The organism is Pseudomonas morbosilactucae, from assembly GCF_023241715.1.
In the GTDB taxonomy this organism is placed as follows: Bacteria; Pseudomonadota; Gammaproteobacteria; order Pseudomonadales; family Pseudomonadaceae; genus Aquipseudomonas; species Aquipseudomonas morbosilactucae.
Map to the genome: position 1 here is coordinate 56,965 of NZ_JALQCW010000004.1, position 114,349 is coordinate 171,313.

At 62.8% G+C, this 114,349-nt stretch carries 93 protein-coding genes and 8 pseudogenes (2 of these 101 running past the window's edge); 55 read left to right on the forward strand and 46 right to left on the reverse strand.

Translation table 11 applies throughout. The annotated features are described in order from the left end of the window. The 7 genes and pseudogenes from M1B34_RS01575 to M1B34_RS01605 all read right to left on the reverse strand — a co-directional run. On the reverse strand, positions 1–235 hold the start of the coding sequence (locus tag M1B34_RS01575; RefSeq protein WP_268264268.1) for an NmrA family NAD(P)-binding protein. Its footprint begins 677 nt before the window's first position; only the first 235 of its 912 coding nucleotides appear in the window; the start codon lies at positions 233–235; the stop codon falls past the left edge of the window. Positions 236–296: 61 nt separating this feature from the next. Continuing rightward, entirely contained in the window at positions 297–1,367 is a 1,071-nt protein-coding gene (locus M1B34_RS01580; protein ID WP_268264269.1) for a zinc-dependent alcohol dehydrogenase family protein, read from the reverse strand. Between the two features lie 129 nt (positions 1,368–1,496). Then, on the reverse strand, positions 1,497–2,369 hold the full coding sequence (locus M1B34_RS01585; protein WP_268264270.1) for a hypothetical protein: 873 nt from the start codon (positions 2,367–2,369) through the stop codon (positions 1,497–1,499). 47 nt (positions 2,370–2,416) lie between these two features. Further along, entirely contained in the window at positions 2,417–4,546 is a 2,130-nt protein-coding gene (locus M1B34_RS01590; protein ID WP_268264271.1) for a TonB-dependent siderophore receptor, read from the reverse strand. A 298-nt stretch (positions 4,547–4,844) separates the two neighbouring features. Beyond that, entirely contained in the window at positions 4,845–5,696 is an 852-nt protein-coding gene (locus M1B34_RS01595; protein ID WP_268264272.1) for an AraC family transcriptional regulator, read from the reverse strand. Between the two features lie 683 nt (positions 5,697–6,379). Further along, entirely contained in the window at positions 6,380–7,657 is a 1,278-nt protein-coding gene (locus tag M1B34_RS01600) for a tyrosine-type recombinase/integrase (RefSeq protein ID WP_268264273.1), read from the reverse strand. A 154-nt stretch (positions 7,658–7,811) separates the two neighbouring features. Next, a pseudogene (locus M1B34_RS01605) lies at positions 7,812–8,723 on the reverse strand (LysR family transcriptional regulator). Positions 8,724–8,991: 268 nt separating this feature from the next. Here M1B34_RS01605 and M1B34_RS01610 point away from each other — a divergent pair. Both M1B34_RS01610 and pgm read left to right on the forward strand, forming a co-directional pair. Beyond that, positions 8,992–10,014: a zinc-dependent alcohol dehydrogenase family protein gene (locus tag M1B34_RS01610; RefSeq protein ID WP_123333232.1), complete on the forward strand. Its 1,023-nt coding sequence runs from the start codon at positions 8,992–8,994 to the stop codon at positions 10,012–10,014. A gap of 252 nt (positions 10,015–10,266) precedes the next feature. Then, positions 10,267–11,906: pseudogene (gene pgm / locus M1B34_RS01615) on the forward strand (phosphoglucomutase (alpha-D-glucose-1,6-bisphosphate-dependent)). Between the two features lie 65 nt (positions 11,907–11,971). Here pgm and M1B34_RS01620 read toward each other — a convergent pair. Then, a complete protein-coding gene (locus M1B34_RS01620; protein WP_268264274.1) occupies positions 11,972–12,667 on the reverse strand; it encodes a pirin family protein in 696 nt (231 codons plus the stop codon). 277 nt (positions 12,668–12,944) lie between these two features. On the opposite strand from M1B34_RS01620, the gene M1B34_RS01625 reads away from it, so the two are divergent. After that, positions 12,945–15,404 carry a UvrD-helicase domain-containing protein gene (locus M1B34_RS01625; protein ID WP_268264275.1) on the forward strand — a complete coding sequence of 820 codons (2,460 nt, stop codon included), beginning with the start codon at positions 12,945–12,947 and terminating at the stop codon, positions 15,402–15,404. A gap of 57 nt (positions 15,405–15,461) precedes the next feature. Here M1B34_RS01625 and M1B34_RS01630 read toward each other — a convergent pair whose 3' ends face one another. Then, on the reverse strand, positions 15,462–15,731 hold the full coding sequence (locus M1B34_RS01630; RefSeq protein ID WP_123334453.1) for a DUF1652 domain-containing protein: 270 nt from the start codon (positions 15,729–15,731) through the stop codon (positions 15,462–15,464). Between the two features lie 278 nt (positions 15,732–16,009). On the opposite strand from M1B34_RS01630, the gene M1B34_RS01635 reads away from it, so the two are divergent. The 6 genes from M1B34_RS01635 to zapE all read left to right on the forward strand — a co-directional run bounded on the left by M1B34_RS01635 (position 16,010) and on the right by zapE (position 21,817). Continuing rightward, entirely contained in the window at positions 16,010–16,825 is an 816-nt protein-coding gene (locus M1B34_RS01635; RefSeq protein ID WP_123333224.1) for a helix-turn-helix domain-containing protein, read from the forward strand. 51 nt (positions 16,826–16,876) lie between these two features. Then, a complete protein-coding gene (locus M1B34_RS01640) occupies positions 16,877–18,283 on the forward strand; it encodes an NAD(P)/FAD-dependent oxidoreductase (RefSeq protein ID WP_268264276.1) in 1,407 nt (468 codons plus the stop codon). 24 nt (positions 18,284–18,307) lie between these two features. After that, complete coding sequence (locus M1B34_RS01645) at positions 18,308–18,649, forward strand: cupin domain-containing protein (RefSeq protein ID WP_268264277.1); 342 nt, start codon at positions 18,308–18,310, stop codon at positions 18,647–18,649. A gap of 98 nt (positions 18,650–18,747) precedes the next feature. Further along, complete coding sequence (locus tag M1B34_RS01650; protein ID WP_425273483.1) at positions 18,748–19,800, forward strand: polyamine ABC transporter substrate-binding protein; 1,053 nt, start codon at positions 18,748–18,750, stop codon at positions 19,798–19,800. Positions 19,801–19,888: 88 nt separating this feature from the next. Then, positions 19,889–20,611: a helix-turn-helix transcriptional regulator gene (locus M1B34_RS01655; protein WP_268264278.1), complete on the forward strand. Its 723-nt coding sequence runs from the start codon at positions 19,889–19,891 to the stop codon at positions 20,609–20,611. A 93-nt stretch (positions 20,612–20,704) separates the two neighbouring features. After that, positions 20,705–21,817, forward strand: a complete 1,113-nt coding sequence (gene zapE, locus M1B34_RS01660) for a cell division protein ZapE (RefSeq protein WP_268264279.1) — start codon at positions 20,705–20,707, stop codon at positions 21,815–21,817. Between the two features lie 197 nt (positions 21,818–22,014). On the opposite strand, the gene M1B34_RS01665 is transcribed toward zapE, so the two are convergent. The 3 genes from M1B34_RS01665 to M1B34_RS01675 form a co-directional block, all read right to left on the reverse strand. Further along, positions 22,015–22,248: a hypothetical protein gene (locus tag M1B34_RS01665; protein ID WP_268264280.1), complete on the reverse strand. Its 234-nt coding sequence runs from the start codon at positions 22,246–22,248 to the stop codon at positions 22,015–22,017. 233 nt (positions 22,249–22,481) lie between these two features. Next, positions 22,482–24,230, reverse strand: coding sequence for a phosphoethanolamine transferase CptA (locus tag M1B34_RS01670; protein ID WP_268264281.1), 1,749 nt, complete (start codon positions 24,228–24,230; stop codon positions 22,482–22,484). Between the two features lie 215 nt (positions 24,231–24,445). Next, positions 24,446–24,622: a DUF6026 family protein gene (locus M1B34_RS01675; RefSeq protein WP_185039244.1), complete on the reverse strand. Its 177-nt coding sequence runs from the start codon at positions 24,620–24,622 to the stop codon at positions 24,446–24,448. Positions 24,623–24,887: 265 nt separating this feature from the next. On the opposite strand from M1B34_RS01675, the gene gnd reads away from it, so the two are divergent. The 3 genes and pseudogenes from gnd (at position 24,888) to M1B34_RS01690 (ending at position 28,217) form a co-directional block, all read left to right on the forward strand. Further along, positions 24,888–25,868 carry a phosphogluconate dehydrogenase (NAD(+)-dependent, decarboxylating) gene (gnd, locus tag M1B34_RS01680; RefSeq protein ID WP_123333208.1) on the forward strand — a complete coding sequence of 327 codons (981 nt, stop codon included), beginning with the start codon at positions 24,888–24,890 and terminating at the stop codon, positions 25,866–25,868. Further along, positions 25,865–27,381 (forward strand): annotated as a pseudogene (zwf, locus tag M1B34_RS01685) (glucose-6-phosphate dehydrogenase). Before gnd ends, zwf begins: the two are co-directional and overlap by 4 nt. Continuing rightward, positions 27,378–28,217, forward strand: coding sequence for an HAD family hydrolase (locus M1B34_RS01690; RefSeq protein ID WP_268264282.1), 840 nt, complete (start codon positions 27,378–27,380; stop codon positions 28,215–28,217). The pseudogene zwf and the gene M1B34_RS01690 overlap by 4 nt, the downstream one beginning before the upstream one ends. Positions 28,218–28,248: 31 nt before the next feature. Here the strand turns inward: M1B34_RS01690 and nhaB are convergent, their stop codons facing one another. The 4 genes from nhaB to M1B34_RS01710 all read right to left on the reverse strand — a co-directional run bounded on the left by nhaB (position 28,249) and on the right by M1B34_RS01710 (position 33,958). Continuing rightward, entirely contained in the window at positions 28,249–29,751 is a 1,503-nt protein-coding gene (gene nhaB / locus M1B34_RS01695; protein ID WP_123333204.1) for a sodium/proton antiporter NhaB, read from the reverse strand. A gap of 134 nt (positions 29,752–29,885) precedes the next feature. Then, on the reverse strand, positions 29,886–31,280 hold the full coding sequence (locus M1B34_RS01700) for an FAD-binding oxidoreductase (protein WP_268264283.1): 1,395 nt from the start codon (positions 31,278–31,280) through the stop codon (positions 29,886–29,888). Positions 31,281–31,341: 61 nt separating this feature from the next. After that, positions 31,342–32,064, reverse strand: coding sequence for a FadR/GntR family transcriptional regulator (locus M1B34_RS01705; protein WP_123333200.1), 723 nt, complete (start codon positions 32,062–32,064; stop codon positions 31,342–31,344). A gap of 154 nt (positions 32,065–32,218) precedes the next feature. Then, positions 32,219–33,958 carry an IlvD/Edd family dehydratase gene (locus tag M1B34_RS01710; protein ID WP_268264284.1) on the reverse strand — a complete coding sequence of 580 codons (1,740 nt, stop codon included), beginning with the start codon at positions 33,956–33,958 and terminating at the stop codon, positions 32,219–32,221. A 194-nt stretch (positions 33,959–34,152) separates the two neighbouring features. Here M1B34_RS01710 and M1B34_RS01715 point away from each other — a divergent pair, with 194 nt between their 5' ends. Genes M1B34_RS01715 through dmpG form a run of 3 tightly spaced genes read left to right on the forward strand, consistent with a single transcriptional unit; the run spans position 34,153 to position 37,476 of the window. Then, on the forward strand, positions 34,153–35,460 hold the full coding sequence (locus M1B34_RS01715) for an MFS transporter (RefSeq protein WP_268264285.1): 1,308 nt from the start codon (positions 34,153–34,155) through the stop codon (positions 35,458–35,460). Between the two features lie 43 nt (positions 35,461–35,503). Next, on the forward strand, positions 35,504–36,442 hold the full coding sequence (locus tag M1B34_RS01720) for an acetaldehyde dehydrogenase (acetylating) (RefSeq protein ID WP_268264286.1): 939 nt from the start codon (positions 35,504–35,506) through the stop codon (positions 36,440–36,442). Positions 36,443–36,453: 11 nt separating this feature from the next. Continuing rightward, positions 36,454–37,476 carry a 4-hydroxy-2-oxovalerate aldolase gene (gene dmpG, locus M1B34_RS01725; RefSeq protein ID WP_268262246.1) on the forward strand — a complete coding sequence of 341 codons (1,023 nt, stop codon included), beginning with the start codon at positions 36,454–36,456 and terminating at the stop codon, positions 37,474–37,476. 78 nt (positions 37,477–37,554) lie between these two features. On the opposite strand, the gene M1B34_RS01730 is transcribed toward dmpG, so the two are convergent. Together M1B34_RS01730 and baeS are read right to left on the reverse strand one after the other, a co-directional pair. Then, positions 37,555–38,226, reverse strand: coding sequence for a response regulator (locus tag M1B34_RS01730; RefSeq protein WP_268264287.1), 672 nt, complete (start codon positions 38,224–38,226; stop codon positions 37,555–37,557). Between the two features lie 3 nt (positions 38,227–38,229). Next, positions 38,230–39,647, reverse strand: a pseudogene (gene baeS, locus M1B34_RS01735) (sensor histidine kinase efflux regulator BaeS). Positions 39,648–39,761: 114 nt separating this feature from the next. Between baeS and M1B34_RS01740 the strand changes: the two are divergent. Genes M1B34_RS01740 through M1B34_RS01750 form a run of 3 tightly spaced genes read left to right on the forward strand, consistent with a single transcriptional unit; the run spans position 39,762 to position 45,492 of the window. Next, positions 39,762–40,958 carry an efflux RND transporter periplasmic adaptor subunit gene (locus M1B34_RS01740; protein ID WP_268262244.1) on the forward strand — a complete coding sequence of 399 codons (1,197 nt, stop codon included), beginning with the start codon at positions 39,762–39,764 and terminating at the stop codon, positions 40,956–40,958. Between the two features lie 2 nt (positions 40,959–40,960). Next, positions 40,961–44,098 carry an efflux RND transporter permease subunit gene (locus M1B34_RS01745; protein ID WP_268264288.1) on the forward strand — a complete coding sequence of 1,046 codons (3,138 nt, stop codon included), beginning with the start codon at positions 40,961–40,963 and terminating at the stop codon, positions 44,096–44,098. After that, complete coding sequence (locus M1B34_RS01750) at positions 44,095–45,492, forward strand: efflux transporter outer membrane subunit (RefSeq protein ID WP_268264289.1); 1,398 nt, start codon at positions 44,095–44,097, stop codon at positions 45,490–45,492. The genes M1B34_RS01745 and M1B34_RS01750 overlap by 4 nt, the downstream gene beginning before the upstream one ends. 27 nt (positions 45,493–45,519) lie before the next feature. Here the strand turns inward: M1B34_RS01750 and M1B34_RS01755 are convergent, their stop codons facing one another. Then, positions 45,520–46,164, reverse strand: coding sequence for a DUF3313 domain-containing protein (locus M1B34_RS01755; RefSeq protein ID WP_123333183.1), 645 nt, complete (start codon positions 46,162–46,164; stop codon positions 45,520–45,522). A 69-nt stretch (positions 46,165–46,233) separates the two neighbouring features. Continuing rightward, complete coding sequence (locus M1B34_RS01760) at positions 46,234–46,701, reverse strand: DUF3237 domain-containing protein (protein ID WP_268264290.1); 468 nt, start codon at positions 46,699–46,701, stop codon at positions 46,234–46,236. A 195-nt stretch (positions 46,702–46,896) separates the two neighbouring features. On the opposite strand from M1B34_RS01760, the gene M1B34_RS01765 reads away from it, so the two are divergent. The 5 genes from M1B34_RS01765 to M1B34_RS01785 all read left to right on the forward strand — a co-directional run bounded on the left by M1B34_RS01765 (position 46,897) and on the right by M1B34_RS01785 (position 52,088). Next, positions 46,897–47,508 carry a TetR/AcrR family transcriptional regulator gene (locus M1B34_RS01765; protein WP_268264291.1) on the forward strand — a complete coding sequence of 204 codons (612 nt, stop codon included), beginning with the start codon at positions 46,897–46,899 and terminating at the stop codon, positions 47,506–47,508. A 188-nt stretch (positions 47,509–47,696) separates the two neighbouring features. After that, positions 47,697–48,959, forward strand: coding sequence for a serine hydrolase domain-containing protein (locus M1B34_RS01770; protein WP_268264292.1), 1,263 nt, complete (start codon positions 47,697–47,699; stop codon positions 48,957–48,959). Between the two features lie 117 nt (positions 48,960–49,076). Then, positions 49,077–50,411, forward strand: coding sequence for an alginate export family protein (locus M1B34_RS01775; RefSeq protein WP_268264293.1), 1,335 nt, complete (start codon positions 49,077–49,079; stop codon positions 50,409–50,411). Positions 50,412–50,449: 38 nt separating this feature from the next. Next, the gene (locus M1B34_RS01780) at positions 50,450–51,553 is read left to right on the forward strand and encodes a polyamine ABC transporter substrate-binding protein (RefSeq protein ID WP_268264294.1); all 1,104 of its coding nucleotides are present in this window, start codon (positions 50,450–50,452) and stop codon (positions 51,551–51,553) included. A 46-nt stretch (positions 51,554–51,599) separates the two neighbouring features. Beyond that, entirely contained in the window at positions 51,600–52,088 is a 489-nt protein-coding gene (locus M1B34_RS01785; RefSeq protein ID WP_268264295.1) for a DUF3237 domain-containing protein, read from the forward strand. 7 nt (positions 52,089–52,095) lie between these two features. On the opposite strand, the gene M1B34_RS01790 is transcribed toward M1B34_RS01785, so the two are convergent. Beyond that, positions 52,096–52,707, reverse strand: coding sequence for a TetR/AcrR family transcriptional regulator (locus M1B34_RS01790; RefSeq protein ID WP_123333168.1), 612 nt, complete (start codon positions 52,705–52,707; stop codon positions 52,096–52,098). Between the two features lie 386 nt (positions 52,708–53,093). Here M1B34_RS01790 and M1B34_RS01795 point away from each other — a divergent pair, with 386 nt between their 5' ends. Beyond that, complete coding sequence (locus M1B34_RS01795; protein ID WP_268264296.1) at positions 53,094–54,077, forward strand: GlxA family transcriptional regulator; 984 nt, start codon at positions 53,094–53,096, stop codon at positions 54,075–54,077. Positions 54,078–54,300: 223 nt separating this feature from the next. After that, positions 54,301–54,621, forward strand: coding sequence for a hypothetical protein (locus M1B34_RS01800; protein ID WP_268264297.1), 321 nt, complete (start codon positions 54,301–54,303; stop codon positions 54,619–54,621). Between the two features lie 388 nt (positions 54,622–55,009). Here M1B34_RS01800 and M1B34_RS01805 read toward each other — a convergent pair whose 3' ends face one another. The 5 genes and pseudogenes from M1B34_RS01805 to M1B34_RS01820 form a co-directional block, all read right to left on the reverse strand. Beyond that, the gene (locus M1B34_RS01805; RefSeq protein ID WP_268264298.1) at positions 55,010–56,155 is read right to left on the reverse strand and encodes an AAA family ATPase; all 1,146 of its coding nucleotides are present in this window, start codon (positions 56,153–56,155) and stop codon (positions 55,010–55,012) included. Positions 56,156–56,169: 14 nt separating this feature from the next. Continuing rightward, complete coding sequence (locus tag M1B34_RS01810) at positions 56,170–57,030, reverse strand: RNA ligase family protein (protein WP_268264299.1); 861 nt, start codon at positions 57,028–57,030, stop codon at positions 56,170–56,172. A gap of 370 nt (positions 57,031–57,400) precedes the next feature. Next, positions 57,401–58,264, reverse strand: coding sequence for a methyl-accepting chemotaxis protein (locus tag M1B34_RS33930; protein ID WP_425273484.1), 864 nt, complete (start codon positions 58,262–58,264; stop codon positions 57,401–57,403). Beyond that, positions 58,259–59,014: pseudogene (locus M1B34_RS33935) on the reverse strand (HAMP domain-containing protein); the annotation flags it as partial. The pseudogene M1B34_RS33935 and the gene M1B34_RS33930, both read right to left, overlap by 6 nt. A 258-nt stretch (positions 59,015–59,272) precedes the next feature. Beyond that, entirely contained in the window at positions 59,273–59,881 is a 609-nt protein-coding gene (locus tag M1B34_RS01820) for a dTMP kinase (protein ID WP_268264301.1), read from the reverse strand. A 225-nt stretch (positions 59,882–60,106) separates the two neighbouring features. Here M1B34_RS01820 and M1B34_RS01825 point away from each other — a divergent pair, with 225 nt between their 5' ends. Continuing rightward, positions 60,107–60,433: a hypothetical protein gene (locus tag M1B34_RS01825; RefSeq protein WP_268264302.1), complete on the forward strand. Its 327-nt coding sequence runs from the start codon at positions 60,107–60,109 to the stop codon at positions 60,431–60,433. 23 nt (positions 60,434–60,456) lie between these two features. On the opposite strand, the gene M1B34_RS01830 is transcribed toward M1B34_RS01825, so the two are convergent. Then, on the reverse strand, positions 60,457–60,927 hold the full coding sequence (locus tag M1B34_RS01830) for a MarR family winged helix-turn-helix transcriptional regulator (RefSeq protein ID WP_268264303.1): 471 nt from the start codon (positions 60,925–60,927) through the stop codon (positions 60,457–60,459). Positions 60,928–61,218: 291 nt separating this feature from the next. Here M1B34_RS01830 and M1B34_RS01835 point away from each other — a divergent pair, with 291 nt between their 5' ends. Both M1B34_RS01835 and M1B34_RS01840 read left to right on the forward strand, forming a co-directional pair. Further along, complete coding sequence (locus M1B34_RS01835) at positions 61,219–62,172, forward strand: PDR/VanB family oxidoreductase (RefSeq protein ID WP_268264304.1); 954 nt, start codon at positions 61,219–61,221, stop codon at positions 62,170–62,172. 37 nt (positions 62,173–62,209) lie between these two features. After that, complete coding sequence (locus M1B34_RS01840; RefSeq protein WP_268264305.1) at positions 62,210–63,277, forward strand: aromatic ring-hydroxylating oxygenase subunit alpha; 1,068 nt, start codon at positions 62,210–62,212, stop codon at positions 63,275–63,277. Here M1B34_RS01840 and M1B34_RS01845 read toward each other — a convergent pair. Next, the gene (locus tag M1B34_RS01845; RefSeq protein ID WP_123333149.1) at positions 63,274–64,188 is read right to left on the reverse strand and encodes a LysR substrate-binding domain-containing protein; all 915 of its coding nucleotides are present in this window, start codon (positions 64,186–64,188) and stop codon (positions 63,274–63,276) included. The genes M1B34_RS01840 and M1B34_RS01845 overlap by 4 nt on opposite strands. 199 nt (positions 64,189–64,387) lie before the next feature. Between M1B34_RS01845 and M1B34_RS01850 the strand changes: the two genes are divergently transcribed. The 5 genes from M1B34_RS01850 (at position 64,388) to M1B34_RS01870 (ending at position 72,165) form a co-directional block, all read left to right on the forward strand. After that, a complete protein-coding gene (locus M1B34_RS01850) occupies positions 64,388–65,137 on the forward strand; it encodes an SDR family NAD(P)-dependent oxidoreductase (protein ID WP_268264306.1) in 750 nt (249 codons plus the stop codon). A 98-nt stretch (positions 65,138–65,235) separates the two neighbouring features. Further along, entirely contained in the window at positions 65,236–66,534 is a 1,299-nt protein-coding gene (locus M1B34_RS01855) for an MFS transporter (RefSeq protein WP_123333147.1), read from the forward strand. Positions 66,535–66,552: 18 nt separating this feature from the next. Beyond that, a complete protein-coding gene (locus M1B34_RS01860) occupies positions 66,553–67,401 on the forward strand; it encodes a transketolase (RefSeq protein ID WP_123333146.1) in 849 nt (282 codons plus the stop codon). Next, a complete protein-coding gene (locus M1B34_RS01865) occupies positions 67,398–68,420 on the forward strand; it encodes a transketolase family protein (protein WP_123333145.1) in 1,023 nt (340 codons plus the stop codon). Before M1B34_RS01860 ends, M1B34_RS01865 begins: the two co-directional genes overlap by 4 nt. Before the next feature lie 589 nt (positions 68,421–69,009). Continuing rightward, entirely contained in the window at positions 69,010–72,165 is a 3,156-nt protein-coding gene (locus M1B34_RS01870; protein ID WP_268264307.1) for an Ig-like domain-containing protein, read from the forward strand. 61 nt (positions 72,166–72,226) lie between these two features. On the opposite strand, the gene M1B34_RS01875 is transcribed toward M1B34_RS01870, so the two are convergent. Next, positions 72,227–74,185, reverse strand: a complete 1,959-nt coding sequence (locus tag M1B34_RS01875) for a GMC family oxidoreductase (protein ID WP_123333142.1) — start codon at positions 74,183–74,185, stop codon at positions 72,227–72,229. Positions 74,186–74,197: 12 nt separating this feature from the next. Continuing rightward, complete coding sequence (locus tag M1B34_RS01880) at positions 74,198–76,705, reverse strand: hypothetical protein (protein ID WP_123333140.1); 2,508 nt, start codon at positions 76,703–76,705, stop codon at positions 74,198–74,200. Positions 76,706–77,047: 342 nt separating this feature from the next. Here M1B34_RS01880 and M1B34_RS01885 point away from each other — a divergent pair, with 342 nt between their 5' ends. Then, positions 77,048–79,666 carry a patatin-like phospholipase domain-containing protein gene (locus M1B34_RS01885; RefSeq protein ID WP_268264308.1) on the forward strand — a complete coding sequence of 873 codons (2,619 nt, stop codon included), beginning with the start codon at positions 77,048–77,050 and terminating at the stop codon, positions 79,664–79,666. A 57-nt stretch (positions 79,667–79,723) separates the two neighbouring features. Here M1B34_RS01885 and M1B34_RS01890 read toward each other — a convergent pair whose 3' ends face one another. Together M1B34_RS01890 and M1B34_RS01895 are read right to left on the reverse strand one after the other, a co-directional pair. After that, positions 79,724–80,311, reverse strand: coding sequence for a glutathione S-transferase family protein (locus tag M1B34_RS01890; protein WP_268264309.1), 588 nt, complete (start codon positions 80,309–80,311; stop codon positions 79,724–79,726). Continuing rightward, positions 80,308–80,736, reverse strand: coding sequence for a VOC family protein (locus tag M1B34_RS01895; RefSeq protein ID WP_268264310.1), 429 nt, complete (start codon positions 80,734–80,736; stop codon positions 80,308–80,310). Before M1B34_RS01895 ends, M1B34_RS01890 begins: the two co-directional genes overlap by 4 nt. Positions 80,737–80,850: 114 nt before the next feature. Between M1B34_RS01895 and M1B34_RS01900 the strand changes: the two genes are divergently transcribed. Next, positions 80,851–81,753, forward strand: coding sequence for a LysR family transcriptional regulator (locus M1B34_RS01900; RefSeq protein WP_268262217.1), 903 nt, complete (start codon positions 80,851–80,853; stop codon positions 81,751–81,753). A 51-nt stretch (positions 81,754–81,804) separates the two neighbouring features. Here M1B34_RS01900 and M1B34_RS01905 read toward each other — a convergent pair whose 3' ends face one another. Together M1B34_RS01905 and M1B34_RS01910 are read right to left on the reverse strand one after the other, a co-directional pair. Beyond that, positions 81,805–82,446, reverse strand: coding sequence for a DUF1109 domain-containing protein (locus M1B34_RS01905; protein WP_268264311.1), 642 nt, complete (start codon positions 82,444–82,446; stop codon positions 81,805–81,807). Next, positions 82,443–83,015 (reverse strand): sigma-70 family RNA polymerase sigma factor, encoded by a 573-nt coding sequence (locus tag M1B34_RS01910; protein WP_123333128.1) that lies wholly within the window; start codon positions 83,013–83,015, stop codon positions 82,443–82,445. Before M1B34_RS01910 ends, M1B34_RS01905 begins: the two co-directional genes overlap by 4 nt. Before the next feature lie 244 nt (positions 83,016–83,259). On the opposite strand from M1B34_RS01910, the pseudogene M1B34_RS01915 reads away from it, so the two are divergent. From M1B34_RS01915 to M1B34_RS01935, 5 genes and pseudogenes are all read left to right on the forward strand, one after another. Next, positions 83,260–83,530: pseudogene (locus M1B34_RS01915) on the forward strand (BufA1 family periplasmic bufferin-type metallophore). A 29-nt stretch (positions 83,531–83,559) separates the two neighbouring features. Beyond that, a complete protein-coding gene (gene bufB, locus M1B34_RS01920) occupies positions 83,560–84,414 on the forward strand; it encodes an MNIO family bufferin maturase (RefSeq protein ID WP_123333124.1) in 855 nt (284 codons plus the stop codon). Beyond that, complete coding sequence (locus tag M1B34_RS01925; protein ID WP_123333122.1) at positions 84,411–85,163, forward strand: HvfC/BufC N-terminal domain-containing protein; 753 nt, start codon at positions 84,411–84,413, stop codon at positions 85,161–85,163. Before bufB ends, M1B34_RS01925 begins: the two co-directional genes overlap by 4 nt. Positions 85,164–85,205: 42 nt before the next feature. Continuing rightward, the gene (locus tag M1B34_RS01930; protein ID WP_268264312.1) at positions 85,206–85,679 is read left to right on the forward strand and encodes a DoxX family protein; all 474 of its coding nucleotides are present in this window, start codon (positions 85,206–85,208) and stop codon (positions 85,677–85,679) included. A 290-nt stretch (positions 85,680–85,969) separates the two neighbouring features. Beyond that, positions 85,970–86,467 carry a heme-degrading domain-containing protein gene (locus M1B34_RS01935; protein ID WP_123333104.1) on the forward strand — a complete coding sequence of 166 codons (498 nt, stop codon included), beginning with the start codon at positions 85,970–85,972 and terminating at the stop codon, positions 86,465–86,467. Positions 86,468–86,506: 39 nt separating this feature from the next. Here M1B34_RS01935 and M1B34_RS01940 read toward each other — a convergent pair whose 3' ends face one another. Beyond that, on the reverse strand, positions 86,507–86,722 hold the full coding sequence (locus tag M1B34_RS01940; protein WP_268262207.1) for a PLD nuclease N-terminal domain-containing protein: 216 nt from the start codon (positions 86,720–86,722) through the stop codon (positions 86,507–86,509). 186 nt (positions 86,723–86,908) lie between these two features. Here M1B34_RS01940 and M1B34_RS01945 point away from each other — a divergent pair, with 186 nt between their 5' ends. Continuing rightward, positions 86,909–88,255, forward strand: a complete 1,347-nt coding sequence (locus M1B34_RS01945; protein ID WP_268264313.1) for a cation:proton antiporter — start codon at positions 86,909–86,911, stop codon at positions 88,253–88,255. Between the two features lie 18 nt (positions 88,256–88,273). Here the strand turns inward: M1B34_RS01945 and M1B34_RS01950 are convergent, their stop codons facing one another. Continuing rightward, complete coding sequence (locus M1B34_RS01950; RefSeq protein ID WP_268264314.1) at positions 88,274–88,639, reverse strand: DUF2750 domain-containing protein; 366 nt, start codon at positions 88,637–88,639, stop codon at positions 88,274–88,276. Between the two features lie 160 nt (positions 88,640–88,799). Here M1B34_RS01950 and M1B34_RS01955 point away from each other — a divergent pair, with 160 nt between their 5' ends. The 4 genes and pseudogenes from M1B34_RS01955 to M1B34_RS01970 all read left to right on the forward strand — a co-directional run bounded on the left by M1B34_RS01955 (position 88,800) and on the right by M1B34_RS01970 (position 92,739). Beyond that, positions 88,800–89,330 carry a sigma-70 family RNA polymerase sigma factor gene (locus tag M1B34_RS01955; protein WP_268264315.1) on the forward strand — a complete coding sequence of 177 codons (531 nt, stop codon included), beginning with the start codon at positions 88,800–88,802 and terminating at the stop codon, positions 89,328–89,330. Next, on the forward strand, positions 89,327–90,259 hold the full coding sequence (locus tag M1B34_RS01960; RefSeq protein ID WP_268264316.1) for a FecR family protein: 933 nt from the start codon (positions 89,327–89,329) through the stop codon (positions 90,257–90,259). Before M1B34_RS01955 ends, M1B34_RS01960 begins: the two co-directional genes overlap by 4 nt. A gap of 81 nt (positions 90,260–90,340) precedes the next feature. Beyond that, a pseudogene (locus tag M1B34_RS01965) lies at positions 90,341–90,610 on the forward strand (STN domain-containing protein); the annotation flags it as partial. Between the two features lie 215 nt (positions 90,611–90,825). Then, a complete protein-coding gene (locus tag M1B34_RS01970) occupies positions 90,826–92,739 on the forward strand; it encodes a TonB-dependent siderophore receptor (protein ID WP_268264317.1) in 1,914 nt (637 codons plus the stop codon). 42 nt (positions 92,740–92,781) lie between these two features. Here M1B34_RS01970 and M1B34_RS01975 read toward each other — a convergent pair whose 3' ends face one another. Continuing rightward, positions 92,782–93,831, reverse strand: coding sequence for an AraC-like ligand-binding domain-containing protein (locus tag M1B34_RS01975; RefSeq protein WP_268264318.1), 1,050 nt, complete (start codon positions 93,829–93,831; stop codon positions 92,782–92,784). 363 nt (positions 93,832–94,194) lie between these two features. On the opposite strand from M1B34_RS01975, the gene nthA reads away from it, so the two are divergent. After that, the gene (gene nthA, locus M1B34_RS01980; RefSeq protein WP_268264319.1) at positions 94,195–94,803 is read left to right on the forward strand and encodes a nitrile hydratase subunit alpha; all 609 of its coding nucleotides are present in this window, start codon (positions 94,195–94,197) and stop codon (positions 94,801–94,803) included. Positions 94,804–94,845: 42 nt separating this feature from the next. Then, a pseudogene (locus M1B34_RS01985) lies at positions 94,846–95,477 on the forward strand (SH3-like domain-containing protein). On the opposite strand, the gene M1B34_RS33940 reads toward M1B34_RS01985, so the two are convergent. Next, entirely contained in the window at positions 95,392–95,859 is a 468-nt protein-coding gene (locus M1B34_RS33940) for an AraC-like ligand-binding domain-containing protein (RefSeq protein WP_425273485.1), read from the reverse strand. The pseudogene M1B34_RS01985 and the gene M1B34_RS33940 overlap by 86 nt on opposite strands. A 176-nt stretch (positions 95,860–96,035) precedes the next feature. Between M1B34_RS33940 and M1B34_RS01995 the strand changes: the two genes are divergently transcribed. From M1B34_RS01995 to M1B34_RS02015, 5 genes are all read left to right on the forward strand, one after another. Next, the gene (locus M1B34_RS01995) at positions 96,036–97,514 is read left to right on the forward strand and encodes a benzaldehyde dehydrogenase (protein WP_268264321.1); all 1,479 of its coding nucleotides are present in this window, start codon (positions 96,036–96,038) and stop codon (positions 97,512–97,514) included. Between the two features lie 19 nt (positions 97,515–97,533). Continuing rightward, positions 97,534–98,658: an NAD(P)-dependent alcohol dehydrogenase gene (locus M1B34_RS02000; protein WP_123333062.1), complete on the forward strand. Its 1,125-nt coding sequence runs from the start codon at positions 97,534–97,536 to the stop codon at positions 98,656–98,658. A 101-nt stretch (positions 98,659–98,759) separates the two neighbouring features. Next, on the forward strand, positions 98,760–99,188 hold the full coding sequence (locus M1B34_RS02005) for a hypothetical protein (protein ID WP_268264322.1): 429 nt from the start codon (positions 98,760–98,762) through the stop codon (positions 99,186–99,188). Further along, positions 99,131–99,649 (forward strand): transporter, encoded by a 519-nt coding sequence (locus tag M1B34_RS02010; RefSeq protein ID WP_268264374.1) that lies wholly within the window; start codon positions 99,131–99,133, stop codon positions 99,647–99,649. The genes M1B34_RS02005 and M1B34_RS02010 overlap by 58 nt, the downstream gene beginning before the upstream one ends. Before the next feature lie 93 nt (positions 99,650–99,742). Beyond that, positions 99,743–101,551, forward strand: a complete 1,809-nt coding sequence (locus M1B34_RS02015) for a sigma-54-dependent Fis family transcriptional regulator (RefSeq protein ID WP_268264323.1) — start codon at positions 99,743–99,745, stop codon at positions 101,549–101,551. 31 nt (positions 101,552–101,582) lie between these two features. Here M1B34_RS02015 and M1B34_RS02020 read toward each other — a convergent pair whose 3' ends face one another. The 7 genes from M1B34_RS02020 to M1B34_RS02050 all read right to left on the reverse strand — a co-directional run bounded on the left by M1B34_RS02020 (position 101,583) and on the right by M1B34_RS02050 (position 108,167). Then, complete coding sequence (locus tag M1B34_RS02020; RefSeq protein WP_268264324.1) at positions 101,583–102,815, reverse strand: Zn-dependent hydrolase; 1,233 nt, start codon at positions 102,813–102,815, stop codon at positions 101,583–101,585. Further along, a complete protein-coding gene (locus tag M1B34_RS02025; RefSeq protein WP_268261532.1) occupies positions 102,812–103,303 on the reverse strand; it encodes an L-2-amino-thiazoline-4-carboxylic acid hydrolase in 492 nt (163 codons plus the stop codon). Before M1B34_RS02025 ends, M1B34_RS02020 begins: the two co-directional genes overlap by 4 nt. A 77-nt stretch (positions 103,304–103,380) precedes the next feature. Further along, positions 103,381–104,550: a branched-chain amino acid ABC transporter substrate-binding protein gene (locus M1B34_RS02030; RefSeq protein WP_268264325.1), complete on the reverse strand. Its 1,170-nt coding sequence runs from the start codon at positions 104,548–104,550 to the stop codon at positions 103,381–103,383. A 90-nt stretch (positions 104,551–104,640) separates the two neighbouring features. Continuing rightward, a complete protein-coding gene (locus M1B34_RS02035; RefSeq protein WP_268264326.1) occupies positions 104,641–105,357 on the reverse strand; it encodes an ABC transporter ATP-binding protein in 717 nt (238 codons plus the stop codon). Continuing rightward, the gene (locus M1B34_RS02040; RefSeq protein ID WP_268264327.1) at positions 105,350–106,123 is read right to left on the reverse strand and encodes an ABC transporter ATP-binding protein; all 774 of its coding nucleotides are present in this window, start codon (positions 106,121–106,123) and stop codon (positions 105,350–105,352) included. Before M1B34_RS02040 ends, M1B34_RS02035 begins: the two co-directional genes overlap by 8 nt. Then, positions 106,120–107,223 (reverse strand): branched-chain amino acid ABC transporter permease, encoded by a 1,104-nt coding sequence (locus tag M1B34_RS02045; RefSeq protein WP_268264328.1) that lies wholly within the window; start codon positions 107,221–107,223, stop codon positions 106,120–106,122. The genes M1B34_RS02040 and M1B34_RS02045 overlap by 4 nt, the downstream gene beginning before the upstream one ends. Next, positions 107,220–108,167: a branched-chain amino acid ABC transporter permease gene (locus M1B34_RS02050; RefSeq protein WP_123333045.1), complete on the reverse strand. Its 948-nt coding sequence runs from the start codon at positions 108,165–108,167 to the stop codon at positions 107,220–107,222. Before M1B34_RS02050 ends, M1B34_RS02045 begins: the two co-directional genes overlap by 4 nt. 208 nt (positions 108,168–108,375) lie before the next feature. Between M1B34_RS02050 and M1B34_RS02055 the strand changes: the two genes are divergently transcribed. The 3 genes from M1B34_RS02055 (at position 108,376) to M1B34_RS02065 (ending at position 111,208) form a co-directional block, all read left to right on the forward strand. Further along, positions 108,376–109,290, forward strand: a complete 915-nt coding sequence (locus M1B34_RS02055; protein WP_123333043.1) for a LysR substrate-binding domain-containing protein — start codon at positions 108,376–108,378, stop codon at positions 109,288–109,290. Between the two features lie 182 nt (positions 109,291–109,472). Then, positions 109,473–110,798 carry an OprD family porin gene (locus M1B34_RS02060; RefSeq protein ID WP_123333041.1) on the forward strand — a complete coding sequence of 442 codons (1,326 nt, stop codon included), beginning with the start codon at positions 109,473–109,475 and terminating at the stop codon, positions 110,796–110,798. 191 nt (positions 110,799–110,989) lie between these two features. After that, positions 110,990–111,208, forward strand: coding sequence for a hypothetical protein (locus M1B34_RS02065; protein ID WP_123333039.1), 219 nt, complete (start codon positions 110,990–110,992; stop codon positions 111,206–111,208). Positions 111,209–111,497: 289 nt separating this feature from the next. On the opposite strand, the gene M1B34_RS02070 is transcribed toward M1B34_RS02065, so the two are convergent. Next, on the reverse strand, positions 111,498–114,349 hold the 3' portion of the coding sequence (locus M1B34_RS02070; RefSeq protein ID WP_268264329.1) for a CusA/CzcA family heavy metal efflux RND transporter. 307 nt of this gene lie beyond the right edge of the window; 2,852 of the gene's 3,159 nt are visible here — the last part of the coding sequence; its start codon lies beyond the right edge, outside the window; the stop codon is at positions 111,498–111,500.

The window sequence follows — 114,349 nt, forward strand, 5'->3', positions numbered from 1 at the left end:
GTGCCGCCAGCAATGACGACGGGTCGGCAAAATCGACGCCCACCAAAGTGACACCATTCGGAAATCGTCCTGTGTCAGGGTTCCGGGTCAGTGCCACGATCTCCACCGGGTCATTGCGCAAACTTGACACCAGCACGGCGCCGACGCGGCCGCTCGCTCCGGCAATCGCGATCCGCGGAATTTCTCCGGCCAGTTGCTCATGAATAGATTTGCCGTTATTTCCCATCGTCTTCATTCCATAGTCTTCCATCCCGAAGTGACGACATTGTGCTGAACACAGCGCGCACCTGACGGGATCAATAGTCGATAATTATCTTCAGTGCTTTCTCGGCGGCCGCATGCTTGAAAACGTCGTAGGCCTTTTCAATCTCGCCGAAGTCGAATCGATGTGTCGCCATCTTCTCGACTGCTAGCTTGCCGGAGCAACACGACTTCAACAGCATGCCGGTGGTGTTGGCGTTCACAAGCCCTGTTGTGATGGTCAGGTTGCGAATCCAGAGTTTTTCGATGGCGAAGCTCACCGGGTTGCCATGCACACCGACGTTGGCCAGGTGGCCGCCTTCCTTGACCACGTGCTGGCAGATGTTCCAGGTCGGCTCTATACCCACCGCTTCGATCGCGCAGTCCACGCCTCGGCCATCGGTCAGCGCCAAGATCTGCGCGATGGCATCTTCTCTGGAGGAATTGACGACGTGGGTGGCCCCCAGTTCCCTGGCCAGTGCCAGGCGGTTGTCGTCCATGTCGATCATGATGATCTGGCTGGGGGAGTAAAGCTGTGCCGTCAACAGGCAGCCCATGCCGACCGGCCCGGCGCCTACGATCGCCACGGTGTCCCCGGGCTTGACGTCGCCGTTCTGCACCCCTATCTCGTGCGCGGTGGGTAGCGCATCTGACAGCAGCACGGCCGCGTCTTCGTTGAGCCCCTCGGGCAACAGGTACAGCGAGTTGTCGGCGAACGGCGTGCGCACGTAGTCGGCCTGGGTGCCGTCGATCATGTAGCCCATGATCCAGCCGCCGCCATTGCGGCAATGGGAGTAGAGCTGTTTCTGGCAGTTCTCGCAGGTGCCGCATCGGCTGATGCAGGAAATGATGACCTTGTCGCCCGGCTTGAAGTTCTTGACCGAATCGCCGACGGACTCGACGATGCCGATGCCCTCGTGGCCGAGGATGCGGCCGTTGAATATACCGTCGCGGTCCTGGGCGATCTGCTCGATCTCGGGGTTCTTGCCTTTCCAGATGCCCAGGTCAGTGCCGCAGATCGTCGTCTTGCTCATGCGGATGACAGCATCCGTGGCCTCGATGATGTCCGGCTTAGGGCGTTCTTCGACGCGAATGTCATCGGCACCGTAATAAACCATTGCTCTCATGGGGTGCTTCCTCTTTTTTAGGTTGGAGATCGCGCTTGGATCACGCGCAGTTCATGCAGAACGCGCTCGCCTGAAAAGGCGTGAGCACAGGCTGCTCCGCGCGATCGAAAGGATTTGATACGCGCCTGCTCAGTGCTTGAAGGTGTTGCCGTCAGCTGCAGATGAGGTTTGCCTGGCTAGCAGCCCTTCTGCGATGTCCATAGCCTCTTCACGAGAGGCCGCCAACAGCAAGGGGTAGCCCCAGAACTTGCTGAACACAATGGCGAAGGCCTTGAAACCCAGCCGTTTTGCGGCGCTGGGTTCAACAATAATCATCGCTAGAACCAGCTTGCGAAGTTCGGCTTTGTGCTTTTTCATCCAGAGCGCTGTGCGCTTCTTCTCTTCAGGCGCGTGCTCATGGCCTTCGGTCGGTGGGGTATCGCTAAGGAGCACGAACGGTTCCCCGCGTTTGAGATTGGCGTCGAATTCATCGAAGTCCTTCTGCGAATCCTGTCCGGGGTTTTGCCCAAAACTCATCCAAACGAAAGGAAATTGCGAACTATTCATCGACATGATGCGTTCCTTTTTGCTTGAGTTGGCGCCAAGTAGCCACGACGCGCACACGCCGGGAAGGGTTATGAAGAAAAGCGCCGAGAAAGCGATGTGCCCACCATCGCGCAGCCCGTCGAACACGCCAGTAAAACTGTTCACGAAAACCAGAAGGCCACCAAGGATTAGCACAGTCCACTGGGATCGGATGGTTCCGATCAACGCGAGCAAGACAGTGAGGATCCAGCAGCCGTAGAAGATAGAAAACATCCACAGTGCGCCGGCGTCGAAGGTGATCGCGGGCGTCGTGCCGTTCGCCTTCACGTAGTCGTTCACATAGGAAAAGGACTGGAGCGTCACAAACAGCACAGCGCCGACGGCAGTCGTCAACCAGAATAACGCGGGCCTGTTCTTATGGTGGCTCACGATCGCGCCTTGGAAGGCGGCTTTCGTATTTTGGGGAGGAGAAGACATGTTAGATCCTTGCTCATTAACGAAGGCAGTTGACGGGGGTAGCTGGACTAGTACTTGACGCTGACCGTTGCCATCACATTGCGAGGATCTCCATACAACATCTGATTGAAGAAGCCGTTCATGACGGTGTATTTCTTGTCGAACAGGTTGTTGACGTTGACGGCCAGTTCAATGTTGTCCGTGGCGGCATAGCGCGCCATTAGCGACGCCAGCGCGTAGGGCTTCTGCTCGGCAGTGACCGCGCCGCTGGGGCTGGTGGCGGACTGGTAAAAGCGGCTTTGCCAAGAAACTCCGCCGCCCACTGTCAGTTTGTTCCATGCCCCGGGAAGCCGGTAGGTAGTGAACAGCCGCGCTGTCGTGCGTGGTAATTGGCTGCTTAGCCTCGTATCCGACGAATCGGATCCGGTGAAGTGAGACACTCCGGCGTAGAGATTCCAGTACGGCATCAACTCGCCCTGCACGTCCACGTCGATTCCACGAGACTTGGTCCCGCTAGCGCCGTAATAGGCCTGGGTGCCATCGGAAAGGATCTGCCCCGCATCGATCTGGCCCAGGTTATCCAATCGTGTCTCGAACAACGAAACCGACGCATTCAGACGCCCGTCAAGATATTCGCCCTTCAGGCCAATCTCTTTGTTCCTGCCCGTCGTGGGTTTGAGCACGTTGCCATCTCGATCGCGATAGGTCTGCGGATTGAAGATCTCTGTGTAGCTCGCGTAGACCGAGTAGGTGCCGTTGATGTCGTAGATCAGCCCAGCATAAGGTGTGAACTCACCGTTTTTTTTGTAATGGAATTGTGCGCCGTCGGTGTCCTGATCAATCTCGTAGTTGCTGAACCGTCCGCCGATGATGAGCTTCAATGGATCGGCCAGTGAGAAGCGCGCCGCGCTATAGATGCCGCTTTGCTTGGTCGTGATGTTGGTTGGCGTGTAGCCCGCTGCGGCGAAATCCAGTTCAGGATAATTACCACGCCAGTCATAGATGCTGCCCAGTGGGGTGCGCCCAAAGACAAAACCGGTGCTGTCCTGGTTGGATGTTCGCTTCGATCCCATGACACCCACCACCAGTTCGTGTCGGCGATCGAAAAGCTGGAATGGACCGGATGCCATTGCGTCAAAGCTGTTTTGACGTGTATCGGTCTTGCTCGCCAGCCCCACCGGAAACAGGCCCTGGCCGGTTACGCGATCCGGGTAGCCGGAGCCGCTGAACAGCTTCGCGTCTGAGTCGGTCTCCTGATGCGTGAACACAGCGCGTACTGTCCAGTCATTGTCGAAATGGTGCTCAATACTGGAAAAGGTCGTCTTCAACGAGTTGTCCCAGCCGCTCCAGTCGGCGGCCAAGGACTTCGAGCGCGACCAGTTGGCTCGGGAGCCGTCACTGAACCAAATCGGCATGCCACCCCAGGTCGTGCCATCGGCCCGGATGTCCTGGTAGTCGTAGCCTAAGCTGAAGGTCGTGTCCGGCGTGAGGTCCGCCTCGATGACGCCGTAGAAGGCATCTTTTTTCTGCTGATAGCGATCCAGGTAGGAATGTCGGTCGTGCTGGACGCCCACCAGTCGTGCACGAATACGGCCGTCTTCGGTCAGCGGCGTGGATAGATCGGCGACGCCCCGGTAGTTGTCCCAGGAGCCGGCGCTGACAGATGCGGAGGCTGAAAACTCGCGGGTCGGGCGCTTGCGCACCAGGTTCACCGACGCAGATGGATTGCCCGCGCCGGTCAGCAGGCCGGTGGCGCCGCGTACGATCTCGATGCGGTCGTAGAACGCAGTATCCAGGAAGCTCGTTCCCTCAAAATATGATGTCGGGATGCCGTCGAACTGGAAGCTGTCAATCTGAAAGCCCCGTGAATAGAAGCTCACCCGTTCGGTGTCGTTGGTTCTTGAGGAGATCCCGGTACTGTTTTCCAGCACGTCCTTGACAGAGTTCAGTTGCTGGTCGTCCATCCGCTGGCGGGTTATGACCGTCACCGATTGTGGCGTTTCACGCAACGACAGAGGCAGACGGGTCGCAGCCGCGCTTTGACCTGTGGTGTAGGACCTCGTGCCTTCAGTCGTAGATTCATCGCTTCGGCCCGTCACCGTGAGTTCCGGCAACGTCATTGTCTCTTGAGCCGCTGCTGTGCCGTCCGAGCCTTGGACCTCTTTTGATTCTTGGGCAAATGCGCCCTGAGCGCTCATTAAAATTACCGTCGCAATTGCCGAGCTCAGTATGGAACTTGGCGCGCTCTTCCACGGTTCTTTGCACGCCCTGGCCGAAAAAGCGTGTACAGCCTGAGGTGCAAGCCTGGAGGCTTGGCAACGGAACTCATAAGTCGTAAAAAAAATCGGCATCAAACAATACTCATTTGTATTTAGATGCAATATTTAACGATGAATGCCGTAATCACGATGGCGAAGTTAAGCCAATTTATTATTCATTCAGGCCATTTTTTTGATGGGCGACTTTCGACTCTCCCAGGCTGCTAATCCATTCCGGTCAAGGCGATTTTTGATCGGAAAGGACAATGCCGCGCAAGGCCGCACTGTCCGTGTCGGTAGTTCTCTCGGATAGGTACCTTGCTGGCGGCTTTCCTACCGCCTTTCGGAACATGGTGATGAATCCGCTGGGGTTTTCGTAGCCCAAATCCAAGGCTACCGCTTGCACGCTTTCACCGTCGGTTAGGCGTTGGAGTGCAAGGATCACGTGCAGCTGCCGACGCCAGCGTCCAAAGCTCATGCCGACCTCGGACATGAGAAGCCTGCTCATACTCCGCTCGCTCATGCCGATGCGAACAGCCCAGTTGCTCTTTGATGTTTTATCCGTGGGATCGATTAACAGCAATTCCGCGAGGTGGCGCAACCTTAGATCACGTGGCATCGGCAGGTGTAGGTCTTCCGCGGGAGCAGTCACCAACTCATCCAGCAATGTGGCAACGAGCCGATCCTCGCGACCCCCGAGTGCGTACAACTCGGGAAGGCCAGCCACCCTCAATAGCAGTTCACGTAGCAATGGCGACACCGAAATCGTGCAGCATTTTTCCAGCAGATCCGATGTGGCATCGGGCTCTACGAACAAGCAATAACATTCAGTTTCACCCGAGCCCCATACAGAGTGAGGCAAATCTCCTGGTATCCATACAGCGCATTGCGGCGGCACAATCCAAACGCCGTCTTCTACCTCGCAATTGAGCACGCCTCGGACGGAGTAGAGCAGTTGTGCTTTACGATGCCGATGCGTCGCATGTTCCCAGTTCTCTGCTACGGCGGCGGCTCTAAGAGCTACAATAGGACGGGGCACGTTGTCGAAATCCCTGGTTTCGGTCTGATCAGCGATGCAGATGCTTGCCATAACGTTAATGGAGCTCCAATGAGGCTTAACTTTGGCCTAAATGAATAATATTATGATTAAGTTGCGCAATGGTATCTAGTCCTCGTATGGGGATTGTGCGATGGCTTGCTCCTGCTTGAGGCAAAACTCGGCACGCTTGCTCGTTTTCCTTTACGGCTGGCGTTAGGCTGCCCAGCTACGCTGGTCGTTGGCGCTGCGACGCATGTCGGCCATTGGCGTTTGTTGTTCTAGCTGTGGTGTTGCCATGGAAATGGGCGATGTTGTAGCTGCTATTCGGTTGGGGCTGGCTCGCCTTCGGCCTGTCGCCGGGCTTTGAAGTCGGTATGCTAAAGAACGCTCAACGCGGAATGCCGCGCGCGGTGGACCCCGCCTATAGGAAAAAAATTGCGGCTTATAACCTTGGCATCACGGTGTGCGAGATGCGGGGTGGCAGTCTTGTCATCAAGGAGAGTAGGGCGATAACGCAACGGGCAGGCGTAGCGGTTGAATTGCTGGCGCAAGCGCCGTTGCGGCGATTGATATGCAGGAAAGCTCAATCTGCCCATGAAGCGCACCTCACAGGAGAATGACATGCTGGCTATCAATCTCATCCGCGCTACAAGCGTCGGAAGGAGGCATTGGGGGACTATGTGACTACTGTTCATATCGCGCGAGGCCAGCCTATAGGTGACGGGTTGTCTGGATTATTGTGTCGCGCAAAGAGTTATTAGCGCAGCGTTTTGCCGTAATTGATCTAAATAGTCAGCCCATTGTTGAGCCGCTTCCCTGCGCTGCGCCAGCAATTGGGCGCGCGCGTAGACAGCCCCAAGAGCCCCCGGCATCCGATGAGATAAAGACAGTTCGAGCACGATTGGATCAATACCCAAGTGCTCATGGGCAATGGTCCGATAGGTAGCGCGAAAGCCATGCGCGGTGATGTTGTACTCAGGCCAAATACGCTGAAAGGACTTGAGCATTGAGGTCGGGTTTATGGGACGTCCCGGATAGACCTGCGAGACGAACACCCAGCCCTTGCCCTCTGCATCCACTACGCGTGTTTTAAGTAACTCGCGCAATAAGATAAGGGCTTGCTCGGGCAGCGGCACGATGTGTTTGCTCTTGTCGAGATGCTTGGTCTTGCTCACCACATAACGCCAATCGGCGCCGACCAGGTCGACGTCTTCCCAGCGCATCTGTACGAGTTCGCCAGGGCGGACCGGCAACATCACCAGCAGACGCATCGCGGTGGCAACGCTGCCGTCGTTGCAGTCATCCAGGCGTAGAAGAAACCTACCCAGGTCCGCAGGCCTTTCGATCGCTGGGTTGCTGGTCACGACATGGCGAATTTTCAACTCCTCAATGTTACTAAGCGCCACATTGCGTTCCACCCATCCGCGACCCTCGGCAAAGCCCAGGACGGCACGGATGATGGTACGCACGCGCCGGGCCATGGCCATGGTGCGCTGGCGGCGCAACTCCGTAATGATCGTGGTGATGTGCTCCAGCTTGATCTCGCTAACCGGTTTTTTACCAATCGCGGGCAAGATGTGGTTGTTCAGCGCTCCGTTAAACCCCGAGATGGATTTGGTCACCAGTTCGGCCGACTTGAATGACAACCATTGCTCGGCCACGTACGCGAAGGTGCGCTCTTCATTGAGCAACTGTGCCTCGATTTTTGCGGTCTTGGCCTTGAGCGGGGCGGTGTGATTAGCCACGTCGCGCCGCGCGCCGCGAGCAATGTCGCGAGCCTCCTTCAGGCCGATATCGGGGTAAGCGCCGATCGAGAAGCGGTTTTCCTTGCCATGCAGCCGATACTTCAAGCGCCAGAACTTGGAAGGGGATTTGCCGGCCTTGCTCGACGCCCTCACCTCCAAGTAGAGACCAGGGACTTCGCCGTCAGCGTGTTTGCCGGGTTCGGTCAGCGAGCGGATCAAGGCATCGCTGAGTTTTCTTTTGAAAACAACCGCATTATCTGGGGGCATCGGTGGGGGCATCCTTTTTTAAGGAACCGAAATTTGCCCCCAATTATGCCCCCATGAGTTCTGGAATCCATTGGATTTAGACAGGCGGCAGTAGACTGATATTAAAAATAAGTTGTTGTTATATAACAGCTTTATGGAATTTAGTGGAATTCCATTACAGACTATCGGGTCCCGAAGAACATCTGAATCCGCGACCGCAACCAACGTTCCCCTGGGTCATTATCCTGAGAGCCGCGCCAGGCCATGTGCAGTTCGAAACTGCGCACTGGCAATGGCGGGTCTTCGGCGCGGACGCGCCGGCGGCGGTGAGGGCGTCGGCGGTGTAGTCCGGGACGGTGGCGAGGATGTCGGTGCCTGCGAGCAGGGTGCTCAAGCCGTTGAACTGGGGCACTGCCAGGACCACGTGGCGCTTGCGTCCGAGTTTTTCCAGTTCCTCGTCGATAAACCCGCTCAAGTCCCCGGCGAACGACACCAGGGCATGGGGGCGGGCGCAGAAGTCGTCCAGGCTCAGGGCGCCGGGTACGGTGTCGGCGCGCAGCAGTTTGGGCTGGCTCATGCGCAGCAGTTTGCGCTTGGCGTTGGCCGGCAGGTCGGCGGTGTAACTGACGCCAATGGAGATCTCACCCGAGGCCAGCAGGGCCGGCATCAACAGGTAGTTGGCCCGGCGTATCACCAGGACGATGCCCGGTGCTTCGGCTCGCAGGCGCTTGAGCAGCATGGGCAGCAGGGCGAACTCGACATCATCGGACAGGCCGATGCGGAACACGGCGGTGCTGGTGGCCGGGTCGAATTCAGCGGCGCGGCTCACGGCGGTGGAAATCGAATCCAGGGCCGGGGAGAGCAGCGCGAAGATTTCCACCGCCCGGGCCGAGGGCTCCATGCTGCGCCCGGTACGCACGAACAACGGGTCGTCGAACAGGTTGCGCAGGCGTGACAGCGCCGCACTGATGGCCGGCTGGCCGAGGAACAATTTCTCGGCGGCGCGGGTCACACTGCGCTCATGCATCAGCGTTTCGAACACGATCAGCAGATTCAGGTCGACACGACGCAGGTCATTACGATTCATCTGGAGTCCTGGCAGAGTCAGCGAACTTGACGGGAACGACCATATGGGAACAATGGCCGGCGTGAATCTTACGGGCAAAGGCTGGTACTCTGCACCGGCTAATTATTTTTCCTGAGCCCGCTGCTTTGCTCTAGCCCTTATATATGCGGGCGTTCAAGGCCAGCGGAATCAATGACAGGCATGTCGACTATTAATAGCCACTGATGGTCTTGCTCAGAAACCCCAGATAGAGTTCAGCGCATTAGAGGTTACTTTGACGAGGTTTGCGATGTCCCGCACGATCCGTTTTCACAAGTTTGGTCCGGCCGAGGTGCTCAAATGCGAAGAGCATGCGGCCGCTTTGCCTGCGCCAGGCGAAGTGCAGGTACGAGTCGAAGCGATTGGCATCAGTTGGTACGACGTGCTCTGGCGTCAGAATCTGGCGTCGTCCCATGCACGTTTGCCGTCAGGCCTTGGGCATGAAATGGCCGGTGTGGTCACCGCGGTAGGTGACGGTATCGAAGATTTGGCCGTGGGTGACAAGGTCGCCAGTTTTCCGGCTGAGAGCCCCAATGATTACCCCGTCTATGGCGAGCAGATTCTCCTGCCCCGTTCGGCATTGACCCGTTACCCAGACGTCCTCAGCCCCATCGAAGCCAGCGTGCATTACACGCCGCTGCTGATTGCTTACTTCGCCTACGTCGATCTGGCGCGGGTCAAGCCCGGGCAGTTTGCCCTGGTCACCGACGCCAGCCATTGCGCCGGCCCATCGTTTGTCCAGTTGGGCAAGGCTTTGGGTGTGCGGGTGATTGCGGCCACCAAGACTGCTGAAGAGCGTGAGTATCTGCTGTCCCTGGGGGCCGAGAAGGTCATCGTCACCGAGGAGCAGGACTTGCTGATGCAAATCAACAAGCTCACTGACAACCGTGGCGTGGACGTGGTGTTCGACGGCCTGGGCGGCCCGCAGATGTCCATGCTCGGCGATGTGCTGGCGCCCCGTGGCAGCCTGGTGTTGTACGGCTTGCAGGGCGGCAACCAGACGCCGTTTCCGGCCTGTGCAGCGTTCCAGAAGAACATCCAGTTCTTCGTGCACTGCATCGGCAACTTCACCGGCAAGCCGGAGCTGGGCATCATCCAGGACCAGGTGGCGCTGCAACGGGCCCTGCGTGACATCAACCAGTTGACCGCTGACCGTGTGTTGGTGCCGCTGAAGACCCGGGTCTTCCCCTTCGGCGAATTTGTCGAAGCCCACCGTTACATGGACGAGTGTCCTTGCCGTGAGCGGGTGGCGTTGCTGGTCGATCCGGCCTGACCCCAGAGCCAGGGTTCGTTCCCCACGAATCCTGGCTTTTTGTTTATACCTGCCGTTGTTCTGTTCCTGTCTTTTCCATCAGCATCGACCTGCCGCGCAGCACCCGCCTGGCGGTTGAGACGTGTCTGCAGATCAGCCTTTTCGCATGCAGTAATTCTCTTGGAGGAGGGCGGATAGATCCCATCGCGCTACGGTCAAAGTGCCAGTAAACTGCGCAGCATTCCCGAACCATCCTTTCTCCAGAGGTTTTGCATGACTCTCAGTCCTTTTGCGGGCAAACCGGCACCGGCTGAATTGTTGGTCGATATCCCGCGACTGGTGACGGCCTATTACACCGGCCAACCCGACGCCTCGGTGTCGACCCAGCGCGTCGCCTTTGGCACCTCCGGGCACCGTGGCAGCTCGTTCGATCTGAGTTTCAACGAATGGCACGTCCTGGCTATCAGCCAGGCCATCTGCCTGTATCGCGAATCCCAGGGTATAAACGGCCCGTTGTTTGTCGGCATCGACACCCATGCACTGTCTACCCCGGCGGGCGCCAGCGCCCTGGAAGTGCTGGCGGCCAATGGCGTGACGGTGATGATCGCCACCGGTGATGAATACACCCCGACGCCAGCTATCTCCCACGCCATTATTGGCTACAACCGCGGCCGCACGTCGGGCCTGGCGGACGGGATTGTCATTACCCCGTCCCACAACCCGCCACAAAGCGGCGGCTACAAGTACAACCCCACCAACGGTGGCCCGGCCGACACCCACATCACCAAGTGGATCGAAGCTAAGGCCAACGAACTGCTGGCGGCCAAGCTGGCCGGGGTCAAGCGCATCAGCTACGAGCAAGCGCTGAAAGCCGACACCACTCACCGTCATGACTACCTCAACACCTACGTGGCCGACCTGATCAACGTGATCGATCTGGACGCCATTCGTAACGCCAAGCTGCGCCTGGGCGTGGACCCGCTGGGTGGCGCGGGCGTGCGCTACTGGTCGGCAATTGCCGAGCATTACCGCCTGGACCTGGAAGTGGTCAACAAGGAGGTCGATGCGACCTTCCGCTTCATGTCCGTGGATTGGGATGGGCAGATCCGCATGGACCCATCCTCCAGCTACGCCATGCAGGGCCTCATCGGCCTGAAGCAGCGTTTCGACGTTGCCTTTGCCTGCGACCCGGACCATGACCGCCACGGCATCGTCACGCCGTCCGGTGGCCTGTTGGCACCGAACAATTACCTGGCCGTGTCCATCGATTACCTGTTCCAGAACCGTCCGCAGTGGCGCGCGGACGCGGCCGTCGGCAAGACCGTGGTCAGCAGCGGCCTGATCGATCGGGTGGCAGCGCGCCTGGGCCGTCGCCTGTACGAAGTGCCGGTGGGCTTCAAGTGGTTTGCCGACGGTCTGTTCGACGGCTCCCTGGGCTTTGGCGGTGAAGAAAGCGCCGGCGCGTCCTTCCTGCGCAAGGACGGCGGCGTCTGGAGCACCGACAAGGACGGCTTGATCCCGGCCTTGCTGGCGGCAGAAATGACCGCGCGCACCGGTCGCGACCCAAGCCAGGCCTATCGCGGCCTGTGTGACGAACTGGGCGAGCCGTTCTCGGTACGGGTGGACGCCAAGGCAACCCGCAGCAGAAAGCCCTGCTCAGCAAACTGTCGCCGGATCAGGTGACCTCGACTCAGTTGGCCGGCGAGAAGATCGAGGCCATCCTCAGCCACGCACCGGGCAACGACCAGGCAATTGGCGGCCTTAAAGTCATGACTCAGAACGGTTGGTTCGCGGCGCGTCCTTCGGGCACCGAGGACATCTACAAGATTTACGCCGAGAGCTTTATCGGTGACGACCACCTCAAGCAGCTGGTGCAGGAAGCCCAGACCTTGGTAGATGGCGCCATCAGTTGATCCGCAAGGCATGAAAAAGGGGCGACCAAGTGGTCGCCCCTTTTTTTTGCGCTGGTGCCCAGGCGTTAGGCCAGGTCTACCAGGACGATTTCACTGTCTTCCAGGGCCGTGACCCGCAACACGTGCTCATCCGCTACGGCAATGCCGTCTCGAGCTTGTGCACGCAAGCCATTGACTTCAATCGCCCCGGTGGCTGGCACCAGGTACGCGCGACGCCCGCTGTCCAGTGAGTACTCTGCCGACTCGCCAGCCTTCAGGTTAGCCGCCACCAACCGTGCATCGGCGCGAATACGCAGGCTCTGGTCGTCGCCGTCCTTGCCGCTGGCCAGGGTCACAAAACCCTCGCGCTGGCCTTTGGGGAAGGGTTTGGCGCCCCAGGACGGGGCTGCACCAGCCTGATTGGGGATGATCCAGATCTGGAAGATCTTGGTCGCTGCGTTTTCCAGGTTGTATTCGCTGTGGGCGATCCCGGTGCCGGCGCTCATCACCTGCACATCGCCGGCTTCGGTGCGGCCCTCGTTGCCCAGGTTGTCGCGGTGGGTAATGGCCCCCTCACGGACATACGTAATGATTTCCATGTCCCGGTGGGGGTGTTGGGGGAAGCCACTGCCGGGGGCGATCACGTCATCGTTCCAGACCCGCAGGTTGCCCCAGTTCATGCGTTTGGGGTCGTGGTACTCGGCGAACGAAAAGTGGTGATGGGCATCCAACCAGCCGTGGTGAGCGCCGCCCAGCGAGGCGAAAGGTCTGAGTTCAAGCATGGTCGTATCCTCTTGAGGGGGTGTCAGAGGGGGCGCGATGTTCGGGCCGCCCACTGCATAACCCCGGTTGATGACGTGCATCTTCCTCGGATCACCTATCGATAAAAAGCGCAAAAAATGCTGGATTTCAATCAAATAATTGGATGTTTTTGCCTGGGATTTCCTACTGTGCAACCTTCACTTCATCCCTTAAGTTAATGACCTGTAAGCAATTGGCTGGATATCGACGGAAAATGCCGCGACCATAGCCCACACCGCCTCACACCCTGGAGTCAGCGTGCCGCAACACACCCCCGATCTTCCGCCCGAACTTCTGCCCCTGGCCGAGATGCCGCTGCTCAAGCGCCTGGCCGCTCGTTTTTTTGGCCATGGCCTCAACCGCCTGCGGGCCCAGCACCGGGCGTCCTGGCTGCATGGGCAGGCCGATGGCTTTCGCAGCGGGCACACCGCTGGGGTGGACTACGGCTATAAGGAAGGCAAGCTCGAGGGGCTGGAGGAAGGCCGCCAGGTGCTGTTGATCCGTGACAGCCGCAACACCGAGCATCGCCCACCGGGGGTGGACGACAAACTGTTCGACGACTGGCGCCTGCCTCTGACGCCTGAGCTGAAAAAACGCATCAAGGCCGATGTCGCGCGGCTGCTGCCGGCCCATGCTCAACCCAGCACCGCGCAATGGAAGATGATCTTCAGCGATACGCCGTCAACCTCGGTGATCGCCGGGGCAGGTGCAGGGAAGTCTACCTCTCTGGTGCTGCGCATCCTGTTGCTGACCCATTACCTGGGTTTTGAGCTCGACTGCCTGACGGTGGTGACCTTCACCCGCGAGTCGCGCAAGGACTTCATCAATAAGCTGCTGGAGGTGTTTGGCCTCTGGGGTCGGGCATTGAGCCTCAAGGACGCCCGCGACGTGGTGCGCACCTTCCATTCGAGGATCTTGCCCATGGTCCGCAGCCTGCCGGGCTTCGAGCGTTTGCAGGCGTTCGAGAACCTCAGTGAGCGTGCAGCGTCCGGTGAAGAGGAGGTGGACAGCAACCCGTTCGACCTGCGCATCAATGACGCCCAGCGCAAGCACCTGAACGCCTGCTATCACGCGCTGCAGGGCCGCGACCCGCGTTTTCGCGAGGCGATCAAGCCGCTGTTGCGCCAGGCCTTGCTGCTTAAAGAACTGGAGCGCGATCACCCGGATGTGCAGAAGCGCATGGCCGTCACCGAACTGGCCGCCAAGCGCGACGAAGAACTGTGTGATGCGGTCGAGGACCTGTGGTTTCGCGCCGGTGCCTGGCCGATCAAGGGCATTGAGCCCAATCGCCAACCTTTGGAAATCAACGGCGCACGCTTTCATTGCCACGGCTACGCCCCGGAGTTGGACGCCTGGGTGGTGCTTGGGTTCGACCCGCGAGAAAACCCCCAGGTCAGCCGACCCAATGCCAAGCTGACGGTGCGGGCGGAATGGGCTGTAAAGCGCACCCTGTTTCAAGCTTTCTGTCATAAGCCATTGATTTGGCTTGATAGTTACGATTCATCCACGCGCGTTCTGGCCTCCATGGCGGGCGACGCCAGTGCCGGGCCGGGCTTCGACTACAAGGTCAAGGGTGAGTTGGCGTCGGTGCCGTTGCTGGACGCTTTTGTGGCGGCGGCCGGGTTTATCGAGAACCTGGGGCTGGATGTCTGTGATGCGGTCGGGCGCATGAGTTTCTCCAAGGATGACCCGGACCGGTTTTTCTTCGAGGCCCTGAGCCTGTTCTGGCGGGCCCTGGAAGACCATCTGCTGGACCAGTCGCCGCCGATCATGACTTACAACCGCATGTTTGCCCTGTTCAGCGAGCACTCGCCGGAGAACCTCAGGCTGCTCAGTGATGAGCGCCTGCGGCCGCTGTCGCACCTGATGATCGACGAGTTCCAGGACGTTTCGCCGCAGATCGTCTCCTGGATCCGCGCCTGCCTGGGGGAAATCCGCCGGCGCGGCCCAGCCCTGCACGCGGGGCATCGGGCCCAGCATTCGTCCTTGCTCTGCGTGGGCGATGACTGGCAATCGATCTATGGCTGGCGGGGCAGTTCGCCGAAGTACTTCATGGAGTTCAATCAGGAGTTCCCGTCGCCGGCCACCACCCGGGTCATGCTCAGCGACAACTACCGCAGCCATCAGCACATCATCGACGCGGCGGAACATATCGTCCGCGCGGCCCCGGCGATTGCCGGGAAGAAGGCCAAGGCGGCCGGTGAGCCGCGTGAGCCAGTGCCGGTGCAGGTTTTGAATCGTGATGAGCAAGACCTGGCCCAGCGCCTGGAAGAGCATTATCGTCGCGGCGATTCAATCTTGATTCTCTATCGAAAAAGTGTCGATAAGTTATTGATTGAAAACAATATTTCACAAATAGTTAATGTTGATTCTAGCTTGCCGTTTGGCCAGCGACGGCTCAAGCAGCTGACTTTTCACAGCGCCAAGGGCCTGCAGGCGGACGCGGTGTTCCTGCTGGGGGATTGCCAGCACCTGACCCGTTCGCCCTATAAAAACCAGGTCTACCGCATGGCGGGCCTGGGCAAGGACGGCGACGCCGAGCCCTATGACGCGGCGCAGAAGGACGAGATCCTGCGGTTGGCCTATGTGGGCATCACCCGGGCAGTCACCCATTGCTACTGGTATGTGGAGCCTCAGGAGCCCCAGGCCGCAAATGGCCCACGGGCCTCGGAGCGAGTGCCCAAGGGCAAGGCATTTTTTGTCGATCGGCGGGCATGAGCCCAAGGGTGAGCCAGTCACCAGCAGGCGCCGGCGAACCGGCGAGGGGAAGGGTTACTAGGCTTTGAGTGCCGAGGACGGCATCAAGGATTCCAGCTCGTCTTCTACCGCTTCGATGATGCGCTCCACGTCACTGGCGTTCATCACCGTGGCGCAGGGAATGCCGGCAATGGCAATCATGGTTTCACCACTGGCGCGGTCGAAGAGCCGGGCAATCATGCTGCCGGGCGCGTCCATGCTGGCTTCGAAGCCCATCGGGTGAAAATGCCAGCGCATTAGCTGGCAGGCGTTGGGAAAGGTGACTTTGCTGGCGGAGAATCGGTTCATCGGCTGGCCCACCTGGTTCATTGAGCGCTTCCTTTTGCTCGCGGTAGGTACGGAAGGGCCCTCGCTGACCCAACCTGTTGAGTTTTTAAAAGTAGCATCGGCGTGTGACAGGCAGTGGTTTTTTTTGCACCGTCCGGCGGTTCTTTTGCCGATTTATGACGCAGGTCATGGCTTGGTTTCCTGCAAGCCTCAATCCGCTGCCCCCCACTCCCGGTGTTGACCATTGAAGCGGCCCCGTCACTTGCGGCAAGCTTTGTTTTTCTTCGTTTGAGAACCCTATGCCTGCTCCAGATGATGGCCCGCTGCAAACCCAGGCCACCGGCGAGACGGTGCTGCGTTATCACCTGTGCTGGAAGCACCGTGACCTGGATGGGGTGATGGCGCTGTACCACCCCGAGATCCAGTACCACGACTTCTTCCAGAACCGCGTCCTGGGCCTGGATGAGCTGCGTGACTACGTGGCCAACAGCATGCCCCGGGACCCGGAAGAGGCCCTGGAGCACAGCGACCGTATCCGGGTGGACGGCGACACGGCCTTTATCCAGTACCAGGTCACCCTGCGCGGCGGACAGGGGCTGGTGTCATTTCGCGCCAGTGAAGCCATAACCGTGCGTGATGGGCTGATCTGGCGGGTCAACGAATATGCCTCCCTAGTGCGTGAAACCCCGGCCAGCCAGGGTGGCCAGAGCCTGCGCCCGGCGGCCAGTCGCCTGGGGCTGTCGCCTCGGCAGTTGAGCTTTATGGCCGAGGACCTGCAGCAGTACTTCCAGCGCCAGCAACCCTACCTCGACCCGCAACTGGACTTGCAGCGGGTGGCCAGGGAGTGCGGCTACAGCCGCAATCAGATTTCCTACCTGCTCAACCAAGTGCTGGGGCAGAGCTTCTACCGCTACGTCAATCAGGCGCGCCTGCAGCATTTGCTGGCGGCCCTGGACCAGGCCGTGCCCCCGGTAAAGGTCGACGAGCTGGCCTTTGCCGCCGGTTTCAACTCCCTGTCGGCGTTCTACAGCTGTTTTCGCCAGCACACCGGCCTGTCGCCCCGGGCCTACGCCAAACAAATTTCTTTGCGGGCACGCGCGCAAGACAGCGCCTGAGCCCAGCCACTAGGATCGCCCTCATCGAAGTTCGGATGGCGGAGTCTTGGCATGCCAGCGTGGCGCACTATCAGTTTGTGGATGGATCAGCTCGACGAGCCGCTGCTGGCGCGGCCGTCCCTGGAGCAGGATCTCGAAGTCGACGTGGCGATCATCGGTGCCGGTTACACCGGGCTGTGGACCGCTTACTACCTCAAGCGCCAGGCGCCCCAGCTCAAGGTGGCGATCATCGAGGCCCAGACGGCCGGTTTTGGTGCGTCGGGGCGTAATGGCGGTTGGCTGATGGGCAACCTGCTGGGGGAAGATCGGCTGCTGGCCGGCCTGCCGCCCGAGCAGCGCCGAGCGTCTTTCGACCTGTTGCATGGCATTCCCGATGAAGTGGCCACCGTCCTCGAGCGTGAGGGCATCGACTGCGATTACCGGAAAAGCGGGGTGCTGTACTGTGCCGCCCGTTACCCCGAGCAGGAAGCCAGCCTGCGTGCCTACCTGGACCACCTCTATGCCCAGGGGCTCGACGAAAACGATTACCGCTGGCTCAGCCCCGAGCAACTGGTGCAACAGATTCGCGTGGCCAAGCCCTATGGCGGCATCCATTCCCCCCATTGCGCAACCCTGCAGCCGGCCAAGCTGGTGCGTGGCCTGGCCCGGGCGGTGGAGCGCCTGGGGGTGACGATCTATGAAAACAGCCCGGTGACCGACTGGCAGCCCGGCCACCTGCGCACGGCCAAGGCCCAAGTGCGCAGCCACTGGGTAGTGCCGGCGGTGGAGGGCTATTCGGTGACCCTGCCGCCCCTGGGGCGTTATCAATTGCCGGTGCAGAGCCTGTTGGTGGCCACCGAGCCACTGTCGGACGCCACCTGGGACGAGATTGGCCTGAGCCAGGGCCAGGCGTTCAGCGAGAGCAGCCGGCAGGTCACCTACGGCCAGCGCAGCGCCGACAATCGCCTGGTGTTCGGTGCCCGTGGCGGTTACCGATTCGCCGGTCGACTGCGCCATGACTTCGCCCTCACCGAGCAAGAGGTCGAATTGCGCCGCTATCTGTTCAGCGAGCTGTTCCCCCAGCTCAAACACGTGCGCATCAGCCATTCCTGGGGCGGCAACCTGGGCATGTCCCGGGCCTTCAAGCCGCACATGCTGTGTGACCGGCGCCAGGGCATTGCCTTGTCCGGCGGCTACGGCGGTGAAGGGGTGGGCGCCAGCAACCTCGGCGGGCGGACCCTGGCCGACCTGATCCTGCAGCGCGACACCTCGCTGGTGCAGCAGCCCTGGGTCCTGGCCGAGCGCGGCCTCGACGCCTTGCGGGCCTGGGAGCCGGAACCGTGCCGCTGGCTGGGTTACAACGCGATCATTCGCAGCTTTGTCCATGAGGACCAGACCCTGGCCAACCCGGCCACGGCCCCCTGGCGGCGCTCCCTGGCCACTCGGCTGGCGGCGTTCATGGAAGGCTTCATGCACTGAACACCCTCAACCCAAGGTAGCCCCATGAGCATCACTCAATTCAAGAACACCGCCACGGTTGCCCTCGATGATTCGACTCCGGTGGCCGTGCCCCTGGGCACGCCCGTGGCGGTCACCTCGGTGACCTGTGTCGAACGCGACGATGGCGTCGAAACCGGCATCTGGGAATGCACCCCGGGCCGCTGGCGGCGGCAGATCACCGCCCAGGAGTTCTGCCACTTCATCCAGGGCCGTTGCACCTTTACCCCGGACCATGGCGAGCCCCTGCACATACAAGCCGGCGACGCACTGATGTTGTCGGCCAACAGCACCGGGATCTGGGACATCCATGAGACCGTCCGCAAGACCTACGTGCTGATTTTCTGACTTTTCGATCCTTTGATTGCCTGCCAATAACAACAACCCCTACAGGAATCGATCCCATGATCCGCAAGACTCCAGCAAGTGTGTGGTTTGCCCCTTTGATGCTGGTGGCCGCCATCAGCCAGGCCGCCGAGACGGTGAAGATCTACAACTGGTCGGACTACATTGCCCCCGACACCCTGAAGAACTTCGAGAAAGACACCGGCATCCTGGCCAGCTATGACGTGTACGACAGCAACGAGACCCTGGACGGCAAGTTGATGACGGGTAAATCCGGCTACGACGTGGTGTTTCCGTCCAACCACTTCATGGCCCGGCAGATCCAGGGCGGCGCCCTGAAAAAACTCGACAAGAGCCAGTTGCCCAACTGGAAGAACCTCAACCCGGTGTTGCTCAAGGCCCTGCAGGGCAACGACCCGGGCAACGAACACGGCTTTCCTTATCTGTGGGGCAGCACCGGCATCGGCTACAACCTGGCCAAGGTCAAGGCGGTGCTGGGGGACAACGCGCCGGTGGATTCCTGGGACCTGATCTTCAAGCCCGAGAACATGGAGAAGCTGAAGAAGTGTGGGGTGGCGATCCTCGACAACGGTCCTGAACTGCTGCCCGCGGCCCTGAATTATCTGGGCCTGCCGCACCACAGCAAGGACCCGGCCGATTACAAAAAGGCCGAGGCGCTGTTGATGAAGGTCCGGCCTTATGTCAGCTACTTCCATTCCTCCAAGTACACCAGTGACTTGGCCAATGGCGATATTTGCGTGGCGGTGGGGTTCTCGGGGGACATCCTGCAGGCCGAAAGCCGGGCCAGGGAAGCGAACAACGGCGTGGAAATCGGCTATTCGATTCCCAAGGAGGGCGCGGCGATCTGGTTCGACATGGTGGCCATGCCCGCTGACGCGCCGGATGAAAAGGCCGGTTACGCCTTCATGAACTACCTGCTGCGCCCCGAGGTGATGGCCGGCATCAGCAACCATGTGCATTACGCCAATGGCAACCAGCAAGCCGACGGGCTGATCGACCCGGCGATCAAGAACGACACCAAGGTCTACCCCAGCCCGCAGATGATGGACAAGCTGTTCGCCCTGGAAGCCATGCCGCTGAACATCGACCGCATCCGCACGCGCTTGTGGAACAAGATCCGCACCGGCAGCTGAAACCTGTACGCCTGGGCAGCGGCTCCTGACAGTTTCTGACAGGGGCCTCTGGTAATCTTCTGCGCTCCAGCCCGTGGAGTGGCCCAGCGTGTCGCGTACCAGTCGTTTACTCACCTTGCTGCAAGTGTTGCGGGGCAAAAGCCGGCCCGTGACCGCCAGCGCCCTGGCCCGGGAGCTGGAGGTTTCTGAGCGCACGGTGTATCGGGACATTGCCGAGCTCAGCGCCCTGGGTGCACCGGTCTACGGCGAAGCCGGGGTTGGCTATGTGCTGCGCAGCGGGCTGTTCCTGCCGCCGCTGATGTTCAACACCGAGGAAATCGAAGCCATCGTTCTTGGCCTGCGCTACGTCGACCAACGTGGCGACGAGGTGCTGGGCAAGGCGGCAGCCGATGCCCTGGCCAAGATTGCCGCGGTGCTGGCTCCGGCGGCCCAGGACGCCTTGCGCAACCCGACCATCCTCGCTGGGCCACCCACCAGTAAGTACCCGGACAACCCGGTGCCGCTGAATGTCTTTCGCCAGGCCATTCGCCAGCAAGCCAAGCTGCACATCGACTACGCCGACGCCAACAACAGTCCCAGCCAGCGGCTGATCTGGCCGTTGGCCCTGGGGTTTATGGACGAGGTCAGGGTGATCGTCGCCTGGTGCGAGTTGCGTGGGGCCTATCGGACCTTTCGCACCGATCGGGTGGCCGCTGCCACGGAGCCGGGCGAGCCTTATCCAGGACGGCGCAGCGATTGGCTGCGGGCCTGGCGCAAGCAGATGCAGGAAGAGGAAGCGGGGCGCTTCACCCCGCACAAGCGCCGAAGCTAGGCCTGGCTGCCCATCAGTCGCGGCGCCCCGCGCAGGCTCAGTGCCAGGCGGCCGTGGCATACTGCGGGCCCTTTGCCAGGAAGTCCCTGCCCGATGCCTTTCGATTCTCCCCTCAGCGCTTATCAGGATGCTGTGCAGACCCGAGGTTTTGTCGCCGATCCGGCACAACTGCGGGCGGTGCAGGCCTTGCAGCAGTGTCACGAGGCTCTGCACCAGGGGCACGATGCACCGCGCGGGGTGTACCTCTGGGGCCCGGTGGGGCGCGGCAAGACCTGGCTGATGGACGCGTTTTACCAAAGCCTCAAGGTCCCGGCCCGGCGTCAGCACTTTCACCACTTCATGGGCTGGGTGCACCAGCGTTCCTTCCAACTCACCGGCACCGCCGATCCCTTGCATGCCCTGGCCCATGAGTTGAGCCAGGACGTGCGGGTGCTGTGTTTTGACGAGCTGTTCGTCAACGACATCGGCGACGCGATCATCCTCGGGCGCCTGTTCCAGGTGATGTTCGAGCAGGGCGTGGTGGTGGTCAGCACCTCCAACCAGCCGCCGCAGCAACTTTATGCTGATGGCTTTAACCGTGAGCGTTTCCTGCCGGCCATTGCGGCGATCGAGGCCCATATGCAGGTGGTGGCGGTGGACGGCAGCGAAGACCACCGTCTGCACCCTGGCGTCGCGACTCAGCGTTACTGGGTCCGCCAGGCCGATGGCCAGAGCGCCTTGAGCGCCGTGTTTGAGCAGATGGCGGCAGGTCAGGCGCGGGTCAGTGGCAGCATTGCCCTGGGCTACCGCCAGATCAGTGTGATCCAGGCCAGCGAGCGAGTGATCTGGTGCCGTTACGCCGAGTTGTGCGAGCAGCCGTTCGCGGCCATGGACTTTATGGCCCTGTGCGACCGCTTCCAGGCCATTCTGTTGAGTGATGTGCCCAACCTCAGCGCCAGCCAGCGCCCAGGGAGGATCGCCCGTGGCACCGAGGACGGCGCAACGCGGGTCGAGGCTGGGGATCGGGAGCTGCCCCAGCTGTCGGTGCACGACGACAGCGTGCGGCGCTTTATTGCGCTGGTGGACGAATGCTACGACCGTAAGGTGCCGCTCTATATCGAGGCCTTGGTGCCGATGGAACAGCTGTACACCGAGGGTTACCTGGCGTTTGCCTTTCGCCGTACCCTGAGCCGCTTGCGCGAGATGCAATTGCAGCGTTTTGCCTGAGATTGCCCCCCCTATTGGTAGCACTTGGCAAACAGTTTTAAACAATAAGAAAGTTGCTCTTATGCCGGGTTTTAGAAACTAACGAGCTCAACCCCATAAAGGCACCCCAATAAAAAAGGCGCCCGTGTCAGGCGCCAAATGTTCAATCCTGATAACGGAGCGGAGTATCAGGATCGAGTGCTGGGGTTAACGTTCAATCAGGCATCGGGCTGTTGCCCGGAGACGCTGGTACTCGAGGTCTGCACCGGCTTCTTGGCCGCGTCGCTGTGGGCGATATTGTCGGCCTGGCCATGGATTTGCTGCTGGGTGGCGAGGAAGTCCTGCCGTGCCTGATGGGAGCGTTCGGCGCCGTCTTCGGCGAAGGCCAGGGTCGAGCCCATGCCCAGCAGAGCGGTCATCACAACAGTCGAAAGTTTGTTTGAACGTTTCATGGATCAGTTCCTGCTTAATAGTGTTCGTTCTCCACTTCATCCCTGAAATAAAGGCATGGAAGGAGTGTGGGGACGATTGATTAAGTGGGAATTAATTCACTTTGGGTACAGGCGTGAAGTTGTTGTAATTGTTTGTTTCACGCGAGGGCGTTCATAGGGGCGCCAGGCAAGGCTTTTATAGGCCGCAATAAAAAATGCCCCGTAAGGGGCATTGTTTCAACGCAGCGCCAGGCTTATTGCTGCACCAGTTCGCTGGCCGTCGCTGCCGGTGCCTTGGGCTTCATCAGGCTGAAGTCGATCAGTGCCTTGTTCTGTTTGGCGTAAGGGTCGCCAATCAGCAGGGGGCGGGGTTTGAAGCTGTCGCTGACCAGGCTCTTGCTGCGGTCCAGCTCATCGAAGCTCAAACCGGCCAGGTCGGCCCAGGTGTGGATCAGGTTCGAGCTGCTGTAAGGCCGGCCCAAGTCACCGGCAAAGCTCCAGTCGTGGGTTTCCCGCCATTTCGGCGAGGCCCAGGCCATAAAGGGAATGGTGTACATCGGTGCCGTGGGCTTCGACTCATTGCGCCCCAGCATGTCGTGACCCGCCGAGTCGAAGACATCTTCGCCATGGTCCGACAGGTACAGCAAGAAGCCATTGGGATCGGTCTTGGCGTAATCCTTGATCAGGCTCGACACCACGAAGTCGTTGTACAGCACCGCATTGTCGTAGCTGTTGTAGGTTGGCACCTGGTCGTCGCGCACGCCGGGCGGCACGCCCTGGCGGTCGGTGAATTTATCGAAGCTCGGCGGGTAGCGGTACTGGTAACTCATGTGGGTGCCCAGCAGGTGGACCACGATGAATTTGCGCGGTGCGCTCTCGGCCAGGGCCTTGCTGAAGGGGGCGAGCACGTCGCCGTCGTACTGGCGGGCGTTCTGGTTGCGATTGTTGTTCAGGTACACCTGCTCGTCGGCCTGCTCGGAGAAGGTGGTGAGCATGGTGTTGCGCTTGGTCATGGTCTGCTGGTTGGTGATCCAGTAGGTCTTGTAGCCGGCCTGCTTCATCACGCTGACCAGGGATGGGGTCTTGAGGTACAGGTCGGGGTTTTCTTCATCGGCGAAGGTCAGCACCTGCTGCAGCGCTTCAATGGTGTAGGGGCGCGGGGTGATGACGTTGTCGAACACCGCCAACTGGTCCTTGAGCTTGTCCAGTTCCGGGGTGGTTTGACGTGGGTAGCCGTACAGGCTCATGCGCTGACGATTGGTGGATTCGCCGATCACCAGCACCAGGGTGGCGGGCAGATTGGCGCCGCTGTCCTTGAGGTTGCCCAGGGGAGGGATCTTGCTGACGTTGTCGAGCATGCCTTGCATGTTGTTCAACTGCTCGCGATAGCGTCGGTAGGCCACCAGCATCTGCCATGGCACGGCCGGTTCGATGCGGGTTTCGAATTTCTCCAGGCCGCCGGCCAGGCTGCCGGTGCGTGCGGTCTGCTTGATCAGGGGGTAGCCGACAATCACCAACAGGATGGCCACGGCTGCCACGGCCGCCTGGGCCCGGGGCAGGTACACGGGGCGCACCCGGGTCCAGAGGAAAAACGCCACCGCGGTGTGGGCGAGAAACGCCAGGACCATCCACCAGGCAAAGTATTGGGTCAGGTATTCACCGGCTTCCGAGGGGTTGGACTCGAACATGATGAAGATGACGCTTTGCGAGAACTCCTGCTGGTAGATGAAGAAGTAGCCCAGGCTGGCCAGGGAGCAGGCCCACAGCACCACGCCAATCAGCCCCGCCAGCAAGCGCGCGCGGGCCGGGAACAGCAGCATCGGCGCGAGCCAGATGGCGCTCATGAAGAAGGCCTGGCGGAAACCGGTAAAGCCCGAGGTGTCGGTCAACTGGATCAGCAGTTGGGTGATCCCCGAGAAATACCAGAAGAACAGGAACATCCAGGCCATTGCAGCCCAGTCGAAACCCTTGGCAGCGGTGCCGCCACGTTTGAACAATGCCATTCAGCGCTCCAGCCAGTTGATCTCGGCCATCGCGCGCGCAGGGTCACGACAATGGCGGCCACCGCAAGTTTGGCGGCTATAAAGGCTGGGAGTATCGACAAGCGGATGTGAAAACTTTGTGAGCCGGGGCGGCAGAGGACGGAGCGTACAAGCGACAGCGCAGGGTCGGGGAGAACAGCAACGCAGGGCAGGGCCCTGCGTTCAACCGTGGGGGATCAATGGGCGGCGGGTAGTTGCAACGGCTGGGACTGGCCTTGACTCAACATAAGCTGGCGCAACTGGGTGAGTTCCCGTTGCAACTGCTCGCGTTCTTCCTTGAGTTGGCGCAATTCGTCACGACGGATGGTGACGTACAGGGTTTGTGCAGGCCGTGCTGGTAGTACTGTGCCCATTGCTCACCTCGCAAATGGCGTGTTTCAACTGTGTGTTGCCCCGCGCTGAGCGGCGACACCACACTATCGGCGGCAAGTTTGATTTCTTTTAGGGGCAAAGGGAACTTTTTTATTTTTAACGGTCGTTGTGTCTTCTAGTCGTTTACCGTCGTTATCCACTGTCTGAACGGGAAACTTAGGCCGGACGCTCTGGACTAACCCTCATTGGCCCCCTTGGGCTATAACCTTTTGACACAAATCTATTGGTAGTAAGGAGCATCAGCACATGCAACTCGGGATTATTGGACTGGGCCGCATGGGCGGCAACATTGCACGGCGCCTGATGCTCAACGGGCATGAAACCGTGGTGTTCGACCGCAATGTGGACTTTGTCAGCACCCTGGCTGCTGAAGGCGCCCAAGGCGTCGCCGACCTGCAAGCCCTGGTGGCGGGCCTACAGGCCCCTCGGGCCGTGTGGGTGATGCTGCCGGCCGGTGCGCCGACCGAAGACACCATCGAGGCCCTGAGCCAACTGCTGGAAGCCGGTGATGTGATCATCGACGGCGGCAACACCTACTACAAGGACGACATCCGTCGCGCCCGCAGCCTGGCGGAAAAAGGCCTGAAATACATCGACGTCGGCACCTCCGGCGGTGTCTGGGGCCTGGAACGCGGCTACTGCATGATGATCGGCGGCGACGCTGATGAAGTGCTGCGCCTGGACCCGTTGTTCGCGGCCCTGGCACCCGGCTACGGCGACATTCCGCGGACCCGCGACCGGGTCGCCGAGGACGACCGTGCCGAGCGCGGTTACATCCACGCCGGCCCGGCTGGCTCCGGGCACTTCGTCAAGATGATCCACAACGGCATCGAGTACGGGATGATGCAGGCCTTCGCCGAAGGCTTCGACATTCTCAAGACCAAGGCCTCGGAAAACCTCCCGGAAGACCAGCGTTTCGACCTCAATGTGGCGGACATCGCCGAAGTCTGGCGGCGCGGCAGCGTGGTGTCGTCCTGGCTCCTGGACCTGACCGCCGACGCCCTGGCCAGCGACCCGAAACTCGACGGTTACTCGGGCTCCGTGGCCGACAGCGGTGAAGGCCGCTGGACCATCGAAGCCGCCATGGAGCAATCGGTGCCGGTGCCGGTGCTGTCCAACTCGCTGTTCGCGCGCTTCCGTTCGCGCCAGCAAAGCACCTACGGCGACAAACTGTTGTCGGCCATGCGTTTCGGCTTCGGCGGCCACGTGGAGACTTCGAAAAAATGACCGAAATGCGCAAGAAGTCCAAGGCTCAACCCGCTCCGCCCACCACCCTGTTCCTGTTCGGCGCCCATGGCGACCTGGTCAAGCGCCTGCTGATGCCGGCGCTGTACAACCTCAGCCGCGATGGCTTGCTGAACGAGGGCGTGCGGATTGTCGGGGTCGACCACAACGCCATCAGCGATGTGGATTTCGCCAAGAAGCTCGAGGACTTCCTGCGCACCGAGGTCGCCAGCAAAGTCGGCAATGGCGCCAGCCTCGATCCGGCGCTGTGGGCTCAGCTGGCCAAAGGCATCAGCTACGTCGAAGGGGATTTCCTCGACGACAGCACCTATCAAGCGCTGGCGGCCAAGATTGCCGCCAGCGGCAGCGGCAATGCGGTGTTCTACCTGGCCACCGCGCCGCGCTTTTTTGCTGAAGTGGTGCAGCGTCTGGGCGCTGCCGGGTTGCTGGAGGAGGGCAGCGATGCCTTCCGCCGCGTGGTGATCGAAAAGCCTTTCGGTTCCGACCTGCAAACCGCCGAGGCGCTGAACGCCTGCCTGCTCAAGGTCATGAGCGAGAAGCAGATCTATCGCATCGACCATTACCTGGGCAAGGAAACGGTACAGAACATTCTGGTCAGCCGTTTCTCCAACAGCCTGTTCGAGGCGTTCTGGAACAACCACTACATCGACCACGTGCAGATCACCGCGGCGGAAACCGTCGGCGTGGAAACCCGTGGCAGCTTTTATGAACACACCGGCGCCTTGCGCGACATGGTGCCCAATCACCTGTTCCAGTTGCTGGCCATGGTCGCCATGGAGCCGCCCGCGCCTTCGGTGCCGACGCAGTGCGGGGCGAGAAGGCCAAGGTGGTGGGGGCGATCCGTCCCTGGTCGGTGGACGACGCGCGGGCCAACTCGGTGCGCGGCCAGTATGTGGCCGGCGAACTGGGTGGCAAGGCCGTGCCGGGCTACCGCGAGGAAGACAAGGTTGCCGCCGACAGCAGCACGGAAACCTACGTCGCCCTCAAGGTGATGATCGATAACTGGCGCTGGGTCGGCGTACCGTTCTACCTGCGCACCGGCAAGCGCCTGAGTGTGCGCGACACCGAGATCGCCATCTGCTTCAAGCCGGCGCCCTATGCGCAGTTCCGCGACACCGAGGTCGACAGCCTGCAGCCGACGTACCTGCGGATCCAGATTCAGCCCAATGAAGGCATGTGGTTCGACCTGTTGGCGAAAAAGCCCGGGCCGACCCTGGACATGGCCAACATCGAGTTGGGCTTTGCCTACAAGGATTTCTTCGAGATGCAGCCTTCCACCGGCTACGAGACCCTGATCTACGACTGCCTCACGGGTGACCAAACCCTGTTCCAGCGTGCCGACAACATCGAAAACGGCTGGCGAGCAGTGCAGCCCTTCCTCGATGCCTGGAAACAGGACGCCACCGTCCAGCCTTATGCCGCTGGCGGTACAGGTCCGGCGGATGCCGATGAGTTGTTGCGCCGTGACGGCCGTGAATGGTGCCAACTGGGATGAGTGATCACGTGCAGCAGCCCATCGAGTTTCTTCTCAGTGACATGGACGGCACCTTGTTACTTCCCGATCACAGCATCAGCCCCCGCACCCTGGCGGCAGTCAGGGCCTTGCGCGAGGCCGGCGTGGCCTTCAGCCTGGCCACGGGGCGCCCACCCCGGGCCATGCGCCAGCAGATCGAAGCCCTGGGCGTGGATGTGCCCACGGCGGCGTTCAATGGCGGAACCATTGTTCATCCGGATGGGCGCTTCCTGGCGCGCCATCACCTGCCATTGCCCGCGGTGCTGGCCACCCTGGCCCTATTCACGCCTCACGCGGACGTCGAAGTCTGGGTGTTTGCCGATGACTTGTGGCTGCTCCATGACCCTGATCGGCCCATGGTGCCCCGTGAGCAGCAGGGCCTGGGTTATCCGCCGCAGGTGGTGGACAGCTTCGAGGCCTACCTGCCACGGGTCGACAAGATCGTCGCCGCCAGCAACAACACCGGGCTACTGGTGGAGTTGGAAGCTCAGTTGCAAGCGCAGATTGGTGAGCAGGCCCAAGTGTCGCGTTCGCAGCCGGTGTACCTGGACGTGACCGCGCTCCAGGCGAACAAGGGCGATGCCTTGCGCACCCTGGCGGAATATCTGGGGGTGGCCATCGAACGCACCGCGGCCATCGGCGATGGCGGCAATGACCCAGCGATGTTTCACCAGGCCGGGTTGTCGATTGCCATGGGCCAGGCGGAACAGGCCATCAAGGATCAGGCCGATGTGGTCACCGCCAGCAACGTCGAGGATGGCGCGGCCCAGGCCATCGAACGTTTCATCCTGTCTCCCCGCGCCCAGTCCCGGGCTTGAACCACGTGGGCGCCCATCAGGGCGCCCGCTGTTACAGCCAGTGGCTCACCGCGTACCAGCCCAACACCCCCATCACCACCGTATACGGCAGCGCCATCCACACCATGCGCCCGTAGGACAGGCGCACCAGCGGGGCAATCGCCGACGTCAGTAGAAACAGGAACGCCGCCTGGCCGTTGGGTGTGGCCACGCTTGGCAGGTTGGTGCCGGTATTGATGGCGATCGCCAGGGTTTCGAAATGCTCGCGGCTCATGTGCCCGGACACGAAGGCCTGCTTGACCTCGGTGATGTAGATGGTGGCCACGAACACGTTGTCGCTGATGGCCGACAGTAGGCCGTTGGCGATAAACAGCATGCCCGGCTGTTGCTCCGCCGGCAGGGCCAGCACCCACTGGATCAGCGGGGTGAACAGCTGCTGGTCGTGGATCACCGCGACCACCGCGAAAAACACCACCAGCAAGGCGGTGAACGGCATGGCGTCCTTGAACGCATTGCCGATGCGGTGTTCCTCAGTGATTCCGGTAAAGGCGGTGATCAGCACGATCACCATCAGGCCGATCAGGCCGACTTCGGCGATGTGCAGGGCCAGGCCGGCAATCAGGATCAGCGCCGCCAGGCCCTGGACCAGTAACGCCGCCCGTTGCCGTGGGGTGCGCTGGGCGTTGTCTTCAGCGGCGTAGGCGGCCAGGACGGCGCGTACATTGTCCGGCAGCAGGGTGCCGTAGCCGAACCAGCGCAGTTTCTCCAAGAGCACGCAAGTCACCAGGCCGGCCACCAGCACTGGCAGGGAAACCGGCGCGACCTTGGTGAAAAAGTCGGCGAAGTGCCAGCCCATTTCATGGCCGATCAGCAGGTTCTGTGGCTCGCCCACCAGGGTGCAGACGCCACCCAGGGCGGTGCCGACCGCACCGTGCATCAGCAGGCTGCGCAAAAAGGCACGGAACTGCTCCAGGTCTTCGTGGTGCAGCGCGGGCAGGTGCTGGTCGTCGCTGAATGCGCTGTCCTGGCGCGGGTCGTTGCCGCTGGCCACCCGGTGGTACACCGAATAGAAGCCCACCGCCGCGCTGATGATCACCGCCGTAACGGTCAAGGCATCGAGAAAGGCCGAGAGGAACGCCGAAAGGAAGCAGAACATCAGCCCCAGCAGGGCCTTGGAGCGCACCCCCAGCAGCAGGCGGGAAAACAGGAACAGCAGCAGCTCCTTCATAAAGTAGATGCCGGCCACCATGAACATCAGCAGCAGGATCACCGGGAAGTTGTGCAGCAGTTCCTCGTACAGCGCCTGAGGCGTGGTCATGCCCATAAGCAGGGCCTCGACCAGCAGCAGGCCGCCGGGGATCAGCGGGTAGCACTTGAGGGCCATGGCCAGGGTGAAGATGAACTCCACCACCAGCAGCCAACCGGCAGCGACCGGGCCGACCGTGAACAGCAGCAGCGGGTTGAGGACCAGAAAGGCGACCACGCAGGCCTTGTACCAGCGGGGCGAGTGGCCGAGAAAATTGTGCGCGAACGCCTGGGCCATTGAACCGGACATTGGCTGCTCCTTGGATTGAGAAGCGCGCAACTTGCCGCAAGCCTTGTACAAGATCAAGAAACGATGAAATCTTTTGCCACAAATTCTCGGAGGGCCCGCTGCTGGCCGGTCTCAGCAGCGGGCCGGCAAGCGCCTCAGGCCGGAACGCGGAAGATTTTCCCCGGGTTCATCAGGTTCAGCGGGTCCAGGGCCTGCTTGATGGCGACCATGGTGTCGATGGCCACCTGGCCGTGTTCCTGGACCATGAAGTCGATCTTGTGCAGGCCCACTCCATGTTCGCCGGTGCAAGTGCCGCCCGCCGCCAGGGCGCGGTGGACTATGGCGTGGTTGAGGCGCTCGGCTTCCTCCAGCTCTTCGGGTTTGCTCGGGTCCAGCAGCAGGCAGACATGAAAGTTGCCGTCGCCCACATGGCCGAAGATTGGTGCGGGAATGCTCGACTGGCTCAGGTCTTGCTCACTGCCCACCACGCATTCCGCGAGCTTCGACAGGGGCACGCACACGTCGGTGGACAGCGCCCGGCAGCCGGGCTTGAGCTGCAAGAAGGCGAACAGCGCGTTGTGCCGGGCACTCCACAGGCGGTTGCGTTCTTCCTGGGCGGTGGCCCATTGAAAGCCGCTGCCCTGATTGCCGTCCGCCAGTTCCTGCACTGCCTGGGCCTGTTCCGCCACGCTGGCGGCGTTGCCGTGAAACTCCAGGAACAGCGTCGGGGCTTCCCGCAGGCCGAGCTTTGCGTACTGGTTCAAGGCCTGGATGGCCAAGCGGTCCACCAGTTCGGCGCGGGCCACGGGAATGCCCATCTGGATGGTTTCGATCACCGTTTGTACCGCACCCTCCACCGAGTCGAAGCTGCACACCGCGGCGCTGATGGCTTCCGGCTGCGGGTGCAGCTTCAGGGTGATCTCACTGATGACCCCCAGGGTGCCTTCGCTGCCGATAAACAACCGGGCCAGGTCATAACCGGCAGACGACTTCTTGGCCTTGGCGCCCGAGCGCAGCACGCGCCCGTCGGCCAGCACCGCGTTCAGGCCCAGCACGTTCTCGCGCATGGTGCCGTAGCGCACGGCATTGGTGCCTGAGGCACGGGTGGCGCACATGCCGCCAATGCTCGCGTCGGCACCCGGGTCGATGGGGAAAAACAGCCCGCTGGCCCGCAGGTAGTCGTTCAGGGCCTTGCGGGTGATGCCAGGCTGCACGGTGATCGACAGGTCCGCCGGTTCAAACGCCAGCACCTGGTCCATCAACGACAGGTCGAGGCTGATGCCGCCCTGGACCGCCAACAAATGACCCTCCAGGGACGAGCCGCTGCCGTAGGCAATCACCGGCACCCGGTGTGCATGGCAGAGGGCAAGCACGGCACTGATGTCTTCCACGCTCTTGGCGTAGGCCACCGCATCGGGTAGCACCGGGTCGTACAGGGATTCATCGCGGCCATGGTGCTCGCGCACCGCCAGCACGGTGCTGAAGCGCTCGCCAAGGCAGGCGTGCATAGCGGCCAGAAAGGCCTGGGGCAGGGCAGAAGAGTGGGTCATGACAAGCTCCTTGCGGGTCGGATCGCTTCGCTGTCTCGCGCCGCGATCCGTCGTCCCCGGCTTAGAGCGGGGTCAGGACATTCATCACGGTGTCGAGGGCGACGCGGGTGTCGTCGAGTTGCACCAGCGATGCATGGCGCGCGCCGAGGGCGTCGCGGTTCTTGATCGCGGTGAGGATCGCCTTGTGCCGCGGCAGGCTGAGCTGCTGGGTATTGGGGCGCAGGTTGGTGACGTTGATGGATTCGCGCAGGGGCAACGACAGCATGTTGCACATGTAGGCCAGCAAGTCGTTGTGGGTCGCCTCGGCGATGGCCCGGTGGAAGTCCAGGTCCGGTTGCAACAGGTCTTTGGGGCTGCTGGCCGCTTCCATGCGCCGGTAAGCGTCCTCGATCCGTGCGATATCGTCCTCGGTGGCGGTGGCCGCCGCCATCGCGGCGATCTCCGGTTCGAGAATCCGCCGGACCCCGGCCAGGGTGTTGAAGAATTCGCTGTGGGGCGTGGATTGCATCAGCCAGAACAGCACGTCCGGGTCCAGCAGGTGCCATTCGACTCGTGGCCGCACCACCGTGCCGACCCGTGGCTTGGAGTACACCAGGCCCTTGGCGCTGAGCACCCGGGTGGCTTCGCGCAGGACCGGGCGGCTGACCTGGTACTGCTCGCAGAGGTTGGCTTCCGGGGGCAGCTTTTCCTCTTGCTTGAAGCGTCCGGAAACGATGTGCATGCCCAGTTCCTGAACGATCTGGGCGTGCATGCTTTTGCGCGGCTTGGGTGTCTGGTAGTCCATAACAGGGGGATTGCTCTGGCCAAATGGCGTGCATCATAGCACCGCCGGGCTGTGGTTTAGGCAGCACCGGTACCTCCTGCCACGTATTGCCTTGGGGGATGACGGCCCGACCACCGTGGTCGCCGGCACGCCGACGAACCACGGTCGCAGCCCATCAGTGGGAGTGACGCGGGACCTCGGAGCCACGGCAGCCGACCAGGAAGTCGAAGTCGCAACCTTCGTCGGCTTGCAGCACATGGTCCACGTACAGGCGGCTGTAGCCACTGGAGAAGATCTTCGCGCTGGTGTCCGGCTTCAGGTCGCTGAGGCGGGCTTGCAGTTCCTCGTCGCTGATGTCCAGGTGCAGGCGACGACCGGCGCAGTCCAGTTCGATGAAGTCACCGTTGCGCACCGCAGCCAACGGCCCGCCGGCCGCCGCTTCCGGGGCCACGTGGAGAACCACGGTGCCGTAGGCGGTGCCGCTCATGCGGGCATCGGAAATGCGCACCATGTCGGTGACGCCCTTGGCCAGGACCTTGGGCGGCAGGCCCATGTTGCCGACTTCGGCCATGCCCGGGTAACCCTTGGGCCCGGCGTTCTTCAGCACCAGCACGCAGGTTTCGTCGACGTCCAGGTCCGGGTCGGCGATGCGTGCCTTGTAGTCGTCGAAGTTCTCGAACACCACGGCGCGGCCACGGTGCTGCATCAGTGCCGGAGTGGCAGCGGAGGGCTTGAGCACCGCACCCCGTGGCGACAGGTTGCCGCGCAGGATGCACAGGCCGCCGTCGGCCACCAGCGGTTTGTCGATCGGGCGGATCACTTCGTCGTTGTACTGCGGCGAGTTCTGGCAGTTGTTCCAGATGCTCTGGCCGTTGGCGGTCAGCGCGTCCGGGTTGGGCAGCAGGCCGGATTCACCCAGGCGGCGGATCACCGCAGGCAGGCCACCGGCGTAGTAGAACTCTTCCATCAGGAAGCGCCCCGAGGGCTGCATGTCGACGATAGTCGGGGTGCCGCGGCCGACCCGGGTCCAGTCTTCCAGGTCCAGCTCGACGCCGATGCGCCCGGCAATCGCCTTTAGGTGGATCACCGCGTTGGTGGAACCGCCGATGGCGGCGTTGACCTTGATCGCGTTCTCGAACGCCGCCTTGGTGAGGATCTTCGACAGGCGCAGGTCTTCGCGGACCATGTCGACAATGCGCATGCCCGACAGGTGGGCCAGCACATAGCGGCGCGAGTCCACGGCGGGGATCGCGGCGTTGTGCGGCAGCGAAGTGCCCAGGGCTTCGGCCATGCAGGCCATGGTCGAGGCGGTGCCCATGGTGTTGCAGGTACCGGCCGAGCGCGACATGCCGGCTTCGGCGGAGAGGAATTCGTCGAGGCTGATTTGCCCGCCTTTATAGGCTTCGTGCATCTGCCAGACCACGGTGCCGGAGCCGATGTCCTTGCCTTTGTGCTTGCCGTTGAGCATCGGCCCACCGGTCACCACAATGGCCGGCACGTCGCAGCTGGCGGCGCCCATCAGCAGGGCCGGGGTGGTCTTGTCGCAGCCGGTCAGCAGCACCACGGCGTCCACTGGATTGCCGCGAATGGCTTCTTCCACGTCCATGCTGGCCAGGTTGCGGGTGAGCATGGCGGTGGGGCGCAGGTTGGATTCGCCGCTGGAGAACACCGGGAACTCCACCGGGAAGCCGCCGGCCTCCAGCACGCCTTTCTTCACGTGTTCGGCGATCTTGCGGAAGTGGGCGTTGCATGGGGTCAGTTCGGACCAGGTGTTGCAGATGCCAATGATCGGCTTGCCCTGGAACTCGTGGTCCGGGATGCCCTGGTTCTTCATCCAGCTGCGGTACATGAAGCCGTTCTTGTCGGCCGTGCCGAACCATTGGGCGGAGCGCAGGGGAACTTTTTTGTCTGTCATGGCGCGGATAACTCTTATTGTATGACTAGTTGCGGGGTGTGGCATTGAATCTACCCCATAAAAAGCCATTTTGAAATCGTTGAACGTTAAATCGTATTACTATATTGTCTGCCGACCTGATCGAGAGGGTGTGCGCTCGACACGCCCCCGATCAGGCCCGGCACATCCATAACAAAAACAATTTGGAGAAGACTATGAATCCGGAAGCTCGGATCATTCGCACGCTCACGCTCAGGTTGATTCCCTTCCTGATCCTGTTGTACCTCGTGGCCTTTATCGACCGTTCCGCGGTGGGCTTCGCCAAATTGCACATGAACGCCGACATCGGCCTCAGCGATATGGCATACGGCTTTGGCGCGGGGCTGTTCTTTATCGGTTACTTCATCTTTGAAGTGCCGAGCAACCTGCTGCTGGAACGCTACGGCGCCCGCCGCTGGTTCGCTCGCATTCTGATTACCTGGGGCGCAATCACTGTCGGCATGGCCTTTGTCCAGGGCTCCTACAGCTTCTACGTCATGCGCTTTTTGCTGGGCGCGGCAGAGGCGGGGTTCTTCCCCGGGGTGCTGTACTACATCACCCGCTGGTTCCCGGTGCGTAACCGGGGCAAGGTGCTGGGCTTCTTTATCCTGTCCCAACCCATCGCGCTGATGGTCACCGGCCCCCTGGCCGGCGGCTTGCTGGGCATGAACGGGATCGCCGGCCTGGCGGGCTGGCAGTGGCTGTTCATCACCATTGGCCTGCCGGCGATCATCCTCGCCTGGCCGACCCTGAAAATCCTTCCCGACACCCCGAAAGATGCCCGCTGGCTGGCGGAAAGCGATCGTCAATGGCTGCTCAACGAACTGGACAAGGACCGCAAGGAATATGGCCAGACCGAGCACACCAACCCCCTGCGGGCCCTGACCGACCGCCGGGTGCTGATCCTCGCGCTGCTGTACCTGCCGAGCACCCTGAGCACCTATGGCCTGAGCCTGTGGCTGCCGACCCTGGTGCACCAGTTCGGCGGCAGCGACCTGACCACCGGCTTTATCTCGTCGATTCCGTACATCTTCGGGGTCATCGGCCTGCTGCTGATTCCGCGCAGTTCCGACCGTCTGAATGACCGTTACGGCCACCTGTGCGTGCTCTACGTATTGGGCGCCCTGGGCCTGTTCCTGAGTGCCTGGCTGAGCATGCCGGCCCTGCAACTGGCGGCCCTGTGCCTGACCGCGTTCAGCCTGTTCTCGGTGACGGCGATCTTCTGGGTGCTGCCGGGGCGTTTCCTGTCCGGTGCCTCGGCGGCGGCGGGCATTGCCCTGATCAACTCCTTCGGCAACCTGGGCGGCTACATCGGCCCGTTCGGTATCGGCGCCCTCAAGGAATACACCGGGACCCTGTCCTCGGGCCTGTACTTCCTGGCGGCGGTCATGCTCAGCGGCGTGGTGCTGACCTACATCGTTTACACCCAACTGGAAAAGAAGGCCTCGGCGGCGCGTAACACCGCGTTGAGCCAGCCATCCTGATCGTTCCGGCGGGCAGGGATGTCCGCCGTCCTGGAGTCCCTGCATGACTAGAAAACTCAAAGTGGCCATCGTCGGGCCCGGCAACATCGGCACCGACCTGATGATCAAAGTGATGCGCAACGCCAAGTACCTGGAAATGGGCGCCATGGTCGGTATCGACCCGGCTTCCGACGGCCTGGCCCGGGCAGCACGCCTGGGCGTGGCGACCACCCACGAGGGTATCGAGGGCCTGACCCGGCTGCCGGAGTTCGCCGACATCGACTTCGTGTTCGACGCCACCAGCGCCGGCGCCCACGTCAAGAACGACGCCTTCCTGCGTTCGGTAAAACCCGGCATTCGCCTGATCGACCTGACCCCGGCGGCCATCGGCCCGTATTGCGTACCGGTGGTCAACCTGGAGCAGAACCTCGACCAGTTGAACGTCAACATGGTCACCTGCGGCGGCCAGGCGACCATTCCGATGGTGGCGGCGGTGTCGCGGGTGGCCAAGGTCCATTACGCGGAAATCGTCGCCTCGATCGCCAGCAAATCCGCCGGCCCCGGCACCCGGGCCAACATCGACGAATTCACCGAAACCACCTCCAAGGCCATTGAAGTGATCGGCGGCGCCGGCAAGGGCAAGGCAATCATCGTGATGAACCCGGCCGAGCCGCCACCGATGATGCGCGACACGGTGTTTGTGCTGTCGGAAGCCGCCGACCAGGCGCTGGTGGAAGCCTCGATTATCGAGATGGCCGCCGCCGTGCAGGCCTATGTGCCGGGTTATCGCTTGAAGCAGCAGGTGCAGTTCGAGGTGATCCCCGAGGACGCGCCCTTGAACATCCCGGGCCTGGGGCGTTTCTCCGGGCTCAAGACCTCGATCTTCCTTGAAGTCGAAGGCGCCGCCCATTACCTGCCAGCCTACGCCGGCAATCTCGACATCATGACCTCGGCGGCCCTGGCCACGGCCGAGCGCATGGCCCAGTCGCTGCTCAAGGCCTGAGGAACCCCGTCATGACCTTTAATCCCGGTAAAAAGCTCTACATCTCCGATGTGACCCTGCGCGACGGCAGCCACGCGGTGCGCCACCAGTATTCGATCCAGAACGTGCAGGACATCGCCCGCGCCCTGGATGCGGCCAAGGTCGACTCCATCGAAGTGGCCCACGGCGACGGCCTGCAAGGCTCCAGTTTCAACTACGGCTTTGCTGCGCACACAGACCTGGAGTGGATCGAAGCGGCGGCCGACGTGATCAGCCACGCGAAAATCACCACCTTGCTGCTGCCCGGCATCGGCACGGTGCATGACCTCAAGGCCGCCTACAACGCTGGCGCCCGGGTCGTTCGGGTGGCCACCCACTGCACCGAGGCCGATGTGTCGAAACAGCACATCGAATTCGCCCGGGAGCTGGGCATGGACACCGTGGGCTTCTTGATGATGAGCCATATGATTCCGGCCGAGCAGTTGGCCCAACAGGCCAAGCTGATGGAAAGCTACGGTGCGACGTGCGTGTACATGGCCGACTCCGGTGGCGCCATGAACATGCAGGACGTGCGTGACCGTTTCCGTGCCTTCAAGGCTGTGCTCAAGCCGGAAACCGAGACCGGCATGCACGCTCACCACAACCTGTCCCTGGGGGTGGCCAACTCCATTACCGCGGTGGAAGAGGGCTGTGACCGTATCGACGCCAGCCTGGCGGGCATGGGCGCCGGGGCCGGAAACGCGCCGCTGGAAGTGTTTATCGCTGCGGCGGATCGTCTGGGTTGGAACCACGGCACTGACCTCTACACCTTGATGGACGCCGCGGATGACATTGTTCGGCCGCTGCAGGACCGTCCTGTGCGGGTGGACCGCGAGTCCCTGGCGCTGGGGTATGCCGGGGTGTATTCGAGTTTCCTGCGCCACGCCGAAATCGCTGCCGCGCGCTACGGCCTGAAGACCGTGGACATCCTCGTTGAGCTGGGCAAGCGGCGCATGGTCGGCGGCCAGGAAGACATGATCGTCGACGTCGCACTCGACCTGCTGCGCAAAGCCTGACCGGCCTTTTGCACACCGAGTGACATCCACCCCTCGTTCCCACGGTCCCCGTGGGAACGATCAGTTCAGCCCCGCGACCTAGAGCTGCAGCTTGTAACCCACGCCATACAACGACTGAATGATGTCTTCACCCGGGCAGGCCTGCTGCAGTTTGCGTCGCAGGTTGCGGATATGGCTGTCCACGGTGCGGTCGGTAACCACGCGGTGGTCAGAGTACAGGCGGTCCAGCAGTTGATCCCGGGAAAACACCCGGCCTGGCGCCTTGGCCAGGGTGTTGAGCAGGCGCAGTTCCACTGGGGTCAGGTCCAGCTGCACACCGTCGAAGGTGGCGCGGTAGAGCGCCTCGTCGATCTGCAAGCGCGCCACACTGGGCGTTTCGAGTGCAGGGCCACGGCGCAGGATGGCCTTGACCCGGGCCACCACTTCCCGCGGGCTGAAGGGTTTGCAGATGTAGTCGTCGGCCCCCAGGTCCAGCCCCAGCAGGCGGTCCACTTCCTCGACCCGGGCGGTGATCATGATGATCGGCACGCCACTGAACGCCCGCAGGTCCTTGCACACTTCCAGGCCGTCGCGGCCCGGCAGCATCAGGTCCAACAAGATCAGCCGCGGTGCCTGGGCGCGCACGCTGGGCAGCACATCCAAACCATTGTCCAGGCACAGGGTCGGGTAGCCGGCGGCGTTCAGGTAGTCGCGCATCAGCGCCGCCAGTTTGGGTTCGTCCTCAACGATCAGGATCGGTGCGTCGTCCATGGTTCAGGCGCTCCGCGGCAGGCGCAGGGTCAGCCACAGGCCGCCCAGGGGTGAGTGCTCGGCGCTGAGGCTGCGCCATGGGCCAGGGCGATGCTGTGACAAATCGCCAGGCCCAGGCCGGCGCCGCCGCTGGCGCGGTTGCGCGAGGCCTCGCCACGGTAGAACCGCTCGAACAGCCGAGGCAGTTGCTCCGGCTCGACCCCGGGCCCGGAGTCGAGAAAGTCGATGCGCAGTTGTTCGCCTTCCAGCGCCGCTGTCACCCGCAGCACGCCACCGGCATCGGTGTAGCGCAAGGCGTTTTCCAGCAGGTTGCTGAACAGCTGGGTCAGGCGCTTGTCATCGGCCTGGGCCCGCAGCGGTTGCTCCGGCCGTTGCCACTCCAGCCGCAGCGGGTGGGCCGCACAGCGTTCGCGGAACATCGCCACGCAGTCGTGCAGCAACTGATCCACGGCGCATTCGCTCTTGCGATAGGTGAGGGCGCCGACATCTGCCAGGGACAGCTCATACAGGTCATCCACCAGTTGGCTGAGCATGGTCACCTCGCCCTGTAAGGACTTCATCGATGCCTGGTCCAGGCGCCGTACCCCGTCCTCGATGGCTTCCAGCTCGCCACGCAACACCGACAGCGGGGTGCGCAGTTCGTGGGAGACATCCGCCATGAAATCCCGGCGCATGCGTTCGTTGCGTTCCAGGGTGTAGGCCAACTGGTTGAAGTCCCGGGCCAACTGGCCTACTTCATCATTGGACGACACCGCCACCCGGCTGCTGTATTCACCCGCCGCCAGGCGGTGGGTGGCCGCGGCCACGCGCTTGACCGGGTCCAGCAGCACCCGGGCGATCCACCAGGCAATCAGCATCGCCAGCAGCAGCGAGACCACGCCCATGGCCAGGCTGGTGCGCAATTGGTAGAGGCGAAAGCGATCACCGCCGGCCTCGGTGACGGTCTGGAACGGCGTCACGGCCAGCCAGCCGACGGTCTGGCCGTCCACCACAATCGGCCGCTGCAAGGCGTCATCGCCGATCGCCGCGTAGCCCATCACCAGTTGTTTCTGGCTGTCGAGCAGGGCGATGCGGAACACCGCGCCGGTCAGGTCCGAAGTGGATACCTGCGGCCGCTCCTGGTAGGCGAAGTCTTCGCTGGGGTCCGGGCGCAACATCTCGAACCAGCGGTCCGGCTGGTTACGCAGGAACTCCCAGTTGCCTTCATCGCGATACGCGTTGGCCAGGCGCGGCAGCACCGGGCTCATGCGTTGCAGGGCCTGCTCGTTGAGGTAGTCGAGAAACCCGCGGCCGAAGCTCCAGCCGTTGGCCAGGCCCATGCTGAGGATGACCAACAGGACGCTGGCCAGGACCGCGCTGAACAATTTGGTGGAGATACTCAGTTTCATCGGCTCGCCGTACAGGGGGAAAGGCCCGCACATTTAGGCCCTGGTGACGCGAAGATTCAAGGTCGCGGGGCAATCTTCAATTTTCCTGCACATTTGCCTTCCAGCATGAACGCCTGGCTCCCGCCATTCCGTCTTGCAGAGGCATTTATGTCGACCAAACTCTTCGCCAAATTCATGGTGACCGCGGCCTTTATCCTGGCCATGGTCTTGCTCAGCCTGTTGAGCGGCTGCTCGCCGAGCACCGAGGCCCCGGTGGCCGAGGTGCCCAAGGTCAAGGTGCTGACCGTCAAGCCCCAGAGCCAGGCCCTGACCAGCGAGCTGGCCGGGCGCACCAGCGCCTTGCTCAGTGCCGAAATCCGCCCCCAAGTCGGCGGCATTGTGCAGAAGCGCCTGTTTGTCGAAGGCGCCGAGGTCAAGGCCGGGCAGTCCCTCTACCAACTGGACCCGGCCAGCTACAAGGCGGCCCTGGCGGAGGCCCAGGCGACACTGGCCAAAGCCCGCGCCACCTTGAAGTCGGCCCAGGCCACCGCCAAGCGCAATGCCCAACTGGCGAAGATCGACGCCATCAGCCAGCAGGATAACGAAGACGCCCAGGCCAGCCTGCTGACGGCTGCTGCCGAGGTGCAAGTGGCCCAGGCCGGGGTGGACAGTGCCCGTATCAACCTGGCCTACACCCTGATCAGTTCGCCCATCAGCGGGCGCATTGAAACCTCCACCGTGACCCCCGGCGCCCTGGTGGTGGCCAACCAGGACAGCGCCTTGACCACGGTGCAGCAACTGGACCCGATCTACGTCGACGTCACCCAGTCCACCAGCGAGCTGCTGCGCCTCAAGCGCGACCTGGCCAGCGGTGCCTTGCAAGGGACCGACGCCGGCAGCGCCCAGGTCAGCCTCAAGCTCGACGACGGCAGCACCTACGAGCACCCGGGCCGCCTGCAATTCAGCGGGGTCAGCGTCAACCAAGGCACTGGCACCGTGACCCTGCGCGCCGAATTCCCCAACCCGGAGCGGCTGTTGCTGCCGGGCATGTACGTGCGTGCGGTGCTGGAGCAGGCCCGGGACGACCAGGCGATCCTGATTCCCCAGCAAGCGGTAACCCGCAGCGCCAGTGGCGTGACCTCGGTGTTGCTGGTGGTCAATGGCAAGGTCGAGCAGCGGGTGCTGACCATCGACCGTGCCGTGGGCAACCAGTGGTGGGTGACGTCGGGGCTGCAGGCCGGTGATCAGTTGATCATCGAGGGCGGGCAGAAAGTCCGGGCCGGCAACCCGGTGGTGGCGCAGAACGGTGGCAGCCGCAGCCCGAGCCTGAAAGCGCCGGCCACTGCCATTGCCCAGGAGGGTTGAGCATGGCGCGTTTCTTTATCGACCGGCCGATCTTCGCCTGGGTCATCGCCATCGTCATCATGCTTGGCGGCGCTTTGTCCATCAGCCAGTTGCCCCTGGAACAGTACCCGGACATCGCCCCGCCCACGGTGCGTATTTCCGCCACCTACACCGGCGCCTCGGCCAAGACCGTGGAAGACTCGGTGACCCAGGTCATCGAGCAGCAGATGAAGGGCCTGGACAACCTGACCTACATGTCCGCTTCCAGCAGTTCGGCGGGCAGCGCCAGCATCAGCCTGACCTTTGCCGCCGGCACCGACCCGGACGTGGCCCAGATGCAGGTGCAGAACAAGCTGCAACAGGCCGAGTCGCGGCTGCCCCAATCGGTGCAGAGCCAAGGCCTGACGGTGACCAAGGGCGGCTCGGACTTCCTGATGATCGCGGCCCTGGCCTCGGACAATGAGAGCGTCACCGCAACCCAGATCGGTGACTACATCTCCAGCACGCTGCTGGACTCCATCAGCCGCATCGACGGTGTGGGCGACGTGCAGACCCTGGGCTCGGGCTACGCCATGCGCATCTGGCTGGACCCGGCCAAGCTGGAAAAGTACGCGCTGATGCCGTCCGACATCAGCAGTGCCCTGGAGGCGCAGAACACCGAGGTTTCCGCCGGCCAGCTCGGCGCCTTGCCGGCGGTGGCGGGGCAGCAACTCAACGCCACCATCAGCGCCCGCAGCAAACTGCAGAGCGCCGAGGAATTTCGCAACGTGGTGGTCAAGTCCTCCAGTGACGGCGCCGTGGTGCTGCTGGGGGACGTGGCCCGGGTGGAGCTGGGCAGCGAAAGCTACGACGTCACATCGGCCCTCAACGGCAAGCCCGCCGCGGCCATGGGGGTGCAACTGGCGGCCGGGGCCAATGCCCTGAGCGTGGGGGAGGCGGTGAAGGCCAAGCTCAAGGAGCTGGAACCCTTTTACCCCTCGGAAATGCAGCTGAAAAACGTGATTGCCTACGACACCACGCCCTTTGTCAGCCTGTCCATCGAGGAGGTGGTCAAATCCCTGGGCGAGGCCATCGTCCTGGTGGTGCTGATCATGTACCTGTTCCTGCAGAACCTGCGGGCCACGCTGATTCCGGCGATCACCGTGCCGGTGGTGCTGCTGGGCACCTTTGGCGTGCTGGCGCTGTGCGGGTACTCCATCAACACCCTGACCCTGTTTGCCATGGTCTTGGCCATCGGCCTGCTGGTGGACGACGCCATTGTGGTGGTGGAAAACGTTGAGCGGGTGATGAGCGAGCAGGGCCTGTCGCCGCTGGAGGCCACGCGCCAGTCCATGGCCGAGATCACCAGCGCGCTGATCGGCATCGCTTTGGTGCTCAGCGCAGTGTTCATCCCCATGGCGTTCTTCGCCGGCTCCACGGGGATCATCTACCGCCAGTTCTCGGTGACCATCGTCTCGGCCATGGTGCTCTCGGTGCTGGTGGCCATGACCTTGACCCCGGCGCTGTGCGCAACCTTGCTCAAAACCAGCGACGCCCAGGGCCACGGCACTCGGAGTGGCTTTTTTGGCTGGTTCAACCGCAGTTTCGAACGCAGCGCCGGGCGCTACCAGGGCCTGGTCGATCGCATTCTCCAGCGCGGCGGCCGCAGCTTGCTGCTGTACGGGGTGATCCTTTTGGTGATGGGGGTGGGCTACCTCAACTTGCCGACCTCGTTCCTGCCCGATGAAGACCAGGGCATGCTCATGGCGCAGATCCAGTTGCCGGTGGGTGCCACCGACAGCCGCACCCAGGCGGTGACCCGGCAATTCGAGCAGTACCTGCTGGAGCAGCCGGAAGTCGAGGCGCTGATCAGCATCACCGGCCTGGGCATGGGCGGTAACAGCCAGAACACTGGCCGGGCCTTTATCAAACTCAAGGACTGGAGCCTGCGCACCGGCCAGGGCCAGGACGCCGCGAGCATCGCCCAACGAGCGACCCAGGCCCTGGCCAGCATCGGTGACGCCAATGTGTTTGTGATGCAGCCGCCGGCGGTGCGTGGCCTGGGCCAGAGTTCAGGGTTCGACCTGCAGCTCAAGGACCTGGGCGGCCTGGGCCATGGGGCCCTGGTGGCGGCCCGGGAGCGCTTTATCGAACTGGCGAAACAGGACCCGCGGCTGATCGGGGTGCGCAGCAACGGCCTGGACGACACGCCCCAACTCAAGGTCAGCATCGACGACCGCAAGGCCGGGGCCCTGAGCCTGAGTACCAGCGACATCAACGCCACCTTGTCCACCGCCCTGGGCGGCAGCTACGTCAACGACTTCCTCAACCAGGGCCGGGTGAAGAAGGTGTACGTGCAAGGCGAGGCCGAGGCGCGGATGCAAGCGGCCGACCTCGACCACTGGTTCGTGCGCAACAGCAACGACGAAATGGTCCCATTCTCGTCCTTTGCCAGCAGCGCCTGGACCCAGGGTTCGCCGCTGCTGGAACGCTACAACGGCAACGCATCCCTGGAAGTGGTGGGCGACCCGGCACCGGGCGTCAGCTCCGGAGTGGCCATGGACGCCGTGGAGGCAATCATCCGGCAATTGCCCGAAGGCATTGGCTACGAGTGGACTGGTCAGTCCTATCAGCTGCGGCTCTCCGGCTCCCAGGCGCCGTTGCTGTACGGCATTTCGGTGCTGTTCGTGTTTCTCTGCCTGGCGGCCTTGTATGAGAGCTGGTCGGTGCCGTTCTCGGTGATGCTGGTGGTGCCCCTGGGGGTGATCGGCGCGGTGCTCGCCACCCGGTTCAGCGGCCTGAGCAACGACGTGTATTTCCAGGTCGGGTTGCTCACCACAGTGGGCCTGGCGGCAAAAAACGCAATCTTGATCGTCGAGTTCGCCAAGCACCTGCAAGAGCAGGGCAACAGCCTGCGCGAGGCGACCCTGATTGCCGTGCGTCAACGCCTGCGGCCGATTCTCATGACCTCCCTGGCCTTTATGTTCGGCGTGCTGCCCCTGGCCTTGAGTTCCGGTGCCGGTTCCGCCGGGCGCCAGGCCATCGGCACTGGGGTGCTGGGGGGCATGTTCAGCGCCACGCTGCTTGGGATCTTCTTTGTGCCGCTGTTCTTCGTGCTGATTCGCCGGCGCTTCAGCCGCGTGTCCGGCCCTCAATCCAACGCCACCAAAGGTGACGCATGATCAAGTCGCATTGGCCGCTGCTGGCCGCCTTCACTCTGTTGGGCGGCTGCATCAACCTGGCCCCCGAGTACCAGCGCCCTGACGCGCCGGTTGCCGAACAGTGGCTGCCCGCCGGGCAAACCCCCGCGGGCGACGCGGCCGCCGATATCCAGTGGCAGCAGTTTTTCACCGACTCACGCCTGGCACGTTTGCAAAGCCTGGCCCTGGCCAACAACCGCGACCTGCGCCTGGCCAGCCTGAACATCGAGAAGGCCCAGGCCCAGTACCGCATCCAACGGGCCGCAGCGTTGCCGAGCATTGACGCCGGTCTCAGTGGCAGCCATAGCCGCAGCCCGGCGTCGGTGTCCAGCAGTGGTTCGGCGGTCACCAGCCACGACTACAGCGCCCAGTTGGGCCTGAGCAGCTATGAACTGGATGTGTTCGGCCGGGTGCAGAACCTCCAGGACGAAGCCCTGGAGAACTACCTGGCTCTGGGGGAAACCCGCCGCAGCACACAGATCAGCCTGGTGGCCGAAGTGGCCAGTGCCTGGCTGACCCTGGCCGCCGACAACCAGCGCCTGCAACTGGCCGAGAGCACCTTGCGCAGCCAGCAAGCCACCTACGAGCTGACCCAGCGCAGCCACGCCTTGGGCGGGTCTTCCGGGCTGGCCGTGGCCCAGGCGCAAACCACGGTGGAGTCGGCCCGGGGCGAGGTGGCGGTGTACGCCAGCCAGATCCTTCAGGACCAGAACGCCCTGCGTCTGTTGGTTGGGGCCGAACTGCCCGCGGAGCTGCTGCCTGGCGACGACCTGCAGTCGGTGGCGCTGCTGGTGCAGGTGCCGGCGCAACTGCCGTCCAGCCTGTTGCAGCGGCGGCCTGATGTGTTGGCGGCGGAACACAGCCTGAAGTCCGCCAACATCGACATCGGCGCCGCCCGGGCAGCGTTCTTTCCCAGCATCAGCCTGACTGCCAACGCCGGCAGCGCCAGCTCGGCCTTGTCTGGCTTGTTCAAGGCCGGCAGCGGCGCCTGGACCTTCGCCCCCAGCGTCAGCCTGCCGATTTTCGATGCCGGGGCCAACCGCGCCACCCTGGATGCGGCCAAGGTCGAGCGCGAGATCCAGGCGCAGACCTACCAGCAGACCTTGCAGACCGCCTTCAGGGAAGTGGCCGACGCCCTGGCCGTGCGCAGCACCCTGGACCAGCGCCTGGCGGCCCAGCAGGCCCTGACCGACGCCAGCCGCAAGAGCTTCGAACTGGCTGATGCCCTGTACCGCGGCGGCTCGCAAAGCTACCTCGAAGCCCTGGACGCCCAGCGCTCGCTGTACAGCGCCGAGCAAGACCTGATCACCCTGCGCCTGGCGGAACAGAGCAACCGGGTGACCCTGTACAAGGTGCTGGGGGGCGGCTGGAACTGAGGGTGCGACTCCTGCCTTGAACCCGTGTTACTTGAACTGCGCAAGCATCATCTGCGCGCCCTTGTCGATGCCGGCCTTGGCCGCGGTCAGGTCGCCGTGGGTGGCGCCGATGTCCAGGGGGCTGGGGTATTGCTTGGTCACGTAGCTGTCCAGCAGGCGGTTGGTGTAGGCGTTGTAGACCTCCACCGAATAACTCACCGAACCGGTGAACGAACCCTTGTTGCCACGCAGAGTCTGCACCAGGTTGTAGGGGCCGCCCGCCAGGTCGAAGCGCGAAAAGGTGCCCAGGTAGGGCGTGGTGCGTTCGGCGCCGGTAAGGGTCAGGCGAATCCTCAGGGTCCGCGGGGCAGGGCGCTGCACCGGCTTAAACCGCCCTTGCAGGGTGTCGGCGAATTGCTGGTCCATGTAGCGCGCCAGGATCAGCCGCTCATTGGCATTGATCGCGTTGAACTGATGGTCGGCACCCTGGTAGATCACCACCGGGTCGAGGATCACGTTGCGGTAGGTTTTCCAGTCCACGTACGCCGAGTAGCGGTAGGGAATCCGCCCGGAAGGGTCCTGGGTGTTCAGGCGCAACTCGCGGCTCGCCGGCAGGTCGGCATACGGATGGGGTTGGGTACCGGCACAGCCGGCCAGGGTGGCGCACAGCAGCAAGGGGAGGGCGTGACGCATGGGGTTGATCCTCGGACGCTAGAAGGGAGCAGGGAATGCACGGCGGGCCGGCGCTAAGGCCGCCAGGGTTCAGCCATCCAGGGCGTAGACGTTGATCAACAGATCATCGGCTTCCAGGTATTCGATATGGCCAATAAACAGGTCCTGCTCCAGCCACTCGTAACGCCCCCGGGGCACTTGGAAACGCGGGCTGCAACGGCAGTGATAGTGCTGGGGCGGTAGGGGCCAGCAGCCTTGCTGAAGCAACGCCTGGCCCGTGGCGTCCATTACCAGCAGGCCGTCGTTGAGCAGGTTGATCAGGGTGCCGTCGTCGGTCAGCAGGCTGTAGCGCGTGCTCAAGTGGGCGAGGCCGTCGCCACGCTCGACAAAAAAGTCCGCGCCGCCGGGCAGTACCTCGCCGCGCAGGTCGTGGCCATGGAACTCACCACCGAGGATTGTGTTGTTGCTGCGTAAACCGTCGCGACAGGGGCCCAGCAGGCGCGCCTTGTCGATGCGCACAATCAGGGTCAAGACCTTGCGCAGCTGGGCGCTGGACATGGGGTTCACTCCTCTGGCCGGGTGCCGGCGTGGGGTGCTGGGCTATGGGGTGCACTGAGGGCGCTTCTGCCGCGACATCCCTTTACAATGGCGCGCGGTCGTTATCGACTAAAGCGTACAGTGCGGTGCAGTTTTAATTTGCCGACCGGTCTTGTCAAGCAAAAGCGTACAGGTCGGTTTACTTTAGGAGTCGCAATGAAGATGCGAACCGAGGCGCGTCGGGTGGCCATCGTCGAGGCCGCCGCCAGCGTGTTTCTCGAAATGGGTTACGAACGGGCGTCCATGAATGAAGTCTCGAAGCGCTGTGGGGGCTCTAAAACAACGCTTTACGGCTATTTCCCGTCCAAGGAAGAATTGTTTGGCGCGGTGGTCCGGGTGTACGCCACCGCCCATTTGTCCGAAGCCGTGGCGGACCTGGTGCAGGACAGTGATCGCTCACTGGCGCAGGTCCTGAGCCGTTTTGGCGAACGCATGCTGATGGTGCTGACCAACGATGGCACCGCCCTGGCGGTGTATCGCATGGTGATCGCCGAAGCCGGGCGCTCCGAGATTGGCCACTTGTTCTACGAGTCGGGGCCCAGCGAATGCGTCAACCGCCTGGCCACCCTGATGGCCGAGGCCATGCAGCAGGGGACGCTGCGCCAGGCCGACCCGCACCTGTGTGCGCAGCAGTTCCTTGCCCTGCTGACCGCGGAAAACGACGCTCGGGTGTTTCAGCAGGCCCCCGCACCGCTGGATCTGCTCCAGGTGCAAGGGATGGTGGAGCGTGCCGTGGACATGTTCCTGATGGGCGCCAAGCCGCGCTGACAAAGGCCGCGCCTGGCCCCGGGCAATCCGGGGCAGGGCGCTGGCGGGTCTTTTCAGAGGTGTACTTGTGTCGCAATGGGTGAAGCATTCGTTCGCCTGTAAAATATTTTATTGACTAAACAATTTATCTTGGTTAATTATTTCTGCGCATCTGCTGTCACGCAGAGTCATTTTCCGAGTTCAACCCGATGAGTCAGCACACCTCGTCCCCCCCTGTCAGCCACCCCCTCCAGGCCCACGCGGCATCCACTCCGGTTTCCTCGGCATCCTTGTTGATGCAGGGCTTTCCCGCGCCCCGGGAACAGCGGGTGACCTGGCACAACTGGATGCGCCCGCCGTACAACCAGTGGGGCTTTCGCAACCTGGCGCGGCTGCGCCCGAGCATTGAGGTGCAAGCCGGGCGCGCCGCACAAAGCCCGCTGCGCGCGGCGCTTCAGGGCCTCGATCAGGTGCATTTTCGCAGCACAAGCGGCCAGGACATCAGCGTGCTGGAGCACTTGCACGCCAGCCACACCGACGGTTTCCTGGTGCTGCGCGACGAGGACGTGCTGTTCGAGCGGTACTTCAATGGCCAAGGCCCCCGGGACCGGCATGTGATGTTCTCGGTGACCAAGTCGCTGATCGGCACCCTGGGCGAACAACTGGTAAGCGAGGGCCTGCTGGACCCGCAATTGACCGCCGTGCATTACGTGCCGGAACTGGCCGGCAGCGCCTTTGCCGACGCCACCCTGCGCCAGCTGTTCGACATGGCCGTGGGCGTGGGCTACAGCGAGGTCTACGACGACCCCGATTCGGAAAGTTCGCAATACGGCTATGCCTGTGGCTTCCAGCCGGCGCCAGCGGAATATGCGCGCTTCGAGTCGCTTTACCAGTACCTGCCGTCCCTGCAGAAAAACGTCGAGCACGGCGGCTTTTTCCATTACGTCACCGCCACCACCGAGGCCCTGGCCTGGGTCATGGAGCGGGCCTCGGGGCAACCCTGCGAGGCCCTGCTGCAAAACATCTGGAGCCGCCTGGGCTGCGAGCGCGACGGCTATTTCATGGCCGACCCCTGGGGCCGTAGCGTGGCCGGTGCCGGTTTCAACGCGACCCTGCGGGACATGGGGCGCTTTGGCCGTCTGCTGGCCAACGAGGGGCGCCACGACGGCCAGCAACTTCTGGCCCGGGCCACCGTCGAGCGCATTGCCGCCGGCGCCGACCCGGTGATCTACGCGGCCAACGCCGAGTTTTCCCAGTGGACCCCGGGCGCCTCCTACCGCAGCCAGTGGTACGTATTCAACGACTCGCGCCAGGCCCTGATGGCCGGCGGCATTCACGGCCAATACCTGTTTATCGACCGCGCCTCCAAGGTGGTGATCGTCAAGCAGTCGTCACTGCCCGATGCCGTGAGCGAGGTCGATGCCGACAGCGTGCGCATGCTGCGAGCCATCGCCGAGCATCTTGGGCGCTGAAGCCCACCCACCATAAGAATTTTGCGTTGCACCCGACCGGGCCTGGCCCGGTCTTGGCGGCGTCCTGCGTCGCCTTTCACTGCCCTGTAACAACAAAAATCAGACAGGAGCTCCACCATGTTTCCCACGACCCGTATTGCCCGGGGGCTGCTGGCCCTTGGCTTGCCCCTGGCCGCCCAGACGGCGCTGGCCGGCTACAGCTTCGAAGATGGCGACCTCAAGGGCGAGGTCAACCTCACCGTCGGCGGCGCCACCCTCACCACCCGCCAGGTGAACTTCGGCAGCGGCCGAGTCGATCAGCGCAGCCGTGAAAACGGCGGCAGCCGCATCAGTTGGCAAGAGTTCTACGTCAAGCCCGGCATCACCCTGGATTACGCCCTGCAACCGGACTTCAGCCTGCTGGCCGGTGGTTCCCTGGTGGCCGCGACCACCTTGGGCGACGGCGATGCCGGCGGCTACACCCGCAGCTCAGATGGCAAGGTGGCGGCCGAAGAACTGTTCGCCGGGTTCCGCGCCGGCGAGTGGCAGTTCACCGCCGGCCGGCAGAACTACCTGGTGGGCAATGGCTTCATCGTCATGGACGGCAACCTCGACCAGCTCAAGGACGGCGCCTACTGGCTGGGCCCGCGCACCGCGTTCAAGGATTCGGCGATCCTCGCTTGGGACCACGGCCTGCTCAAGGCCCAGGGCTTCACCTTGCGTACCGACGACGACCTGGGGGATTTCCGCCTGAGCGGGGTCAACCTCGACTACAACCTCGACGACCAGGTGACCCTGGGGGCCATGGCCTTGCAGGTGGACTCTCTAGCACCCCGTGGCAGCACGATTTCCCGCCGCGACGGCATGCGGGTGTACAACCTGCGGGCCTTGAAAGCCGTGATGCCGGGCCTGCCGGCGCTGACCCTGAATGGCGAATACGCCTTGGAGCGGGGCAGCGGCGAGGGCACCGAGTACGACGCCAAGGCCTGGTACGCCCAAGCCGACTACGCCTTCAACGGCCTGCCGCTGACGCCGATCCTCGGCTACCGCTACGCCAGCTTCTCCGGCGATGACAACCTGGCGGACAACCGGCAGACATCCTGGGACCCGCTGAGCAAGGGCTTTACCGACTGGGGCACCTGGCTGGTGGGGGATGTGGTGGGCAACTACCTGTTGTTCAACAGCAACGAGAACGTCCAGCAGTTTTCCCTGAAGACCCACGTCAGCGAGACCCTGACCCTGGGCGCGATCCACTACCAGTTCTGGCTCGACGAAAAAAACTACCAGGGCGTGCCCGTCAGCGATCGGCGTTTTGCCGACGAGAGCGTGGTGTTCCTCGACTGGACCCCGACGCCCTCGTTCTACACCTCGCTGTCCTATAACTGGGTCAAGCCCCTCGCCGCCGCCAAGCAAGTGTTTGGCGATGACCAGACCTTCAGCGCCCTTGAACTCTATTTCACCTACCGCTACTGATGTCGCGTGCCAACGCGGCCGCGTAGGAGTCCTGCACCATGAACAAGCATTTGCGTAACACCCTGTTGGGCGCAACCTTGGGTTTGCTGGGGGCTGCTCCGGCCCTGGCCGAGCAACCCACGGTGCGGATCTACAACTGGATCGAGTACCTGCCCGCCGAAGTGCTCAAGAGCTTTGAGCAAGAGACCGGCATCCGCCCGGTGTACGACGTCTTCGACAGTGTCGAGACCCTGGAATCCAAGCTGCTGACCGGCAACTCCGGCTACGACGTGGTGTTCCCCAGCAGCTCCAACATCAGCCACTTGATCGCGGCCAAGGCGATCCAGCCCCTGGACCGCCAGCAGTTGCCCAACTGGCCGCACCTGGACCCACAGTTCATGACCTCCCTGGAAGCCGTGGGCGATGCGGGCAACCGCTACGCCGTGCCTTATCTGTGGGGCACCACCTTGATCGGCTACAACGTCGACAAGGTCCAGCAGGTGTTTGGCAAGGACGTGCAGATGAACACCTGGGACATGATCTTCAAGGAAGAAAACCTGTCGAAACTGGCCGGTTGTGGCGTCGGTTTCCTCGATGCTGCCAACGAGATCGTGCCCATTGCCTTGCATTACCAGGGCCTGGACCCCAACAGTCAGAAGCGCGAGGACTACCCCAAGGCCCAGGCCGCCATGACCAAGATTCGCCCCTATATCACCTATTTCAATTCCTCGCGCTACGGCATGGACCTGGCCAACGGCGAAATCTGCGTGGCGGTGGGCTGGTCCGGCGGGGTGGCCCTGGCCAAGCAACTGGCGGATGCCGCCGGCAAAGGGGTGAACGTGGAAATGGCCTTGCCCAGGGAAGGCGCGCCCATGTGGTCGGACGTGATGGTGGTGCCGGTCAACGCGCCCCATGCTGAGCAGGCCCATGCCTTTATCAACTACATCCTGCGCCCGGACGTGATCGCCCTGATCAGTAACCGCATCGGCTACCCCAACCCCAACAAGGACTCCACCGCGCTGGTGGATGCGGCGATCCGCAACAACCCGAACATGTATGTCCCGGAGGCGGCACTCAAGACCCTGTTCCCTCTGGAGCCGGTGCCGGCGGCGGTGGAACGCATCCGCACCCGTACCTGGACCACGATCAAGACCAGCCGTTGAAACCGCGGGCCCCCGGCACTGGCCGGGGCCCTCAGGAGTGAATGCCATGAACAGACAATCCCGGGCCATGGGCGTGGCGCCGAACCTGCAACGGGTCCTGAGCCTGCGCGTCGAGATCGGCCCCGAGCAAAGGCTGGGCGACAGCCAGGGCGGCCTGCGCAGCAACTACCCGATCATCGGCGGTGAGTTTTCCGGGCTTGACCTGGAGGGGCAGGTCCTGCCGGGCGGCGCCGACTTTTATCTGCAGCGCCCGGACGGCACAGGGGAGCTGGATGCCCGCTACAGCTTGCTCACCACCCAGGGCGAGCTGATCAATCTTCATAACCTGGGGCTGCTGACCCTCACCGAGCGTGGCCGACAACTGGAGCGCCAAGGTCAGTGGCCGCTGCCCGAGGATCAGTATCACTGCACCTGCACCCCGCGTTTCCAGGTGCCCAAGGGGCGCCTGGAGTGGCTGGTGCGCACCAGCTTTATCGGCCTGGTGCATTACCCCAGCGCCAGCGAGGTGCTGATTCGCTGCTACCGCTTCTATTGAATCGGGGTCAGGCGCGCATGCCCTGGAACAGCAGGGCAGTGATGCGCCGCACCTGGCTGGAGTGAGACTCGACGTCCGGCGGGTCCTGGCTGACCAGGCGCAACAGTTGCAGGTGGGAGTAGTCGTTGAGCAGGTAGGCCGCCAGGTCGACGTCAAGGTCGGCGCGCAGCTTGCCGGCCTGTTGCAGTTCGCGCAGCAAACCACTGATTTCCGCACGCAGGGCCTCGTTCATCGCCCGGTAGCCTTCCGGCAGTTCGCTGTCGCCGCCAAACAGGATCAGCGGCAGCAACTCGCGCCACAGCGCCGGTTGCATCACATCCAGGGCATAACCGGTGAGCAGCTTCTCCAGGTAGCACAGGGTGTCGACCGGGTCGTCCAGTTGCGGAATCAGGCTGCGGGTGTCGCGCAGGGCACGCTGATCGGCTTCGCGGAGGATCTCCAGGAGGATTTCCTGTTTGTTGCCGAAGTACTTGAACACCGTGGGCGCGGAAACCCCGGCCTGGCCGGCGATCTGCTCGATGGTGGTGCTCTGGAAACCCTGGCGTTCGAACAGTTCGATGGCGGCCTGGCTGATGGCCTGGCGGCGTTGGGCTTTCTGGCGTTCGCGTAGTCCGCTCACTGAAGATCCTTGGGCACGTGGGAGGAGGGGAAAGGCCGCAAGAATAGCGCATTGGCTGTCGGGCAAAAATACTTTGCCGATTAAATTATTTTTCCGAATAAAACTATTTTCCTGCAACGCGCGCCGCATTGCGCGAGGCGGTTTAGGCTATCCGCCGGGGCGACGATCAGGACTTGGGGGAGGTTCCCTCACTCAGTGTTTAGCGGTATGGCCGAGGAGGGCGGTGCCCAGCTCATCCTCGAAGGCGTGCAACTGTCTCTGTGGGGAACTGCAGCAAGAGGGCTGTTCATCGCTGGTAGTGGGCATGGAAAACGTATCAAACTGCAGGCTCGTCAACGCAATAGAGTGCTTGAACCGTGATCCAACGACGCCAATTTAGCGGCGGCATGAAGGGTAAAAACCTGCGCTACCTGAATGAGCAGCCTGGCGAAGCTCGTCAGACCCTTCAGGCCGGCTTCGTGCTGCTGGAGCATTTCTCCCTACCGGCGTTTACCCAGATGCTGGACACGATAGTCACCGCCAATCTACTGCGGCCCCAACTGTTCGCCGCACGCACCTTCGGCCTGGATGAGAGCGAAGTCATCAGCGACCTGGGCCTGGTCATCCGCCCGGACGCGCGTATCGATGGCGCGGCCATCAAAGACCTGGACCTGTTGGTCATCTGCGGCGGCTACCGCACTGAACTCAAGGCCTCGGAATCGTTTATACAGTTGCTGAAAACCGCTGCCGATCTGGGCATCAGCCTCGCCGGCTTATGGAACGGCGCCTGGTTTCTCGGTCGAGCCGGGGTGTTGGAAGGCTACCGCTGCGCCATCCACCCTGAGCATCGCCCGGCGCTGGCAGAGTTCTGCAAAGCCACCCAAGTCAGCAGCGAACCCTATGTCATCGATCGCGACCGACTGACCGCATCCAGCCCCTCCGGCGCCTTCCACATGGCCCTGGACTGGATCAAAACCCTGCACGACAAAGCCCTGGTCGAAGGCATTGAAGACATCCTGGCCTTCGAAGAATCCCGCTACCGGCGCATCAAACCCACTGAAAACATCTGCCTGAGCGCCCCCTTGCGCGAAGTCGTCAAACTCATGGACGCCAACCTCGAAGAACCCCTGGAACTGACCCAACTCGCCACCTACGTAGGACGCTCACGCCGACAACTCGAACGCCTGTTCAAGGAGCAGTTGGGCACCACACCACAACGCTACTACCTGGAACTGCGCATCACCGAAGCCCGCCGATTGCTGCAGCACACCGAACTGTCTCAAGTCGACGTACTCGTCGCCTGCGGCTTTGTCTCACCCAGCCACTTCAGCAAGTGCTACAGCTCGTATTTTGGCTACAGGCCTTCGAAGGAGGTGCGGTTGGTGAAATAAAAGCGGGATGGGAGGAGGAGTGTGGTGATGAGAAATGCGGGGGAATTTATATAACTCAACTAAATAGTCATTTAGTTTAGTTATGTTTTTTGGTTATTTATCAAGGCTAACAGAGAGGTTAGGGCCGATACGAGTTTCCGGCAGATTGAGGCTGAACCCTCGAGGGATTGGCCTGAATGAATCCCCCAAAATACGGTTAAAACGCCTGAATATCTGAGGCTTGATGCAAGCGCGCTCGCTGAATGATGTGATTGCCATGCCTGAGCAAACCTCAGGCGCCACCGATAAAATTACGGACTTTATAAAGGCCTGGCCAAGACAGCATCACAAAGGCATCCAAGATTCAGCGCGCACGATTCAGCTCAGCGTTTCCGGGGATTATCTGTGGCCGTTGCTTCAAGTCATCTCCAAACAAACACAGTTCATCTCGGCACTGGATGGGCAAGAAAACTACTCAGGCTGCACGAGAGCTCGTGCAAAGCGATTACCTGCAATCGTTAGCTGCATGAGACTGGCGGCAGCATCACGTCACGAAGTTTTCTGAATCGATCCGGATCAGCGCGCGTTCGGCATTAACGGATGCAGGATGCACTGGACGCGGCGGTGTGTGGATCACAGGGCGTATTCACCTTGAGCGACATTGGCAAGCCAAGCAGGTAACTGGACCTGGTGATTGTTGAGGCTCAAAAGGGAGCGGCCTGGCTTTGAATCTGACCGGCAGACATCCCCATGGGCGTATATGAAGGTTCACATAATGTATATTATGTTAAATACAGATTATATCGGCATTGATCAGCTGCAAGTCCTGGGAACAGCAAAGACCCTCACAATTTCCTCAGCGCAAATGGCGTCATGAAATCTACTTTCATAAAAATCAAAAGCAGTTTTTACCCCGCAGTAATTTATTTTCTTTGACTCTCTATAAGGACCGCTCATCCCGTCACTACCTGATAAACAACCCGGTGTGCCTCGGTCGGCAGCGGCACTTCCCACTTGAACAGCATGCGGCGGATATCATCGTTGCGAAGCGAGGTGTCGCGCTTCTGGTTGCGCCGCATGATCTCGTCCTCGGGGCGCTCCAGGTAAAGAATCTCCACCTGCGCGCCGTAACCGTAGAGCAAGTCCAGAGTGCGGTTGCGCATCTGCGTCGACAGGTGCGTCGAGTTCCACACAAAGGGTTTGTGCTCGCGCAACAGGGCCTTGGCCCGGTCGATGGCGTAATGCGCAGCGGCGCCCTCGTTCTGTCCATGGCGCAGGCCAAGGGCCTGGCGAGCGTCGTCGAACGACACCACCGGCAGATCCGGGTAGTGCTGTGCGGTCCAGGTGTCCTTGCCGCTGGCCGGCAGGCCCGAGAGCATCACCACCGACGAACCCTGCGGCGCATGCAACGGGTAGTCGGGATGTACCCGGGCGCCACGCAGGTACTGAATGCGTGTGTAGTCGTCGGCAAAGGCCCGCGGCCCGTGCAGGCAGCCCTCCTCCTCCGCCAGTTCGCGCCACAGTTCGATGGCACTCAGCACATCGGCCTTGCCGGCGTAATCGCGGCCCTGCATATCGGCCTCGGCCACGGCACAGAGCATCCACAACGGCAGTTCCCAGGACAGTTTGTGCAACAAGAACTCAGCGCTGCGGCCGCTGCGATCACCCAGCAGGGCGAAGAACGGAACCTGGTGCACGGCGATGATGCGGCAGATCTGCTCGCGAAGCTCGAAAGGCACGCCGGCGCGCCACAACAGCAGCCGCGCATCCACCGCGCCCCGGCGTGAGTGACCGGGCTGGCCGATACGCCCGGTATCCGGGTCGATCACCGTAGTGTCAGGCTTGGCAATGTCGTGCAACAGGGCAGCGAAGAACAGCACAAAACGCTGCTCGGCGCTGGCCTGCTGGTAGGCGGGTTGCGTCAGCAATGCTTCGACCACCAGGCGGGTGTGAATCCACACATCGCCCTCGGCGTGGTAGGTCGGGTCTTGCGGTGTGTCGGCCAGGCGCGCTAGAGCCGGAATAGCCACCAGGCAGGCGGCGGCGTCCATATCGCACCCCGGCTCGGGGACCAGTTGTTGCAGTTGTCGAATATCCATTTCGGGATGCTCCTTCAGTAGCCGTGGCGTGGGCCCTGCCAGTCCATGGACAGGCGCGGCGCATAGAGATCGACGCCGTCGGCCAGTTGATTGGGGATAAAGGGTTGATTGGCATGGTGCTGGTCGGCATCGAGGATGGCCTGGACGAAGTCCTGCCGTACCCACTTGAGCCGGCCAAAGGTCTGCTGCTCATCCTCGAGCTTCAGGTACAGGCCTTCCATGCGGCTGGAGCGGTCACACTGGCGCCACGCACGGGCCAGATCGAGGCCCTCACGGCGTACCACCTGCTCGAACACCTCGCGCCAGCGCGCGGTCTTGGCCAGCGAATCGCTCACCAGCGCCATCAGCTCGGCATGCCGGCGCGGCGCCGGGCCTTCGTACAGCACCGGCACCGCAAGCACCGGCCCCCCCTCAAGCAGGCACCGGCGCGCCGCGGTGGAGAGGAACAGCCCTGTGGCGCGGTCCCACACATCGAACTCGCAGAAGTAATGTGGCAAGCGGTCGTAGAACACCGAGTGCTTCTTGTGCAGCCATTCGCCATACAGCACGAAGCGGTCTTCCAGGCGCTCCAGCAACCAGTGCTCATGGGCCGAGGCCCACTGCTTGAACAGATTGAACTGGCGCTCGCGCCCACCGCCGGTGAGGTAGTGACCGCGTGACTGCAGACGCAACTCGCCGCCTGCGGTAAAGCTGATGCCGGCGTTGGCGCCATCGAGTTTTTCTTCCACCACCAGCCACTGCCCGGCCAGGGCGGCATAGCGCACCTGGCCAGTATCAGTGTCGCCATCCTGCAGGCGCGAGCCTTGCAGGTGGGGCGTGCGGGGGTATTTGAGCAGTTCCAGGTTGTGCGCGGTGGCACGAGTATCCATGTACATGGGTTTGTCCTCGAAAATAGAGAAAAACCAACGACAGGATCAGGCAGGCATAGCAATGAAGCGCCGTCGCGTACAGGCACGGGCAGCCATCAGGCAGGATGGACCGTCGTCGGTATCAGGCGTGTTGGCTGGCGTAGGGCACTGGCTTCACCACTTGGAGAAAAGGTTGCAGAGGCTTCAGGGCGCGCATTCAACAGCAGATAGCGGCATCAGGTCAAGTCCCGAAAGGGCGAGACTCCAGCGTCCCTGTTTACGCGAAACACCCGAGCTTTTGTCATGAAAAAAACCACCTGGCGCTCATAGGGTGCTGCAAGTCATAAACCCGATTCGGCCGGAGCGTCGCTAAGTCACTTAGCCCCAGCCTATTCAATCAAAGACGAAAACGATCCACCGACTGGGTGAGCTGACTTGCAAGCGCCGTCAGTTCATCGGTGGCGCCTGCGGTCTGGCCAATCACCCGGGTGTTCGTGGCAGACATGCCGGCAATCATTTCCACCTGATGGGCAATTTCGTTACTGGCCAGGCCCTGTTCACCGATGGTGCGGGTAATGTCGTTGACCAACTGAGTCGTGCTCAGCGTCGCATCAAGAATCTCCCGGATCGCACGCTCCACATCGGCAGTGACGGCCATGCCTTTATCGACCTGGGCTACACCGGCTTCCATGCTGGTCACGGCTTCACGAGTGTTTTGCTGGATGCGTGCCACCATGCTGGCGATTTCCTGAGTGGACGCGCTGGTACGTCCCGCCAAGCTCCGTACTTCGTCGGCTACAACGGCAAAGCCTCGCCCTTGCTCACCGGCGCGGGCCGCTTCGATAGCCGCATTGAGCGCCAGCAGGTTGGTCTGGTCGGCAATCCCCTTGATGACTTGAATAATGCTGAAGATCCCTTCGGATTCTTTGTCCAGCGTGCGAATCACCTGCGCTGACTGTTGAGCTGAACGAGCAATCTCGTCCATATCACTCACCACTTGATGAATAACACGACCGCCGTTCTTGGCCAGCGCCTCGGCTTGATTGGCCATTTCCAGCGCATGCCCGGCATGCCGGGTAATCTCTTCGATGCTCGCCGTCATTTCACTGGTGGCAGCCGACATCGTGCCTGCCGCGGAACTCTGCTGTTGACTGCTGGTGGCAACTTCATGACAACCGTGGCTCAACTGCTGGCTCATACGGGTGACGCCCTGGGCATTGTTGCGCACGACCTCAATCATGCCGCGCAAGTCACGCTGCATGACCGCCAGGCTGCGAATCAGCATGCCGGCCTCGTCGCGATTAGCCGGTTCGGGGATCGATTCGCTGAGGTTGCCATGAGCAATGCTATCGGCAATCTGCCGGGCAACGTGCAAGGGCTTCATGATGCTTCTTGTCACCCAGTAGCCTTGGGCGACCAGCAGCAACAAGCCAAGTACCAGCACAACGCCGAGGGTGAGATTGGCGCTGCGGATAGCCTGTCGAGTGTGCTCCCCACTGACCTTGGAGTTGTTCTCGATCAACTCACTCAGATTCGACATTTTGCCTTCCAACTGGGTAAAGGCGCTGATAAAGGTACCCAGTTCCTCTTGCGCTCCTACCGGATCGTTCATTGCCACACTGACAATCCGTTCACCGGAGGCAATGTAATTGTCGAGGCTCGGCTTGATGCTGCTCAGTGCCGCCTTGAGATTATCGTCGAGGGGAAGCTCAAGGTTATCCCCCAGTGCTTTGCGAAAATTCGCAGCATGTTCATTAAGTGCCTCCAGGACCTCCTCTCGGCTGCTGACACCTTTGCCCAGGCCGACCAGCATCGCTGCCAGTGCATCGGCGCGAAGCGCATCGTGCATCATGTCAGCCTCCAGATGATTGCTCAGCGCGCTCATGCTGACCTCATTGCCAATCATCGCGGCTTCCATTCGGCTATTGCCCAAGTAGTTCGTCAGGCTAATGATCAGGGCCGTGAACACACTGGTGCCGACCAGCAACAACAGACGCAGTTTTATTGACATAGTTAAGCCTTCTGCAGTTGTGGAATAAAACAAGCCGCTGGTTGCTGACGCTTAGCCCCATCCAGGCTTTTGGGTACTCATGATTTAAGCCCATTTGCAGATATTCGCAGCAGCGATGGCGGGCATCAATAGCCCAGGAAAGAACGGGCTCGATGATCTGGGGTGAGGGCGTTGGCCGTTACTCGGCGCCTCCCCTCCCCCTGGGTTTGATAAAAAACCCCATCAGGTTCCTATGGTTTCGACAACCCCGTCCTAACATCAAAGAACGCTATAAATCTCAGAAACCACCTGCATCGTTGCCGCTTCAATCGTTCCTTCATTACGGCATAACACCCAGCCGTGATCTGCAATCGCCTGCTCGAACGACTGGGTACAGGCGATATGTTCTTCCAGCCGATGCATCACGGTACTGCTCAGCCCACGCCCTCTTGCCGCTGCCCTCGCCCATGAAATATCAGGGTCAGTGACGACGCCGACATGCAGGTCTGGCACTCGTACGTTTCTATCCATGTTCAGCTGCAAAATCTCTGCGAACGGGATTATCCGGCGAAACGCGGCGTCAGATGGGTACCAGCGATCGATCAAGATGATGCTGCCGGGTGGCTGTTTAGGCAGCACCTGCTGGGAAATCCAGGCCCGGCTTTCAGCAAAGCGCTCACAAACCGCCCACTCCAAATCCCGGCTGGGGTTTCTGACGAGTGTGTTGACCAGGCTCATGGTTTCCCCTCTAAAGGGATCGCTTTTTTTCTCGCACAGTCGGATCACCTTTTTGTGGTCCGCCCTCAGTACAGTCGTGATGGCCTCCAACAATGTGGTTTTGCCGGCTCCCTTGGGGCCATCTAGCGATACAAACAGCGGACGATTCATTCTTCACATAACGATGGAGATGCAGTTTTTTTACCCTGTTCGTTCGCCGGAACCGCTGGGCGCGACTGAGCGAATCGAGTGGAGGGTCCTTGTGAGCAGATCAAACCAAAGCCGCCTGGGCGTCATTGGCCTGCATGGTAGCTTTACGGTTGCTAAATGTTTTGCCTATCTGTGCTGCGTGCCTGCACATCAAGGGCCGCGAGCCCACGCCATGGAGCTTCAGTGATGCATCCGACAACGCCTGATAATCGATACTTTGTGGTCAAAGGGCAGCTGTGGCGGTGCAGCAACCCCTCGCTGAGTGAGGATGTGCGGCAGCGATGGGTCAATGACTTGATGGCAGCTCGTCGTGAGGTAAAGGCCGCGAAGGCTTCTGGCGATCCTGAGCAGTTAATGACAGCAAGGGCGCGGGTTGATACGGCCAAGGTTGCCCTCGGGGAGCGCGGGCCTGTCTGGTGGGACGATGGAGCCCCGGACTTCAACAGGCGTCAGGTGGTGAACACACCCTATGCAGAGTGGTATCGCTCGTTGGGCACTCTTGATCAGCACTAGCCTGGCGCAGGCTCGGTCCTGGTTCATTCATCCGTGGGCTCGTAGCTGTTTACGTTCGGCACTTGCAGGTGCAGGCGACCGAGCAAGTCAACCAGGGTGTCGACCTCGGCTGCCGAGAGCCCGCTGAGCAGACGGGACTCTCGCTCGAGCGCCACTTTAATCACGCGGTCATGCAGTTCTCGACCGCTGGCGGTCAATCGGACGGTGTAACGCCGTGCATCCTTGGGATCCAACTGACTGGTGATGTGCCCCGCCGCTTCCAGCGTCTGCAACGAACGACTGACCGCACTCTTGTCGAGCCCGATAGCCTGGCAGATGCGATTGGCGGTGATGTCTGTCTCGACGGCCAGCATCGACAGCATCCGCCATTCCACCACGCCAATGCCGAAGTGCTTGCGATAGCACTGGGATGCGCCTGTGGCGAGTTTGTTGGCCAGGAACGTCAATAGACCAGGGACATAACGAGACAGGTTCAACTGTGTATCGGTAGGCATCAAGAAAACACCGTAGGTCGAGCAGCTTTGAAATTGGTTGACACCGCAACCAATTCGCCTGAGGATTTACTCCGCCAAGCAGTGCGGGCAATGGCCCGCATGATACGCCGTAGCACAACCTCAAAAAATAATTATCAGGTCTTGCTTATGAACCCTTGCCGACTGTGCCCAACCCTGATGCCCGCCACTTCCCCCCTTCCCTGCGCCTTCTCTCCCGGCTGAGTTTTTCCAGCACTCGGTCTTTTCGCCCCCCTATTTTTCAGCAGCCACTTCAGTGTGGAGGGAGAAGTCATGCTTCAAGTCCAGGTCACCCGCAAAGCCGTTGAAGCCGAAGGCATCTGCAGCTTCGAGCTGTGCGCCGCAAACGGCAGCACACTGCCGCCTTTCGAAGCCGGTGCACATATCGACATTCACCTTGCCAGCGGCCTCACCCGCCAATATTCGCTGTGCAATGACCCCGCAGAGCGTCATCGCTATGTAATCGGTGTGCTCAAGGACCCGGCCTCGCGGGGCGGCTCCAGCGCCATGCACGAGCACGTCGTCCCAGGGCAGACCCTCAGCATCAGCGCGCCGCGCAACCTCTTTGCCCTATCTCGTTCAGCCAAACGTCACCTGCTGTTCGGCGGCGGCATTGGCATCACGCCGATGCTGGCGATGGCCCACGAGCTTCACCATCAAGGTGCGGATTTCGAGCTGCACTACAGCTTTCGATCCAGCGAACGCGCCGCGTTTATCCCATGGCTCGGGCAAGCACCGTTCGCCAATCGCGTGCATTTGCATGACGACAGCGGCTCGCCCGAACAGAAGCTCGATGCCTGCGCGCTACTGGCCGCGCCGGACAGCACACGCCACCTGTATGTCTGCGGCCCGACGGGGTTTATGAAGTTCATCCTCGACACGGCCCAAGAAGCCGGCTGGCCCGAAGACCAGGTGCACAGGGAGTTCTTCGCCGCAGCCCCTGTCGACCCAGGGGGCGACACGCCCTTCGAAGTTCAGATAGCCAGCAGCGGGCAGGTTTTCTACATACCCGCCGACCGCACGGTTTTCGAGGTGCTCGATGAGGCCGGAATTGACATCGAATCCTCGTGTGAGCAAGGCGTTTGCGGCACCTGTGTCACCCGTCTGCTCGACGGCGTGGGTGATCATCGCGACCAGTTCATGACCGCTGCAGAACACGCCGCCAATGACCGCTTCACCCCGTGCTGCTCACGTGCCAAATCGCCGCGCCTGGTATTGGACCTTTGACCCTGACCCGAGCACAGATCGCTCGCCGGAGAACCCTATGACGACGTCTACCCTGCCCCTTGCCCATGACATTGCCCCGGCCGCCTTGCCGAGTTTCCCCCTCGATCAGTGGTACGTCGCGGCGCTCGGCTGGGAGCTGAAGGATCAGCCCATTGGCCGCACGTTGCTGAACAAGCCGGTGGTGCTCTTTCGCACCGCCGATAACCAGGTTGCCGCACTGGAGGACCGTTGCTGTCACCGGGCCCTGCCACTGTCCAACGGCACGCTGGAAGAGCGAGGCTTGCGCTGTGGCTATCACGGCCTGCTATTCAACCAAGGGGGGCAATGCATTGAAATCCCCGGCCAGGACAAGATTCCGAGCAAATCCAAGGTGCCCGCTTACCACGTCCGGGAGCAGGACCAGATCATCTGGATCTGGTTTGGCAGCGCCGATCATCCGCAGCCGACATTCGCACCGCCGACCTATGACGTCCACAGCAGCGGTAAATACCTGTTCGACGGGGATGTCTATCACTACGACGCGCCCTATCAACTCATCCACGACAACCTCATGGACCTCAGCCACCTGGGCTACGTCCATTTGCGCACCATCGGCGGTAACGCCAGCATCCACATGAACGCGCAGATGAGGGTGGACGGTGACGAGTCGATGGTCCGCGTGGTTCGCCATATGCCCGACTCCGTTCCGCCGCCGACCTACACCGCGGCCTACCCGTTCAAGGGCCACGTCGATCGCTGGCAAGAGATCGAGTTCCACATCAATCACCTGCGCATCTGGACCGGCGCGGTGGACGTGGGCACCGACGACCTGAACAACCCCGATCGCGCCGGTTTCCATATGCGTGGTTTTCACGGGGTGACCCCGGAAACGGAAACCACCAGCCACTACTTCTGGACCATGGCCACCAATCCAGAAACGGATCCTGAGGCCGTCAAAGCCAAGGTGGTCGAGCAGACCATGCTGACGTTCGACGAAGACAAGCTGGTGATCGAGGCGCAGTACCAGAACATGTGCCGCTTCGGCACACGGCCGATGATCGATATTCATGTCGACGTCGGTGCCAACCGTGCCCGCAGAATCATCGAGCGACTGCGCGGCGCCTAATAAGCAAAATCATGCCCCAACTCTTTCTGCATCCACTCCAGAAATCGCCTGACCCGTGGAAAGTTGGAGTGGGCCCGGGGGAATACCAAGTGGTGGGCGGTGATGGCGGCGCTCAAGTGCGGCAGCACTTCCACCAACGCCCCCCGCGCCAGATAGTCTTGCGCCAGCAGCGTGCTTTCAAGCGCGAAACCGAGCCCGTGGCTGGCGGCCTCCAGCGTCATGTACGAGCGGTCAAAGCTGAGGGTGTAGGGTTTTTCCGGGCGTGACATACCGTGCTGGGCAAACAACTGCGGCCACTTGACCAATGTCGCTTCCGACAGAATCAGATTGCTGTCCAGCAAGTCCGCAATCCCCCCGATCGGGCGCTTTTCCAATAGTTTGGGCGAGGCCATCACCGCAATGTTTTCATCACCTATGGTCCGCACTTCGTAACTGGGCCAGTTGGGCATGCCATGGCGGATGTCGACATCAATCTTGTCTCGGCTGAAGTGCAACGACTCATAGGAGCACGACAGATTGAGCTGAATATCGGGATGCGTCAGGCGAAACTGTTCCAGGCGTGGCATCAGCCACAGCAGCCCAAAACTGGGTGATGAATGCAGGCGCAGACAATCCAGGCTGACGTCACTGGTGGCGCGTTCAGTCGCTACGGCCAGGCTGTGCAGGATGCCCGAAACCTCCTTGAGGTACTGCTCACCTACCGGTGTCAGTGTCACGCCGCGGGCGGTTCTGAAAAACAGCTGCCGGCCGATCATCGCTTCCAGTTTGGCCAACTGATGGCTGACCGCCGAGGGGGTCAGGTCGAGCAATTCGGCCGCCCGAGCAACATTGCCAAAGCGTGCTGTCTGTTCAAAGGCCTGAATAGCTTTCAGGGGAGGCAGTAACGCAGGAGCATCGCTGGAATAACGCATGATGACAGTGACTCCGCTGCAAGTGGCATGGGCCGGGCATCTGGCTATTCAAGCATTCGAGCAAAGACATGGCGAGTGCTGAATTTTTTTCAGCACCCAATGAAACCCACGTCATTGCTCAAGGTGGGCCCGGAAGACAAGCTGAGCCATCGATTCGTAACGAGTCGAACCAATAAAAACAATCTGAGGTGCTCCTTCCATGCTTCTTCAAGGCAAAGTCGCCATCATCACCGGCGCCGCATCCGCTCGCGGCATTGGCCGGGCTACCGCCGCCACCTTCGCGCAACACGGTGCTCGTGTCGTCATCCTGGATCTGGACGAGGCCGCCGCACGTGATGCCGCCGCGTCCCTGGGCGAGGGCCATCTGGGCCTGGCGGCCAACGTCGCGGACGAAGCGCAGGTACAGCGCGCCGTCGCCCACATCATCCAGCACTACGGCCGCATTGATGTTCTGGTCAACAATGCCGGTATTACCCAACCGCTCAAGACCCTGGATATCCGGCCTTCCGACTACGACAAAGTGCTGGACGTCAGTCTGCGTGGCACCTTGCTGATGTCGCAGGCGGTGATCCCGCTCATGCGCCAACAAACCTGCGGCAGCATCGTGTGCATGTCCTCGGTTTCCGCCCAACGGGGCGGCGGCATTTTTGGCGGCCCACATTACAGCGCTGCCAAGGCGGGCGTATTGGGCTTGGCCAAAGCCATGGCCCGGGAGCTGGGGCCGGACAAGGTTCGCGTCAACTCCATCGCACCGGGCTTGATTCACACCGACATCACCGGCGGCCTGATGCAGGACGAGCGCCGCCACGCGATCATCGATGGCATCCCCCTGGGGCGCCTGGGTGAAGCCCAGGATGTGGCGAATGCTGCGTTGTTCCTGGCCAGCGACTTATCGTCCTACCTCACCGGCATCACGCTGGATGTGAACGGCGGCATGCTGATTCACTGATGACACCTGGCGGGCCCCACGGCCCGTGCGGATCTGGATCGACGACGCAGCCAGGCCTACGGGCCTGGCGGTCAATAAAAACAAGAGATCAGACCATCATGACAACCCTGTCGCTCGAAGCGGTTTCGACCGTGCGCTCCAATGCCTACCGTAAAACCGCCTGGCGCCTGATGCCTTTCTTGATGCTGTGCTACCTGTGCGCTTATCTAGACCGGGTTAACGTCGGTTTTGCCAAGCTGCAAATGATGAACGACTTGGCACTCAGCGAAACGGTCTACGGACTGGGTGCCGGCATGTTCTTTATCGGCTATTTCCTGTGCGAAGTGCCGAGCAACATTATCCTGCACAAGGTCGGTGCGCGGGTCTGGATCGCACGCATCATGATCACCTGGGGCATCATTTCCGCGTTGTTCGCCTTTGTCGAAACCGCCTGGCAGTTTTACGTGCTGCGCTTTCTGCTCGGCATCGCCGAAGCCGGTCTGGCACCTGGCCTGTTGCTGTATCTGACCTACTGGTTCCCTTCCTACCGACGCGCCCGCATGACGGTGCTGTGGTTTATCGCCATCCCGCTCTCCGGCATGGTCGGCGGCCCGCTGTCCGGCTGGATCATGACTCACTTTGCTGGGGTACACGGCTGGGCCGGCTGGCAGTGGATGTTTGTCCTGGAAGCGATACCAACGGTCGTGGTCGGGTTGCTGGTGTTGAGCTATCTGAAGGACGGTGTGCATCAAGCCACTTGGCTGGACGACGATGAAAAAGCGCTCATCGCCAAAGAGCTGGCCGAGGACAACCAACAGAAAGTCACCCATGCCTCTGTGGGGGAGTTCATTCGTGACCGCCGTCTTTGGCTGCTGGCCTCGATTTACTTCTGTGTGGTCATGGGCCAGTACGCCATCACCTTTTGGCTACCGACCCTGGTGCGCAACGCCGGCGTCTCCGATCCGCTGCACATCGGGTTCCTCACCAGCCTGCCCTACCTCTGTGCCATTGCGGCGATGCTGCTGGTGGGGCGCAGCGGTGACAAACACCGTGAACGGCGCTGGCATCTGATCGGCCCGATGATTGCCGGCGCCTTGGGTTTGACCTTGGCCGCGCTGCTCGGGGGCAATGTGGTGCTGTCCATCCTGAGTCTGTGCCTGGCGGCGTCCGGCATCCTGTCTGCCTCTTCCATGTTCTGGATGCTGCCTACCACCCTGCTGGGAGGTGTTTCCGCCGCCGCAGGCATCGCGGCAGTCAACAGTTTCGCCAACCTCGCCGGCTTCTGCTCGCCCTACCTGATTGGCTGGATCACCACGCAAACCGGTTCCAGCGCGATCGGCATGTATTTGATCACCGCCGTGCTGATTGGCGGCGCCTTGCTGGTACTGCGCATTCCCGCGGCCCTGGTCAATCGTTGATTTATAGGAGTTTTCAGCATGACGACTAAACCCTCATCCGCTTCAGCCAAAACCCTGGCACAGCGCGCTCACAACATCCGCCGCCACGCCTTGCGCATGGGCCAGGTTCAGGGCCAGGGCTATGTCGGCCAGGCACTCGGGGCCGCTGACCTGCTGGCCGTGGCGTATTTCCATGGGCTGAGCTATCGGCCCGAAGACCCTGAATGGGAACAGCGTGATCGTTTTTACCTGTCCATCGGCCATTACGCGATCGCACTGTACGCCGCCCTGATCGAAGCCGAGATCATTCCGCTGGATGAACTGGAAACCTACGGCGCGGACGACAGCCGCTTGCCGATGTCAGGCATGGCGGCCTACACCCCGGGCATGGAAATCACCGGCGGCTCGCTCGGCCAGGGGTTGGGCATTGCCGTCGGCGCGTGCCTGGGTCTGAAGCGCAAAGCCTCGCCCTCCTTCGTCTACAACCTACTGTCGGACGGCGAACTGAACGAGGGTTCGACCTGGGAAGCCGTGATGTCAGCCTCCCATTGGAAGCTGGACAACCTGATCGCCATTGTCGACGTCAACAACCAGCAGGCCGACGGCCACTCCAGTGAAATCCTGTCGTTCGAGCCCATCGTCGATCGCTGGCAAGCGTTTGGCTGGTTCACGCAGCGTGTGGATGGCAACGACCTGGACGCGCTGGTCACCGCATTCGACGCCGCACGCAATCATCCCGGCCAGCAACCCCGGGTGATCATTTGCGATACCAAAATGGGCAAAGGCGTGCCCTTCCTGGAAACCCGAGAGAAAACGCATTTTATCCGCGTGGAAGAACACGAATGGGATCAGGCACTGAACAACCTTGAAGAAGGAAACAACCAATGAGCAACGCCGCTGACACTCCGACTTCAACGGGCGAACCGGCTAAAAAGCGCCTGACCACCTCGGCCATGATTGCGTCGATTGCCGCTGAAGGCCAAGCCACGAAATCCGCGCCCTTTGGGCACGCCCTGGCGGCCCTGGCGGAACAACGTCCAGACATCGTGGGCCTGTCCGCCGACCTGTCCAAATACACCGACCTGCACATTTTCGCCAAGGCTCATCCCGATCGCTTTTATCAAATGGGCATGGCAGAGCAACTGCTGATGAGCGCGGCCGCGGGAATGGCCCGTGAAGGCTTTGTTCCTTTCGCCACCACTTATGCCGTGTTTGCTTCTCGTCGCGCCTATGACTTTATCTGCATGGCCATTGCCGAGGAAAACCTCAACGTCAAAATCGTTTGCGGCTTGCCGGGCCTCACCACCGGCTATGGCCCAAGCCACCAGGCCACGGATGATCTGGCGATCTTCCGCGCCATGCCCAACCTGATGATTGTCGACCCCTGCGACGCCCTGGAAATCGAACAGGCCGTGCCCGCCATCGCGGCGCACCAAGGTCCGGTGTACATGCGTTTGTTGCGCGGCAATGTCCCCCTGGTACTGGACGAGTACGGCTATCAATTCGAGATTGGCAAGGCCAAGACGCTGCGCACTGGCAACGATGTGTTGATCATCGCCACCGGCTTAATGACGATGCGCGCCCTGGAAGCGGCCAAGCAATTGCAGGCAGACGGTATCGATGTCGCCGTGCTGCACGTGCCGACAATCAAGCCACTGGATGAGCAAAGCATCCTGGCGGAAGCCAGGAAGCCCGGCCGGCTGGTGGTGACTGCAGAAAACAGTTCGGTGATCGGGGGGCTGGGTGAGGCGGTTGCGACGGTATTGCTGCGCAACGGCGTAACGCCCACCTTCAGGCAGATCGCCTTGCCCGATGCCTTCCTCGATGCCGGCGCATTACCCACGCTGCATGATCGCTACGGCATCTCCACGTCGATGGTCTGTGCCCAGATCAAAGCCTGGCTCTGACCGGCCTCGCCTAGCATTACCCAAAGGCATAGAGCCTGAACCACAGAAAAAGCTCCATCTCATAAATCGGGTGGAGCTTTTTTTCATAAAAAACTTTTTCTGAATACACCGTTCAGCCCCCTTCACACCGTCTCAATGACATCCCCTCAGACAGGTGCATCACGCCCACAAGAACAGGCATAATGCCATCACTTTCCGGTCATGCTCCGGACCCTCGTTTTCAACCCTGACTCGGCAAAAAAAGGCGTTTTTGGCTTCGTTCGAAGCTGTTCAAAGGGGCGCCTGGCAACCCGGCATTGTGGAATTCATCTTGAGTTTTTCATTTTCTTTCAGCGGCAAACCAACCCTGGGCGCGGGCAGCAAGTACAAAGGATGGCCGTGGCGGTCGGTCCTGGCTTTGTTGCTTATGGTGAATGCCGGTGCGGCTCATGCGTTATCGACCGCGTGCTCAACCCTTAATTCGACCAGTGGCACCACCTCGTATGTCGTCAGGTTTGCGAGTACGGACTTTGCGGCGGGTGAAAGCATCAGTTTTTCCTACGAGGACAACGGTCAAGACCCCGGAACAAATCCGACCAACTCCAACCTTGTGAACATCAGGTCGCGCAACCTGGGCACTGTTTATTCCGATTACCGGAGTTCCACCCGAACCCTGGGCATCCAGACCCCGAGCGTCTCGGCCAGCCAATTGGCGGCGGGTGGGTTGTACCTGCAGATTGTCGCCGGGACCTATATCGGGCCCGTCACCATCAGTTGCACCGGGGCCGTGGCCGAAGTCACCCCGGTGGCCGGCGCGGCGACGGCCACTGTGGCCGCCAATAGTTCAAACAACCCGATCACCTTGCCCATCACTGGTACAGCCACCGCCGTGGCCGTCGCTTCCGCGGCGGCCCACGGCACCGCGACGGCGTCCGGCACGTCGATCAGCTACACCCCCGCCGCCGGTTACTCGGGCGCGGACTCGTTCACCTACACCGCGTCCAACGGGGCAGGCACCTCTTCTGCCGCCACCGTCAGCATCACCGTGTCGCGCCCTACCCTGGTCATCACCCCCTCCTCCGGGGCCTTGCCGGGTGGGCAAGTGGGTGCGAGTTACAGTCAGGCGCTCAGCAGCTCGGGGGGCACCGCGCCCTATAGCTATTCGGTGAGCGGTTTGCCAGCAGGCATCAGCGTGAACCCGTCCAGCGGTGCCCTGAGCGGAACGCCGACAGCCACCGGCAACTACAACCTGTCGGTCCTGGCCACGGATGCCAACGGCGCCACCGGATCGGCCAGCTACACCTTGGCCATTGCCCCGGCGCCACCGGTTGCGGGGGCGGTGTCGGCGACCGTGGCCGCCAACAGCAGCAGCCAGTCGGTCACCCTCAACCTGTCCGGCGGCGCGGCAAACTCAGTCGCTATCGCCGGGGCCCCCAGCCATGGCCAGGCGACGGTTTCGGGCTTGTCCATCCTCTATACGCCCACACCGGGTTTCTCTGGGGCGGACAGCCTGAGCTACACCGCCACCAATGCCTCCGGCACCTCGGCGCCCGCGACCATCAGCATAACGGTCACCGCCTCGGCGCTGGTCCTGAGCCCGGCCAGCGGCGCATTACCCAATGGCCAAGTGGGCGTGGCCTACAACGAATCAATCCGTGCAACCGGAGGCGTTGCGCCCTACCACTACAGCGCCACGGGCCTGCCCAACGGCCTCAACCTTGATCCGTCGAGCGGGCTGATCAGCGGCGTCGCCACCTCAGCCGGCCACTTCAGTGTGGCGCTGAGCGTCAGCGATAACGCGGGCGGCTCTGGCTCGGCCAACTACACCCTGGACATCGCCGAGCCGTTGCCGGTTGCCGGGGCGGTGTCAGCCACGGTGGCGGCCAACACCTCGAACAATGCGCTGACCCTGGTGCTGTCAGGCGGCACTGCGACCGCCGTCACGGTGGTCACCGCGCCCGCTCATGGCCAGGCCACGGCCAGCGGCACCAGCATCCGCTACAGCCCCAACGCCGGTTACTCTGGCGCCGACAGCTTCACCTACAGCGCCAGCAATGCCTCGGGCACCTCCGCGCCGGCCACCGTTACCCTCAGCGTTACAGCGCCCTCACTGGGCCTGTCGCCCGCTGCGGGTTCACTGCCGGCAGCGACGGTCGGCACGGCCTACAGCCAAGTGTTCAGCGCCTCTGGTGGCGCCAGCCCTTATCGATTCAGTGCTTCAGGACTGCCGGCGGGCCTGAGCCTGGACCCGGCCTCTGGAAGCATGACCGGCAACCCGACCACCGCGGCAAACGTGAGTTTTTCAATCGTCGCGACCGATGCCAACGGTGTGCCGGTGAGTGCCGCCTACAGCCTGGTCATCAACGGCAGCGCACCGCAGGCGGTGGACAGCACGGTCAGCCTGGGCGCCGGCCAGAGCGTCAATGTGGACCTGGGGGCCGGTGCCACCGGCGGGCCCTTTGTCTCGGCGACATTGCTTGATGTGCCGCCGTCGAGCATGGGCACCGCGCGCCTCAATGGCCTGAAGTTGAGCTTCACCCCGGCGGCTAACGCCAGCGGGACCCTGACCCTGCGCTACTCCTTGATCAACGGTCAGGGCCAGTCGGTGACGGCAACCCTGACCATTCAAATCACCCCGCGCAAAGACCCCAGCCAGGACGCGGAAGTGGCCGGTATGGTGAACGCCCAGGCCCAGAGCGCGGCGCAGTTTGCCAAGGCCCAGATCAGCAACTTCAACGACCGCCTGGAGCAGTTGCACGGCATGGATGGCCACCGCAACGCCTTCAACCTGCGCTTTGCGCTCTCGCCAGCGGAGTCCGCACAGCCACAGCCTGACGATGGCTTGGGGATTTTCCGCTCGCTGTCGGCGTTGCAGGCCAAGGATGACCAATGGGCCCTGCAGCGCGCCGCCGCAGCCCCGGCGGCAGACCCCGCGCCAAGCCAAGACCTCTCGCTGTGGACCGGTGGTTATGTGGACTTCGGCAAGAGCCAGCGCAGCGGTGCCAAAGTCAGCAATACGCTGATCGGCATCAGCGGTGGCATGGACTATCGGCTGTCTCCATCGCTGACGGTCGGCGCAGGCATTGGCTTGGGCAAAGACAAGAGTGACATCGGCTCATCCGGCACCACCAGTCGCGGCGACGCCTACAGCGCCGCGCTGTACGGCAGTTACCACCCTGGCCCGGTGTTCCTCGATGCACTGCTCGGTTACAGCTGGCTGAACTTCGACAGCGATCGCTATGTAACGGACAGCAGTCGTTACGCCCAGGGCCATCGTCGGGGCGATCAACTATTCGGTTCCTTGAGTTCCGGTTACGAGGCCCGCGGGCAACATTGGCTGCTGTCGCCCTACGCTCGCCTCGACGCCTCCACTACTTGGCTGCGGGCATTCAGCGAGGCCGATGCCGGGGCCGACAACCTGGAGTACGCCGACCAGCGCCTGTCCCTGCTCTCGAGTGTCGCCGGCTTGCGTGGGCAGTACGGTATTCCCCTGGGCTGGTCCTACCTGAACCTGCGTTCGCGCCTGGAATACAGCCACACCTTCAATACGGACAGCACCGCCCGCATGGGGTACGCCGATATCGGCGACCTGGCCTACTCCCTGCGCACCGAAGGGCTGAGCCAGGACACCCTGTCTGCTTCGCTGGGCGTGGACTTTCTCTGGCTGTCCGGGCTGAGTACCGGGATCGGCTACCAAGGCACCCGGGCATTTGGCGACTCGTCCCGTTCGGATTCGATCTCCTTCAGGCTGGCCCACCGGTTCTGACGAATCGAGCGATTCATAAAAAGGCCGAGCGGCATAACCGCTCGGCCTTTTTTCTCCGGGTTCAGCGCCTGGGCCCGACCATCGCCTCCACCGTGGTCGATCGGCTGTCCGTGCTGGCAGCGGCCGGGCTGCTGGTCCGTGCCGCCTGCGGCCTGGGCCTCGACGCATCCTGCAAGATCACCTGAGCGGCTTTTTCGGCGGCGACATAGATCGAGGTGACAATAAAGAACCCCGGGATTTTCGGAAAAATCGAGGCATCCACCACCCGCAGGTTGCCGACGCCGCGCACCCGGAATTGACTGTCGAGCACCGCCATCGGATCGTCCGCCGCCCCTATGGGGCAGGTGCAGGAGGCGTGATGCCCCCAGGCCTGGTTCATCACGAACTCCTTGAGTTGCTCATCGGTTTGCACCGCCTCCCCGGGCAATTCTTCACAGGCGATCAGCCCCGCGTCTTTCAACGGTTGGGCCAGGTTGCGCACAAACTTGATGGCTTCCACCACCGATTGCAGGTCCTCACCCTGGGTGTCATTGCCCTCCTCGAAGTAACGGAAGTTGATCAGCGGCGTGTCGGCCGGGTCTTTTGAGCGCAGGGTGACGTAGCCGGCGCTGTTGTTGGTATGGGCCTTGAGCACGGCCCAGGTCAGGTAGTTCAGGTGGTCGACAATCAGTTTTGAATAACCGGGGAAATAGCCGCGAAACAGTGCCAGCAAGGAGAAGCAGAACAGGTCGGGCAACGGCCGCTGCTTCAACGACTTCTTGATGATCGCCAGCACTGCGCCGTTGGTGGCATAGACCCCGACCTTGCCCTTGGCCCACTCCTCGTACTGCGGGTCGCCCTTGGCGTAGCGCGCACCTTTCAGCACCCCCCAGTGTTCGAAGTTCATCCGATTGACCACCCCCACCTCGTAGCGGTCCTGCAGGTTGCGCCCCACCCCCGGCAATTCGACCCGCAGTGGAATCTCCATGGCCTCCAGGGTGTCACGCGGGCCGATGCCCGAGAGCATCAGCAGTTGTGGGGTGTTGAAGGCCCCACCGGCGAGGATCACTTCACGGCTGGCACGCACCTGGCGCAATTCGCCGCCAGGGTTGCGCGGCAAGGTACAGGCGCGGTACAGCCGCGCGCCCTTGATGTACTCCACGCCGTAGGCGCGCTGCTGGTCATCGAGCAACACCCGGGTCACCAGCGCATCCAATTCGATGTGCAGGTTGTTCGGGAAACGCTGTTGCACGTCCAGCAGGCGCTCGCGGGTGCCGTTGCGATGGTGCTTGCGGGTGGCCAGCGGCGGATAGCGCAGGCCGATGGCGTCGTCGCGCACCAGCCGCCAGTCGTTGGGATCGCCCACGCCCTGCAATTGCCAGCCTATGCGCTTGAAGGTTTCACCCAGGGTCTTGAACGCCTGCTCGGCGGACTTGACGATGGAACGCACCAGCGACAGGTCGTCGATCACCGCCTCCGGCACGGTCTTCTCCACATGCAACCAGCCCTTGAAACCATGCCGCGACGGGTTGATGCCAAACCAGGAAAGAAAGCGCTGCACCGGCCGGTGACGGCAGTTCTCCAGGCGCTGAAAATGCTCGCGCATGGCGCTGGCCTTCCACGACGGGTCGCCGGTGATCTGGGCAATGTGGTCCCAGTCCTGGTTGTGCGGGTAGACGGTGATCATCGCGTTGTGCGCGGTGCAGCCACCCAGGCAACTGGCCCGCGGGTACAGCACCCCGTCGACGGTTTCACCCTGGAAGGTCCGGGTGAACTTGGGGTCCTGCAGCTGGCGGGCGTCATTGCTGTAGTGGCGGACGAAAAAGTCCCAGCGCATGGCGTCGTTTTCGGTGGAACGGGGGTGAAACGCCGGCACCTGGTACTCCTCCGGCAATCGCGGGGCCGTGCCCGACGCCACCGGGTCGCTGCCCGACTCCAGTACCAGCACCTTGCGCCCCTGTTCGGCCAGGCGCGCGGCGACCGTGCCGCCCCCGGCCCCGGAGCCCACCACGATGTACTCGTATTCCATGTCGTTGTTCATCGCCGTCCATCCTTAGAAGGTTTTCAACAGGGCGATCAATGCCCGTTTGTCTTCGTCACTCAGGCCTTGCTCACCCTTGAGGAAGCCAGTGCCGAAGTAATGGCCCTTGTCCACCACGTAGTCCGGGCACTTGCTCACCGCCAGCAGCGGCTGCACCAGGCGCGCGAAGACCTTGCGGGCTTCTTCGTCGGTGGCGCCGGCCGGCAACTGCTTGAGGTCATGCTTGATCTTCAGCAGCAGCTCCAGCACCTGGGCGCGTTTTTCCAGGTCGATGTTGGACAGCAGGCCCACCGGCGTACCTTGCGGGATCGGCCCCAGTTGCACGCCGTCATCGTCGAACAGCCACGGCAGCCAGCGGCTGACCAGCCCTTCCAGGTCTTGCAGGAATTTCGGCAGGTAGCCGCTGTTGACCCGCAGGTAGCTGGTTTCACTGGTGACGTCGATGGTGCCCGGGTGGGTCTTGCCGGAACGGGTCATGACCTGGAAGTTGCCTTGGCGTTTTTCCGGCCACAGCAGCATCTCGATGGCACTGTCGAAGGACGCCATGCGCTCCTCGACCCCGCCCTTCCATTCGAATTTACCCAGGCTGTTGTTGAGCAAGAGCGGCGCGGTGGACCACAGGCTGATCAGCGATGCAGGCCGCGTGTAACCGCGCCCGCCGGCCGGCATCGAGTATTCCCGAGGCTCACCCGTGTAGGGGTTCTGCACCAGGATCGAGCCCACCCCCGGCAGTTGCTTGTAGGACTGCGAAGAGAAGTTGTCCCAGATATTGCCGCCCAGGGCGTTGGTCGCCAGCGGGCTGCAGGCGTTGGTTTCCAGCAAGGTGACCGGCACCCGCAGTTCGGTGGACAGGTAATTGTCGGTGAGGAACTTGTCGTCCTTGACGATGGCGCGCATGGCGTCCTTGAACTCCGCGGTCTCGCTCCAGCGCCAGTAGTTGTTCCAGCACTGCAGGTAGCCGTTGTTCACGCAGCCATTGTCGGGAAAGAAGCTCCAGGCTTTTTCCGGCAGCTTGCTGGAGTGACAGCGGGCGCAGGTGTCGGCAAAGACTTCCTTGCCGCGCTCCAGTACCGCCGCCGGCTCACTCAGGTGCGCCGCGCCGCCGGGGGCGTCTTTCAGGTAGTCCGGCGTGGCCGAAGCCAGGAAGAACAGTGCCAGGTCCGGCGTCTGCGCCTCGTTGGCGTTCCAGTAGGAGGAGTTCTTGCGCGCCACGTCGATGCGGAACGGGGTGATCGGCTTGCCGCCAATCAATGGCCGGAAGTGTGTGGTCCACTCCTCGCTGTACAGGCCGATATTGATGAACACCCGGTTCAACGCACCCAGTGCGCCCACCGAATCGGCACCGTCCTTGAGCACTCGCGGGGTGAACACCGTGTCCGGTTGCTTATAGAACTGCGCCAGTGCGCTGTCCGGCGTGACGCCGGGCACCTCGTTGAACTGTCTGTTGTTGAGCCCGCCACCGGCGAGTTTTTCCTTGCCCAGGTGCGCCGCCACCTCGATGCGCGCCTTGAGGTTGTAGACCGCGTTCATGGTGCGCGGGTTGTTGATGTAGTCGGTGGAGACGAACGAGGTGTCCAGCGCCCCCGGCCGCGAGGTGTGGAACAACTGGTACGGGAAGCTGCTGGGGTCCTGGTTCCACATAAAGATCCGGTCCACCCAGAAATACTGCGCCCCCGGGTTGGAGTTGAGGTTGGCCCAGGCCGGGCGTTCGTAATCCTGTGGCGGGTTGGTGGGGTTGGGCCCCACATGGCAGAAGCCGCAGGACATGCCCACCCGATAGGGTTTCACCAGCTTACTGTCGTTGTAATAGCTGGGGTCTTCGTAATAGCGCTTGGGGTCCCATTTTTTCTGCGCGTGCTCGTCAAAGTTCGGGTTGGGGAACAGCCGCAAGCCGACGATCCCGGTGCCGTAGCCGTAATAGGAGCCCACCGGCAGGTTCTTGCCCCGCGCACCGATCTTGACGCCCGGGTATTTGCTTTCGTCTTCAAAGGGGTCGGCGGCGCAGGACGGCTCGCGGCTGTCGAGCCACAAACCGAAGCGGTCTTGCCGGGGGCCGTCGCCCTTGACGTAGCAGGGCTCGTTGACCACGCCCAGTACTTCCCAGCGTTTATCGCGATTAAAGGCCAGGCTGGGGTGGTTGGAAATGGTCTTGAGCAGGTCGAGGTTACCGACACTGTCCCGCGAGAGTTTGTCCCACAGGGCATCGTTACCGGCGGTCCAGACAATCCAGTTGTTGCGCCCACGGGCGACGGCCTCGACGGCCTGCTGTTCGGTAATCCCGGGGATGAAGGGGGACAGGCGCTCCACCAGCAGCGGAGGTTGTTTGGAGACGCCGTAGTCCATGTCGGCGTAGTAGTCCTCGTCGGCGCCCTTGAGGCTGGCGGCATCACGGCCGACGCATTTGGCTTCGTCCAGGCGCTCGCCGGGTTTGTCGCCGCAGGGGTTTTTCGTTTCGCTGTTACAGCCCTGTAACAGCACCAAAGGAAGGAAAAGACTCAACATCAGCTTCACAGGTTTCATGCGCTGCTCCTTGCACGTGTGCAGACCGTCCCCTCTGTCCTTGGGGACACGTTATATGCGGCCGGTCCTTTTTCTGCTGGCCGAATAACCGACTACCTGCGCTCCGGGCCGGTGAACCACGGCGCGCCAGTCACGTTACAACTCCTTACAAGCGCCAATACTAGGCCATCTGTACAGGGGGCAATGATTCCATTTCGCGATCAAAAACGCCGGCTAATCGCGAAAAGTGTCTTTTTGCCACTATCGCAGTCCAGGCCTTGATCCGTGGGCTGGCAACTGGTTATTTTGCTGCTTTAACTTAGGTGTCGGAGACCCTTCCCCGGCCCCTCACGAGGACGACACATGGACAAGGAACCGTCCGCTTCTTCGGCACAGGACGCTCAATTCAACGCCGAACATGCCCGTATCAATCAACGCCGGGAGCTCCTGGGCCTGGCGCCCAAACCCAGCGGACACTGGGCCGTGGCCCTGTCCGGTGGCGGCATCCGCAGCGCCACCTTCTGCCTCGGGGTGCTGCAAGCCATGGCCCGGGCCAAGGCGCCGAACACCGATAACCCAGCTCCCGGCATTGGCAAGCGCCTGCTGGCGCAGTTCGACTACCTCTCCACTGTCAGCGGTGGCGGTTACCTGGGCTCGTTCTTCGGCAGCCTGTTCCTGCCCGGGCGCCTGCGCCAACAAGAGAACGCCCAAGTCGTGACCAGCCCCGAGGTCAAGGCCGCCGAAGAAGCCTATGAAGTGCTGGATTTCGAGCCCCCGGGGCGCATCCACACCAGCACCGACTACGCCAGCGCCCCGGTGGGCGAAGCGCCATTGGCCTGGTTGCGGGAAAACGGCCGCTACCTGACCCCGGGCGGCTCCGGCGATCTGTTCTATGTGCTGGGCCTGTCGCTGCGCAATCTGCTGGCGGTGCACTTCGTGATCGGCATTCCGTTGCTCTGTACCCTGGCCCTGGCCACCTGGTTGCAGGTGTTCATCTACAACAGCGATCTGTGCTCGCCGGTGGCCGCCCTGCTGCCCATGGGCCTGGTGACGGCGCTGTGCGGCTCGCTCTGGTGGCTGCCGGGGGCGTTGATCCTGCTGTGGGTGGTGCCGCTGATGATGGCGTTCTGGATGGTCTACTCGCGCAAGAGTCAGGACGAGGCCGTGCGCCCCTGGAATTGGGCGACGCTGCTGTACAGCGCCGCCGGAGCCCTGTTTATCGGCCTGGCTTTTGCACCCTGGGGAATGGACGAGGAACTGCGGGCCATACTCCTGGCCTGTGGGCTGATCAATTGGCTGGGAGTCTTGACCTGTATCGGTGTGGCCCTGCACTTGCGCGGCCAGTCCAACGCCGACGAGGCCCTGGCCTGCAACAACTGCGTGCGCACCTATCGGGTGCGGGTCACCCGCTACCTCGGCCAGGCGCTGATCGCTACCCTGGTGCTGGGCTTCTTCGCCCTGGTGCCGTGGCTGACCGAATGGATCTACCTCAGCGAGCAACGCGCCCAACTGATGTCGTCAGCGGTGGCCTTGCCGCTGCTGGTCGGTGCCATCCGTACCCTTTCCACCCTGCTTGACGACAAAGCCCTGCCCAGTTGGCTAAGCCGTCTGCCGTTGAGCGTGATCGCCGGTGTGGCCGGCATCGCGATCTTTATGCTGGTGGCCTTGATTTGGGGGCTGCTGGTGCAGTTCGTGCGCTACCAAGGCCTTGAAACCGACAGCCAGACCCGCCTCGGCGTCCTGGTGCTGGTGGCGTTGCTGTTGAGCTTGGGGGCGGGACGCTTTATCGGCTTTCTCAACCAGTCCTCACTGCAGTCGTTCTACAGCAGCCGCCTGGCCCGCGCTTACCTTGGGGCCTCCAACGGCCTGCGCTTCAGCGGCAAGACCCGCAAGATCCGCAAGCAGCGGCTGAGCGTCGCCGAAGCCCTGCCCGGTGATGACGTCCCCATCGAGCAGTACTACGCCGCGACCACCTGCGCGCCGGTGCATTTGATCAACGTCACCCTGAACCTCACGGTCGACCCGGCCGAACAACTGGTGCAACGCGACCGCAAGGGCAAGCCGTTGTGCCTGGCCCCCAATGGCAGCGGTGGTGCCGCCAGCGTCAGCTACATCCTCGACGGCGAACCGCGCCAGCGCTCGACCCAGCACAAGTGGCTCAGTGAAATCTACCAGCCCCTGGGCCTGGCCCACTGGGTGGCCACCTCCGGTGCAGCCATCTCCACGGGCCTCGGCCGGGCCACCACACTGGGCACCTCGCTGTCTTTTGGCCTGACCAACCTGCGCCTGGGCACCTGGTGGCCGAGCAACTTCCTGGAGCCGGGCGAACAGGCCGGCAGTGGCCGACACTGGCGGGACAAGTTCTGGGCCACGGTCTTCCCGACCCAGGCCTACCTGTTCTATGAACTCACCGCGCACTTCCACGGGGTGCGCCGCGACTACCAGTACTTGTCCGATGGCGGCCACTTTGAAAACACCGCAACCTACGAGCTGATCCGCGATGGGCGTCAGATTGAATTGATCGTGATGTGTGATTGCGGCGCCGACCCGACCTACCAGTTCGACGACCTGGCCAACCTGATTCGCCTGGCCCGCATCGACCAGGCCCTGGAGATCGAAGAAGACCAGGGCGTACACAATGTGAAGGCACTGGCGCCCTACTTCGGCCATACCCATAACTTCACCAACCCTGGGCCGGATGACAGCCTGCGTTGCGCCATGCTGTTCAACGTGGTCAACCGCCAAGGCCAGCGCACTGCACGGATCCTGGTGCTCAAGCCGCGCTTGATCGCCGGGTTGCCAGTGGACGTGCTCAACTACGCCAACGCCCATCCGACCTTCCCCAACGAAAGCACGGCCAACCAGTTCTTCGACGAGGCGCAGTTCGAAAGCTACCGGCAACTGGGCCTGCAAATCGGCCAGACGCTGTTTGGCGCCGGCGAGCCGACCGCCGTGTCCGAGGCCTTGTGGGAATACCTCTAGCGCGCTGACGGGCTTGGCCGGCATCCGCGCCGGCCAAGCCGTTCTCTTAGCCCCCGTTCAGGGTTTGGCCAAGTAACCGGGCAAGGCCTCGACCCTTTCAATCCAGCGAGCAACGTGGCGATACGGCGTGAGGTCCACGTCGCCTTCCGGGGCCAGGACCACGTAGGGGTAGACCGCGCACTCGGCAATCGAGGGGCGGCCGATGGCCAGCCAGTCGTGCTGCTCCAAGTGCTGGTCGAGCAGTGACAGAATCTCCGTCGAGTTTGCCTGTGCCTGGGGCAGGTCCAGCGGGTAGCCGAACTTCTTCACCAAGCGCGCGGCACACAGGCTGTGCTGAACCTCGTTGCTGGCGAATGACAGCCACTGAGCAATCTCCCCCTGGCCCTGCGGGTGCCCCGGCCACCAGGCCAGGCCGGCGTATTGCCCGGCGAGGTAAACCAGGATCGCCTGGGAGTCGCGCAGCACCACCGGGCCGTCCTCCAGAATAGGTAGCTGGCCCAAAGGGTTCAGCTCAGAAAGCGGTGGCTGTTTGTGCGCCCCCGCCAGAAAGTCCACCGCAACGGTCTCCAGTTCAATGTGAGCCAGGGACGCAAACAGCCTGACTTTGTAGCAATTGCCGGACGCGTGCAGATCGTAGAGCTTCATTTCCCACCTCCATCAACGAGTTGATTGAATTCCAGGACATTGCCATCCGGGTCGCGGATAAACAGCGCAACCCTTCGCGGGCCGATGGCGTGGGGGCCCTGGGTGATGCGGATGCCCTGCTCGCCCAACCAGGCCTGCAATGCTTCCAGGTCATCGACCACAAAGGCCGGGTGAGTGATGCCGGGCAGTTTCACTGGGGCATCCAACAGCACGTTGTGAGCCTCAGGCACCCGGGCCGCATTGAAGATCAGGTTGATCCGCACGCCATCGGCGCTGAGCATTTCGTTGGCTTCGTGCTGGGTAAAACGTGCGCTCTCTTCAAAGCCCAGGGCCTGGTAAAAAGACAGGGCGCGGGCTTGCTCGCTGACGCGAATGCCGATGTGGTCGTATGCGAGAATCCGCGCGGGGTTGGGTCGTTGGCTCATGGGATGAAGCTCCAGTGGACGTCAGTGGTTGAAGTGTCATCCAGAGGGCGGGTTTCACCTATGCTGCGAACCTGACAAGACCTATGCAGTCATCGCACAAATCAAAGGGTGGTCATGGACAGGCTCAAGGCAATGGCCAATTTCGTGCGCATCGTCGACAGCGGCAGTTTGAGTTCGGCGGCCGATGCGACCGGGCAATCCGTGGCGTCCCTGGTGCGCTCGCTGGCGGCACTGGAGCGTTATCTCGGGGTGCGCTTGTTGAACCGCACCACACGGCGCATGGCCCTGACCGCCGAGGGCGAGGAATACCTGGCCTGGAGCCGGCGCATGTTGGTGGACTTCGCGCAGATGGAACAACGGCTGGAGGCTCGCGATGGCCGCGTTCGTGGCTTGCTGCGGATCACCGCCCCGGTGGAGTTCGGCCAGCGTTACCTGGCGCCGCTGGTCAACGGATTTCTCAACGAGCATGAGGCCATGACCGCCGAGTTGATCCTCAACGATCAGGTCGTGCCCTTGCTGGAGGACCGTCTTGATCTGGCGCTGCGCATCGGCCACCTGCCTGACTCAGCCATGGTGGCGCGCCAGGTCGGTGCCACGCGGCTGGTCACCTGTGCCAGCCCGCACTATCTGGAAGCAGCCCCCGCCCTGCACGACCCGGGATCGCTGCACGAGCACCGCTGCATCACCCTCGCCTCCCAGGGCCGGCAGTGGTACTACCGGCACCCGGATAAGGAGCGGGCTGAAGACATCGCCCCACGGCTGGTGTGCAACCAGATTCGCGCCGCCAGCCTGGCCTGCGTCCAGGGCCTGGGGATCACCCGCTTGATGCACTACCAGGTGGCGGACGAACTGGCGGACGGACGCTTGATCAGGGTTCTGCGGGACTTCGAACCCCTGGACCTGCCGATCCAACTGGTTTACCCCCACTCCCTGCAACTCTCGCCTCGGGTGCGAGCGTTCGTCGACTGGGCCTGCCCGCGCCTGGAACAGCTGACGCCCGATCCCGAGGCGGTCTAAGTCCAGTACAGACCTCCTCCGGGCACATACGTCGCCACCGTGGCTGACTCACTACCAGCGAAGCCAGTGCGGGCCAAGCAAGGCGCCGATGGCGCTCGGCACCAGCATGCCCAGCAGGTACCAGACGCCCCAAAAGGGAATGTCCATCTCCGGGCAATGCAGGCAATACACCAGTGTCGCCAAGGCCCCTGCGAGTAATCCGCCACAGGCACCGGTCAGTCTCAAACGCGTGGGTGCCAGGCCCCGCAGGGCCCAGAACAGCGCGATAAAACCGGGAATCGACAGCAGGCCGATGTTCAGCGCGCAGGTCTTCCAGGTCTTGCCCAGGATGATCGCGCCACGCTGCCCGGGCGCCGCGCTTATGAGCACATCCACCGCGCCGGCCCAAACCGCGGCGACGGCGGCCACGAGCAGCAGCATTCCGGCGCCCGGGCTGACGCCGGGGCGTGCCAGGCGCGACAGCACCCTCCATGCGCCGATCGCCAGGCACAGCGCAAGCGCAACCTTGGTCCAGAAAATGGGCGTCTGCATGACCTCACCCAGGTCCGAACGGATGCCGAATACAGCCATCATCAGCAACGTGGACAGCAACAACGCCACCAGTACCGCGAGACCAAAACGCTTCGCCAGTGCATGGCGGTCCACGGGGGCAACCCCGGTGGCGAGCAAACCGATAAAATCGTCAGTCTTCATACTAAACCCCTGATCTTTGCCGCCAACGCCTTGAGCCCTCGGTGCACCCCAACCTTGACCGCGGACTCCGACAAGCCGGTCATCTGCGCGGTTTCGGTGACCGACAACCCTTCAACCTTCACATGCACGATCGGCAGACGCTGTCGATCAGGCAGTTGCTCAAGCAACTTGTTCAAATCACGAGAAGCCTGCGCCGGTTCGAGCATCGGCTTGGCAAACAACTCACTGCTGTCATAAATGGGCTCGTTCAGCCCCTCATGGCGTGCTCGCGCCCGGTAAAAGTCCGTGAGCTTGTAGCGGGTAATGGCAAACACCCAGGCCGTCAGTGGCTGCTCCACTCGGTAGGTGTGACGCGCGTTATGCACGGCCAGCAACACCTCTTGCAGTACATCTTCGACGTCGCCCGGTTGGCGCTGCAGCCGGGTGCGCAAAAAACCGCGCAGGTGGCCACTCAATTCACCGAGAAAGGCCCGATAAGCCCGCTCGTCCCCCGTCAAACCCGCGAGGAACAGCGTCTGGAGCTGCACCTCCCTGTTTCGCAATGCATCGTTATCTGTAGTTCGTTCCATATGTGTAATTCGTTCGATCGGCCGCTCGGGTTACACGAAGGGATAAAACATTCACGCCTGCGCCAAAAAGCTCGGCAGCAGAGCCTGTTTTGGCTCAAGAGTGCAAGGCTTGCCGGAATGATTTCACCTGACTGAAAAATAATAGTCGGTCGCTGTAACCCACACGACTGTGCCAGCGAATTACCTCTCGGATCCCAAGCCCAGTGCACTCCTGCACTGCGGCAATGATCCTGGAGATAGCACCATGAGCACTCTGAAAATCGCCGCCCTCGCTGTTGCCCTTTCGTCCTTCGCTGCCGGCGCCCTTGCCGCACAGGACTCGACCGCCGCTCCCGCCATGGAGAAATGCTACGGCGTCGCCATGGCGGGATAACGATTGCAAGGCTGGGGCGGGAACCACTTGCGCGGGCACCGCGAAGATGGACTACCAGGCCAACGCCTGGAAAAACGTTCCGGTGGGCACCTGCACCAGCATCAAGACCCCCAAAGGCATGGGCACTCTCGCCCCGATGTAATCACCACCCTGCCAGGAGACGCACCGATCATGCAGACACCCAGCCAGATGGGGGCCGGACTCGGCCTCAAGCCAGACCACTATCAAGCAGCCTTTGACTGCAACGCCGAGGGCCTCTGGTTCGAAGTTCATCCGGAAAACTACATGGTCGGTGGTGGTCCCCGTTTGGCCTGGCTGGAAGCGATTGCCTGCCGGCACCCGCTGTCGCTGCACGGTGTGTCCCTGTCACTGGCGGCCGATTGCGCGCCAGACGAGGTGCACTTGCAGCGTCTGAAGCGTCTGGTAGAGCGCGTGCAGCCGGCGTTGGTTTCCGAGCACCTGGCCTGGTCAGCCTGGCGGGGGGAGTACCACCCGGACTTGCTGCCGTTTCCCCGTACTCGCGAGGCATTGCGCCGCATCAGCGCGAATATCCAGCGCACCCAAGAAACCCTTGGACGGCGGATCGCGATTGAAAACCCCACCCATTATTTACCCCTTGATGGCCATGACTACAGCGAGCTGGATTTTCTCACCGAGTTGACCCTGAGCACCGGCTGCGGCCTCTTGCTGGACGTCAATAACGTCCACATCAGCGCCCACAACCTTGGTTTTTCGGCGGCCGACTACATCGACGCGGTGCCGGCGGCGGCCATCATGGAAATTCACTTGGCAGGGTTTACCCAGGATCCCGGCGGTTCGCGATTGCTGATCGACAGCCACGCCGCCCCTATCGCTGACGAGGTCTGGTCGTTGTACGACCGCCTGATCCAGCGGATCGGTGCGCGCCCGACCCTGATCGAACGAGATGACCAAATCCCGCCGTTTGAGGTGTTGCTCGCCGAGCGCGACTGGGCACAGGCCTTGTTGAGCCCTGCGCAGCCGCTACATCGGAGGTTGGCGCGATGAAAGCATCCCTCACAGACTTTCAAGATGCGTTTGTCGCTGCCCTGTACGGCCACCCGTCCGCCGAGCTGAAGCTGCTGGCCCAGCACCCGGGCTTCGCGGTGTATCGCAATACGGTGCTCAAGGGCACCACCGACGCCTTGCTCGCCAACTTCCCGACTCTGGAGCGCCTGGTCGGCAGCGACTGGCTGCGCAGCGCAGCGGCGATCCACGCCCGCACCTCGCCCCCCGTGGATGCCCGGCTGCTGTACTACGGGGAAGACTTTGCGCGGTTTTTAGACGGTTTTGAACCGGCCCGCGAGCTGCCCTACCTGGGCGACGTGGCTCGCCTGGATTGGCTGTGGACCCAGGTGCACGGTGCCGAGGACGAGCCGGTCCTTGAGCTCAGTGCCTTGGCGCGTCTGAGCCCCTTGCAACTGGTCTCGGCCCGGCTCAAGCCAAGGGCGGCGGCGCGCTGGCACTGGGCGCCGGATTGTCCGGCCTACACCCTGTGGCGGCTTAACCGCGAGCAACGGGACATGCCCGAATCACTCGATTGGCGAAGTGAAGGTGCGCTGCTGACCCGCCGCAACGGGCAGGTGCACTGGCAGGCCGCCAGCGCCGGCGACTGTGCCTTTCTCGAGGCCTGTGCCGCTCACCTCCCCATCGATCTGGCTGCCAACCTGGCCCTCGAGGTGGAACCGACCTTGAACCTGGAGCCGCTCATCATTCGCCTGGTGTGTGCCGAAGCATTCACCGCTGTCGAGCCGTAAACCTGCTGGACATGCCTGTTCAGCTCATCCACGGAGCCCATCATGGACCTTACCCGCCGTCCCTCAGCCGTCCCCGACCACTCCTTGCGCGGCCTCTGGAACCGCCTGGCACAGCGTATCGACGCCTTGATTGGCGACTCGTTCCTGGTGCTGGTGGCACGCGTGTCCATCGCGGCCATTTTCCTACTGTCCGGACGCACCAAAGTCAGCGGGTTCCTGACAATCACCCCCAGTACCTATGAGCTGTTTCGCAGCGAATACGCACTGCCCCTGATCTCGCCGGAACTGGCGGCACACCTGGCCACGTACAGTGAACACCTGTTTTCGCTTTTGCTGATACTGGGGCTGTTCAGCCGCTTGTCCGCATTGGCCTTGCTCGGCATGACCCTGGTCATCGAGATTTTTGTCTACCCCGATGCCTGGCCCACTCACCTTTCCTGGGCCGGACTGTTGCTGCTGATCGTGGCGCGGGGTGCCGGGGCCTTCTCGCTGGATCGACGCCTGGGCATCCGTTGACGGCTGCTGCGGGCACCGCCCCGCTAGCGTTGCAGTGCGTTCAGCGCCTGTTGGTGTTCCTGGCAGGCCTGGGCCAGTTTTATGCGGGCGCGTAATGAAGTGCTCCCCCCCATGGATCGTGTTGCCAGTAACGCCCTGAAGTCGCGAATGCAGTGCCAGGGGCATGGCTCGTGGATGACAAGCTCACACAGCCATCGCCCGGCCGTATCGACAAAGCCGCACGCATCCTGTTTGATCAACGCCAGTCTTGATTCATCCGCCTATCAATGGACGCACCACGGAGAGCCACCATGGACTCGCAAAACGATCTGCAACGTTTGGAACTCCAGGAGCAATTGCTGAAGTTCGAGCACTTTGACAAGCGCACGGCCTGGGACTTGGGCACGCGTTTGAAAGCCGCCTGCGAGGGGCTCGGGGTGGCGCTGACCATCGAGGTGCGGCTGGTGCGTGAAACGGTGTTTTTCTATGCAATGCCGGGCACCGCAGCGGTCAATGCCGACTGGGCCCGGCGCAAGCGCAATGTGGTGGAGTTGCTGGAACAGAGTTCATATCGGGTCGGCCGCTCTTTGGAGCAACAGGGCGCGACGCTGGAGGGTTTGATGGGCTTGCCGTTGCGTGACTATGCCGATCACGGCGGCAGCTTCCCGATCAACGTCAAGGGCCTGGGCTGTGTCGGCGCGGTGACGGTTTCCGGGTTGCCCCAGCGCGAGGACCACGTCCTGGTGGTCCAGGTGCTGGCGCAGATGTGCGGTGTCGGTCAGCAACAGGTGTTGCTGGACTTTTCCTGACTATTTTTTAAACTTCGACGCCACTCCGCCCGGGCCGACTCAACCTTTGCCAGGGGCTGGGGCGGTTTCGCGCTCTTCCTTGGGCCCGACAAAGGCCCAAACCAGCAGCCCCAGCAGTGGCACAAAGACAATCACCACCATCCATAGGCCCTTGGTTTCCGAGCGGCTGGTGCTTCTGAGCACACGGCGGATGGCCCACAACTCCACCAGCAGGAGGATCACCGCCAGGGCGATCCAGATGTATTCGATTTGCATGATTCACCTCCCGGTCTGTAGGAGGTTAGGAAGGCCATGGCGCCGAGGGTTCATTTATTTTTTTCCTGGGCCCGTGCCAAGCCCTTGAAACAGAGCCTTCGCCGTGGCCGGATCAGTTTGAACCCGGCGCCGGCGGCGACCCTCTGATGAACATGAGGGTCGGGCGAATCACGGGCGGATCAAGCGATGGATTTTATTCTGTGGATGGCGGTGCTGGGGGCGGTCTTGCTGCTCCTGGCGCTGACCTCGTCCTACCTGCGCTGGCTGCCAGTCACCACCTCCGTCGTGTGCCTGGGGCTGGGTATCGCCATTGGTCCATCCGGACTGTCGTTGCTGCACCTGGACCTTAAGCAGGCCGCGCCGTGGATGGAGCACCTGTGCGAAGTGGCGGTGCTGTTTTCCCTGTTTGTCTGCGGCCTCAAGCTGCGCTTGCCCCTGAGAAACCCGACCTGGCGCGTGGCCTTGGTGCTGGCCGGGCCGGTGATGGTGCTGTGCATCGTCGGCATCTGCCTGCTGCTGCATTACCTGCTGCAGTTGTCCTGGGGAGCGTCGTTGTTGATCGGCGCCATTCTTGCCCCCACCGATCCGGTGCTGGCGTCCCTGGTGCAGGTGACCGACGCCCGGGACGCTGACCGGGTGCGCTTCGGCCTGTCTGGCGAGGCCGGGCTCAACGACGGCGTGGCCTTCCCCTTTGTGACTCTCGGCCTGCTGTTTTTGCGCCAGGACGGTACTGAAGCCGACTGGCTGCACTGGCTTGGTCAAGACCTGCTGTGGGCCGTGCCGGTCGGCCTGCTCACCGGTTACGCCATGGGCCGTGGCATCGGCCGCTTGACCTTGCACACCAGCGCCTCGCAGAACAGCTTGTCGCCCAATGATTACCTGGCCCTGGCTTTGATTGCCCTGGCCTATGTGGCAGCCGAGGCGCTGCACGGCTACGGCTTTCTCTCAGTGTTCGCCGCGGGCCTGGGGCTGCGTCGGGCCGAGGTCAAGTCCACCGACAACCCCCAAGTGCCCGCCGAGCACTTGGTGTCGCCGACACTGGGCCAGCAGCATGTCGAACCGCACCCGTCTGTAGCCACCGCCACCGATGAATTGCCTGACAGCCAGGTCGTGGCCGGGATCATGATGGGCGACATGCTGGCCTTCGGCAGCCTGGTGGAACGGGCCATGGAGGTGTTCCTCGTGACCTTGCTCGGCGTGGTGCTGATGGCCCACTGGGACTGGCGAGCGCTGTTGCTCGGCGGCGTGCTGTTCTTTGCCCTGCGGCCGTTGACGGTGTGGCTGATGCCTTGGGGGCGCTTGCTCAAGCCGCCCCAGCGCCTGTTGATCGGCTGGTTCGGCATCCGTGGCATCGGCAGCTTCTATTACCTGTTCTATGCCCTCAACCATGGCCTGCCCGCTGAAACCGCACTGCTGTGCAGCAACCTGACCCTGTCGGTGGTGGCCCTGAGCATTCTCCTGCACGGCTTGAGCACCCAGCCATTGTTGGCCCGCTATGAACGCCACAAACAAAAGCCCAGAATCCGCCCCTGACTCGGTTACCAACGCCTTCTATTCATACTGCGCAAGCTCCTCGCGGATCTGCTGCACCAGCTCAGCCATGTCGGGCCGCAGGCCGGGTTGATCGGGTACGGGAAACACCTCCACCTGGAGGCCCGGGCACCGCGCCAGGAAGTCCGTCACGACCATGGGCTGGGCACTGAAACCCTGCCAAGGTCCGCAGGCGCACAAGGTGGCAATCGCTTCTTCGGGCCAGAACGGCACGCTTGAACGGTCGAGGCCGCGAGCCAGGTGCCCCTGGGCGTCCACCAGGGCCCAGACCACCTCGAAGTCGGCGATCTTGCGGATGAAATAATCAAGCCTGGCCTCAGGCGCCATCTGCAACAGGTTGTGGAGTTTCTGCGGATGAGCCGTCACGGGGGCCTCCCTGATTAAGGCCACCAGCTTGCCGACCGCCCGAGCCTCTTGCAACTGCATCGAGGCGCTGTGGCGGCCTGCTCCGGCCTCCGGGGGATATTGCGCAGCGCCCCCGGCTTCGGGCATCATTTGATAATAATTTTCATTGCCTTTTATTCCCATGCCCTCCTCCCTTCTCGACCCCCAGTGTCTGCGTGCCCGTAATCAGGTGTTGCAGCAACTGTTCGGCGCCCACCACGGCTGGCTGCGCGAGCGTTTGCAGGCGCGCTTGGGCTGCCGGCATGACGCCGCGGACATGGCCGCCGAAACCTTTGCCCAAGTGGTCGCCCTGCCCGACCCCCAAGGCATCCGCGAGCCCCGGGCGCTGCTCACCACCATTGCCAAGCGGCTGATCTTCGCCAGTTGGCGGCGCCGCGACCTGGAGCGCGCCTACCTGGAAGCCTTGGCGCTGCAACCCCTGGACTACGAACCCTCCGCCGAAGAGCAGGCCCAGGCGCTGGACGCCCTGCTGACCCTGGACCGGATACTTGACGGCCTGTCGCCCATGGGCCGCAGCGCTTTCCTCTATAGCCAGCTCGATGGCCTGACGTACGCCGAGATCGGCCGGCGCCTGGGGATCTCCGCGCCGCGGGTGCACCAGTACGTGGTCAAGGCCTTGGGCCTGTGCTACCTGGCGCTGGAACGTCCATGAACGCCAATCGCTTGCCCGCGCCGGTGGAACAAGCCGTGGAATGGATGGCCTTGCAGCGCTCGGGCAGCATGAGTGATGCCGATCGCCAGCGTTTCAGCCTGTGGCTGCACGCCAGCCCGGACAACCAGCAGGCCTGGGCCCGCCTGGAACAACGCCTCGGCCAAGCCTTTGAAGCGCTGCCAGCGGTGTCGCGGCAGGTGCTGAGCCGCCCGGGCCATAGCCGTCGTCACCTGCTGCGCGGCGCCCTGGGCCTGGCCGGTGTCGGCTTGAGCATTGGGTGGCTGCAGGGCCAGGGTTGGCTGTCGCTGATGGGCAATGACCTGAGCACCGGCGTGGCCCAGCGCAAGCCGTTCACCCTTGAAGACGGCAGCCGCGTGCTGCTCAACGCGCAAAGCCGGGTTGACCTGGCCTTCGATGGGCAACAACGGACCCTGATCCTGCGCGAAGGCGCGCTGAATATTCAGGTGGCCCACGACCCGACGCGGCCCCTGGTGGTGCGTACTGCGTTTGGCGAGGCCCGGGCCCTGGGCACCCGCTTCAGCGTCAGCCTGGGATCCAGCGAGGCCCGACTGTGGGTGCAGGAATCCCAGGTTCAACTCAGCGTTCCCGGGCAGGCCCCGCACACCTTCGGCGCGGGCCAGGGCGCAGCCTTTGATGGCCGGCGCATCGACCGCCTGCCGGCGAGCCAGGCCAGTGCCTGGGAAAGCGGGCAGCTGGTGGTTCACGATCAGCCCCTGGGCGAGGTCATCGACGCGCTGCGGCCCTATCGCCGTGGCGTCCTGCGGGTCAATGGGGAGGCCTCCAGGCTGCGGGTGTCCGGGGTCTTTCCCCTGGATGACAGCGCCCAGGCCCTGCGTTCACTGCAGGAAGTGCTGCCGATCCAGGTCGAACAACACCTGGGCTGGTGGACCCAAATCAGCCTGCGCTGATTATTTTTTTATCGGCCCCTTAATATTTGCCGTGCTTGCGTCACATAGCTGGCATCGACCCTCCTCACGGGAAACGTTGCCATGCACCGCCCACTTCGCTTCGCCCTGACGCCCCTGGCGTTTGTCCTGCCCCTGATCGCACTGCCAAGCCTGGCCGACCCCAGTGCCCCGGCGGATGCCCGGCAACAGGTGGTGGATTTCGATCTGCCCGCCGGCCCCCTGGAACAGACCCTGACCGCCATCGCCCGCCTCAGTGGCCGCGGCATCGCCTTCAATGCCGGCCTGACCCGCGACCTCCAGGCCCCTGCCCTGCGCGGCCGCTACAGTGCCGAGCAAGCCTTGCACCAGGTGCTGCAAGGCTCGCCGTTGCAACCCAGCGTCACCGCCAGCGGCACCCTGAGTGTCGAGCCGCGCAGCGACGGCACCTTGCAGCTGTCGACCACCGCCATCACCGGCCAGGCCTACAGCCAGGACGCCTGGGGCCCGGCCCACAGCCGCGTGGCCCAACGCAGCGCCAGTGCCAGCAAGACCGACACCGCTATCACGAAATCCCCCAGGCGATTTCCGTGGTCACCCGTGAAGAGTTCGAAGCCCGCCAGCACGACAGCCTGGCCGACGTGCTCAACTACACCGCCGGGGTGGTCAGCCAGCCCAACGGCTACAGCCGGGTGGCCGACGACTACCGTTTGCGCGGCTTCGATATCGGCCCTCGCACCGGTGGCGTGCTGCGTGACGGCATGAAAATGCAAAGCACCCAGTTCGAAGGCGGCCAGGAGCCCTATGGCCTGGAGCGGGTCGAGGTACTCAAGGGCGCGTCCTCGGTGTTGTACGGGCAGTTGGCCCCCGGCGGCCTGATCAATACTGTGAGCAAGCGCCCGACCCTGGAACCGCTGCATCAGGTCAACCTGGAGTACGGCAATTACCAACGTCGGCAATTCTCCACCGACCACAGCGGCGCCCTGGATGACGAGGGGCGTTTCAGCTACCGCCTGACCGCCCTGTGGCGTGACAGCGGCACCCAGTTCGACGCCATCGACGATGACAAGCAGTACATCGCCCCGGCCCTGACCTGGCAGATTGACGACGACACCCGACTGACCCTGCTGGCCAGCCATCAGCGCACCCAGACCACCCTGACCCCGCCGATTCGCTATGACCTGACCACCTACAGCGCCAGCCCTGGCTACAAGGTGCCGTACGGCCTGTTCCCCGGCGAGCCGGACTACGATGACTACGACGGCACCCTGCAAACCTTCGGCTACCTGCTGGAGCGGCGCCTGAGTGACCAGCTGCAACTGCGCCACGCCGCGCGTTATTTCGAATCCCGCGCCGATTACGACTACATCACCCTCAATAGCAGCCGGGTCACCGGGGCCAATCTGAACAACCTGACCCGTGCCTACAACTCCCGGGAAGACGTGGCCACCGGTTGGACCACTGACAGCAGCTTGCAATGGGACCTGGAGGCCGGGCGCTGGCAGCACACCCTGCTCGGCGGCGTGGATTACTACCGCAAGACCTACGACAGCCACCGTTTCAGTGGCAATGCGCCGACCCTGGACCTGGCCAACCCGGTGTACGGCAACCTGCCCCAGGTCAACCGCAGCATCGACCGTGGCTCGGACCTGCACAGCCACCAGTTGGGCCTGTACCTGCAAGAACAGGCCAAGTTCGATGAGCATTGGGTGGCCGTGCTCGGCCTGCGCCACGACTGGGCCAACAACAGCATCCTGACCTACCGCGACGAGTCGCGCACCGGCACCCGCGACAGCAAGAGCACCGGGCGTGTCGGCCTGGTGTACCTGGCCGACAACGGCCTGGCGCCGTACATCAGCTACAGCCAGTCATTCCTGCCCGCCGCCGGAACCGGCGCCGATGGCCAGGCGTTCCAGCCCACTGAAGGCGAGCAGTATGAAATCGGCCTGCGCTACCAGCCTCCGGGTCGCGACATCATGCTCAGCGCCGCGCTCTATCAGCTCACCCAGAGCAACGTGCTGAGTTCGGTGCCCGGCTCCGACTTCGACGAGCAGACCGGCAAGGAGCGCAGCACCGGTTTTGAACTCGAAGCCAAGGCCCAACTGACCCCGCTGCTGGCGATGAGTGCCTCCTATGCCTACACCGACGCCCATGTAATTGCCGACAACGACAAACAGCTGGAAGGCTCGCGCATCGAAGGCACGCCGTACCACAGCGCGTCCCTGTGGCTGGATTACCGCCTGGCAGCGCTGGGCTTGCACAAGGTCACGGTGGGCAGCGGCGTGCGTTACAACGGCACCACCCACACTTTGCCGAGCATCAGCGACCGCAAGATCCCGGCCTATGCGCTGTTCGATGCACGCATCACCTACGAGCTGGATGAGCACTGGCAGCTCAGCGCCCGGGCGCAGAACCTGACCAACGAGCGCTACCTCTACTGCGCCAATTCCTGCCGTTACGGTGATGAACGCAACCTGGTGGGGTCGGTGAGCTACAACTGGTGAGGCACCGCTTTGGGCCGCCGCGATGGCGGCCCAAGGTCGGGGTCAACCCGGCGTTTGCTCCTCGCGCCAGGCCCGGGGCGAGCGGCCATAGCACTCGCGGAAAGCCCGGCTGAAGTGCGACAGGTCATTGAAGCCCCAGCGAAAGGCAATATCGGAAATACGCAACCGGCCCTGGGCCGGGTTCAGCAGGTCGGCGCTGCACCGCTCCAGGCGTCGGCGCAGGATGTAACGCATCAAGGATGAATCCTCCTGCTCGAACAGCTTGTTGATGTAACGCGCCGACAGCCCCGTGGCCACGGCCACTGCTTGGGTGCCCAGGGCCGGATCGCTCAGGTGGTCGTTCACAAACACCTTGACCCGCATCAGGGTCAGGGCCCGACCGCGAGAATGTTCCGGGTCCAGAGGCTGCACGTTGCCCAGCGCCAGGGCGATCAGGCTGGTGGCCGACTCTGAAAGCGTGAGCATTTCGGTCGGCGTGAACTGGCTGATCTGCGAGGTCAGGCCCTCCAGGAACATCCGCATCACCCGACCCACCGGCGTATCGGTGGAGACCCGGGTGGCGGTGCGCCGCTCCATGCCCACCACCCTTTGATCGAGGCTGCTGCGGGGCACGCTGACGATGATCTGCCGCCAGTCCGTGGGGAACGTCAGGTGATGGGGCCGGGTGGCGTCATAGATGGCGAACTCCCCCGGGCCGATCACCGTGCGGTTGCCGTCCTGCTCCAGGCACTCGCTGCCTTCAAGCATCAGCACGGCAAAGTATTTGTCTTCTTCCCGGTCCCTGGGTTGCAGGTGCCGGCGGTTGACGGCCTGGGCCGCCGCGCTGACGTCGCTGACCCGGAGCAATTCGCACTTCTGCGAGCGCACCTTGCCGAAGAACTCAGGGTTTGGGATCGCCCCGATCTCGACATCGGCAAACAGCCGCAGAATCATTTCCCGCCAATAGTCCACTCGGTCGCTGGCTAAATGGCTGGCTGTGGCCACGTCGATGCTTTCGCTGGCCCAATCGGTTGCCGGCAAGCGCTGCCCGGCGGTGAAATTCCCCAGGTTGGCCAGGCCTTGCTGAACCCCTTCTTCGACTTGAATCGCCATGCCCTGACCTCTGATCACACGCGCTGTTCTTATGGGGATGCACAGACTTACGCCAGGCACCCGCAAACGCGGTACAGGGTCTTCCTTGGTGATTGCACATCCGGATGCGGCTTGCAGGGGCGAACAACAGGGCTGTTGGGCGCAAGACAGCGGGCGTGATCCCACGCCCCGTTGTCCTTATTACCTCAAGGGCTGGGTCGATTGCCAGAGGCCTGGACGAAAGGGCCGCCTGGGCCAAGTTTTTGTTCCGCCACAGCCAAGCACGCCAGCGCCTCTTCGCGGCATCCTTCAGCCAGCGCCAGACGCGGGCCGAGCCCGACGCCTGCCTGCCAGCACCCGGTCATTGCCCAGAGGAACGCCCCCATGAACCATCACCCGAACAACCCCATGGCTTCGGCTGCGGCCCGGGCCTTTGCCCTGAACCAGGCCCTGGAAGAACAAGGCCTGGTGCCCGAAGGCTACGTGCAGCACTTCACCGAGGTCATGGAAAACGACTTCGACCCGGCCAATGGCGCGCGGGTGGTGGCACGGGCCTGGGTCGATCCGGAATACCGCGCACTGTTGTTGCGCGACGGCACGGCGGCCTGCGACCTGTTCGGCTATACCGGGGTCCAGGGCGAGTACATCGTGGCACTGGAAAACACCCCGACCCTGCAAAACGTCATCGTCTGCACCCTGTGTTCCTGCACCGCCTGGCCGGTGCTCGGCCTGCCGCCCGACTGGTACAAGAGCTTCGAATACCGCGCCCGGGTGGTCCGCGAGTCGCGTACGGTCCTGCGGGAAATGGGCCTCGATCTGCCTCTGCAAGTGGAAATCCGCGTCTGGGATACGAGTGCAGAAACCCGCTACATGGTCCTGCCCTGCCGGCCCGACGGCACCGAAGGCTGGAGTGAGGCTCAACTGGCGGCCCTGGTGACCAAGGACGTGCTGATCGGCATTGCCCGGCCCCAAGTGGCCAGCACGCCGCGCTGAGCGGCCCGCAGGCATTCCCCCTTTTCCAGCGAGAACCGAACAATGGACGGCATACATGATTTGGGCGGGCTGCAAGGTTTCGGCCCGATGCAACACCAGGCCAACAGCCTGAGCTACACCCGGGTGTTCCATGAAGACTGGGAACACCTGGGCTACAGCCTGTTGTTTCTCGGCGCCGCGGAACTGGGGCTGTTCAACGTCGATGAATTGCGCCATGCCATCGAGCGCATGGAGCCCCGGCATTACCTGACCTCCAGCTACTACGAGCGCATCGTGCTGGGGGTCGCCAGCCTGTTCGTGGAAAAAGGCGCCCTGAGCCAGGAGCGCCTGGCGCAGCTGGCCGGGGGCGCCTATCCCCTGGCCTTGCCCCTGGGCCCGGGTCGGGCGCCCAGGCGCCGGCCCAGCCCTTCGAGGTCGGGCAACAGGTGCGGGTGCGCGATGAATGGGTCAACGGCCATATCCGCGCCCCCGGCTACGTGCGCGGCAAACAGGGTCGGGTGCTGCACCGCACCACCCACCAATGGCCGTTCCCCGACGCGGTCGGCCACGGCCAGCCCAGTGCCAGCGAACCCACCTACCACGTGCAATTCACCACCGAGGAGCTGTGGGGCGACGCCGCCGACGCGGGCACGGTGGTGGTGGACTTGTTTGGTGGCTACCTGGTTCCGGCTTGAAGCTGTTCTGTTGCGGGCGGCCCCGGACGCCGCCGGAGAGCAGGTGCGCATCGCCTGTGCCGGCGGCGCCCGGGTGTTCGCCCTTTTTTCGTGTGGCGCTGATTTGCGGGGCGAACAACAGCGGTTCGTGCAGGGGCTGGAGCAGCATGTCTTCAAGCACCGCAGCCATGGCACGGGCCTTGATCGCCACCTGGATTTTCCGGCAATTGCCGTCGATCGCCAGGGCCTGGCGTTCCTGGGGCGAGACAATCAGGGAGCTGGCGGAATCGGACAGCAGGCACCCGCTAGCGGTCTGTAATGCCTGCCGGCCCTTCAGAGGCAGGCTGATGCTGTAGCTGTGTAGGGTGCAGGGCGCAGGATTCGATGTGCAGCCACTGAACAGTGTTCACCGCACAAACGTTCAGAAACTGCACAGTCGCCCTCGCCCTTGCGACCATCCCCCAGCAAATACGCGGTTTGCAGCCTGTCGCAAAGCTGGCACGTCCCCTGCTATGTCCTGTCTATCGATGCCGCGTGCGGCCCCCGACACACAAGACCAAGAACACAGGGAGACACCCGATGACTCGCGACACCTTGCCTGCCCCCTTCCTGCCCACCGAGTTGTGGAGCGAACGCCTGTTCACCGGCACCTGGGACACCGGCGCAGCCGCCGTGTCCGCGGTGCTGGAGCCGGCCACCGGCAATCTGCTGGGCCATGTGGCCAATGCCGATGCGGCCCAGGTGGCGGCTGCGACGCAACGCGCTGCGGCGGCCCAACGCGCCTGGTATCAACAGCCCTACGATGAGCGCGCGGCGATCTTCCGCAACGCCGCCCAGATCGCCACCCAGCACTTCGACACCCTGGTGGACTGGCTGGTGCGGGAAAGCGGTTCCACCCGGCCCAAGGCCGCTTTTGAAGTCAGCCTGAGCATCAAGTCGCTGCACGAAAGTGCCGGCCTGCCGTCGCGCAGCCAGGGCGAAGTGCTGCCCTCGGTGCCTGGGCGCCTGAGCTTGGCGCGGCGCCGTCCGCTGGGGGTGGTGGGGGTCATTTCGCCGTTCAACTTCCCGCTGTACCTGGCAATGCGCGCCGTGGCCCCGGCCCTGGCCACGGGCAACGCGGTGGTGCTCAAGCCCGATCCGCGCACCGCGGTTTGCGGCGGACTGGTGCTGGCTCGGCTGTTTGAGCTGGCCGGGCTGCCGGCCGGTGTGTTCCAGGTGTTGCCCGGTGGCGCCGAAGCCGGGGCGGCCCTGACCAGCGACCCCCATGTGGCGATGATCCAGTTCACCGGCTCCACCGGTGCCGGGCGCAAAGTCGGTGAAGCCGCCGGGCGTCACTTGAAAAAAGTCTCCCTGGAGCTGGGCGGCAAGAACTCGCTGATCATCCTCGATGACGCCGACCTCGACTTGGCCCTGGCCAACGCCACCTGGGGTGTGTACCTGCACCAGGGGCAAATCTGCATGTCCACCGGGCGCCTGCTGGTGCAACGCGGGATCTATGAACGCTTTCTTGAGCGCCTGGTGACCAAGGCCCGCAGCCTGACGGTAGGTGACCCGGCCCAGGGCGAGGTGCACCTGGGTCCGCTGATCAACGCCGCCCAGCGCGACCACGCTTATCAGGCCGTGCAGGCCGCACAACAGGCCGGGGCCACCCTGGAAACCGGCGGCGGCTACGAGGGGCTGTTCTTCCAGCCCACGGTGCTCAGCGGCGTGACGCGGGACAACCCGGCCTTCGACGAAGAAATCTTCGGCCCGGTGGCGGTGGTCATCCCCTTCGACAGCGACGCCGACGCCGTGGCCCTGGCCAATGCCACCGATTACGGCTTGTCCGCAGCGGTGCTGTCGAAAGACGTCGGTCGGGCCCTGAAGCTTGGCGAACAACTGCGGGTCGGCCTGTTGCACATCAACGACCAGACGGTCAACGACGAGGTCATCAACCCGTTCGGCGGCGTCGGCGCCTCGGGCAATGGCACCAGCATCGGCGGCCCCGCCAACTGGGAAGAATTCACGCAATGGCAATGGCTCTCCGTCAAAGGTGAAGCCCCGGCCTACCCCCTGTAAAACCTGGAGAACAATAATAATGAGCAGCCCTGTCTACCGTCCTATCACTGCCGCCGTTACCCGTGGCAAAGGCGCGCCCTTCGTGCTCGAAGCCGCGCAGATCCGCAACCCCCGTGGCGATGAAGTGCTGGTGCGGATCGTCGCCACCGGCATGTGCCACACCGACATGATTGTTCGCGACCAGTACTACCCGGTGCCGCTGCCTGCGGTGCTGGGCCATGAAGGCGCCGGCGTAGTGGAAGCCGTCGGCCCGCTGGTCAAGGGCCTGCAAGTGGGCGATCACGTGGTCATGAGCTACGGCTACTGCGGCCATTGCCTGTCGTGCGGCAGCGGCCACACCGCCTATTGCCAGGAATTCTTCGGGCGCAATTTCAGTGGCGCCGACCCCCAGGGTGAAAACGCCCTGCAAGACAGTGCCGGGGAACGTCTGCACGACCACTTTTTCGCCCAGTCATCGTTCGCCACCCTGGCCCTGAGCCGGGAGAACAACGCGGTCAAAGTCAGCCGCGACGCGCCCCTGGAACTGCTCGGCCCGCTGGGCTGCGGAATCCAGACCGGCGCCGGGGCGGTGATCAACTCGCTCAAGGTCACCCCCGGCAGCAGCTTCGCCGCCTTTGGTGGCGGCGCGGTGGGCCTGAGTGCGGTGCTCGCGGCGCGGGTCGCCGGGGCCAGCATCATCATTGCCGTGGACGTGGTGCCGTCGCGCCTGCAGTTGGCCAGCGAGCTGGGGGCCACCCACGTGATCAACAGCCGCGACAGCGACCCGGTGGCGGCGATCCGCGAGATCACCGGCGGCGGGGTCAACTTCGCCTTGGAGTCCACTGGCCGTCCGGCGGTGCTGCGCCAGGCCGTGGACGCCCTGGGCAGCCGCGGCGCCCTGGGGGTGGTGGGTGCGCCGGCCCTGGGCACTACGGCCGAGTTCGACGTCAATGACCTGCTGCTGGGGGGCAAGAGCATCCGCGGCATCGTCGAAGGCGACAGCGTGCCGCAGAAGTTCATCCCGGAGCTGGTGGAGCTTTACCTGCAAGGGCGCTTCCCCTTCGACAAGCTGGTGAAGTTCTACAGCTTCGACCAGATCAACCAGGCCGCCGAAGACAGTGAAAAAGGCCTGACCCTCAAACCCATCATCCGCATCAACGGCTGAATGATCGCGCCGGAGCGCCCTGCGCTCCGGCCCTGACACCGAGGCCCATCACCAACAACCCCATCACAGCCCCCATAACAACAAGAAACAGGAATGCCCCCGTGCCGAATCTTTCCCGCAATGCCCTGGGCCTGCTAGCGCTCGCCCTGAGTTCGACCCCCGCCCTGGCGGTGGATGTGAATGCCGGTGACTACACCGCCCTGCCCGCCGGCACCAACGTCGCGGCCTGGTACCAGCAATACGGCCGCGCCGAGCGCTTCAACGCCGACGGCGGCCCCGACAGCACCCACGCCACCGGCCTTAAATCCAACATCAGCATCCTGCGCTTGATCCACTTCATGGAGATCGGCGGCATGACCGTCGACCCGCAGATCCTCCTGCCCTTCGGCCATATTTACGACGCGCGCATTGCCGGCCAGTCCCTGGGCAGTGCCAGCGGTATGGCGACCCGATCCTCGGCGCCACCTTCTGGCTGGTCAATCAACCGGCCGCCGGGGCCAGCGGGCGTTACCTGGGCATCACCCCGCTGATCTACCTGCCTTGGGGCCGCTACGACCGCAACGACGGGTTGAACCTGGGCGAAAACCGCTTCAAGGGCGACCTGCAACTGGGCTGGGTCGAGCCGCTGTGGGGCAAGTTCTCCATGGAGCTCTACGCCGACGCGGTGTTCTATGGGCGCAACAATGATGCCGGCGCCGCCAGCCAGACCCTCAAGCAAGACACCACCTACCAGTTGCAGGGCAACCTGCGCTACGACTTCAACCCGGCCCAACGCCTGGCCCTGGGCTACAGCACCAGCACAGGCGGCAAGCAGTACGTGGACGGTGATTACAACGGCCAGAAAACCGAGGTGCAGCAAGTGCGGGCTGAGTTCCAGCAGATGGTCGGCAGCCGGGTCCAGCTCAGCGCCCAGCTGACCCAAGACGTCAAGGTGGTGGGCGGCTTCCAGGAAGACCTGGGGGTCAACCTGCGGGCACTGCTGTTGTTCTGATGGCGTGGGCCTGATCTTGACGCGCGCCGGTCGAGGTATAGATCAGTGGGTGCCGCCCCCCGGCGGCCCCTCTCACAATAAAAAGGTCTCTCCATGGATGCCCACGCCCTGCAGGCCCAGCAGCGCCTGGTGATCGCCCGCCAGCGTTTCGTCGAAGGCGGTGCCTTGCCGGCCGACCTGCTGCCCAGCAGCGTCGCACAATCCTGGGTTCGCTCCCGGGCCGCAGGCCTGTTGCCCGACCAGTCCTGGCGCCCGCGCCAGGACGTCGGCCTGCTGCCCCTGGATGAACAGGACCAACGGTTGGCCGCCTGCGTCAGGCCGGAAATCGACCGCCTGTGGCAACAGATCGGCGGCGCCTCCTGGACGATTTTCTGCGTCAACCCCCAGGGCATGATCGTTCATGCCCGCCAGGCTCGGAACCTGCACGGGCCGCTGCAGCCGTTGCAGGCCGGGCGGCGGATTCAGGAGGCCGATATCGGCACCACTGCGCCCAGCTGCACCTTGGCCGAAGGCGTGCCGATGGTGCTGATCGGCAACCAGCATTACCTCAGCGATTTCGCCCAGTTTTTCTGCGTCAGCGTGCCGATCCGCGGCCTGCACGGTGAAGTCATCGGCGCCCTGGACATCACCGGCATCGGCGACCGTCAGGCCGGGGCCGTGCTGGAGCAACTGAGCCACGCGGCCATGGCGGCGGAAAACCGTCTGTTCAACAGCCTGGGCGATTGCCGCGTGCTGTCCCTGCAACACGACCCGCGCCTGCTCGGCACGCCCTTGCAAGGTCTGCTCGCGGTGGACAGCAGCGGGCGCATCCAGAATGCCAATCGGGCCGCCCAGCGCCTGCTCGGGCTGGAGCACTATCGGCCCTTGGGCCAGCGCCTGGACCACCTGTTTGAAGAAAGCAGCCAGTTGGACCTGCACCGTGCCCCGCAACAATTGACCCTCAGCGACGGCTCCCGGCTCTACGCCCAGGTGCTGGAGCAACGCCGCGACAGCCCGCCACTGGCGTTCCCGGTAGCGTCCACCTCGGCCCTGGGTGCCGACCCGCAGCTCAACCAGCAGTTGCAGCAGGCCCACAAAGCCTTCGCTGCCGGAGTGCCGATTCTGCTGCAAGGCGACACCGGCACCGGCAAAGAGGTGTTTGCCCGAGCCCTGCACGAACACTGGAACCCCCAGGCGCCCTTTGTCGCCATCAATTGCGCGGCCATCCCCGAAAGCCTGATCGAGGCCGAGTTGTTCGGTTATGAGGAAGGCACCTTTACCGGCGCCCGCAAAGGTGGGGCCCTGGGCCAACTGGAAGCCGCCCACGGCGGCACTCTATTGCTGGACGAGATCGGCGACATGCCGGCCGCCCTGCAAACCCGCCTGCTGCGGGTGCTGCAAGAGCGCGAGATCACCCGCCTCGGCAGCAGCACCCGGCGCCCGTTACAGGTACGGCTGATCAGCGCCACCCATTGCGACCTGCAGCAACGCATGCAGCAACAGAGCTTTCGCGAAGACCTGTATTACCGCCTCAACGGCCTATGCGTCCGCTTGCCCAGCCTGGCCCAGCGCCAAGACCTGGCCCCCCTGATCGAACGCCTGCGCCTGCGCTACGGTGCCCCGCCCCTGGACGCCCAGGCCTTGCAGGTGCTGCTGCGCCAACCCTGGCCGGGCAACATCCGCCAACTGGAGCAAACCCTGCGCCTGGCCGCCGCCCTGGCGGGCGATGAGGCGCTGATTCGTGTCGAGCATTTGCCGGCGGCCATGGGCGCCGACCTTGAGTCGCCCGCACCCGGCGAGCTGCACCACAGCGTACGCCGCACCGTCGCGGCCGCGCTGGCGGCCAACGGCGGCAACATCACCGCCACCGCCAGCCAACTGGGGATTTCCCGCACCACGCTGTACAAGAAACTGCGCGGCTGAGGCGGCCGCCGGGCCTGCAACCGCTGGCTGGCTACTGCGCCTTGGCCAGCATGGCGTGCAGCAGCACATTCGCCCCGGCCTCGGACCAATGGGGGTGAATGTGCTCGGCTTCGTTGTGGCTCAGGCCATCGACGCAGGGCACAAAAATCATCGCCGTCGGCGCCACCCGGTTCAGGTAGCAGGCGTCATGCCCGGCGCCGGAGATCATCGGTCGATGGCTATAGCCCAGGGCTTCGCTGGCCGCCCGCACCACCTCGACACAGTCCCTATCAAAGGCAATCGGCGCGTACTGGAAGATCTGCTGCACGCTGTGCTGCAAGCCGATCTGCCCGGCGATGGCGGCCACGGCCTCGCGCAACTGCTGGTCTTGAAGGGCCAGCACGGCTTCGTCCGGGTGACGGAATTCCACGCTGAAAAACACCCGCCCCGGCACCACATTGCGCGAGTTGGGGTGGATCTGCGCCATGCCCACCGTGGCCCGGCCTTCGGCGCCCTGCTCCAGCCCCAATCGATTGACCGCCTCCACCACCCGGGCAAACCCCAGCAAGGCGTCCAGGCGATGGTCCATGGGCGTGGTGCCGGCATGGGCGCTGCGCCCGTTCAGTTCCACTTCATACCAGCGCTGGCCCTGGGCGCCGCTGACCACGCCAATGGTCAAGCCCTGGGCTTCCAGAATCGGCCCCTGCTCGATGTGCAGCTCAAAGGCCGCATGCAGCGCCTGGCCACCTACCGCTTCGGGGCCGGCATAGCCGATCTGTTCCAGGGCCTGGCCGATGCTCACGCCCTCGGCATCGCTGCGCGACAGCCCGTAGGCCAGGTCGAAGACCCCGGCGTACACCCCGGAGGCGATCATCGCCGGAGCGAAGCGCGAACCTTCTTCGTTGGTCCAGTTGACCACTTCGATCGGCCGTTCGGTGACGATCTGCAAATCGTTCAGGGTGCGAATCACTTCCAGGCCGGCGAGTACCCCGTAGATGCCGTCGAACTTGCCACCCGCCGGCTGCGAATCACCGTGGGAACCCGTGAGCACCGGCGCCAGGTGTTCCTGGCGCCCGGCACGGCGGGCAAAGATATTGCCCATGGCATCGACCCGCACCGTGCAGCCCGCGGCTTCGGCCCAGGCTACAAACAGGTCGCGACCACGCCGGTCCTCTTCCGTCAGGGCCAGCCGCGAAACGCCGCCCTTGGCCGTGGCGCCGATCTGCGCCATCTCCATCAGCGAGGCCCACAGGCGCTCGCCATTGACCCGCATCAGGGCGCTCATGAACGCGGTTCCTGGGGCTTGGCCCGGTAGCGGAAATCGCAGCGCGGCGCACCGCCCATGATGGTCTGGGTGCGGGTCAGCTGGATGTCCGGGTTGTAGCCGACGATGAATAGCTCGTCGCGGTTGCACGACAGCAGATGGCCGATCTCGCCCAGGCCCATCTCGTGGTACATCTCGGCGTAGCGGCAACGCTTGACGTCGTAGTCATAGTGCTCGGCGTCGCTGGCGATGATTTCCACCTTCAGCGCGTCGTCCGCTTCCCAGAGCACTTGCAGCTCGACAAAACTCTTGAGGTCGGCGCCCTGCTCTTCAAGGCTGGCGAAATGCTTGCCGGCCTGGATCGCGGCGTTGCCCACGGCCTCGCCAATCACCGCTGCGGCGTGGGCCTGGCCGTGTTCGCGCACCAGGATGTCGTAAATCGGTTTGATGATTTCGGCCTCGATGCGCCGCCGGGCGAGGATGCCCAGTTCACCTTGCAACTTGCTCATTGTGTGCCTCCATCAGCTCCACGGAACCGGACGGATCTGCGCCCGCCCGGTGGGTTGTTTCAGTGACGCGTGCTGGCTTATTGCGCCGCGCCGCCCTCCACGCTGACCGGCTGCCATTGGTTGGCCTTGACCTGGTACACGGTGAACGACGGGTTCTTCAGGTTGCCCTGGGCGTCGAAGGCGATGGTGCCGGTGACGCCCGGGTAGTTGATGGCGCGCAGCACCGGCAGGTACTGGCGCGGGTCGGTGGAATCGGCTTTTTCAATGGCCGCGATCAGCACCCCGACGCCGTCATAGGCAAACGGCGCGTGCAGTTCAATGGAGGTCTTGAAGCGCTGCTGATAGGCCTGCTCGAAGGCTTTGCCACCCGGCATCTGCGCCACGGCCAGGCCCGGCTCCAGGGCGATCACCCCTTCGCCATCGTTCTTCACCAATTGCAGGAACGTCTGGCTGACAAAACCGCCGGCGCCCATCAGCGGGGCCTTGATGCCCAACTGCTTGATGCGGCGGGCCAATGGCGCGGCCTGGGAATCGACGCCGCCAAAGAAGATCAGGTCCGGGTTCTGGCTGCGGATATTGGTCAACACCGCGCTGAAGTCGATGGTCTTGTCGTCCACGTATTCGCGCGCCACCACCTGGGCGCCACCGGCTTCGATGGCTTTGGCGAACTGGTCGGCCAGGCCCTGGCCAAAGGCGGTGCGGTCGTCGATCACGGCGATGCGCTTGGCCTTGAGGGTCTGCAAGGCGTAGCGGCCGGCGACCTGACCTCCGTCATCGTCGTGGCCCATGATCCGGAAGCTGGTGTCGAAACCTTGCTGGGTGTACGCGTGGCCGGTGGCCACCGGCGCCACCTGGGCAATGCCAGCGTCGTGGTAGACCCGGGCGGCGGGAATGCTGGTGCCGGTGTTCCAGTGGCCGACCACGCCCACCACTTCGGCGTCCACCAGGCGCTGGGCCACGGCCACCGCGGTGCGCGGGTCGGACTGGTCGTCTTCGGAGAGCAGCTTGTAGGTCACCGCTTCGCCATGGATTTTCGGCTGGCGGGCGTTGGCCTGGTCGATGGCCAGTTGTGCGCCGTTTTCCAGGTCTTTGCCGATCCGTGCCGAGGGCCCGGTCAAGGGGCCGGCCAGGCCGATCAATACGGTCTGGTCGGCCTGGGCCAGGGCACTGGCCAGGCTGCTCAGGGCCAGGCCGAACAAGGCGGCGCGTTTGAATGGAGCGGATTGTTTAGGGGCTGAAGCGTTCATGGGTCTTTCCTTAACAGGCAGGCCTCACATGACCTGCACGGGCTTGTCGGAACACGCCGGGCGTCCGGTAGCGTCGGTCGGTGATGCAATTCATTCGCCGAGGTAGGCGGCGCGCACCTCGGGGTCGTCGAGCAAATCCTGGGAAGCGCCACTCAGGCTGATGCGGCCGGTGTCCATCACATAGGCGCGGTCGGTGACCTGCAGGGCCAGGCGGGCGTTCTGCTCCACCAGCAGCAGGGTCATGCCCTGGCGGCAGACGTCATCGATCACCTGGAACAGCGTCTCCACCATGATCGGCGCCAGGCCCATGGACGGCTCGTCCAGCACCAGCAGGCGCGGCCGCGACAACAGTGCCCGGGCCAGGGCGAGCATTTGCTGCTCGCCACCGGACAGCAGCCCCGCCGATTGCTGCAAGCGCTCTTCCAGGCGCGGGAAGTGTTCGAACAGTTGGCGGATCTCCGCCTGCACCTGGGCCTTGTCGCGGCGCAGGTAGGCCCCGGCCTGGAGGTTCTCCAGCACGCTCATGCGGGCAAAGATGCCGCGGCCTTCCGGGACCATGGCGATCCCGGCACGCAACAGGTCATGGGGCGCCTGGCCAAGGATCGAGCGCCCGGCGAAACGGATCTGCCCCGCAGCCGCCGGCAACAAGCCGGTCAAGGCCTTGAGGCTGGAGCTCTTGCCGGCACCATTGGCACCGATCAGGGTCACCCGCTCGCCCTCGGCAATGTGCAGGCCCACGGACTTGACCGCCTCGATGGCGCCGTATCGCACCTTGAGGCCTTCGATATGCAGCAGTGGCTCAGGCATTGGCGCTGGCTCCCAGGTAGGCGCGGATCACCGCCGGATCGCGACGCACCTCGGCCGGCGCGCCCACGGCAATTACCTGGCCGTAATCCAGCACGCTGATGCGGTCACACACGCCCATCACCAGCTTCACGTCGTGTTCGATCAGCAACAAGGTGTGGCCGTCGCCACGGATCTTTTCCAGCAGGCCGCGCAGCTGCACTTTTTCACTGGCATTCATGCCAGCCGCGGGTTCGTCCAGGGCCAGCAGGCGCGGCTGGGTGGCCAGGGCACGGGCAATTTCCAGGCGCCGCTGGTGGCCGTAGGACAGAGAGTCGGCGCGGTAATCCGCGAACTCGGTTAAGCCCACATAGGCCAGCAACTGCTGAGCCTGCTCGCGGGTACGGGCCTCCTCCTCCCGGGCCCGACGATGCCGGCTCAGGGCCGCCCACAGGCCGTTGCGGGTGCGCACATGGCGCCCGACCATGACGTTTTCCAGGGCGCTCATGGCGTTGAACAGGCGAATGTTCTGGAAGGTCCGGGCAATACCGGCCTGGGCCACCTGATGCACGGCGGTGGGACGATAGTCCTCGCCGTCGAGTTGGAAGCGCCCGGAATCCGGGGTGTAGAGTCCGGTCATGACGTTAAAGAAGGTGGTTTTGCCGGCACCGTTGGGGCCGATCAGCCCATAGATTTCCCCCGGCTGGATGCGCAGGCTGACATCCGTCAGCGCAGCGACCCCGCCGAAGCGTTTGTGCACCCGGTCGATTTGCAGCAACGGCAGGCTCATCGCAGGCCTCCAGTACGGGCCGGCCATAGCCCAGCCGGGCGATAGAGCATGGCCAGGATCAGTGCCAGGCCATAGAAGAGTTGGCGGATCACTTCCGGGTCCAGCAGCACCTGGCCAAACAGCGCCTGTTGCAGCGGGCCCATGCTGGCGCGCAGGGCTTCGGGCAAGGCCGCCAGCAGCACACAGCCGAGGATCACCCCGGGGATGTGCCCCATGCCGCCCAGCACCACCATGGCCAGCACGGCAATGGATTCGTTGAGGGTGAAGGACTCCGGCGAGACAAAGCCCTGGAACGAGGCGAACAAGGCGCCGCTGATGCCGCCAAACGCCGCGCCGATGGCAAAGGCCAGCAACTTCAGGCGCCGGGTGTTGAGGCCCATGGCCTGGGCCGCCTCCTCGTCTTCACGCACCGCCATCCAGGCGCGGCCAATGCGTGAGTCCTGCAGGCGCATGCAGGCCAGGAGAATCAACAGCACCAAGGCGGCGAACAGGTAGTAGTACAGGTAGACCGAGGGCAGGCGCAGACCAAACAACTCTTGGGTACGCCCCAGGTTGACGCCCAGCAACTGCACGGGATCGACCTGGGCGATGCCTTTGGCGCCGTTGGTCAGGTTGACCGGACGGTCGAGGTTGCGCAGCAGGATGCGGATGATCTCGCCAAAGCCCAGGGTCACGATGGCCAGGTAATCGCCCCGCAAGCGCAGGGTCGGGGCCCCCAGCAGCACGCCAAAACCGGCCGCCAGCAGCGCCGCCAGGGGCAGGATCAGCCAGAGCGAGGTGTGCAACCCGTCCGGCAGCCAGGACACCAGGGCCGGGAATTGCGTCAGCAGATGGGGCGACGACAACAACGCCGCCAGGTAGGCGCCCACCGCATAGAAGGCGATAAACCCCATGTCCAGCAGCCCGGCGTAGCCCACCACGATGTTCAGCCCCAGGGCCAGCATGATGTAGAGCAAGGCGAAATCCAGGGTGCGGACCCAGGTGTTGCCACCGGCATGGCCGACGATCCACGGCGCCAGGACCAGCGCCAGGGTGAACAGCAGCAGGCCGAAATGGGCGCGCTGGCGGGAAGGTGCGCTGATTGCGCTGGAAATACTCATGCCCGGGTCGCCAGTCGTTCGCCAAGAATCCCCGAAGGACGCAACACCAGCACCGCGATCAACACGATAAAGGCGAACACATCCTGATAATTGCTGCCGAACACTCCGCCTGTGGCGGCGCCCAGGTAGCCGGTGCCCAGGGCTTCAATCAGCCCCAGCAGCAGGCCGCCGAGCATGGCGCCCTTGAGGTTGCCGATGCCGCCCAGCACCGCAGCGGTGAAGGCTTTGATCCCCGGCAGGAAACCCATGTAGAAGTGCGCGCTGCCGTAGTTGCTGGCCATCATGATTCCGGCCAGGGCGGCCAAGGCACCGCCGATGGCGAAGGTGATAACGATGACGCGGTTGGGGTTGATGCCCATCAGGCTGGCCACTTGCGGGTTTTCCGCCACGGCGCGCATGGCCCGGCCAAAACGCGTGCGCTCCACCAGCAGCACCAGGGCCAGCATCACCGCCAGGGCCACACCGATGGAGGTCAAGGCCGTGGCGTGGGTAATGGCCGCATGGCCGTCGCCGCTGGGCAGCACTTCGATCGGGTCCAGGGGCAGCAACTGGGGAAACATTTGCGGGTTGCGGCTCCAGATCAGCATGGCGATGGTCTGCAACAGCAGGGACACGCCGATGCCGCTGATCAGTGGTGCCAGGCGCGGCGCCTGGCGCAGGCGGCGATAGGCCACGCGCTCGATCAGCATGGCCAGCGCCGCGCACAGGGCCATGGCGATCAAGGTAGCGAGCAGCAACACCGCCATCTCGGGTAATTGGGGAAAGGCCACCTGCAACAGGCGAATCGCCGACAGCCCCACCAGGGCGCCGACCATCAACACATCGCCGTGGGCGAAATTGATGATCCGCAAAATGCCGTAGACCATGGTGTAACCCAAGGCCACCAAGGCGTAGAGACTGCCCGACATCAAGCCGTTGAGCAGTTGCTGGATAAACACATCCATGGAAGACCATCGACCCCGCGTACAAAGGGCCGGACTGCACAAGGCGCCGGCCGGACCTGAAGAACGCGGCACACTAAGTTTTTATTCTGTTTTTATCAAATATCAGAATTTCATATGGTTATTCGAAATAATAAACAGGGCATAAATGCCTTAAATCCGGCATTTACCGCGCTTTATTTGTGTTTTTGCTTAGTGTTTAATTCAACACATGAATAATTTAGAACAGTTAGCCAATGACCCTCCCCTGCGTGCCGTGCGCACCTTCGAAGCCTTTGCCCGACATGGCGGTGTCAATGCGGCCGCTCGCGAGTTGGATGTATCGCCTTCGGCGGTGAGTCATCAATTGCACCTGCTGGAGAGCTTTCTGCAGCAACCCCTGACCTTGCGCCAGGGCCGCAACCTGATTCTCACCGAGGAAGGCCGTGAGTATTACCGCGCCATTCGCTCGGCCTTTGCGGTGCTGCGCAGCGCCACCGAGCACGTGCGGGAAAAGAGTGCCACGCGGCAAATCACCATCAGCCTGATCCCGCTGTTCGGGATCAACCTGTTTATCCCCCGGCTCGCCGAGTTCTTGCGCGACCAGCCGGAGCTGGACATCAACATCACCTACGCCAACCACCGCAGCTACCCCAGCGACGCGGCGGAACTGTCGATCCGTTTCGGCACCGGGCACTGGCCTGGCTACCACAGCGAGCCGCTGATGTCCGGCGCCGTCCGCCCCTATTGCAGCCGGGCCTTTCTGGAACGCCACGGGCCCATCGATTCGCCCCAGGCCCTGGCTGACCTGCCCCTGCTCCACGATGAAGAGCGCGGCACCTGGGGCCAATGGTTCCAGGCGGCCGACGTGCAGCACGGCGGCGCCCTCAACGGGTTGCTGCTGGAAGATGGCCAGCTGGCCCTGACTGCCACCCTCACCGGCCTCGGCTGCTCGCTGCTGCGCGAGCCCCTGGTCGCGCCCCACGTGGCCAGTGGCGAGTTGGTCAAACTGTTCGACCTGCCGGTGGACGATGGCCGCCAGTACTACCTGTGCCGTCGGGTCGGCAGCGAACTCTCGGCGGCCGGGCATGGCCTGTACGAGTGGATCAAGCAAGGGTTGCTGGCCGACACGCCGGCACCGTCGTAACCCCTCCGATCGCCCCTGCCGACAGAGGCTTTCTTGCAGAATTGTAATGAGCTGATCACCCTCGCGTTATCTCCAGGTTGCAACGATGTCGCTCGGCACCGAGGCGGGCTTTGCCCTGCCTGGGAACAATAAGACCCAAGCCGAAGACGCTGTTCCGTTCTGCCGACCTTAAGGAGCGATTGATGATCAAACACAAAAAACTCACCTTGGCCGCCCTGGCCACGCTGGTCAGTTCCGGGCCCTCCCTGGGGGTGGCGCAAGAAGCCGCCGAGGGCTTTATCGAGGGCAGCAGCCTGACCTTGCTCAACCGGAACTTTTACTTCAACCGCGATCACCGCAATGGCGAATCCAGCCCTACCGGCAATGGTTACTCGGAAGCCTGGGCCCACGGCTTGATCGGCAAGTTCGAGTCCGGTTTCACCCAGGGCAGCGTCGGCGTCGGGGTGGACGCCTTCGCCATGCTCGGGCTGAAACTCGACACCGGCGATGGCCGCAATGGCGGTCGCAGCTCATTCGACGTGCTACCGGTCAATCGCGACGGCGAAGCCCGGGATGAGTACAGCAAGGCCGGTGGCGCGGTGAAAGTCCGTGCCCTGGACACCGTGGTCAAGGTCGGGGATGTGTTCCCCGCCACGCCGGTGGTGGCCGCGGGCGATTCGCGGCTGTTGCCGGAAAGTTTTCGCGGGGTCACGGCCACCAACACCAGCATCAGCGGCCTGAGCCTCCAGGGCGGCCGCTTGCACGCCATGAGCCAGCCGGTATCGAGCAACCCACGGGACAACTTCGTGACGTTCTACGGTGGCCCGGTCAACTCGCCGTGGATCGGCTACTTCGGTGGCGACTACAGCCTTAACGACAACCTCGGGTTCAGCCTCTACAGCAGCCGTTTGAAAGACGCCTGGAACCAGTACTACGCCGGCAATACCTGGACCTACCCACTCTCTGAAGGCCTGTCGCTGTTTGGCGGCCTGAACTATTACAAGGCCGTGGACGAAGGCAAACAGTTGCTGGGAAGTTTCAATAACTCGATCTGGAGCGGCAAGGCCGGGGTCAAGTTCGGCGCCCACAGCCTGGCCCTTTCTCACCAGCGCAACAATGGCGACGATGACTTCGATTACTTGCGCCAGTCAGACTCGATCTTCCTCGACAACTCGATCCAGTACAGCGACTTCAACTCCCCCAAGGAGCGCTCATGGATGCTGCGCTATGACCTCGACATGGCCAGTTTCGGCGTGCCGGGTCTGTCGTTCATGACCCGCTATGGCCGCGGCAGTGGTGCCGATTACTCCAACGCCAACAGCGTGTACATGCGCCGTGATGCCGCCGGTAATCCGTTGACCGGCCAGCACCGCTGGGAGCGCAATATCGAGGCCAAGTACGTGGTGCAGGCCGGCTCCCTCAAGGACCTGTCGTTGCGCGTGCGCCAGGCCACCACCCGGGCCACGGCGTTCGAGTCGGACCTGGACGAAGTGCGGCTGATTGTCGAATACCCCCTGAGCCTGCTTTGACCCGCTGACAAAAAAGAGCCGGGGCGCCTGTGTGCCCCGGCTCTTTTTTTGCCTGGCGCTGAATAATGTCAGGAATGTAATAAGCCCATCATCCTCGCGTTAGTTTCGTTTTTTTATAATTGGCCGGTACTCGAAAGTTGCAGTTAGTTAAATAACTGAAACGCCCTCTTCGATTAAAAGAGACTGCCCTTATGAAACTTTCCAAACTTGTTTTTGCCGGCCTTTTTATCTTCACCGCCAACACCGCCCTGGCCGAGGGTGGCAGCGAACGCGCTCAGGAATACCTGGCCCAGTTCCAACTTCGCCAGGCACAGATTCATGGCGCCGAACAGACCGCGCCCGGCATTGAAGCCACGGCCCAGGCCGAGAACGACGAGTCGATCCAGTCCGGTAACAAGTCCGAGGGTTGAGGCCTTACCGAGCTGTCGTCATTCACCTTTGGTAGCTGATTGGCTCCTTTGGAAAAAGGTGAATTTTTAGGGCGCCCTGTGGGGCGCCTTTTTTTTTGCCCGGGATTTGTCGGTCGTGGTGATCGGCCAGCCCGAGCACTGCACCTAGAACTTCACGTTGCATGGCCTCAGAGCGCAGGGCCTTCACCGGCAATACCCGCTGACCACGGCGATCAGCAAGGCGAAACCCAGGCACAAAAAAGCCCGCTGGCAGCTTCGCCAGCGGGCTTCGGGTGCAGCGGTGTCAGCCTTAATCGGCAGTCTGCGCCAGGGGCTCCTCTTCGCGTCGGTGGGCCCAGTGATACAGCGCCGGCAGGATCAACAGGGTCAGGGCAGTGGACGACAGGATGCCGCCAATCACCACGGTGGCCAGAGGCCGTTGCACTTCGGCGCCGGTGCCGGTGGCCAGGGCCATGGGCACAAAGCCCAGGGACGCCACCAGCGCGGTCATCAGTACCGGCCGCAGGCGGGTCAAGGCACCTTCATGGATCGCCACGTCCAGGCTACGCCCTTGTTCACGCAGGTTGCGGATAAAGGCAATCATCACCAGGCCGTTGAGCACCGCTACGCCGGACAAGGCAATAAAGCCGACGCCCGCGGAGATCGACAAGGGGATGTCCCGCAGCCACAGGGCCATGACCCCGCCGGTCAAGGCGAAGGGAATGCCGGTAAACACCAGCAGACCATCCTTGAGGTTGTTGAACATCATGAACAGCAAGGCGAACACCAGCAGCAAGGCCACTGGCACCACGATCTGCAGGCGCTTGGCCGCCGATTGCAGTTGTTCGAACTGGCCGCCCCAAAGGGTCCAGTAACCGGCGGGGATCTGTACCTGACTGTCAAGGCGCTGGCTGGCCTCTTCGACAAAGGAGCCGATATCGCGCCCGCGCACGTTGGCGCTGACGATCACCAGGCGCTTGCCGTTTTCCCGGCTGACCTGATTGGGCCCCATGACCAGGTCGAGGCTGGCCACGGTGGCCAGAGGGATAAAGCCGATCTGCCCGGCGTCGCCACCGGCCAGGGCCGGCACCGGTATCAGCAGTTGCCCCAAGCCCTCGACGTCCTGGCGCATGGCCTCGGGCAGGCGCACCACCATGGCGAAGCGCCGGTCCCCTTCGTACAGGGTGCCGGCCTGGCGTCCGCCCAGGGCCACAGCGATGGTGTCTTGCACATCACCGACGTTCAGCCCGTAACGAGCCGCCTGGTCACGGTCGATATTGATGGTCAGCACCGGCAGCCCGGTGGTTTGCTCGACCTTGACCTCCGTCGCGCCGCTGACGCCCTGCAAGGTGCTGGCAATGCTCTGCGCCGTACGGTTGAGCACGGCCATGTCATCGCCAAAGACCTTGACCGCAACGTCGCTGCGCACCCCGGAAATCAGCTCGTTGAAGCGCAATTGGATAGGTTGCGACAGTTCGTAGTTGCTGCCTGGCAACTGTGCGGTGGCCTGCTGGATATCGGCCATCAGGGTTTCACGGGATTTATCCGGGTCCGGCCACTGCTCCCGGGGTTTGAGCATCACGTAGCTGTCAGAGGCATTGGGCGGCATCGGATCGGAGGCGATTTCCGCGGTGCCGGTGCGGGCAAACACCCGCTGCACTTCCGGCACCTGTTGCAGCAGTTGCTGTTCCAGGCGCTGCTGCATATCCACCGACTGGCTCAGGCTGGTGCCCGGCACGCGCAGGGCCTGCAAGGCAAAGTCACCTTCACTGAGGCTGGGCACAAACTCGCTGCCCATACGCCCGGCCACGCCGAGGCTGGCGCCGATCATCAGCAATGCGCCGACAAACGCCAGGGCCCGATGGCCCATGACCCAGCCCAGCGCCGGGGCATAGCAGCGCCGCGCTGCGCCCATGACCCGCCCCTCTTCTTCCTTGACCTTGCCGGTGACAAACAGCGCCAGGGCGGCCGGCACGAAGGTTACCGACAGCAGCATGGCGCCGAGCAAGGCGATGACCACGGTGAAGGCCATGGGGTGGAACATTTTGCCCTCGACCCCGGTGAGGGCGAAGATCGGCAGGTACACCACCATGATGATCAACTGGCCAAAGATCAGCGGCCGCCGGGCTTCCCGGGCGGCGGCAAAGACTTCGTGCAGGCGCTCCGAGCGGCTGAGCATGCGCCCGTGATGCTTCTGGGCATGGGCCAGGCGGCGGATGGCGTTTTCCACGATCACCACCGCACCGTCGACGATGATCCCGAAGTCCAGGGCACCGAGGCTCATCAGGTTGGCACTGACCTTGTTGCTGAACATGCCGGTGAAGGTGAACAGCATGGACAGCGGAATGACCATGGCGGTAATCAGCGCCGCGCGGATGTTGCCCAGGAACAGGAAGAGAATGACGATCACCAGGATCGCGCCTTCCACCAGGTTTTTCTTCACCGTGGCGATGGCCTTGTCCACCAGGTGGGTACGGTCATACACCGTCACCGCCGTCACCCCATTGGGCAGCGTGCGGTTGATCTGTTCCAGCTTGTTGGCCACGGCCAGCGAGACCGTGCGGCTGTTCTCGCCAATCAGCATGAACACCGTGCCCAACACCACTTCGCGGCCGTTCTCGGTGGCGGCGCCGGTGCGCAGTTCACGGCCGATGTCGACGCTGGCGACGTTTTTCACCCGGATCGGCGTGCCGTCGACATTGGCCATGACGATATTGGCGATGTCCTCGGGGCTGGCCAGTTGGCCGGGGGCACGGATCAGCAGTTGTTCGCCGTTGCGCTCGATGTAACCGGCGCCGATGTTGGCGTTGTTGCGTTCTAGCGCGGTGATCAGGTCGGCCAGGGTCAGCTTGTAGGCCGCCAGGCGCTTGGGATCGGGGGCAATCTGGTACTCCTTGGCAAAACCGCCAATGGTGTTGATCTCCGCGACCCCCGGCACGTTGCGCAACTGCGGCTTGATGATCCAGTCCTGGATCTCCCGCAGGTCGGTGGCGCTGTAGGGCTGGCCGTTGTCCTTGAGGGCGCCGTCGCTGGCTTCCACGGTCCAGAGGAAAATTTCCCCCAGGCCGGTGGAAATCGGCCCCAGGCTGGCCTCGATCCCGGGCGGCAATTGCGACTTGGCGCTCTGCAGCCGTTCATTGACCAACTGGCGAGCGAAGAACA

Bases quoted from the DNA above. Each gene is read 5' to 3' on its own strand.
- M1B34_RS02025 (WP_268261532.1), bottom strand. From the start codon at position 103,303: ATGAGCAAGTTGCAAGGTGAACTGGGCATCCTCGCCCGGCGGCGCATC.
- M1B34_RS01960 (WP_268264316.1), top strand. From the start codon at position 89,327: ATGAACGCCAATCGCTTGCCCGCGCCGGTGGAACAAGCCGTGGAATGG.
- M1B34_RS01745 (WP_268264288.1), top strand. From the start codon at position 40,961: ATGGCGCGTTTCTTTATCGACCGGCCGATCTTCGCCTGGGTCATCGCC.
- M1B34_RS02055 (WP_123333043.1), top strand. From the start codon at position 108,376: ATGAATAATTTAGAACAGTTAGCCAATGACCCTCCCCTGCGTGCCGTG.
- M1B34_RS01730 (WP_268264287.1), bottom strand. From the start codon at position 38,226: ATGGACGACGCACCGATCCTGATCGTTGAGGACGAACCCAAACTGGCG.
- M1B34_RS02035 (WP_268264326.1), bottom strand. From the start codon at position 105,357: ATGCCTGAGCCACTGCTGCATATCGAAGGCCTCAAGGTGCGATACGGC.
- M1B34_RS01760 (WP_268264290.1), bottom strand. From the start codon at position 46,701: ATGTCCAGCGCCCAGCTGCGCAAGGTCTTGACCCTGATTGTGCGCATC.
- M1B34_RS01610 (WP_123333232.1), top strand. From the start codon at position 8,992: ATGTCCCGCACGATCCGTTTTCACAAGTTTGGTCCGGCCGAGGTGCTC.
- M1B34_RS01595 (WP_268264272.1), bottom strand. From the start codon at position 5,696: ATGGCAAGCATCTGCATCGCTGATCAGACCGAAACCAGGGATTTCGAC.
- M1B34_RS01770 (WP_268264292.1), top strand. From the start codon at position 47,697: ATGAGTCAGCACACCTCGTCCCCCCCTGTCAGCCACCCCCTCCAGGCC.
- M1B34_RS01755 (WP_123333183.1), bottom strand. From the start codon at position 46,164: ATGCGTCACGCCCTCCCCTTGCTGCTGTGCGCCACCCTGGCCGGCTGT.
- M1B34_RS02015 (WP_268264323.1), top strand. From the start codon at position 99,743: ATGGATGCCCACGCCCTGCAGGCCCAGCAGCGCCTGGTGATCGCCCGC.
- M1B34_RS01690 (WP_268264282.1), top strand. From the start codon at position 27,378: ATGAGTGATCACGTGCAGCAGCCCATCGAGTTTCTTCTCAGTGACATG.
- M1B34_RS01935 (WP_123333104.1), top strand. From the start codon at position 85,970: ATGGACTCGCAAAACGATCTGCAACGTTTGGAACTCCAGGAGCAATTG.
- M1B34_RS01925 (WP_123333122.1), top strand. From the start codon at position 84,411: ATGAAAGCATCCCTCACAGACTTTCAAGATGCGTTTGTCGCTGCCCTG.
- M1B34_RS01640 (WP_268264276.1), top strand. From the start codon at position 16,877: ATGCCAGCGTGGCGCACTATCAGTTTGTGGATGGATCAGCTCGACGAG.
- nthA (WP_268264319.1), top strand. From the start codon at position 94,195: ATGAACCATCACCCGAACAACCCCATGGCTTCGGCTGCGGCCCGGGCC.
- M1B34_RS01910 (WP_123333128.1), bottom strand. From the start codon at position 83,015: ATGGAACGAACTACAGATAACGATGCATTGCGAAACAGGGAGGTGCAG.
- M1B34_RS01820 (WP_268264301.1), bottom strand. From the start codon at position 59,881: ATGAATCGTCCGCTGTTTGTATCGCTAGATGGCCCCAAGGGAGCCGGC.
- M1B34_RS01800 (WP_268264297.1), top strand. From the start codon at position 54,301: ATGCAAGCGCGCTCGCTGAATGATGTGATTGCCATGCCTGAGCAAACC.
- M1B34_RS01940 (WP_268262207.1), bottom strand. From the start codon at position 86,722: ATGCAAATCGAATACATCTGGATCGCCCTGGCGGTGATCCTCCTGCTG.
- M1B34_RS01850 (WP_268264306.1), top strand. From the start codon at position 64,388: ATGCTTCTTCAAGGCAAAGTCGCCATCATCACCGGCGCCGCATCCGCT.
- M1B34_RS01885 (WP_268264308.1), top strand. From the start codon at position 77,048: ATGGACAAGGAACCGTCCGCTTCTTCGGCACAGGACGCTCAATTCAAC.
- M1B34_RS01710 (WP_268264284.1), bottom strand. From the start codon at position 33,958: ATGACAGACAAAAAAGTTCCCCTGCGCTCCGCCCAATGGTTCGGCACG.
- M1B34_RS01750 (WP_268264289.1), top strand. From the start codon at position 44,095: ATGATCAAGTCGCATTGGCCGCTGCTGGCCGCCTTCACTCTGTTGGGC.
- M1B34_RS01830 (WP_268264303.1), bottom strand. From the start codon at position 60,927: ATGCCTACCGATACACAGTTGAACCTGTCTCGTTATGTCCCTGGTCTA.
- M1B34_RS02065 (WP_123333039.1), top strand. From the start codon at position 110,990: ATGAAACTTTCCAAACTTGTTTTTGCCGGCCTTTTTATCTTCACCGCC.
- M1B34_RS01580 (WP_268264269.1), bottom strand. From the start codon at position 1,367: ATGAGAGCAATGGTTTATTACGGTGCCGATGACATTCGCGTCGAAGAA.
- M1B34_RS01875 (WP_123333142.1), bottom strand. From the start codon at position 74,185: ATGAACAACGACATGGAATACGAGTACATCGTGGTGGGCTCCGGGGCC.
- M1B34_RS01600 (WP_268264273.1), bottom strand. From the start codon at position 7,657: ATGCCCCCAGATAATGCGGTTGTTTTCAAAAGAAAACTCAGCGATGCC.
- M1B34_RS01840 (WP_268264305.1), top strand. From the start codon at position 62,210: ATGACGACGTCTACCCTGCCCCTTGCCCATGACATTGCCCCGGCCGCC.
- M1B34_RS01825 (WP_268264302.1), top strand. From the start codon at position 60,107: ATGCATCCGACAACGCCTGATAATCGATACTTTGTGGTCAAAGGGCAG.
- M1B34_RS01955 (WP_268264315.1), top strand. From the start codon at position 88,800: ATGCCCTCCTCCCTTCTCGACCCCCAGTGTCTGCGTGCCCGTAATCAG.
- M1B34_RS01805 (WP_268264298.1), bottom strand. From the start codon at position 56,155: ATGGATATTCGACAACTGCAACAACTGGTCCCCGAGCCGGGGTGCGAT.
- M1B34_RS01635 (WP_123333224.1), top strand. From the start codon at position 16,010: ATGCCTGCTCCAGATGATGGCCCGCTGCAAACCCAGGCCACCGGCGAG.
- M1B34_RS01585 (WP_268264270.1), bottom strand. From the start codon at position 2,369: ATGTCTTCTCCTCCCCAAAATACGAAAGCCGCCTTCCAAGGCGCGATC.
- M1B34_RS01845 (WP_123333149.1), bottom strand. From the start codon at position 64,188: ATGCGTTATTCCAGCGATGCTCCTGCGTTACTGCCTCCCCTGAAAGCT.
- M1B34_RS01890 (WP_268264309.1), bottom strand. From the start codon at position 80,311: ATGAAGCTCTACGATCTGCACGCGTCCGGCAATTGCTACAAAGTCAGG.
- M1B34_RS01795 (WP_268264296.1), top strand. From the start codon at position 53,094: ATGAAGGGTAAAAACCTGCGCTACCTGAATGAGCAGCCTGGCGAAGCT.
- M1B34_RS02000 (WP_123333062.1), top strand. From the start codon at position 97,534: ATGAGCAGCCCTGTCTACCGTCCTATCACTGCCGCCGTTACCCGTGGC.
- zapE (WP_268264279.1), top strand. From the start codon at position 20,705: ATGCCTTTCGATTCTCCCCTCAGCGCTTATCAGGATGCTGTGCAGACC.
- bufB (WP_123333124.1), top strand. From the start codon at position 83,560: ATGCAGACACCCAGCCAGATGGGGGCCGGACTCGGCCTCAAGCCAGAC.
- M1B34_RS01720 (WP_268264286.1), top strand. From the start codon at position 35,504: ATGACTAGAAAACTCAAAGTGGCCATCGTCGGGCCCGGCAACATCGGC.
- M1B34_RS01855 (WP_123333147.1), top strand. From the start codon at position 65,236: ATGACAACCCTGTCGCTCGAAGCGGTTTCGACCGTGCGCTCCAATGCC.
- M1B34_RS01880 (WP_123333140.1), bottom strand. From the start codon at position 76,705: ATGAAACCTGTGAAGCTGATGTTGAGTCTTTTCCTTCCTTTGGTGCTG.
- M1B34_RS01700 (WP_268264283.1), bottom strand. From the start codon at position 31,280: ATGACCCACTCTTCTGCCCTGCCCCAGGCCTTTCTGGCCGCTATGCAC.
- M1B34_RS01810 (WP_268264299.1), bottom strand. From the start codon at position 57,030: ATGTACATGGATACTCGTGCCACCGCGCACAACCTGGAACTGCTCAAA.
- M1B34_RS01945 (WP_268264313.1), top strand. From the start codon at position 86,909: ATGGATTTTATTCTGTGGATGGCGGTGCTGGGGGCGGTCTTGCTGCTC.
- M1B34_RS02040 (WP_268264327.1), bottom strand. From the start codon at position 106,123: ATGAGCCTGCCGTTGCTGCAAATCGACCGGGTGCACAAACGCTTCGGC.
- M1B34_RS01675 (WP_185039244.1), bottom strand. From the start codon at position 24,622: ATGGGCACAGTACTACCAGCACGGCCTGCACAAACCCTGTACGTCACC.
- M1B34_RS01860 (WP_123333146.1), top strand. From the start codon at position 66,553: ATGACGACTAAACCCTCATCCGCTTCAGCCAAAACCCTGGCACAGCGC.
- M1B34_RS01780 (WP_268264294.1), top strand. From the start codon at position 50,450: ATGAACAAGCATTTGCGTAACACCCTGTTGGGCGCAACCTTGGGTTTG.
- M1B34_RS01765 (WP_268264291.1), top strand. From the start codon at position 46,897: ATGAAGATGCGAACCGAGGCGCGTCGGGTGGCCATCGTCGAGGCCGCC.
- M1B34_RS01930 (WP_268264312.1), top strand. From the start codon at position 85,206: ATGGACCTTACCCGCCGTCCCTCAGCCGTCCCCGACCACTCCTTGCGC.
- M1B34_RS01620 (WP_268264274.1), bottom strand. From the start codon at position 12,667: ATGCTTGAACTCAGACCTTTCGCCTCGCTGGGCGGCGCTCACCACGGC.
- M1B34_RS01670 (WP_268264281.1), bottom strand. From the start codon at position 24,230: ATGGCATTGTTCAAACGTGGCGGCACCGCTGCCAAGGGTTTCGACTGG.
- M1B34_RS02020 (WP_268264324.1), bottom strand. From the start codon at position 102,815: ATGAGCGCCCTGATGCGGGTCAATGGCGAGCGCCTGTGGGCCTCGCTG.
- M1B34_RS01835 (WP_268264304.1), top strand. From the start codon at position 61,219: ATGCTTCAAGTCCAGGTCACCCGCAAAGCCGTTGAAGCCGAAGGCATC.
- M1B34_RS01900 (WP_268262217.1), top strand. From the start codon at position 80,851: ATGGACAGGCTCAAGGCAATGGCCAATTTCGTGCGCATCGTCGACAGC.
- dmpG (WP_268262246.1), top strand. From the start codon at position 36,454: ATGACCTTTAATCCCGGTAAAAAGCTCTACATCTCCGATGTGACCCTG.
- M1B34_RS02050 (WP_123333045.1), bottom strand. From the start codon at position 108,167: ATGGATGTGTTTATCCAGCAACTGCTCAACGGCTTGATGTCGGGCAGT.
- M1B34_RS01665 (WP_268264280.1), bottom strand. From the start codon at position 22,248: ATGAAACGTTCAAACAAACTTTCGACTGTTGTGATGACCGCTCTGCTG.
- M1B34_RS01630 (WP_123334453.1), bottom strand. From the start codon at position 15,731: ATGAACCGATTCTCCGCCAGCAAAGTCACCTTTCCCAACGCCTGCCAG.
- M1B34_RS02045 (WP_268264328.1), bottom strand. From the start codon at position 107,223: ATGAGTATTTCCAGCGCAATCAGCGCACCTTCCCGCCAGCGCGCCCAT.
- M1B34_RS01895 (WP_268264310.1), bottom strand. From the start codon at position 80,736: ATGAGCCAACGACCCAACCCCGCGCGGATTCTCGCATACGACCACATC.
- M1B34_RS01785 (WP_268264295.1), top strand. From the start codon at position 51,600: ATGAACAGACAATCCCGGGCCATGGGCGTGGCGCCGAACCTGCAACGG.
- nhaB (WP_123333204.1), bottom strand. From the start codon at position 29,751: ATGTCCGGTTCAATGGCCCAGGCGTTCGCGCACAATTTTCTCGGCCAC.
- M1B34_RS01740 (WP_268262244.1), top strand. From the start codon at position 39,762: ATGTCGACCAAACTCTTCGCCAAATTCATGGTGACCGCGGCCTTTATC.
- gnd (WP_123333208.1), top strand. From the start codon at position 24,888: ATGCAACTCGGGATTATTGGACTGGGCCGCATGGGCGGCAACATTGCA.
- M1B34_RS01645 (WP_268264277.1), top strand. From the start codon at position 18,308: ATGAGCATCACTCAATTCAAGAACACCGCCACGGTTGCCCTCGATGAT.
- M1B34_RS01995 (WP_268264321.1), top strand. From the start codon at position 96,036: ATGACTCGCGACACCTTGCCTGCCCCCTTCCTGCCCACCGAGTTGTGG.
- M1B34_RS01865 (WP_123333145.1), top strand. From the start codon at position 67,398: ATGAGCAACGCCGCTGACACTCCGACTTCAACGGGCGAACCGGCTAAA.
- M1B34_RS01705 (WP_123333200.1), bottom strand. From the start codon at position 32,064: ATGGACTACCAGACACCCAAGCCGCGCAAAAGCATGCACGCCCAGATC.
- M1B34_RS33930 (WP_425273484.1), bottom strand. From the start codon at position 58,264: ATGCAGCGTGACTTGCGCGGCATGATTGAGGTCGTGCGCAACAATGCC.
- M1B34_RS01905 (WP_268264311.1), bottom strand. From the start codon at position 82,446: ATGAAGACTGACGATTTTATCGGTTTGCTCGCCACCGGGGTTGCCCCC.
- M1B34_RS01650 (WP_425273483.1), top strand. From the start codon at position 18,748: ATGCTGGTGGCCGCCATCAGCCAGGCCGCCGAGACGGTGAAGATCTAC.
- M1B34_RS02060 (WP_123333041.1), top strand. From the start codon at position 109,473: ATGATCAAACACAAAAAACTCACCTTGGCCGCCCTGGCCACGCTGGTC.
- M1B34_RS01975 (WP_268264318.1), bottom strand. From the start codon at position 93,831: ATGGCGATTCAAGTCGAAGAAGGGGTTCAGCAAGGCCTGGCCAACCTG.
- M1B34_RS01590 (WP_268264271.1), bottom strand. From the start codon at position 4,546: ATGAGCGCTCAGGGCGCATTTGCCCAAGAATCAAAAGAGGTCCAAGGC.
- M1B34_RS01775 (WP_268264293.1), top strand. From the start codon at position 49,077: ATGTTTCCCACGACCCGTATTGCCCGGGGGCTGCTGGCCCTTGGCTTG.
- M1B34_RS02030 (WP_268264325.1), bottom strand. From the start codon at position 104,550: ATGAACGCTTCAGCCCCTAAACAATCCGCTCCATTCAAACGCGCCGCC.
- M1B34_RS01715 (WP_268264285.1), top strand. From the start codon at position 34,153: ATGAATCCGGAAGCTCGGATCATTCGCACGCTCACGCTCAGGTTGATT.